This is a genomic window from Vibrio sp. 1978 (assembly GCF_033344345.1).
Window position 1 is genome coordinate 1 of record NZ_JAWPOP010000022.1, and the last position, 84,598, is coordinate 84,598.

Genomic DNA, 84,598 nt, shown 5'->3' on the forward strand with positions numbered 1-84,598 from the left:
GAATTGGTAGACGCACCAGATTTAGGTTCTGGCGCCGCAAGGTGTGAGAGTTCAAGTCTCTCCTTCCGCACCATTATCGGAAAACCCAGCATGACTTTGCTGGGTTTTTTCTTTTTTTGGTTCTGGACTCGGGAAATCATTAGATTTGCCGAATTAAAAAAGCGAGCTCATGGCTCGCTTTTTTTCTATCTGTGATTTGAGTAGCTTACTACATACCTAACGCGTATTTCAGTACTTGAGCCTTAATTGGCCCTGAGTTTTCAGCAAGCTTCAATGCAGCATTACGTACGAACTTCAATGGCCCTAGATCGTTGCTAAAACCTTTATAGAAAAAGTCCATGCCCGTCTGCATGAGTAAGTTGTCAGGTCGACGTGCGCGTTCGTATTTCGCGAGTAAGGTATCTTCCAGCTTTTCTTGTTGTTCTGTTACCGAAAGGAGAACGTCTACATCTTTGAAGCCTAAGTTTACCCCTTGCCCTGCAAGCGGGTTGATCGTATGGGCAGAGTCACCCACTAATACGCAATTTTTGCTTGAGTAGCTTTGCGCATGACGACGAGTGAGTGGGAATGAGCCAAACTGTAAAACTTCAATATCGCCTAATTCTGCAGGGAAATGACGTAAGATTTCTTCCCTTAGTTGAGGTTTACCCATCGCACACAGTTGTTTAATACGTTTAGGCGAGTCATACCAAACCAAAGAACCTTGGCCTACTATTTGACCATCGTCGTTACTCAAAGAGCACAGAGGTAAAAATGAACGTGGGCCTGAAGGTGTAAATTGTTGCCAAGTAATATCTTGCTGAGGCAATTCTGTTTTCACGTTAATCAACATGCAGTGTTGTCGGTAATCCCACGCAGTTACACCAATTCCAGCCAATTGACGAACTTTAGAGTTTGCACCATCAGCACCAATCACCCAGTTAGCTTCAAACTGCGCCCCACTTTCTAGTGTCACAAGATTTACATCTGCAAACTCAATGGCTTTTAATCGCTCAGGACACATCACGGTTAGATTTTCATACTTAGAGAAGACTTGCCAAAGACCTAATTGGATTAGGCGATTTTCAACGATGTAACCTAGCTGATCCAATGACAATTCATCAGAGTGAAAACGAGTACGGCACTCTGGGTGCTCCCAAGTTTCTAACCGCCGATAAGGACAAACTCGCATGCTCTTGATCTCTGACCATGCTCCGAGTGAATCAAGTAACTCCACCGACTGGTGCGAGATTGCAGATACACGAATATCCATCGCCTGAGCGGCATCAAAAACTTTAGGTTTTGTACCTTCGACCAAGACAACGCTTCTGCCCTGCTTGGCAAATCCAACAGCGACGGCTGCCCCGACCATACCGCCACCGATCACGGCGATGTCATACTTGTTCATTTTTCACTCTTCATCGTGCTGATTAATTGGCGTTTTTTATTGTACTTTCCATGGCTATTTTTACAAAATTGTTTAACAAAAAACCTTGTTCTGCATAGGGCGAAAAACTAGATTTCATCGGGCTTTGCAGAGAATTAGCTAGATCACTAGTCAGGTGCTTTTTAAAGCAGTACAATACGCCGCTTACCGCCGTGATGGCGGCTATAATTTGAGCAATAGCTCTCCGATTTAAGTACAACTGAACGAGCGAAAGTGAGATGAGTAAGAAACTGCTAATTAAAACCTGGGGCTGCCAGATGAACGAATACGATTCATCAAAAATGGCCGACCTGCTTAATGCTGCAAACGGCTACGAGCTGACGGAAGAGCCAGAGGAAGCAGACGTACTTCTACTTAACACCTGTTCGATCCGTGAAAAAGCGCAAGAGAAAGTTTTCCACCAGCTAGGCCGCTGGAAAACACTAAAAGATAAAAAACCTGGCGTAGTTATCGGTGTAGGTGGTTGTGTAGCAACGCAAGAAGGTGACCATATTCGTGAACGTGCACCATACGTTGACGTTATTTTTGGCCCACAAACTTTGCACCGCCTACCTGAGATGATCAAACAATCTCAGTCCGATGATGCACCAGTTATGGACATTTCGTTCCCAGAGATCGAAAAATTCGACCGCCTACCTGAACCTCGCGCTGAAGGTGCGACAGCATTCGTTTCTATTATGGAAGGCTGCTCTAAGTACTGTACTTACTGTGTCGTACCGTACACTCGTGGTGAAGAAGTAAGCCGTCCAATGGATGACGTACTGTTCGAAATCGCCCAACTTGCTGAACAAGGCGTACGTGAAGTAAACCTTCTGGGTCAAAACGTAAACGCGTACCGTGGTCCTATGCACGATGGTGAGATCTGTTCATTTGCAGAACTGCTTCGTTTGGTTGCGTCTATCGATGGTATCGACCGTATTCGTTTCACGACGAGCCACCCGTTAGAATTCACAGACGACATCATCGCAGTATACGAAGATACGCCAGAACTTGTGAGCTTCCTGCACTTACCTGTGCAAAGTGGTAGTGACCGTATCCTAACGATGATGAAACGCCCTCACACCGCTATCGAATACAAATCGATCATCCGTAAACTGCGTAAAGCTCGTCCTGATATTCAAATCAGTTCAGACTTTATTGTTGGTTTCCCTGGTGAGACAGACAAAGACTTCCAAGACACCATGAAGCTAATCAAAGATGTAGACTTTGACATGAGCTTCAGCTTTATTTTCTCTCCACGTCCAGGTACGCCAGCAGCGGATTACCCTTGCGATGTGTCAGAACAAGTGAAGAAAGAGCGCCTTTACGAACTACAGCAAACTATCAATGCTCAAGCGATGCGTTACTCTCGCTTAATGCTTGGCACAGAACAACGTGTTCTAGTTGAAGGTCCTTCGAAGAAAAACCTAATGGAACTACGCGCTCGTACAGAAAACAACCGTGTAGTAAACTTTGAAGGTAGTGCAGACCTAATTGGTCAGTTCGTTGATGTGAAGATCGTAGACGTATTTGCAAACTCACTGCGTGGTGAGCTAGTACGTACTGAAAAAGACATGGATCTTCGTAGTGTGATTTCCCCAACGCAGATGATGGCGAAAACACGTCGCGAAGATGAGCTGGGTGTAGCTACTTTTACGCCGTAAGCTCGTATAAATAGCCATAGAGAGCCTGGTCGTTATCAGGCTCTCACTAAGTGGCAAAAAATGAGAGGCAACATTGAGCAATAAAATCGTAACTCTAGAAATTAACCTAGAACCTTCAGACAACCGCCGACTAGCTAGCCTGTGCGGTCCATTCGATGACAACATCAAGCATTTAGAACGTCGTCTAGGCGTTGAAATTAACCACCGTAGTGACCACTTTACGATTGTCGGTAAACCTCATACCGCATCAGCTGCGCTGGATATCCTGAAAACTCTATATGTTGATACCGCACCTGTACGAGGTGAGATCCCAGATATTGAGCCTGAGCAAATCCATCTAGCGATCAAAGAGTCTGGTGTTCTTGAGCAGAATACTGAGTCTAATATCGAGCATGGTAAAGAAGTCTTCGTCAAAACCAAGAAAGGTGTGATCAAACCACGTACGCCAAACCAAGCGCAGTACTTGGTTAACATGGTCACGCATGATATTTCTTTTGGTATTGGCCCGGCAGGTACAGGTAAAACCTACCTTGCTGTAGCAGCAGCTGTTGACGCACTAGAGCGCCAAGAGATCCGCCGTATTCTACTTACTCGTCCAGCGGTTGAAGCTGGTGAGAAATTGGGCTTCCTACCTGGTGATTTAAGCCAGAAAGTCGACCCATACCTACGTCCGCTATACGACGCCCTATTTGAAATGCTGGGCTTTGAGCGCGTAGAGAAGCTGATTGAACGTAACGTGATTGAGGTTGCCCCTCTTGCTTACATGCGTGGTCGTACTCTAAACGACGCCTTCATCATTCTTGATGAGAGTCAGAACACCACTGTTGAGCAGATGAAGATGTTCCTAACGCGTATTGGTTTTAACTCTCGCGCGGTTATCACTGGTGATGTCACGCAGATTGACTTACCTCGTGGTGCGAAATCGGGTCTTCGTCATGCTATTGAAGTACTAAGCGAAGTTGACGACATCAGCTTTAACTTCTTCTTAGCCGACGACGTTGTACGTCACCCTGTGGTTGCTCGTATCGTTAACGCGTACGAGAAGTGGGAAGCACAAGACCAGAAAGAGCGTAAAGAGTTCGAGAAACGCCGTCGTGAAGAACGCGATGCGAAGTTACTAGAAGCAGCAAAAGCCGAACTGAATGCACAAGTTGCTTCAACTAAGGAATAATCATGGCGATTGAACTTGATCTGCAACTGGCAGTCGAAAATGAAGAAGGTCTGCCTTCGCAGCAAGATTTCCAATTGTGGCTAGATAAGACAATTCCTCTCTTCCAGCCACAAGCCGAAGTCACCATTCGTATTGTTGATGAACAAGAAAGTCATACGCTCAATCATGAGTATCGCGGCAAAGATAAACCAACTAATGTGTTGTCGTTTCCATTTGAAGCACCTCCTGGTATGGAAATAGATTTACTTGGTGATTTGATTATTTGCCGCCAAGTTGTTGAAAAAGAGGCGGTTGAACAGAGCAAGCCTCTGCTAGCACATTGGGCGCATATGGTTGTACATGGCAGCTTGCATCTGCTAGGTTATGATCATATAGAGGATGACGAAGCCGAAGAGATGGAGTCCCTCGAAACCGAAATCATGCAAGGTATGGGTTATGAAGATCCTTACATTGCTGAAAAAGAGTAGCTATTGGCCACTCGACAGGGAAAGGCGAACCACCTAAATGACTCTCGTGTTCGCCTCTCTATGTGTGCTATCACACTTCTGATAGCGTTACTTAATTGAGAAACAATGAACGAAGATAATTCTCCCTCTTCTAACGAAGATAAGAAAGAAAAGGCAGAAGGTCCGAGTAGAAAGTCCTTCTTTGAACGTCTAGGTCAACTGTTTCAGGGCGAACCAAAAGATCGCCAAGAGCTTGTGGATGTTATCCGCGACTCTGAAGTTAACGACCTGATTGACCATGACACTCGCGATATGCTCGAAGGTGTTATGGAAATCTCCGAAATGCGTGTGCGTGACATTATGATCCCGCGTTCGCAAATGGTTACAGTTGAGCGTACTCACGACCTTGATACCTTGGTTGCTTTGATTACCGATGCTCAACACTCTCGCTACCCTGTGATCAGCGAAGATAAAGACCATGTGGAAGGCATACTTCTAGCGAAGGACTTACTTAAATACTTAGGCTCAGGCAGTAATCCATTTGATATCGAAGAAGTCATTCGACCAGCGGTTGTGGTACCGGAAAGTAAACGCGTTGATCGACTGCTGAAAGAATTCCGTGAAGAACGTTATCATATGGCCATTGTTGTCGATGAATTCGGTGGTGTTTCTGGTCTTGTGACCATTGAAGATATCCTTGAGGAAATCGTCGGGGATATTGAAGATGAATTCGATGAAAGTGAAGAGACGGACATTCGTAAGCTGAGCAAGCATACGTTTGCTGTCAGAGCGCTGACAACCATCGAAGAGTTTAATGAGACATTCGGAACCAACTTCAGCGATGAGGAAGTTGATACCGTTGGTGGTATGGTCATGACTGCCTTTGGTCACTTACCTTCTCGTGGTGAACTGGTTGAAATTGAAGGCTACAACTTCAAAGTCACCGCTGCCGATAACCGTCGTGTCATTCAACTCCAAGTGACGATCCCAGACGAAGAAACCCTGGTTGAAGCCACTCAAGAGTAACGCGATACCCATTGGGAATCTCAGAAAATTACAATGATGAATGAACTCTTTCATCGCCTTAAGCGGCCCTTAGTGGCCGCTTTTGTTGGCGCCTCTACTACACTCGCTTTCGCTCCTTACCAGCTGTGGCCTATTGCCATTCTTAGCCCTGCAATTCTACTGATTCTTCTTGCTAACCAAACTCCGAAACGCGCACTATGGATTGGTTATGCTTGGGGGTTAGGTCAATTTGCAACTGGCGTTAGCTGGGTTTACGTCAGTATCTCCGGTTTTGGCGGTATGCCGCTCATTGCCAATTTATTTTTAATGGGCTTACTTGTTGCCTACTTGGCTGTTTATTCAGGCTTATTTGCTTGGCTCAACAACAAGCTGTTTCCTCAATTTACGCTCACAAAAGCACTTCTCGCGGCACCTGCTTTATGGCTGATCAGTGATTGGTTGCGTGGTTGGGTGATGACCGGCTTCCCTTGGTTATGGCTAGGCTATAGCCAGATAGATGCTCCACTCGCAAGCTTTGCACCAATTGGCGGCGTAGAACTGCTTACTCTATTTATCCTTATCAGCGCAGGGGCGTTAGCCTATGCATGGATTCATAAGCAGTGGCTGATGGTGATTATCCCTGCGGTACTACTCAGTACTGGCTTTGGGATTCGCAACTACGATTGGGTAACACCCCGACCAGAAGACACGACTAAGCTCGCACTAATTCAAGGTAACGTAGACCAAAACCTAAAGTGGCTACCAAGTCAACGCTGGCCAACCATCATGAAGTACGCTGACTTAACTCGTGAAAACTGGGATGCTGACATTATCGTTTGGCCAGAAGCAGCAATTCCCGCTTTTGAAATTGAAGTGCCTTCATTTTTGAGCAATATCGACAGCGCTGCAAAAATGAATAACAGCGCAATCATCACCGGTGTCGTCAACCAAGCTGAAGATCGACAGTTCTACAACAGTATTCTGTCCCTCGGCATCACACCATACGGTGACTACAGCTTCGATTTAAGCGAACGTTACCATAAGCATCACCTACTACCGTTTGGTGAGTTTGTACCATTTGAAGATATTTTGCGCCCATTAGCGCCATTCTTTAACCTACCGATGTCATCGTTTAGCCGTGGGGCTTTTGTGCAGCCAAACATCGTTGCGAATGGCATGCACATGGCACCAGCGCTTTGCTATGAGATCATCTTTAATGAGCAAGTGCGTCAAAATGTGACTGACGAAACAGACTTCATTCTAACGCTTTCAAACGATGCATGGTTTGGTCACTCTATCGGCCCTCTTCAGCATATGGAGATCGCCCGTATGCGTGCCTTAGAGTTAGGTAAACCGCTCATCCGCTCGACTAACAACGGATTAACAGCGGTAACCGATCACAAAGGTAAAATCGTTGAGCAAGTACCGCAGTTTGAAACTGCAGTACTGCGCGCAGAGCTCACCCCAACCGATGGGAAAACGCCATATCGAATCGTTGGTACTTGGCCATTGTATATTTGGGTAGGGTTAAGTTTAGCTCTGGCTTTCGGTTTAAGAAGAAAACAGAGCTGATAACAGCTTGAAAGTAGAAAAGACAAAAAAGAGGCGACTAAGCCTCTTTTTTATTCATAGCATTATACTGTCGTTACGCGCCATTTATGGCTTTAATGACTGACGAGTAAAGCCTTTGTGACCACATTTAATACACGGAATGATTACAGTTGGATGGTTATACGTTGTCTTGTGACCACACTCATCACAGACTAAAGTGCCTAAGCCTATCACCTCTCCTGCTTCATATAGCCCTTGATGCTCTAAGTCATCGAACAACTCAACCCACTCAACTTTAGTTCGGTCAGTAATCTCTAACAGCCCTTGCCATATCGAGTCCGCAATCGTTAAGTAAAACGGGCCGCTTTTGCTATCCTCGTAACTCTCTGAAAACTCTTTTAAGTCTGCTTTAAGGTACGCTTTGATTAAAGCCAATTCATCTTTGGTCAAGTCATTAGCAGCATCCACCACTTTGCCCGACGTCTCAATCGCTTTGTTAACTTCTTCCGGACTGTGCTTCAAGGTTTCAATCACATCCTCGAGCATTTCCTCATAACCTGTTTTACGTTTAGGCATAACTGACCTCCATCTTTCTCCTACCTGCGTCACTTAAGGGCGCATGGGTACAGATTGGCTATTGTTGTGATCCCTAGCTTTAGGTATTCTATGACGATCTATTTAAGTCTGTTCTAACCGAACTCACAAATTCCAAGATAACGGATACCATCGATGCAAGAACAATACAACCCACAAGATATTGAACAAAAAGTTCAAAAGCACTGGGATGACAACAAAACCTTTGTTGTAAGTGAAGACCCAAATAAAGAAAAATTCTACTGTCTGTCCATGTTCCCATACCCAAGTGGTCGACTGCACATGGGTCACGTGCGCAACTACACTATCGGTGATGTAGTATCTCGTTTCCAACGCCTACAAGGCAAAAACGTGATGCAACCAATCGGTTGGGACGCATTCGGTCTACCTGCAGAAAACGCAGCAGTAAAAAACAAAACTGCGCCAGCACCTTGGACTTACGAAAACATCGAATACATGAAGAACCAACTTAAGCTTCTAGGCTTTGGTTACGATTGGAACCGTGAATTCGCAACATGTACACCGGAGTACTACCGCTGGGAACAAGAGTTCTTCACTAAACTTTACGAGAAAGGTTTAGTTTACAAAAAGACTTCTTCTGTTAACTGGTGTCCTAACGACCAAACTGTTCTTGCAAACGAGCAGGTTGAAGACGGTTGTTGCTGGCGTTGTGATACGCCTGTAGAGCAAAAAGAAATCCCTCAATGGTTCATCAAAATCACTGAGTACGCTCAAGAGCTACTAGACGACTTAGACAAGCTTGAAGGTTGGCCTGAAATGGTAAAAACCATGCAGCGCAACTGGATTGGTCGTTCTGAAGGTGTTGAACTGAAGTTTGAAGTTAAGGGTCAACAAGACCTAGAAGTTTACACAACACGTCCAGATACGCTAATGGGTGTGACTTACGTGGGTATCGCAGCCGGCCACCCTCTTGCAGCTCTTGCAGCAGAGAACAATCCAGAGCTTGCAGCGTTTATCGACGAATGTAAGAACAACAAGGTTGCAGAAGCTGAGCTAGCGACAATGGAGAAGAAAGGTATGGCAACTGGCCTTACTGCTATTCATCCATTGAACGGCCGCGAAGTACCAGTATACGTAGCAAACTTCGTACTGATGGACTACGGTACAGGCGCGGTAATGGCTGTACCTGCACACGACCAACGTGACTACGAGTTCGCAACGAAGTACGGTCTAGACATCGTGCCAGTTATCAAGCCTGCTGATGGCAGCGAGCTAGACATCTCTGAAGCGGCATATACAGAGAAAGGTGTACTGTTCGATTCAGGTGAATTCGATGGCCTAGAATTCCAAGCGGCGTTCGATGCAATTGCAGCGAAGCTAGAAGCAGAGGGCAAAGGCACTAAGACTGTAAACTTCCGTCTACGCGACTGGGGTGTATCTCGTCAACGTTACTGGGGCGCACCAATCCCAATGGTAACGACTGAAGACGGTGAAGTTCACCCAGTACCTGCTGACCAACTACCAGTGATTCTTCCAGAAGACGTGGTAATGGACGGCGTAACGAGCCCAATCAAAGCAGACAAAGAGTGGGCGAAGACAACCTTTAACGGCGAACCTGCTCTACGTGAGACAGATACGTTCGATACGTTCATGGAATCTTCTTGGTACTACGCGCGTTACTGTTCACCACAAGCGGACGACATCCTAGACCCAGAAAAAGCAAACTACTGGCTACCAGTAGATCAGTACATCGGTGGTATCGAGCACGCTTGTATGCACCTACTGTACTCACGCTTCTTCCACAAACTACTGCGCGATGCGGGTTACGTAACGTCTGACGAACCGTTCAAGCAACTACTGTGTCAAGGCATGGTACTGGCTGATGCGTTCTACTTCGAGAACGAGAAAGGCGGCAAAGAGTGGGTAGCTCCAACAGACGTAGCCGTTGAACGTGATGGTAAAGGCCGCATTACTTCTGCTAAAGACACTGAAGGTCGTGATGTAACGCACTCAGGCATGATCAAGATGTCTAAGTCTAAGAACAACGGTATCGACCCTCAAGAAATGGTAGACAAGTACGGCGCTGACACAGTACGTCTATTCATGATGTTCGCGTCTCCAGCGGACATGACACTTGAATGGCAAGAGTCTGGCGTAGAAGGTGCGAACCGCTTCCTAAAACGTGTTTGGAAACTAGTGAAAGAGCACACAGCGAAAGGCGCAGCAGAAGCAGTAGATACCTCAGCGCTTTCTGGTGATCAAAAAGCACTTCGCCGCGACGTTCACAAGACTATCGCGAAAGTGACGGACGATATCGCTCGTCGTCAAACATTCAACACCGCGATCGCAGCGATCATGGAGCTGATGAACAAACTAGCGAAAGCGCCTCAAGAATCTGCGCAAGATCGTGCAATCCTTGACGAAGCACTGAAAGCTATTGTTGTCATGCTTTACCCTATCACTCCGCATATCTCATACGAGCTATGGGCAGCACTAGGTGAAACAGACATTGATAACGCGGCATGGCCGACGTTTGACGAAAAAGCGCTAGTTGAAGACGAAAAAACTATCGTTGTTCAAGTTAACGGTAAGCTACGTGCGAAGCTAACAGTCCCAGCTGATATCTCTAAAGACGATATCGAACAGCTTGGTCTAAACGACGAAAACGTGGTTAAGTTCACTGATGGCCTGACTATTCGTAAAGTTATTTACGTTCCAGGTAAACTGCTGAACATCGTTGCAAACTAATCGCAGCTGTCAATTTGTCTCTGTTTAGCGAACTTATTTGTTAACCAAGAGTCATTAAACAGGGTAGTTTTCTACCCTGTTTATTTACCTCAAACCATTCACATGAGTGGTTTAAGGTAAATAACCCCTTCAATTTAGGATGAATACAATCAATGCGCTTTTTCTCTTTGATTAAACTACCAGTGGTATTGGTATTAGCGGGGCTTCTTTCTGCCTGTGGTTTTCACCTTCGCGGCGAGTATTCCGTACCGGAAGAGCTGCACACTATGTCTTTCTCCAGCTACGATGAATACAGTGAATTAACTCGCTATGTACGCTCTCAACTCGAACTGAACAAAGTTGAACTTGTTCAACCATCATCGACGGTACCCAACCTTCATTTGACGGAAGCGACAATCGATGAGCGTACACTATCGCTTTATCAAAATAGCCGTGCAGCAGAAAAAGAGCTGACATACGTAGTAAAATACCGTGTGACAATTCCTGGCTATGGTTCTAAAAACTTTACGACAACAGTAAACCGCAACTACCTAGACAACCCGTTGACCGCACTTGCAAAATCTGTTGAGCGTGACGTAATTGAAGACGAGATGCGCTTGCAAGCTGCAAAACAGATGATGCGCCAGTTGGGCCGTATTCGTGCCGAATATGAAGCAGGACAAATCTCTGAGCCAGCGAACAAAAACTCTTAGTCACTATGCGAATTTATGCCGATAAGCTAACGGATCATTTAACTAAACAAGTTAAACAGGTTTACTTAATCTTTGGTAATGAGCCGTTACTGATTCAAGAAAGCCGCCAAGCCATCCAAAAGGCAGCGTTTCAGCAAGGTTTTGAGGAAAAACACCGTTTTGCGGTGGATGCTAGCATCGACTGGAACCAAGTTTACGACTGTTTCCAAGCGATGAGCCTGTTTTCAAACCGTCAATTGATTGAGCTTGAAATTCCTGAAAGTGGCGTGACAACCGCCGTCAGCAAAGAGCTGCAAACACTGTGTGATATGCTTCATGATGACATCATGCTCGTCATCGTTGGTAGCAAACTGACCAAAGCCCAAGAAAATGCGAAATGGTTCAAAGCATTAAGCTCAAAAGGCGATTGGGTAAGCTGCTTGTCGCCAGACCTTCAACGCCTACCTATGTTCATTCAGACACGTTGCCGCACGTTAGGACTAAAACCCGATCAGCAATCACTGCAAATGTTGGCTCAATGGCATGAAGGTAACCTATTTGCATTGACACAAAGCTTAGAGAAATTGGCCCTACTCTACCCGGATGGTGAGCTGACCATCATACGTTTAGAGGAAGCCCTAAGTCGCCATAACCACTTCACTACCTTTAACTGGATCGACGCCTTACTGGCAGGTAAAGCAAACCGTGCACAACGTATTCTTCGCCAACTTGAGGCGGAAGGGGTTGAGACCGTGATCTTGATTCGAAGTGTACAAAAAGAGTTGAGCCAACTTTTAAATATGCATCAAGACTTAAGTCAAATGGGAATGAACCAGGTATTTGAGAAATATCGAGTTTGGCAAAACAAGCGTCCACTCTATAACGCAGCACTGACCCGCTTATCAGCGAGTCGTATTTGTGCATTGCTCTCCTTGTTGGCTCAAGCCGAGATAAAAGCCAAAACTCAGTATGACGAGTCTGTATGGCCAACTATTCATCAGTTGAGCTTAGAAACCTGCTCTCCTGATATTAAGCTGGCAATTTAAAAATCAAAGCGTGATATAGTGCGCGACCTGTTTTGCAAGCAAGAATGTAAAACACTGTAGAGATAAGAGACAAACCGAGGAAAACCGAGTGCTTCGCGAAGAACTGAAAGACTTTTTAGCTGATAAAGCCGACGACATGAAAGCGGAAGACATTATCGTCCTAAATGTGGAAGATAAATCAAGCGTGACAGATTACATGATCATCTGTACTGGTACATCCAAACGCCACGTTTCATCCATCGCTGACCATGTTGCAACAGAGGTGAAAAAAGCCGGTCTTGAGCCACTAGGAATGGAAGGTGAAAACGAAGGTGAATGGGTAGTTCTAGATATGGGCGACGCCATGCTTCACGTGATGCAAGAAGAGCACCGCGAACTCTACCAGCTAGAAAAACTCTGGGGTTAATCTTTTGAAAATTCAACTAATTGCTGTTGGCACAAAAATGCCAAAATGGGTTGAGGAAGGCTTTCAAGAATATCGTCGCCGTTTCCCGCATGATATGCCGTTGGAGTTGATTGAAATCTCTGCTGGCAAGCGTGGTAAGAATGCCGATATCGCTCGCATCCTGCAAAAAGAAGGAGAAGCGATGCTCGCGGCGGTACCAAAAGGCAACCGTATCGTCACGTTAGATATCCCAGGTAAAAAATGGGACACTCCTCAACTCGCTGAGCAGTTAGAAGCTTGGAAATTAGATGGCCGTGATGTATCAATATTAATCGGCGGTCCCGAAGGACTCGCTCCTGCATGCAAAGCTGCAGCAGACCAAAGCTGGTCATTGTCTGCCTTAACGCTACCCCACCCTCTAGTGCGTATCGTAATGGCAGAAAGCTTATACCGAGCGTGGAGCATCACCGCTAACCACCCTTATCATCGCGAATAATCGTTGTTTAACTTTAGAGCCAAGCGTTAATGATTCGTAAACGCCGCAGTCAAATCCGAGATTATCAAGCCGAAGCGCGTCTGTTTGCCAGCCGCGCTATTGTTGCTTTTATCGGCATTGTTGTCTTGATGGGAGCTCTGGTTGCCAACATGTACAACATTCAGGTGAACCAGTTTCAAGACTATCAAACCCGCTCGAACGATAACCGCATCAAAGTAGTGCCTATCGCGCCTAACCGAGGTCTAATTTATGACCGAAATGGCGTTTTACTGGCAGAGAATCGTCCCGTCTTTAACTTAGAACTGACCCCAGAAAAAATTAAAGACATTGATGCAACCATCCAAGAATTACAAACTATTCTGGAAATTACACCAGACCAGATTGAACGTTTCCACCACGAGCGTAAACGGACTCGTCGATTTAAATCGGTCCCACTGCTGACCCAACTGAACGAAAAACAAGTAGCGGTATTCTCCGTCAATCAGTACCGCTTTCCGGGTGTTGAAATAAGTGCGACCTTAAAGCGCTACTACCCTTTCAGCGAAGTCTTAACCCACGTGATTGGGTATGTTTCTCGAATCAATGATCGCGACATGCAGCGCCTGATCCGAGAAGAAAAAGACGCAAACTATCAAGCCACTCGCGACATTGGTAAGCTGGGTATTGAAAAATACTACGAAGACCTCTTACACGGTACGGCCGGATATCAAGAAGTCGAGGTAAACAGCCGCGGCCGAGTAATTCGTACGTTAAAGTACGTTCCACCTGTACCCGGAAAAGACATCGTTTTAAACCTTGATATCAACTTGCAGTTGTACGTACACCAATTGTTGGACGGCCGCCGAGGCAGTGCTGTAGTAATCGATCCTAGAGACAACGGCGTACTGGCTATGGTTTCGAGCCCTAGCTACGATCCTAACTCGTTCGTGCACGGAATCTCAGGTAAAGACTATCGCGCCCTTTTGAACGATAAAAACCGTCCTTTGGTCAACCGCACTACACTTGGCATTTACCCTCCTGCCTCTACCATCAAACCATTTATGGCGGTAGCCGCGTTGCAAGAAGGTGTCGTCACACCTAACACTACACGAAATGATCCTGGTTATTGGCGCATACCAAACTCTAACACACGTCCGTTCCGGGACTGGTTGCGTTGGGGACACGGGCGCGTCGATATCATTAAGTCGATCGAAGAGTCTGTTGATACCTTCTACTATCAAATCGCTTATGACATGGGTATTGACCGTATTTCGAATTGGATGATGATGTTCGGTTTTGGTGATTACACTGGCATTGATATCTACGAAGAAAGTAAGGCGAATATGCCGACTCGTGACTGGAAAATGTCTCGCCATAAAACCCCATGGTATAAAGGTGATACGATCCCTGTGGGTATCGGCCAAGGATATTGGACAGCAACACCAATGCAAATCGCCAAAGCAACCTCCGTATTAGTAAACGAGGGAGAAGTGATCGCACCTCACTTGCTCAAAGCGACGATAGAAAATGGTAACGACTTCGAAGAGCAGCAAACAACAGAATACGTGACTTACCCACCAATCAAGAATGTGCCTAAAAAGTACTGGGATATGGCGAAAGAAGGCATGCGTCGGGTAAACCATGGCACGCGCGGAACAGCTCGACGCTCATTCTACAAAATGAATTATGAAACAGCGGGTAAATCAGGTACTGCACAGGTCTTCGGTCTGGGTGAAAACGAAGAGTACAACGCCGATGAGATCGCCGAGCACTTACGTGACCATGCGTTATTTACTGGCTTTGCACCATTTGATGATCCTAAAGTGGTCGTCACTGTAGTACTAGAAAATGCCGGTGGTGGTTCTAGTAACGGTGCCCCAGTAGTAAGGAAAATTTTTGACCGAGTCGTTCTTGGTCCAGAAGAAATTGAGCCTGAAAACAATGCGAAGAAAGAGGTAAAACAGTAATGAAGATGGATCCCTCTACAGGTAAAAATCGCGCCCTGTTTGAACGCTTCCATATCGACTTACCACTCCTACTTGGCATACTGGCCCTGATGGGGTTTGGCCTGGTGATCATGTACAGCGCCAGTGGCCAAAGTTTACTGATGATGGATCGCCAAGCCATGCGAATGGTGCTTTCACTCGTTGTGATGCTCGTCCTTGCGCAGCTTTCTCCACGAACTTACGAAAGCTTGGCACCTTTGATGTTCGTTGGTGGCGTTATACTGCTTTTCGGCGTGCTGTTTTTCGGTGAAGCATCGAAAGGCGCGCAGCGTTGGCTTAACCTCGGTTTTGTGCGCTTTCAACCGTCAGAGCTATTGAAGCTCGCGGTGCCATTAATGGTGGCTCGCTATGTTGGTAGACAGCCCCTCCCACCAACGCTAAGAACACTCATTGTTGCACTGATTATGGTCTGCTTACCAACCATTCTCATTGCAAAACAGCCTGACTTAGGTACCTCGATCCTGATCGCGGCTTCCGGTATTTTTGTTATCTTCCTCGCCGGCATTAGCTGGAAAATAATTGCTGGTGCTGCGATTGCATTAGGTGGTTTCATTCCAATTCTGTGGTTTTTCTTGATGCGAGAGTATCAAAAAGTGCGAGTTCGTACTCTATTTAACCCGGAATCTGATCCGCTAGGAGCGGGCTACCACATTATTCAGAGTAAAATTGCGATTGGCTCCGGCGGTATTTCCGGCAAAGGTTGGTTGCAAGGTACGCAGTCACAACTAGAATTTCTTCCTGAACGACACACTGACTTTATCTTTGCAGTAATTGCTGAAGAATGGGGTATGATTGGCTTCCTTTGCCTTTTAGCCATCTATCTATTTATTATTGGACGAGGTTTATATCTCGCCAGCCAAGCGCAAACCGCATTTGGACGAATGATGGCAGGCAGTATTGTACTCAGCTTCTTCGTGTATATTTTTGTAAATATTGGCATGGTAAGTGGCATCCTACCTGTAGTAGGTGTACCGTTGCCACTCATCAGTTATGGCGGCACATCAATGGTAACCTTGATGGCTGGTTTTGGTATTCTGATGTCGATTCATACGCACCGAAAAGCATTCTCTAAGGCGACCTAGACATGCAAAAACGCGCTTTATATTCCTTGGTTTTCTCTGCTCTTATTTTGGCAGGCTGTTCATCAACTAGCCAAAAAGAACAAGAAGGCCGTTACGAACTCGAATCCGATGTTGCACCGGATACACCGCTTTCAGTCGAACACATCGAGGATGCGCATCCTAAATATGAACCGTACAGCCTAGGTGGGAACAAAGATTACCACTTGCGTGGCAAAGACTACAAAATAGTTCGCAATGCGAAAGGCTTTAAAGAAAAAGGCCGCGCATCTTGGTATGGGAAAAAATTCCAAGGTCATTTGACTTCTAATGGCGAAATCTATGACATGTATTCAATGACGGCAGCGCATAAAACGCTACCGTTACCAAGTTACGTAAAAGTTACCAATACTGACAACGGAAAAACCACCATAGTACGAGTTAATGACCGAGGTCCTTTTCACGATGGCCGTATCATTGATTTAAGCTATGCCGCCGCGCACAAGTTAGATGTCATAAAAACAGGCACCGCGAACGTGGAAATTGAAGTGATCAGTATCAATCAGCCCACGGACAAAAAGTCATTAGAAGCGCACCCTAGGTACGTTATTCAAGTGGCATCATCAAAAAATGAAGAACGCGCGCGAACTTTAGGTACCGAGCTTGGTCAAAAATTGGATACAGAAACTTTCCTAGAGAGTGCGAAAGAGTCTTATCGCTTGTTGTTAGGGCCATTTACTGACTATTCCCGGACGCAAGCCACATTAGATAAAGTAAAGTTGCTCGGCTATTCGTCTGCATTTATTAAAAAACACAACACTGCCAAATGACCTCGTGTCATGAATTTCTCTTTGATCCCCCTCTTACATAACTAGGGATTCTGATAAGATGTCTGCAGTTAACCCAAAAATTTGAATTACCATGAATAAAAATAAGTTTGTGAAATCTATTCTCGTTTCTTCGGTTGCCCTTTCTGCAACTTTCGCTCAATCTGCTCTTGCATCACCTATCGTTGTTCCAGATGCCCCTCAAATCGCGGCGAAGGGCTACGTGCTGATGGATTACCATTCAGGTAAAGTACTGGCAGAGAAAGAGATGAACACAAAATTGTCTCCAGCTAGTCTGACTAAGATGATGACCAGCTATGTAATCGGCCAAGAGCTAGCCCGTGGTAATATCTCAGAAGATGATGATGTCACCATCAGTAAAAATGCGTGGGCGAAAAACTTCCCTGATTCATCAAAGATGTTCATTGAAGTAGGCACAACAGTTAAAGTACGTGACCTGAACCGAGGTATCATCGTCCAGTCAGGTAACGATGCCTGTGTTGCGATGGCAGAACATATTGCAGGTTCAGAAGATGCGTTTGTTGACCTAATGAACGCTTGGGCCAACACATTGGGTATGACTAACTCGCACTTTGCCAACGTTCATGGCTTAGATAACGCAGAATTGTACTCAACACCATACGACATGGCACTGCTAGGTAAAGCACTTATCCGTGACGTACCAAATGAGTACCGAGTGTACTCAGAGAAGAAATTTACTTACAACGGCATCACCCAATACAACCGTAACGGTCTACTTTGGGATAAGAGCATGAACGTTGACGGTATCAAAACGGGTCACACAAGTAATGCGGGTTACAGCCTAGTAAGTTCAGCAACTGAAGGTCAAATGCGCTTGGTTGCGGTCGTTATGGGTACTAAAGATGCCAATGCTCGTAAGTCAGAAAGCAAAAAGCTACTAAGCTACGGCTTCCGTTTCTTCGAAACAGTAGCACCGCACAAAGCAGGTGAAACGTTCGTTGAAGAAAAAGTGTGGATGGGTAACAAAGACACTGTAGCGTTAGGCCTTGACCAAGATACTTACGTAACACTACCACGTGGTGAAGCGAAAAACCTAAAAGCCAGCTTCGTCCTTGAAAAAGAGCTAGAAGCCCCAATTAATAAAGGTGATGTAGTTGGTAAGCTATACTATCAGATCGATGGTGAAGATATTGCCGAATACCCACTAATGGCACTAGAAACCGTAGAGCAAGGTAGTCTATTTAGCCGCATGTGGGATTACATCGTATTGTTATTCAAGAGCTTCTTCTAAGAAGGACGTTAGAGTAGCAAACTTATTCGCAAAGCCGCCTGAAAGGGCGGCTTTTTAAGTTTGAGATCCTCGTCTTGAGTTCCCCCTAATTTGACTGTACTATTTCGCACCGCAACGAATATCTACTGGAGTTATCGATATGCTAACCATCAACTCTGATGCAAAATTAAAAGACCTGCTTGAGTTCCCTTGTTCATTTACTTACAAGGTAATGGGTCATGCAAAGCCTGAACTTCCAGAGCTTGTTCTTGAAGTTATTCAGCGCCATGCTCCAGGTGACTACAGCCCGACCGTTAAACCAAGTGCTAAGGGCAACTACCACTCGGTATCAATCAACATCACTGCAACGTCTATCGAGCAAGTTGAGACGCTATACAAAGAGTTAGGTGAAATTGACATCGTGCGCATGGTTCTATAATTTTTTGATAGATTAAATTTTTTTTGAAAGCAGCTTCGGCTGCTTTCTTTTTATTTATCAACCAGATAACAAAACTTTACATCGCTTTCAGTTAAAAATCTGTTACTCAGCGGTAGAGCATCAAGGTTATCCGGTTTATAATCCAAAAACTTTATATATTAGCAACAGGAATTCCCATGCAACACCAACTTGTTGTAAAACGACTTGGCCGCCAAGACTATGAGCCTGTATGGAAGGCGATGCATGAGTTCACCGACCAACGCACAGAAGAAACCCGTGATGAAGTCTGGTTGGTAGAACATAACCCAGTATTTACGCAAGGACAGGCAGGTAAAGCTGAGCACTTGATTAACACTGGCGATATTCCTGTTGTACAAAGTGATCGCGGAGGCCAGGTTACGTATCATGGCCCTGGTCAGTTGGTCGCCTACTTCTTGATCAACCTACGCCGCAAAAAATTAGGTGTACGAGATCTCGTTACCACAATCGAGAACCTCGTGATCAACACGCTAAAAGCATACAATATTGACTCAGCCGCGCGACCTGACGCACCAGGTGTCTACGTTGCCGGTAAGAAAATATGCTCTCTCGGTTTACGCATTCGTAAAGGATGCTCGTTTCATGGTTTAGCCTTGAACGTAAATATGGATTTAACACCGTTTCTGCGTATTAACCCTTGTGGTTATGAAGGTATGGAAATGGTTCAGGTCAGCCAATTTGGCGGCCCAGACAATGTAGAAGCCGTAGAAAAACAATTAATAGAAGAACTCGTTACTTTGCTCGATTATGAGCAAGTAGAATTCAGCACAGAAGCACCTTCTCAAGGTAATAAAGCATGAGCAAACCAATCCAGATGGAAAAAGGCGTTAAATATCGTGACGCCGATAAAATGGCATTGATTCCCGTAAAGAACATGCCTACAGAGCAGAAAGAAGTGCTACGTAAGCCTGATTGGATGAAGATCAAGCTACCAGCCGACAGCCAACGAATTCAAGACATCAAAGCGGCGATGCGTAAGAATAAACTTCACTCCGTATGTGAAGAAGCATCTTGCCCGAACCTAGCGGAATGTTTTAACCACGGTACAGCTACCTTCATGATCTTAGGTGCTATTTGTACTCGTCGTTGTCCTTTCTGTGACGTTGCTCATGGCCGCCCATTACCACCGGAAGCAGAAGAGCCTCAAAAACTGGCGAAAACCATTGCCGATATGAAGCTGAAATACGTAGTAATCACTTCTGTTGACCGTGACGATCTGCGTGACGGCGGTGCACAACACTTTGCCGATTGTAACCGCGAGATCCGTGCGTTAAACCCGCATATTAAGATTGAAACACTGGTTCCTGACTTCCGTGGTCGCATGGATGTAGCGCTTGATCTAATGAAAGACAATCCGCCAGATGTCTTCAACCACAACTTAGAAACAGCGCCACGTCTTTACCGTAAAGCTCGCCCAGGTGCGAACTATAAATGGTCACTTGAGCTTCTTAAGAAGTTCAAAGAGCAGCATCCCGATGTACCGACCAAGTCTGGTTTGATGATGGGTCTTGGTGAAACCAAAGAAGAAATCATCGAAGTACTGAAAGATCTACGCGCACACGGCGTAACGATGCTGACTCTAGGCCAGTACCTAGCGCCAAGCCGTCACCACTTGCCAGTAGAACGTTACGTTCCACCATCAGAGTTTGACGAGCTAAAAGAAGTTGCACTAGAACTTGGCTTCACGCATGCAGCGTGTGGTCCATTTGTTCGCTCTTCTTACCATGCCGATATGCAAGCTCAAGGTATCGAGATTAAATAAGCTCTCGCTTGTTTTGAAAAGAAAGGTTGGCTCAGTGCCAACCTTTTTTGTATCTGGCAAATGATGATAAAAAGCCATTCTACCACCGTCATTCTGAACAGCGAGGAACGAGCGTGATTCAGAATCTGTTTTCAGAATACTGATGATTTTTAGGGAAACTCTGAGTAAAAGAGTGTGCCTCAACAAGATTCCTGATCTCGTCTCGGCTCGTCGGAATGACGTGGTTTGGATATATTGAAAAGGGACAGTGTTGGTAGCCATCCCCTTATCACACCCTCTCGCTATATCTCATTCCAAACGCCAGACAAACAAAAAGGCCCTCAAATGAGGGCCTTTAGTATATCAATGTTCAAAATAGATGAGTCGAGTTCTAGGAGAACACACGGAGTTTACGCGAGCAAATGAGTATGTTCGACACCGAAATCGACTCATTCTATGAAGAACAGTTAGGCGTAAACCGGTAGACGCTTACAAATTTCTAGCACTTTCTGTTTAGTCGCTTCGATAACTTCTTCGTTGCCGATGTTATCTAGAACGTCACACATCCAGTTTGCTAGCTCTTTTGCATCTTCTTCAGTGAAGCCACGGCGAGTGATCGCTGGCGTACCTACACGGATACCAGACGTTACGAATGGGCTGCGTGGGTCATTTGGTACTGAGTTCTTGTTTACAGTGATGTTTGCAGCACCTAGTGCCGCGTCTGCGTCTTTACCAGTGATATCTTTGTCGATTAGGTCAACAAGGAACAAGTGGTTTTCTGTACCGTTAGATACGATTTTGTAGCCACGCTCTTGGAACTGACCAACCATTGCTTTTGCGTTTTTCACTACGCGAGCTTGATAAGCTTTGAACTCTGGCTCCATCGCTTCTTTGAACGCTACTGCTTTACCAGCGATAACGTGCATTAGAGGGCCACCTTGACCACCAGGGAACACTGCTGAGTTCAATTTCTTGTACATATCTTCGCCAGCATTTGACAAGATAAGACCACCGCGAGGACCTGCTAGTGTTTTGTGCGTCGTTGTTGTTACCACGTGAGCATGCGGTACTGGTGTTGGGTATTCACCGGCAGCGATAAGACCAGCTACGTGCGCCATATCAACAAATAAGTAAGCACCTGCTTTGTCAGCAATTTCACGCATGCGTTTCCAATCAACGATTTGCGAGTAAGCAGAGAAACCACCGATGATCATCTTAGGTTTGTGTTCAAGTGCTAGCTGTTCCATCTCGTCGTAGTTGATTTGACCAGCTTCATCGATACCGTAAGGGATAACGTTGTAGTGCTTACCCGAGAAGTTTACTGGTGAACCGTGAGTTAGGTGACCACCGTGCGCTAGGCTCATGCCTAAAACTGTATCGCCAGGGTTAAGAAGCGCCATGTAAACTGCGCTGTTTGCTTGAGAACCTGAGTGAGGCTGTACGTTAGCGTACTCACAACCAAATAGTTGGCATGCACGCTCAATTGCTAGTGCTTCAGCTTTATCTACGTACTCACAACCGCCGTAGTAACGCTTACCTGGGTAGCCTTCAGCGTATTTGTTCGTTAGCTGAGAACCTTGCGCTTCCATTACACGTGGGCTTGTGTAGTTTTCAGAAGCGATAAGTTCAATGTGTTCTTCCTGGCGAAGAGTTTCTTCCTGGATAGCTGCGAACAGTTCCGCATCGTAATCTGCGATGTTCATATCACGCTTAAGCATCTGTATCTCCTGACTCAGATTAGTACTGAAAGTTGCAAAAAAACTGTTGAATGACCCGACGCAAACGTTTTCGTCACCCTAATGGCGCGCATTCTACATAATTTGATTTAGGTCATAAAGAGAAATTTACAATTTTTCTCATGCAGTTTTTTCATGATGACAAGCAATGTTTACCATGCCAGCATTGCAATCGCATAACGACAATCTATTGCCTGTCAAATTTGTGCTTTACACCCTGTAAAACAGCAATTACATAGGTTTACCGTAAATTTTACCCTCTAGCTACCGAAAAGATCATCTTTTTACTACTATGCACGCCTTATTTATCACTAATGACTGCAATATTGATGGAAAAACACTCATTAAAAGAAGACTGGATAGCGATTCTCACGGGTACCTTTTTAGTAGCTCAAGGCGTTTTCTTTCTCCAATCCGCGAACCTTCTAACGGGAGGCACGACTGGATTGGCTCTGCTTATTAGCCAATTTACACCTTTTACCTTTGGTGTGCTGTACTTTTTAGCAAACAGTCCTTTTTACTTACTAGCATGGAAACGCTTCGGCCGTCATTTCGCCATTAATAGTGCCATTTCTGGCGCGTTGGTTTCTATCTTTGCCGATCATCTTTATTTGCTAATCTCGCTCGAATCGGTAAATGAAGTTTATTGCGCCGTCGCAGGCGGGCTTTTAATGGGGCTCGGTATGCTGATCCTATTCCGACATCGCTCCAGCTTGGGTGGCTTTAACGTGCTGTGTTTGTTTATCCAAGACAAATTTGGCATTTCAGTTGGCAAAAGCCAAATGGCAATCGATGCATGTATCCTGTTTGCTTCATTCTTCTTTGTCACACCAGAAGTGATTGGCCTTTCAATTTTGGGGGCGTTTGCACTCAATCTCGTGTTAGCGATGAACCACAAACCGCACCGCTATTCCGTGACCTACGGTTCATAAATTTTTGATAATGATTGAAGCGCGATTTATAAGATTTCGCGCTCCAATCGCTATATAATACTTCGCGATTTCCAAATAGATCGGTACGGTATGCGCGACTTTCTGCAACAAGCTAAACAGACTCACAGTTGTATTGCGATTGGAGAGCTGATCTATAACCCGAAGACACAGACCCTTCATCAAGATGTTATCGCGATTGATCTTGAACCTCGCACCATTGAATTATTAGAACTGCTGTTAACAAGCGTTGGCCACCCACTCTCTGCTGACACCATTATTGAAACCATTTGGCAGAGCAAGTTCATCTCTAAGAATGTGCTCACGAACCGCATTAGCACCTTACGTGCCCTGCTACAGCAGTACTTACCCGAATACGATGCCGCTAAGCTTTTAGTCACTTACCCCCGCAAAGGCTACTTTCTTAACCCTGCCAATATTCGTTTGGTGCCACCAGCGAAAAGCCATCGACGCGTTATCCCAACTCAGGTTGCGAGGAATAAGAACTTCAAGCTGATTTTTGCTTATAGCTTGTGTGCCATACTTGCAGTTTGTAGCGTGACGCTCGCAAGCTTGTTATGGCAACGCCAAGAAATCTCAACACAACAAACACGTCATCAACTACTGATTCCCAAAGTCGAGCTACTACTCAACCGTGTCGATTCAATCGGCTCTCAGGCGCGAAAATACCGCATACTGGTCAAAGCCATCTTGCTGCAACAACAGGTCGAATATCCATACACCGACATCGCCAACCAAGATGCTCCCAGTTACTTTCTTGATCCTATCGGTCATGCGCCATATTTCCCTGGCGCACGAAACATGCAGACCAGCGACTACGAGCTCAATATCGAGTTAAAAGACGGCACAAAACAGGGCATCTTGAAAGCGCAGATGAACCTTATTTATCCTGCGACGGGCAAGCTAGCGTTTCGCAATGAGTACACACTGCGTTTATCTGACTTACAATCGGATATTTTCCAAATGCACTCGGATGTCGCGCAATACTTCAATCTGCCTGCACCTTCGGCAAGTACGTGGCAGCTTTCGGATATTCACAAAAAAATGTTATTCGAGAATGCCTTTTCTAGCCAACCTCTCCGACAATCTGATGAGTTTGCGGCTATAACAACGGCAAGACATCTCGCCTTATACGAGCACGAACATCAAAAGCTGGAAGCGTATTTAACTCAAGTACAATCGTCGTTTGATGTTTTGCCAGATGAGCTGAGCCTCTGGTTAGGTCTATTGCATTTCAAATTAGGTAACTTAGACAGGGCAAAAGCTCTGTTAACGACACCAGATGGCGACTCACGCATCCAAAACGCACTGATTTATACCTTTGTGTCTCACATTGCTTACAAGCAGAACAAACTTGAACAGTTCCGTCTCAACTACATGGAATCACTGGTGGCGCTGCTGCGCGTTTTACCTTCCGAAACCTTGTTTGAGCGTCTTTCTCAATCTGAATCCAAAGAGACTTGCCTCCAACCGTGGAAAACGTTGCATGTTAGTGTGACCGATCAAGAAATCATAAGCCGATGGAAAGCGCTCATTAACGAGTATTGCACTAATGTAGCCAACGAAATAAACCCAAATAAAACAAAGACCTAAATATAAAATTAAGCTTTCATTAACCCCTGTTATCTTTTGTTTTTTGCCCTTTTTCTCTCGCTGAACTTAGCATGCTCGCATTCAAGCAACGGCCCAACATGAAGCGGCCTTATCAATCAGGAATGTAAACCATGCTAAACAAAATGACGCTTATCGCAGCAGCAACTCTGGCTCTTTACGGCTGTGGCGGAGGTTCGTCTTCTGGCAGTGCGAATCCAAACAAAGTGCCTCAAGAAAGTTTCGACGTCTCGATTCACAACTCCATTTTCGCTCCTGTACCAAACACACAATTGAGCTATTCGTTTAGCTTGGATGGCCAACCAGAGGGCGACATGAAACTGAGCTTCCAAGCGATGGATAGCGAGCAAATATTGGCAGCATTGGCACAAATCCCAAACAGCGAGGCAATGGTCCAGTTGGTTAATGACTTGATGAACTACGGCGCCGAACAGTTCTACTATTCAGACGAGCAGTACAACGACGACGAAGAGAGCAATACGCTTTACTTTGCAGGATCAGATGGTGCACTCCATGAAATCACTGACGCTTATTTCATTGGTCATCAGTTTATTGCCATGCTTATGCACAGCGGTCCGATTTTCCGCCTAAACGGTGACGACGTAAAAGAGAAAAGCCCGAATATTGACATCGGTGAAGAAACTATGTCTCTGCAAACCACTCTTACAGGCTACTCAGTTCACAACCTACTAGACCGTTTTGAAGAGCATGAGTGGGTACAAAACCTTCCTATGACAGCATCTTGCCAAGTGGTTTGGCAACAGCAAATCCGAGAAACTGGCGTGCGTAAAGCGTTCTCGATCTCAGGCAAGAAAATTGAAGCGGCATACCTGATGGAAGAGAACATCTACAACCTAAACTGTGATGATATGGACTCAATGGAGTTCGCCACTTCGGCAGAACGTTGGTTTAATCCGAGCTTAGGTCTGATAGAACAAATTGAACTGCTGAAAGTACAACAAGTACAAATCAACGAAGAGAAAGTGCAGCTAACAGCGATTGAAACAAAATAAGCTTGCATTTTTTATAGATATCTCAATAAAAGAAGGCTTTGGGGAGCACACCAAAGCCTTCATCTCGAACATCAATCTTAGGGGTGATGACACCCGAGTTTATTCTTCTATCAATAAAATACGAGTTTCGTAAGGTCGTAACACTTGATGGTTTGACGCGACTGCGCTCGCTGAGTTTTGATAGTTAGATAGCAAGTTTTTCGCTTTACTCATATCAAAACGTTCTGGCAGAACGCATTCCACCTCTTCAGCATAGTAGTTATTGATACACAGCAGCGTTTGCTTATCGTTCTGACGAGCGTAAGCGAAAATACGTTTGTGCTCTGGCAGTAAATCTTCATAACGGCCATCGGTGATGACTGGAACCTGTTTACGCAGTTCAATCAGACGCTTGTAAAAGTAGAACACCGAGTTCAAATCGGCAACCGCAGCTTCAGCATTGATTTCAGAGTAATTCTGCGCCACTTCAAGCCACGGCGTTCCCTCAGTAAAGCCCGCGTGTTTTGCACTGTTCCATTGCATTGGTGTACGTGAATTATCACGCGACTTCTGTGCCAAGATCGCCATCATATCGTCATGAGATACACCATCACGGTTGACCATGATGTCGTACATGTTAGTACTTTCAACATCACGATATTGGCTGATTTCGGTATAACCCGGGTTGGTCATGCCGATCTCTTCCCCCTGGTAAACATAAGGTGTGCCTTGCATCATGTGCGCTGATGCCGCAAGCACCTTGGCAGATTCAACACGGTATTGCTCGTCGTTACCTAATCGGCTCACAACGCGTGGCTGGTCGTGGTTACACCAGAACAGCGCCCCCCACCCTTTGCCATTTAAGCCCGTTTGCCAATGATTGAAGATCTGTTTTAACTGAATGAAATCAAACGGCGCTTTGGTCCATTTTTCACCATTTGGATAATCGACTTTCAGATGATGGAAGTTGAACACCATGGATAGCTCTTTGCCGTCTAGCGAAGAATATTGCTGGCAGTGCTCTAGCGTAGTGGAAGACATTTCACCCACCGTCACGCTGCCGTATTTTTGAAACACAGATTCGCTAATCTCTTGAAGGTATTCGTGCACACGTGGACCATCCGTGTAGAAACGACGACCATCACCAATATCGTCACTTGGAAAATCTTGCTGCTTGGAAATCAGGTTGATAACGTCGAGACGGAAACCATCCACTCCTTTTTCTGCCCAGAAGCTGATGACTTCTTTCACTTCTTCACGCACTACTGGGTTTTCCCAGTTTAAGTCCGCTTGCTCTTTAGCAAAAAGGTGCAAATAGTACTGGCCTGTTTTTTCATCCAGCGCCCAAGCGTTGCCACCAAACTTTGATTGCCAGTTGTTTGGTTCAGCACCATCTACCGGATCTTTCCAGATGTAGTAATCACGGTATGGGCTGTTTTTATCACCCAGTGCGGATTGGAACCACTTGTGTTCTGTCGACGTGTGGTTCACTACAATGTCCATGATGATACGAATACCCAACTGATGCGCTTCTGCTAGCAAAGTATCAAAGTCTTGCATCGTGCCGAACTCAGGGTTGATCGAGTAGTAATCGGAGATGTCATAACCGTTGTCGATCATTGGCGATTGGTAAACCGGCGTCAGCCAAATCGCATCCACACCAAGATGCTTAAGATAATCCAGCTTAGAAATGATCCCTTTGATGTCGCCCGTGCCTTTACTGCCACTGTCACAAAAGCTTTTTGGGTAAATTTGATAGATGGTTGCGGTTTTCCACCAGCTCTCATCATGCTTGGTCATAGCCATTTCTAACACTCACTTACCAGTAATCGGAAACTTAAAATTTGAAAAGAAAAATAGGAGGAGGCAGCCAAGTCACTGCCTCAAATAGAATTACGCGTTTGCAGGCTCAAGCTCACCTTTGGCTTGTGCACGCTTATAAAGAATTAACGTTAATGCAACAGGTACCAGCATTGCGACTAACATAGCCAAAGCAAAAATGCCCCAGAACTGCGGTTGGATAGACAAGATGCCCGGCAAACCGCCCACACCGATACCGTTCGCCATTACGCCCGCACTACCACAAATAGCAGCAGCACACGCACTACCGATCATCGCGCTCAACATTGGGAACTTGTATTTCAAGTTGATGCCGTACATCGCCGGTTCAGTCACGCCAAGGTAAGCAGAGATAGCCGCAGGCACTGAGATATCACGCTCGCCGTGTTTTTTACTGATGATAATGATGCCGACGACCGCAGACGCTTGAGCAATATTTGAAAGCGCAATCAGAGGCCAAATTGGCGTGCCGCCTAGCTCTTGCATTAATTGAAGGTCAACCGCGTTGGTGGTGTGGTGAATACCAGTAATGACCAATGGCGCGTATAGGAAGCCGAAGATGGTTGAGCCAATCATTGCGAAGTCACCCGTCATGGCTGCTTTTGCTGCGAATGCCACGCCGTCACCCAACATACGACCGAATGGACCAATGATAGAGTGCGCAAGAATCACAGACACAATGATTGAGACAAACGGCACGACCACTAGGTAAAGGTAAGACGGAATGATGCGTTTTAAGTTGGTTTCAATAAACGCCAGAGCCATACCAGCAAGCATTGCTGGAATCACTTGCGCCTGATAGCCCACTTTCTCGATGGTAAATAAGCCAAAGTCCCACACTTCGGGTACTTGCTTACCAATCAGGTAGGCGTTCATCAACTGTGGCGAAACCAATGTTACACCAAGCGTGATACCCAGAATCGGAGTACCGCCGAGCTTTTTCACTGTCGACCAACACACGCCAACCGGTAGGAAGAAGAAGATCGCCTCACCAATCAGCCATAAGAAAGAGTGTACCGTTGCCCAAAACTGGCTGATTTCCGTTAGCGTTTGACCATCAAACATCTTGATGTCGCCAATCACGTTACGGAAACCAAGGATCAGACCACCGGTGATGATCGCTGGTAGCAGTGGTACAAAGATTTCTGCAAGGTGGGAAATACCACGCTCAACGATATTCATGTTTTGACGAGCAGCGTTCTTCGCTTCGTCTTTGCTGGCTTCACTTTTACCCGTCAGTCCGATCAGTACCTTGTAAACTTCATCCACTTCAGTACCGATAACCACTTGGAACTGGCCTGCGTTGGTAAAACAGCCCTTCACCATCGGTAATGCTTCTAACTGTTTCGTATCTGCTTTGTCCGTATCATTTAGAACAAAACGCAAGCGAGTTAAACAGTGACTTACACTGGCAATGTTGTCCGGCCCCCCGACCAGCTCAATAAGACGCTCCACGTCTTTACGCGCAATCTTACTCATAACTTTGTCCACCCTGTATTGGATACATTCGATTCATCATTTTGTTTTTATAAATGGGAACATTCCCATTTCTTAATTTTAATATTGCCATCCGAAGGCAAAAAACAAAATGGGAACAGTCCCATTAATTGAGAGTGATCACAGTATAATTTTAGAGCAGATCGTTTTAGTGTGGGTCAATAAACGATAGGCTGTTGAGTAAAGTGAACCACTTCCTCATCGCCATTTAATTGATTGATCAGCATGTTAGCGGACTTCTCACCTGCAAGGGTATAACCGGGGTCGACACTAAATACTTTAGGGAAAAGGAAAGAGAGCAATTCATTACCACCAACACCTGTCACAACCACATCTTCACGGCCTAACTCTTGAAGACGCTTAATCACGCCCAACGCGATGGTGTCACTGGCGCACACGATGGCCTGAGTGTCAGATTGAAGGACTTTGTCTACCAACTGATAAGCACTTTCATGGCTCAACTTACCCGTCTGGAAACAAGGTGTAATTTGTTTGCGTTGACACCAAGCTTTATAAGCATTTAGACGAGCTAAGCCAGTGGTTTTGTCTTCAGGGTCAACACCAATATAAGCAATGCGAGATAAAGATTGCTGCTCAAGATGAGACAAAGCCATGTCTATCACACCTTGGTTGTCGTAGTTGATCGAAGAAACCATTTGCGTGTCCATCGCGATCACGACGATACGATTACCCCACTCCGCCAATGCTCGCTCATCACATCCAGTAAAACCAAACACGATCACCCCATCGACGTTGCGACGTCTAAGCACATCCAAATGCTCATTGGTTTTATCGCGATCGAATTGGCTCTCCATGATCACCGCATCATAACCAGCGGAATACAAAGCATTGAGCATGGTACCAACGGCGCGATTTTCTGATGGTGAGTCTAAACGGGAGATGATAACCCCAATGACTTTTTGGCTGCCACCACGCATCGACTGCGCCGACTTTGATGGGACGTAGCCTGATTCACGAATGATTTGCTCTACCTTCTCTCGCGTTTGGGGTTTCACTTTTGGATCGTTAGTAAGCACACGGCTTACTGTCGATTTGCCCACGCCTGCCAATTTTGCGATATCAAGAATGGTGAGTTTTTTGCTCATAAGTGTTCAGATTAAAAGAAGGAATCAAACAAAAGGGAAGCAGTGGCTTCCCTTATCTCAGTCAGTAATGAATATTACTTGTTTAAGTACGCAGGCACATCTGCAATGCTATCCAATACTACCGTTGCAATGGCTTCGCCCTGTTCCGTTACTGGCTTACCAGTGCGAACCAAAATCTTAGTGCCAACGCCTGCCGCTTCTGCTGCCATCATGTCTTCAGCTTTATCGCCGATCATCACAGATTTCTCCATGTCGATCTTCAAGAAGTCACGCGCAGAAATGAACATACCTGGTTTTGGCTTACGGCACTCACAATCTTGCTTGTACTCGCCAATGCCATGTTCTGGATGATGTGGACAGTAATAGATACCATCGAACTCAACACCATTATCAGCAAAGTTCCAATCCATCCATTGAGTCAGAGACAAGAAACGGTCTTCACTGAATTTACCGCGTGCGATGCCCGATTGATTCGTCACTAACACTAGAAGGTAGCCTTTATCTTTTAGCGCTTTCGTCGCTTCAAATACACCATCAATGTACTCAAAATCATGTTCGTCATGAACGTAGCCGTGGTCAACGTTTATCACGCCATCACGATCGATAAAAACAGCAGGTTTTGCCAAAACGTATTTCTCTATTAACTCGGTTTAATCAGATTATTACATACCTTATAAACTTCAACACTATCTAATTCATTCTAGGCCTCGACAAAACGGTTGATTTGTTGGGCAAGAATCGGTAAATCTGAGGGTGCCCTGCCGTCTACCTCCTCCTTTCTATCTATACATCTCCGTTTCGAAACAGAACATCCATACATTTAGACGTCTAGACGTAAAAATATCTATTGACTTCATTCTGCTTAACCCATAGCATCAACTGAAAATTGAGATAAAGCTCAACATTAAGTTCTGTCAAAGGCCGTTTTTGACAGCGAAGTTCCCCGTATCTTTGGGCAGGTTGAAACATGATAGAAATAAAAAACGTCAATAAAGTGTTCTACCAAGGCAGTAAGGAAATCCTTGCCCTGAAAGACATTAACCTACACATCGACAAAGGCACCATCTTTGGTGTTATCGGTTCATCAGGTGCTGGTAAAAGTACGCTGATTCGCTGCGTAAACATGTTAGAAGCGCCGACCTCTGGTTCCATCATCGTTGATGGTGTGGATCTAACCAAACTCAGCAAAAAACAACTAGTCGAAACACGCCGTAACATTGGCATGATCTTCCAGCACTTTAACCTGCTTTCGTCTCGTACTGTGTTTGATAATGTAGCACTGCCACTAGAACTGGCAGGTAAAGACAAATCGCAAATCACAACAAAAGTAACTGAGTTGCTAAAGCTTGTAGGCTTAGCCGACAAACACGAGAGCTACCCATCTAACTTAAGTGGCGGCCAAAAACAGCGTGTGGCAATTGCTCGTGCATTGGCATCCGATCCTAGCGTGCTGCTTTGTGATGAGGCCACTAGCGCACTAGACCCAGCAACAACTCAATCTATCCTTGAGTTATTGAAAGAGATCAACCGCAAACTCAACATCACGATTTTACTTATCACTCACGAAATGGAAGTCGTAAAAAGCATCTGTCACGAAGTAGCAATCATCGGTGGTGGTGAGCTGGTGGAAAAAGGCACCGTTGGCGATATTTTTGCGCACCCTAAGACAGAGCTAGCGCACCAATTCATTCGCTCAACGCTGGATCTTTCCATTCCTGAAGATTACCAAGCTCGTCTGCAAGCAGAGCGTGTTGATGGCAGCTATCCGTTGGTTCGCTTAGAGTTTACTGGCGCAACCGTCGATGCACCGTTAATGTCGCAAATTTCTCGTAAATACAATATTGATGTGAGTATTTTGAGTTCCGACCTTGATTACGCTGGTGGCGTGAAATTCGGCATGATGGTCGCAGAGCTATTTGGTAACGAAGAAGATGACAACGCAGCTCTTGAATACCTGCGTAAGCACAACGTAAAAGTAGAGGTACTTGGTTATGTCCTTTAATACGATTTCTGAATGGCTGAGTTTAAACAGCAAACTACTTTTAGGTGCAACGTGGGAAACGCTTTACATGGTTGCGGTTGCCGGATTAGTCGGCTTTGCTGTGGGTATTCCATTAGGCGTAATCCTCCATATTACTAAGAAAGGCGGCCTACTTGAAAACACCAAACTAAATAGCGGCTTAGGCGCTATCGTTAACATTGGTCGCTCAGTGCCATTCCTCGTACTGATGGTTGCGATTATTCCAGTGACAAAAATGCTAGTTGGAACCTTTATCGGCACAACCGCAGCAATCGTCCCACTGACTATTGGCGCCATTCCTTTTGTCGCTCGTCTTATTGAAGGTGCTTTATTAGAAGTACCGACAGGCTTGGTGGAAGCAGCGCAGTCAATGGGGGCGACACCAACACAGATCATCACAAAAGTTCTACTACCTGAAGCAATGCCGACTATTGTTAACTCAGTAACGATTACCTTGGTCACTCTCGTTAGCTACTCAGCTATGGCGGGTACGGTAGGCGGCGGCGGCCTAGGCGACGTAGCCATTCGTTACGGTTTCCACCGCTACGATGTAACTATCATGGCCGTGACTGTCGTGATGTTGATTGTTCTAGTACAGATTATTCAGTCTATCGGCGACGCAGTGGTGCGCCGTGTAGACCACAGATAAGCATCAAAAATACAAAGTATAAGGAGATAAAGATGAAATTTAGCCTTAAAGGTCTTTTGACTGTAGCAACGGCCGCCTCTGCTCTTGCTCTAGCGGGTTGCGGCGACAAAGAAGTAGACGTAAACAAAGTAAAAGTTGGCGTTATTGCTGGTGCTGAAGCACAAGTAGCCGAAGTTGCCGCTAAAGTAGCAAAAGAGAAATACAACCTAGATGTTGAGCTAGTAACATTTACCGATTACGTAACACCAAACGCCGCTCTGGATGATGGTTCAGTAGACACGAATGCGTTCCAGCACAAACCATACCTAGACCAACAAGTGAAAGACCGCGGCTACAAACTGGCTATCGCGGGTAACTCATTCGTTTACCCTATTGCTGGTTACTCAAAGCAAGTAAAATCAATTGATGAAATTCAAGATGGCGCACGCATCGCAGTACCAAACGACCCAACTAACCTAGGTCGCTCACTACTGCTTCTTGAGCAACAAGGTTTGATTACGCTACGTGATGGCGTTGGTCTACTCGCTACAGTACGTGACATCGTAGGCAACCCTAAAAATATCGAAATCATTGAACTAGAAGCCCCACAGCTTCCGCGTTCATTGGATGACGTAACGCTATCAATCATCAACACCACTTACGCAAGCTCTATCGACCTATCGCCAGAGCGTGACGGCGTGTTCGTTGAAGATAAAGACTCACCATACGTAAACCTAATTGTCGCTCGCGAAGAAAATGTTAATGCGCAAAACGTACAAAACTTCGTAAAAGCTTACCAAACGGAAGAAGTTTACGAAGCGGCAAAAGAGCTGTTCAAAGGCGGTGTTGTGAAAGGTTGGTAATCCCACTTTTCAAAACATGACTGAAAACAACGTTCTAAACATAAACGTTCTAAACACAAAAGGGCTGATGTGAAAACATCAGCCCTTTCTATTTGTCTATCTACCCATTTAAGTAGCTTCAATTCGCTACTTAAGATGGTCCCAAGAGATATTCGACACGATTCGGCAGTCATCACACTTAAAATGAAATATGTCATGTAGTGGCTCATCGAGTAGCCACTCGCCATCGCATTTTGGACACTTGCGCGCTTTCTCGCTCTCCAGCGACTGACCACCGACACGATACTGGTAATAGTACGTAGGGATCTTCGTGATGTATTCGATACGGCCACGTAAGTCCCAACCTCGGCGAAACAGCACACTATCCACATCGCAAATTTCGTGCAGCGCCGCATGTTCCGCTCGGCAACCCCCTGCCATTTGGATTTCATCACACGCTTGCCACTCAGTCTGCCACTTAATGACGGCTTTATGGTCTCCATTAAGTGTTGGCTCATTACGATACAAAGGAATTGGCAACAGGGTTTCACCACTTCGCAAAGGCGAACACGTATGAACATAAGTCGTGTACAACACTTGCCAGCTAGGTGTCTCTTCTTCGGCTGCTTGTTCTGAATTCAAATCACGCCCCAGCATACGCATTTTCGGAGCAAGCAAAGACGCATCCGACAAACGGTTCATGCACACTTTGACGAAATCTGAGTGATAACGTGGATGCAAGCTGTCTTGTTCTGGGCAAACAACACGAACGAAAAATTCACCTTCTCCCATCACTATCGGGAATTCACGACCTAATACTTGGCCGTTGTAACGCAGAGCATCCATCAAGCCATTAATGGCTTTGTCTACCGCGCTGACGGTGGTGTTATCAAAACACTCAAACTGCAACTCAACAACATACATACTTAGACGGCAGCCTCTAACTTATTCAAGAACTCAACCAATGAATCTGCCAATACATCACGTTTAGAGGTGCCCAAACGCTCTAGAATCACATTGCCAGTGAGGTTACAAATAGAAATCACATCCATTTCCTCATCTGTCGCTGCGATAAATACTGTTGGTTTAAGTTTCAAGCGGCGCTGCGTCACCAAATGACCAAGAATATTTTCTTGTAGACGCACGAAATCGTCATCGCTCCACACTTGCAGCAGCGTCAACGAATTACCTTGCCAAGTTGCCTCCATATCAGCGCAGTATTGAGAACCATAAAAGGCTTTAACATCATCTTGCAGTGACAACTCAATCGCATTTTCCACATTGGTGAAATCGGCCATTTCATCACGTGCGACCGCTTTCCAAAGCACCTTTCCATCACGCTTCTCTTCGACACAAGGAGAAACAAGCTCTGCAAGCTCTTCACTGCTTGGCAACTCATTGTGCTTAGCTTGCCAAGCTTGTTGGTAGCGCAGGCTGAACTCTTGTAGCGCCTGAGTAACGTTTTGGGTCATGAAGGTCTCCTCATTCCTTATTTATCAGATAGCCGTACTTGCCGGATGGCAATTGACCAGCGGATTCAGTAAAATTCTCGCCATTCTAATCGAAAACGACCACAAAGTATGAGCAAATATTCTGACGCTAAAGAGCTTGCTGGCTTAACACTAGGTAAAACGACCGAGTATGCGAACCAGTATGACCCAAGCTTGCTGCAACCAGTCCCTCGCAGCCTGAACCGAGATGACCTCCAGTTAGGCGATACTCTGCCTTTCATGGGGCACGACATTTGGACGCTGTACGAACTGTCTTGGTTAAATAGTAAAGGTTTACCACAAGTGGCCGTTGGCGAAGTATACATTCCAGCCACCAGCGCAAACTTGATTGAATCGAAGTCTTTCAAACTGTACTTAAACAGCTATAACCAAACCCGCTTTGCAAGCTGGGAAGAAGTGACTGAGCGTTTAACACAAGACCTTTCTGAATGCGCAGGTGAAAAGGTGCTGGTTGAGGTGAATCCAGTGACCCACTATACCAATCAACCTATCGTAACAATGGACGGTGAATGTATTGATGACCAAGACATTAACATCACCAGTTACGATTTCGATGCCGATTTGCTTGAAGGTGCAGCAGGTGAAGTACAAGTTGAAGAGGTGCTACATAGCCACCTATTGAAATCAAACTGTTTGATCACTAACCAACCCGACTGGGGCAGTGTAGAAATTCGCTACCAAGGCGCAAAAATAGATCGTGAGAAGCTGTTACGTTACTTAGTGTCTTTCCGCGAGCACAATGAGTTCCACGAACAGTGTGTAGAGCGTATTTTTACGGATCTAATGAAATACTGCCAACCAAGCAAACTGACCGTATTTGCCCGCTATACGCGCCGTGGAGGCTTGGATATCAACCCTTACCGCTCAACGGAACAAGATAAGCCAGCTCACAATCACCGTATGGCTCGTCAGTAAGCGCATAGGCAACAGAAATAAGTTCGGCAATCTAAAGGGTTGCCGGACGTTTTTATTGTCCAAGCATGTTACTATATCAAATGGCTTCAACCCGCATTTAAACGGCTAATTGAGGCTTTTCGCCGTTATCGCCATATCTAAAAACAGTTCGAGGGAACGAAAGGATGTTTTGGGACAGTTCGCGTCTATTCAAATTGATTGGCTTTCTTTGCTTGCTGTTTGTACAGCCACTTCATGCAACCATTTTATCGTCCGCGTTACTCAACGAAGCACAACAATTGGCGGAAATAGAGCCATCACAAGCAAAACAAGCGGCAACCAACTATTTGTCACAGCGTGAGCTAACAGAACGCAAAGAAAGTGACAGCCCTTCAGCCATGTCTCGCGACGAAACAGATCGTAGCGTTCGCACACCAAGCAGCACCATCGAAGCGCACAAGATTATCGCTCAGGCAGATTACGCCATGGGTAATGTTCGTTCGGCTATCGAGCACCTAAATAAAGCGGAACGCTTAGCGCAAGAATATCAATTGCCGTACATGGACTTAGATCTCCAGCTGATGCGCAACCAAATGATTTGGATGTACGACGAAAACTACTCAAAAGCGGAAGACACGCTTAACCAAATTGAACAACAGCTCGATGAAGCCGATGCCGTATTACAACGCACCGACAGCGTTCGCTACCGACTAGTGATGCAAAGAGCACTCCTCGCTTCACATAGTGGCGATATCATTAAAGCGGAAAACTTGTACTCTGAAGCAAAGACCATGCTTGACGATAGCCGCTCTGAGTTAGCCTTGATCGACTACTACACTGCCGTCGGCGAGTTTTACCTCAATAGCAAGAAATACAATTTGGCTTTGTCAGAACTGCTATACGGTTATTGGCAATCTATTGAAAGTAACAGTGGTGCAAGATTAGCAAAAGTGAATCGCCTTTTGGCTAGGCTCTTCCAGGAGCGACGAGTGTACGACAAAGCGATCGAATACTTATCTCAAGCCGCAGATTTTTATGACTCTTACCCTAGCTCTCCGATCCTAGCGGACGTCCTAGAGCAGATGGGCGACATCTACTTTTATCAGGGTAAGTTTAACCTTGCGTTAGTGCATTACTTCAACGTGCTTGACCATGAAAGTACCAGTAAGAACATCAATAGAATCATTAAAATTCGCTTAAGCTTGGCGGCTACCTACCTACAACTCTATAACTACGCGCTAGCAGAGCAGTACTTAGACCGCTCTAAAGAGCTTTTAGAATACACCAATATTCCTAAGCTTGAAGCAAAGGCTGCCCTGCTTCAGTCAGGTCTGGCTTATCATCAAAATGACAGTAAAGACGTCATTACTAATGCTAAGCTGGCGTTAGCGCTTGCTGAAAAGTCACCTGAAAATAACAACTTCATTAAGCAGCAGTCATACCGTTTACTTGGGTTGGGTTACGAGCAGGCAGGCGAATACAAACTTTCTCTGCAAGCTTATAAAAAATACACCAACCTCGTTCGTCTAGAACAAAAGCAGCTTAACCAAATCAGTGAGGATGCGTTCCGTCAGCAAAAAGAATTTGCCGAACAAACCATCCATTACATCGGTCAATCAGAACGCTTAGAGCAAGTGGAAAGAGAGCATCGTAAATTCCAGAAAATCTCATTTGCATTGTTTATTACTGTCTTGGTCATGTTTTTGTTCATTATGCGCCGTGGTGTCATTATGCAGCGCCAAGCAAGTGAAATCGAAAAACTGCGTAACGACCTCTTCACCCACTCTCGCTCTCGTTTACGTAACTTGCGTATGCTGAATGTTAAGCTTTCTCGCTCATTGAAAAAGTCGAGCGAAACTTTCGAGCAATGGCAAATGGGTGAATTGATCCACGAACCACTTAATGATCGCCTACGCTTTGTTATGATCGATTTGCCATTCTTACGAAGCATGTACGTCCATAACGGCTATAAGGCAGGTCTAGAACTAGAACGGGCATTTGGCGACTTCCTTGCGGAAAAAATAGAAAAACCGTCGCGTCTTTACCATTTCTCAGATGCGAACTTACTCTATATAGAACCGAACGCTGACCGTGATGCTTCTGCCGAAGTCATGTTCGAAAAATTCCAGACTTGGGTGGATGAGTTCGCTCAGCAGCACAACGTCAATCGTATTATTCGTATGGGCATCAGTGATTATCCGTTCTTACCCCGAGCCTACACTGCAATTAACGATGAGGAATTACTCGATCTGTTGTTGCTTGCGACTCACATCGCACGAGAAGTCAGCTTGAAGGATAAGCAAAGCCACTGGGTGTTCTTAAAAGCCATCGATAATGCGCCTGCTGCTAGCTTTGCAACAGGTAACATAAGAACTGCCTGTCAACATGCCATTAGCCAAGGCCTGATCAAGATCCATTCGTCCTACAAGAATGAGGACGACATCAAGAAAATATTAAAAAATGGATAATTAAACGCCTGTTGAACGTAATAACTAATGACGCTATAAAGTTTTTTGTTATTATCAGATAATTGTCAGTAGTACATGGACTTAACCGTAGTCACTTCATGGGAATCTTGGAATCCGATATTCAGTCGCAGCTGCATCAGCTGAGTTGTCAACTTGACCAACTCAGACTGACTCATCGTGATACTTCACTCAAATTCAAACGTGAACAACAAGTTCTTAAACGCGTTGTGGCATCATTGTCTTCAGCTTGCCAGGGTTCGAACACTCAGGTATCCAACTACCTATTTGAAATCCAACAAGAGCTGCAACATCAAAAAGATATCAGCACTCTTATCCCGCGTTTAGCGGTATTAGAGAGGATGCTCAAACAGCAGTCGAAGACGATGGATAAACAGAACGGTTACCTTGACGAACAAATCAAGCACAGTGGTGAAACACTGCAACGTGTCACTGGCTTACCTGCGCAGTTAAAACGTGAACTACGGAACCTGATGAGTTTCTCTGAAGTTCACGCCAGCAATAAAGCTGATCAAGCCACTAAGCTACTGAGTATTTACGAACGCGCTCTGAAAATCATCACGTCTAATTCACGTCTACATCTTAGTGAATTTGAAAACAATCCTGACAGATCTCAACTTGAATGCTTAGCCAGCGACCTCCAACATACTATTACAGAGCTGGATTTCGAGGGAGAATCAGGCGATAGATTGCTGGATATTCGCGCTAAGTTGCTCCTTGGCGTGAGTGCCGAGTCTCTCATTGAGCTTACGCTCTCAACGCTGAAATTGGTTGTCGAAGCAACAAAGTTCGAGCGCGAGGCGTCTAGCCAATTCCTTGATCAGCTGAACACTTCTCTCGCAAGTAACCTAAAAACCGTTCATCAGAACGTCGACCAGCATCATACCTACTTTGAACACCGCCAAGAGCTCAACACAGAAATGAACAGCTTGGTTGAATTAAGCCAAAAGTCACTTAATCAAGCTCAAGATATCGCGGTTGTGAAAAAAGAAATCACGCCTCTTCTCGAAAAAATGGCGTCGCTGACAGAGCGACTGAAAATGACGGAAGAGCGAGAGCAAGCGCTGCAAGAGCGGTTAAGTTACAGTAAGAACCAACTCGAAGCGGTATTTGAAACTACGCAAGATTATCGTCGACGCTTAGATGACCAAGCTCAGCGTATGTTGCTCGACCCGCTGACTAAAGTTTATAACCGCACTGCATTTAACGATCGACTAGAGCTAGAGTATCGCCGTTGGATTCGCTCTCAGCAAAACCTTCGTGTTGTGCTATTTGATGTAGACAACTTCAAAGCGGTGAATGATAGCTATGGTTATACGGCTGGCGATAAAGCGCTGAAGATCATCGCTCGTACTATTAACAAGCGCGTATCAGAAACGGAAACAGTAGCTCGCTTTGGTGGCGAGGAGTTTATTCTACTCGTCCCGGAACAATCTGAAGAATACACACTGGATCTGATTAAGCATATCCAGCGTGATATTAGCCAATTACCCTTTAAGTTCCGTGAGCAAAATATCATGATTACCTTAGCTGCTGTATCGACGTCTTTCAAAGAGTCCGATACGCCAGAGTATGTACTCGATCGTCTTGGCAAGATGCTTGCGGACGCTAAAAAACGTGGAACAAACCAGCTTAACTGGAGCTAAGATTCGTACAAAAAGCGAGCAAACAAACCAAATTTGGTGCAATCTACGCTTTATAACCACCCATTTTCAACGAGTTATCACATTTCTTCCCTTTTAGTCTGCTAAGCTGTAAAAACCCAAGTCACTTCAAGATGATGTATTTATAAAAGGCAAATGTATCATCTTGAGGTTGCTTGGGAGTTGATAACCATAAAACCAAATCGGCCAACTACCTTTCATCAAACCATACGTATAACACCCAAAAGGTAAGTTGGTACTTTCCCTCAAATTAATGCAACACAAGGAGGCGTTATGATTACCCATATAAGCCCCGCTGGTAGCATGGACTTGCTATCTCAACTAGAAGTAGAGCGCTTAAAGAACACAGCCTCGAGTGAACTTTATCAGCTGTACCGTAATTGCACATTAGCGGTGTTGAACTCCGGTAGCCATACCGATAACTCGAAAGAACTGCTCGATAAATACCAATCGTTTGATGTCAACGTCGTGCGTCGTGAGCGTGGTATTAAGCTTGAGCTGACTAATCCGCCAGAGCACGCTTTTGTTGACGGCGAAATAATTAAAGGTATCCAAGAGCATCTGTTCTCCGTATTGCGTGATATCGTTTACGTAAACATGCATTTGGCAGACGCCCAGCGGCTCAACCTTACTAACCCAATTCACATTACGAACCTCGTGTTCGGCATTCTTCGTAATGCCAGAGCATTAACTCCAGGTATCGCACCGAATCTTGTCGTATGTTGGGGTGGTCACTCTATCAATGGAGTGGAGTATCAGTACACACGTGAAGTGGGTAACGAACTGGGCCTGCGTGAACTTAACATCTGTACAGGTTGCGGCCCTGGCGCAATGGAAGGGCCGATGAAAGGTGCAGCGATTGGGCACGCAAAGCAACGTTACACTCAGCAACGTTATCTTGGTTTAACCGAGCCCTCGATTATTGCGGCCGAGCCACCAAACCCAATAGTAAATGAGCTGGTCATCATGCCCGACATCGAAAAGCGCTTGGAAGCTTTCGTCCGTATGGCTCATGGTATCGTTATTTTCCCAGGTGGCCCGGGCACAGCGGAAGAGCTACTGTACATTCTTGGCATCATGATGCACCCGGATAACGCCGATCAGCCAATGCCTATCGTATTAACAGGACCAAAAGAGAGTGAAGAGTACTTCCGCTCTATTGATGAGTTCATTCGCGACACACTTGGTGAGGAAGGGCAAAAGCACTACGAGATCATCATTGACGACCCGGCAGAAGTCGCTCGTATTATGAAACGCTCCATGGACTCGGTACGCCTTCACCGAAAAGAGAAAGGCGATGCGTACAGCTTTAACTGGTCATTGAAAATTGAGCCAAACTTCCAACTGCCATTTGAACCTACTCATGAGTCGATGGAACAATTGGATTTAAGCCTAGATCAAGAACCGCAAGTTTTAGCGGCCAACTTGCGTCAAGCCTTCTCTGGCATAGTTGCAGGTAACGTAAAGGCTGAAGGTATTCGAGAAATAGAACGTAGAGGGCCTTTCACCATTCATGGCGACGCAGTCCTCATGAAAAAACTCGATAAGTTGCTAAAAGACTTTGTCGAACAGCACCGAATGAAATTACCTGGCGGTTCAGACTACGAACCGTGTTATCGAATCGCTCACCCGGAAATTGGTGGTCGATAGTCAGGCTAGCATTCGTTACACTAGGGGCATTACGCCCCTTTTTTATTGCTAAGTCATTATGTCTATTCATCTTGTTATCATTGATGCCCTAAACCTGATCCGCCGAGTGCACTCAGCACAACCAGATCCAACCGACATAGCAAGAACCATAACCACAACGCAAAGAACCCTCACTCGCATTCTGTCAGAGGCCAACCCGACACACATCATCGCAGTTTTTGATCACCACGAACAAGACAGAGGTTGGCGCGCTGAAACTCTCCCTGACTATAAGCAAAACCGAAAACCAATGCCTCTGCCACTACTGCAAGGGTTAGATGCGATTCAACAAGCGTGGTGGGAGCAAGGTATTGATTCATTGCTGTCTGAAGGCGATGAAGCAGATGATTTGGTTGCTACACTCGCAACGAAAGTGGCCAGCCATGGTGAAAAAGTCACCATCGTTTCGACTGACAAAGGTTACTGCCAGCTACTTTCCCCTACCCTACAAATCCGTGATTATTTCCAACATCGTTGGTTAGATGAACCATTTATCGAAAAAGAGTTCGGCGTAAAACCAAGTCAACTAGCGGATTACTGGGGATTGACAGGGATAAGCTCTAGCCAGGTTCCGGGCGTACCTGGAATTGGCCCGAAAGCAGCGAAAGAGATTCTCACTCAGTTTGAGAGTATTGAAGCTGCCTACGCTAGTGAAGATCTCGTACCGAAATACCGTAAAAAATTGGATGAGCACATTGAGTCTGCTCGTTTATGTAAACGCGTCGCCGCTTTAAAGTGCGATATAGAACTAGGCTTTAACTTGCAAGATATTCGCTTTTTAGGGCCAAACAAAGCGGAGTAGTGTCCGATGGTAGTTTCACACCATGAAATCCGGCAGATATTAAAAAAGCGCCATTTGAAGGCGCTTTTTCTATTCTAATCACTATTCCCAAAAGACTCGGGGAATAAAGTTAGTAAGGTGAAATATTCGACAGACATTGGATATGAATCGTGATCTCTTCACGATCATGATACAAATGTTTAGCTTGTAGCTTGAACTTTACCTTATTATCAATGAGGAACTGCTTCAGATTTTCAAGGTCTTGCAGCACTTCGTCATAACGCCCTTTCATTGGCAGCTTAAGGTTAAAGATAGCCTCTTTTGCCCAACCTTTTAACAGCCACTGTCCCATCAGGTGAGCAACACGAGCTGGCTTTTCCACCATGTCACAAACAATCCATGTTACGTTCTTGCGGTCTGGTTCGAACTTAAAACCATCCACCATATGGTGCTTGATCTGGCCAGTTTCCATCAAACTGTCTGCCATCATGCCGTTATCAACGCAGTGAACGAACATTGAGCGCTTCACTAATTGGTACGTCCAACCGCCTGGACATGCACCTAAATCCACACCCCACATACCTGGTGCCAAACGCTCATCCCACTCTTCACGTGGAATAAAGACATGAAATGCTTCTTCCAGTTTAAGTGTTGAACGACTTGGGGCGTCTGCTGGGAATTTAAGGCGAGGGATACCCATGAAGAACTGTGAGTTGTTGTCAGTGTAAGAGTAACCAACGTAACAGTGGCCAGGCTCAACAAAGCAAATGTGCAGTACTGGTTTTTTCGCGTTATCTTTGTTCAGCATTAAGCCTTTGCCGCGCAACGCTTGACGCATTGGGACGGTAAACTTACGGCAGAATTTCAGTAGCTCTTTCGCTTCATTTGTATCTGGCGTTTCAACTCTCAAATCACCACAACGAGGGAATGCTTCGATGTCTGCTAGTTCATTCAAAATTGGACTAATTCGGTCATCACTTGGCAACGATTGAAACTCAGCTGCTACCGCAAACATTTGTCGAGCAAAAATTAAAGACTTAAAGTCTAAACCTCTCGCAAGTTTGTCGGCATCTCCATCTTGGTAACATTCGAAGACAACATAACCTGAGTTTCTCTTCACACGAGGGAAGCCATACACTTCCAACTGTGTCGCTTTGTCCTGAATTTCACCAGCACACTCTTTCTCAAAGCCAGAACGGCAATAGAGCATTAGTTGTTTCACTTGGAGACCTCTTTGATATTGAACGCAGCAAAAAAGAACAGACACCAACCAATCATGAACAGCAACCCTCCTACAGGAGTAATTGGCCCAAACCACTTAATGCCCGTCAGCGCCAGCGCGTAAAGACTGCCGCTAAAACAAAAGATGCCGATAATAAAGCAAATCGCCGCAATGAAAAAATACTTTTGTGCTTTTTGTCCCAAATTGAGCAGAAGCAGAATGGCACAAAACACAATCGCCAACGTGTGAATAAATTGATACAGAACTCCGGTCTCAAATACACCGAGCAAATAAGGGGCCAGTGTCGCTTTTAGCCCATGAGCAGCAAATGCTCCAAGAGCGACCGAAAGCAGCCCAGACAAACCAGAGAATGAGAGTAACCACTTACTTTTCACTGTACACCTCTTGTATAAACGCCGCTAACTGCTCTATCGCGAGTGCAATGTTACCCACTTCAGTATGACCTGAGATCTTGCGCGGTTTGAAGCTGTGGTCACCATCAGGTAAAAAGCTCACCGTTACTTGTGACGAAAGGACGAAATCATCGAATTCCTCACGCTTACCAAAGGTGTCTCGTTCCCCTTGCAGAATCAGCGTAGGTTTCTCAATGGTTGCTAAGTGCTCGCCTTTGTATTTCTCTGGCTTTCCTGGTGGGTGAAATGGAAACCCTAAACAGGCAATGCCCGCCACCAGCTCATTTTCAGCCAACAAGCTCGACATACGACCGCCCATTGACTTACCACCAATAACCACGGGAGAAGAAGTAAAGTGAGCGATCACTTCGCTGTATGCTTCGAGCAACTTTGGCGCGCGATCGGGCGGACGCTTTTTGCCATCTTCCGAACGTTTCACCATGTAAGGGAAATTAAAACGCACTACACGAATACCTTGCTCCACTAATCCTTTGGCGACAGCTGTCATGAAGTCATGCTCCATCCCCGCACCTGCGCCGTGAGCAAAAATAAACAGCGGTCCGTTTTCAGGCCCCTCAGCTATCCAGTGATTCATCCAATACTTCCTCTTGTTCTTTTCTCGCGGTTGCTAACATCCAGTCTCTAAACGTTGCGATTCGGCCCATATCTGCCTGCTGTTCATGACACACCACATAGAATGCATTCTTAGATATCAACACCTCGTCGAATGGTGCAATGAGTCGTCCGGCTTCCATTTCAGGTTTGGCGAGTACGTTGTTACCGAGCGCGACCCCCTGACCGTGCGCAGCAGCCTGTAGCACCATCGTTGAGTGACTAAAAATAGGACCGTGGTTTACGTTGATGCCTTCAATGTTGTAATGACGAGCAAACTGCTTCCAGTCTTTACGCGAAGTATCGTGTAACAAAGTATGTAATTTGAGGTCACTTAAAGATTCTAATGGTTTGTTACCCAAAAGTAATGAAGGTGAACAAAGTGGGATCAAAAACTCTTGGTACAATTTATCTGCTCGCAAACCTGGCCAGTTCCCACGGCCATAGTAGATCGCCACATCAACATCATCAGTCAGTGAGCCTTCATCCATATCTACGGCTTTAATACGTACATCGATATCGGGCTCTTGAGCATTAAAATCGGCCAAACGAGGTACAAGCCATTGGATAGCAAAACTCGGCGGTAGGCTAATCGTCAATGCCCCTTTTTCGCTACGTTCCAACACCTTATCTGTCGCTTCCGCAATCGAGGTGAAAATATCTTTGATATCGAGAAAGTAACTTTGGCCTTCTTCTGTTAACAACAAAGAACGATTACGTCGACGGAAGAGCTTCAATGATAAGAACTCTTCAAGCGCTTTAATCTGGTGACTGACCGCGGCTTGAGTAACAAATAACTCTTCTGCTGCTCGTGTAAAACTGAGATGACGAGCAGCCGCTTCGAAGACTCGAAGCGAATTTAATGGAGGCAATCTGCGGGACATATGGGACCTCTAATAGGATTAGTTTTTTTAATCTGAAACATTATAAAATGTCCGTTGTCGAACAGCCAGATAAATTCTATATTTCACCCCGCAACACGGGCCTGAACGGCTTGATTTCTTTGGAAATCAATTGGCTTCGTTGTTGCGATGTTGTGTTTGCAAACTCGTATTTCGAGTTAGGTAGATTTCTACCATAATGTTTTGTCCACACTCCCTGTGACAAAACATATACTTCCTGTATTTATTTTTGACCTGTCTGTCAAATTTGTTACACCGCCTAAATTAGGCGGTGTTTTTTTATCTATCAAAAATCTCATCCGCATATCTGGCAGCAATATCACTTTATTACTCTTCTTTCGGATTAATTATCGTTATATCAACACAAAGTGTATGGCTTTGCGATAAGCCTCAACATTATGCTAAGTAATGGTTGTCTGTAACGCGATCAAAAACAAAAAAGGCGCAAATTGATGTCTCAATTTGCGCCTTTTAACGTATTTTATCAGTCAGCTATGGACGGTAAACTTTTACGTTGCTGAAGCCTTGCTCTTGCAAGTAAAGCGCTTGCAGACGGCTCATCACACCGCGGTCACAGTAAAGTAGGTATGTCTTAGACTGGTCTAAGTCACCAAACTGTGTACCCAGCTTGTAGAACGGGATATGTTTCACATCCACACCTTCGATTTCAAGTGGGTTATCGTCTTCCTCTTCAGGACTACGAATATCTAGCACAACCGCGTGCTCTTCTACCGCTTGAACTTGCTCTACTTCTGGTGCGGCTTGCTCAGACTCTTTCGCGATATCACGAATGTCCATCATGCGAGCTTCTTGAACCACTTGCTCAAGGATACTAAAGTCGAATTTCTCTTCTTCAGCTTCTAGCTTGCCTTTCACCGCTTTCACGGTTGGCTTCTTAGAGATAACACCACAGTATTCTGGCATTGTCTTCGCGAAATCTTCTGTGCCGATTTCACGTGCTAGATTGATAATGTCTTCTTTATCCCAGTTGATAAGCGGACGCAGAATCAGCGTGTCTGTTACGTTGTCGATGTGGCGTAGATTGGTTAGCGTTTGGCTCGATACTTGACCTAGCGCTTCACCTGTTACCAATGCTTCGATCTTCATCTTCTGAGCGATCATGCCTGCTGCACGCATAAACATACGCTTCAAGATCACGCCCATTTGGCCGTCATCGACTTTCTCTAGGATTTCCGCAACCACAGGTTCGAAATCAACTGAGATAAAACGTACTTTTGCTGAAGAACCGTATTTGTTCCATAGGTAGTGAGAAACCTGCTTAACGCCGATTTCGTGTGCTGGACCACCTAAGTTAAAGAAGCAGTAATGTACTTTTGAACCACGCTTGATATGAAGATAGCTTGAAACACCAGAGTCGAAACCACCCGAGATCAGGCTTAACACGTCTTCTTGCGTACCCAGTGGGAAACCACCTAGGCCTTTATGACGAGACAATACTTGGTTTAGCTTGTCGTTCGAGACTTCTACCTTGATCGTCACGTCTGGGTTTCGTAGCTTAACACTAGCGCTTTCAATCGCTTGATTTAAACCACCGCCTACATAACGCTCTAGTTCAATAGAGGTAAAGTCATGCTTGCCACGACGCTTCGCACGTACAACAAAGGTTTTATTTTCGAGTGCAGCACGGTTGAGTTCTAGCACTTGCTCGAAGATATCGTGCAAGTCTTTAAATTCAGTTTGCTTCACTTCCAGTACGTGGTGAATGCCTGGTGTATGAGTCAAAACCTCAAGAACTTCAGCGTGGAATTCGTTACTCTCAGAGGTCACTTCAATGTGATCACGACGGTTAAATACCGCGACAGACTCCGTGCGGCTCTTAATGATGTTACGAATGTTGCACTCTAAAATCTTTGTGAAGCGCTTACGCACAGATTCACTTTTTACAAAAATTTCTGGATGGGGCTTTACAATAAATTTCATAGTCTAATTCGCAGGTTAGTTTCGCAATCAACAAAGAGTGACACTCAACTTCAATACTTCATACGCAGTAAAACCGCGTTTCAGTCACAAAAAGTATTCTGAGCTCACTTTTAAGGCGCAAGATTATACACCCAAGCGGATTGGAAAAACAAAAAAAGCGAGCAATCTGCTCGCTTTCTTATCTCTTTACTGACTTAAAACTAAAGCCTAGTTATTGAATTACCGGCACTTCTTCACTGTAGAGAGGCTCGCCTTGCATAATGCTGATTTCAACCCGTCGGTTAAGCGCGCGATTTTCATCAGAATCATTCGGTAACAAGGGGTCCGTATCCGCCATGCCTCGTACTCTTAAACGTTGATGAGAGAAGCCTCTCACTTTCTCCATCTCTTGCGCGACTGATACTGCACGCTGAGAAGAGAGATCCCAGTTAGAACGATAAAGTTCCGAGTCTAGCGGTCGATTGTCTGTATGGCCAGATACTCGAACAATGCCTGGCACGTCTTTTACTAGCTCTGCAATCTGACGAACTAAAGGACGAAACTTAGGCTGCAAGAAGGCCGAACCTTCTGGGAATGCACCTTTTTCACGCATACGTATAACAATCTGCTGACCGAGGTTTTCAACTTCAATGGCGCCTTGTTCAATCTCTCGCTCTAAGGCTTTCTTGATGCTTTCCATCAAGGTTTCCATCTCTTGCGACATCTCTTTAGATTGCTGTTGCTGCATGTCCGCTTCGGCAGATTCATTGTTTTGAGTTGACGTTTCTGGCGATTGCCCACCCGTTAACTTGCCTTCATCACGTTTTGTGCCACCAGCTCGATCAGACTCCCCTTCATGAAATTCGAGCGTCTGCTGAGTGATGTCCATGGTTTGCTGCATGATGACATCAATCGGAGTTGGTTCCGGCCGACCCGGTCGAAACTCTTGGGCAATAATGCTAGTGCCTTTGGGAATGTCTTTCACTTCAAGCTGATTTTGCACACCGAAGGCAAATTTCATTGATCCTGCAATTTGTTTGAACTTCAGTACATCCATCTCAGAAAAAGAGAGCAGAAGAACAAAGAAACACATCAGTAGCGACATCAAATCTGCGAATGTCCCCATCCATAACGGGAGGCCAGGTGGCGGACAATCGCATTTGTTATCTTCATCATCCATCACGACTCTCCAAGTTACTCGTCAATCTCAAGGGCACGTTTACCTTCATTGAGGTAGTTCTTCAAGTAACTATCGATCACTCGCGGGTTTTGGCCATCTTGAATCGCTAATACGCCATCCATGATCAAACGGCGATTTAGCGTTTCTTGGTCACGGCGAAGAGAAAGCTTATCCGCAATAGGGAAAAACACCATATTGGACAGGATCGCGCCATACAATGTGGTCAAGAGTGCAACGGCCATTGCTGGTCCAATCGCTTTAGGGTCATCCATGTTTGAAAGCATCGCAACAAGACCAACCAAGGTGCCAATCATTCCCATCGCAGGAGCAACGTCGCCAAAGGCGCGAAATACGCCAGTACCTTGCGTATGTCGTTCATCCGTAAGCGCGATGTCTTTTTTGAGTGCCGCTCTCACAACGTCGGCATCATGGCCATCAACCAGTAGATCAATGCCTTTCTGCATGAATGTGTTGTTTATTTCCATCTCTTCAAGAGCAAGAAAACCACCTTTACGCGCCGCGTCGGCCATTTCCACAATTTTTGCGATCAGGTCTTCGGGTTCATCCGCTTTAAACATGAAGGCTTTGCCAGCAATCTTTGTCGCACCAAAAAACTGTCCCATTGTGAACTTCATCAACACGACGAATATTGAGCCACCAACGACAATAAGGATCGACGTGACATCGACAAACATGCCGATGCTGCCACCAAGCACCATCGCCATAATGACGAATGCAAAACCACCAATCAAACCTAATAGGGTTGCTAAATCCACAAAGCACTCCTCACGCTATACTCAAATACTGCCATTGGGCGGATTATTACCTGTATCGACAACTCGCGCAGAATTTTTAGAAAAATCTTAGCTAATGGATCACAAATTACACTTAACAACCTCAACCAAAATATGGGGTTTCATCGCTTAGACTCGTTGAACGCTAATTTTGTGACAATTATATAAGGTTAAATTTGACCAAGTTACTAGGCTAAGGTAACTTTCGTGCATCTTACCCGAGGCTTGATTAAGGCAGAAAAAAGATGGCGGTCAAGAAACCAGAAAACATGACCTTTGAAGCAACCATTGAAGAGCTTGATAGCTTGGTTGATCAATTAGAAAATGGCGATCTTGCTCTAGATGATGCCCTGCGTAAGTTTGAACGAGGCATTGCCTTAGCTCGTGCAGGCCAAACTAAATTAAGCGACGCCGAACAGCGCGTGAGCATTCTTCTTAGTGAAGATGATGAAGCACCACTGAGTGACTTCAAACCAGATTCAGAATAACAATCAGTAGTGAGCAATGTGATGCAACAGACATTGACGTCTTTTCAACAAAGAAACAATCAGCAATTGAATTTGTGGCTCGATCAGCTTCCATGTCAAGAGCAGCCATTGATTCAAGCAATGAAATACGGCCTTTTGCTAGGTGGAAAACGCGTTCGCCCTTTTCTTGTTTACATCACAGGTCAAATGCTCGGCTGTAAACCTGAAGACTTAGACACCCCCGCCGCTGCTATCGAATGTATACATGCCTACTCACTCATTCATGATGATCTGCCAGCCATGGACGATGATGAACTGCGTCGAGGTCAACCAACTTGTCATATTAAGTTTGATGAAGCAACCGCAATACTGACAGGTGATGCACTACAAACCCTTGCCTTTACTATTATTGCTGATGGTCAATTAAGCCCGGCGGCAGAAGCTCAACGCATCAACATGATCAAAGCATTAGCGCATTCTTCTGGTGCCAGCGGCATGTGTGTAGGGCAAGCCTTAGATTTAGGCGCGGAAAATCGCCAAGTTTCTCTTGAAGAAATGGAAGAGATACACCGTAAAAAAACCGGAGCTCTGATTGATTGTGCGGTAAAATTAGGTGCATTAGCTGCTGGTGAGAAAGGTATCGAGGTTCTACCTCACTTGGAGCGCTACTCAAAAGCAATTGGTTTGGCGTTTCAGGTTCAAGACGATATTCTTGATATCATCAGTGACACAGAAACACTGGGTAAGCCTCAAGGTTCCGACCAAGGTCTGAATAAGAGCACTTATCCTTCCCTGCTGGGTTTAGAGGGAGCCATAGAGAAAGCTCACACTCTGTTACAGGAAGCACTTCAAGCATTGGAAGCTATCCCATACAATACTCAGTTACTCGAAGAGTTCGCCCGATATGTCATCGAGCGCAAAAATTAACACTATAAGCGCGCATTTATATGACTCTTGATATTTCAAAGTACCCAACACTGGCGTTAGCAAATACACCGGAAGAATTACGTCTTCTTCCGAAAGAAACATTACCAAATCTGTGTGATGAACTGCGAACGTATCTGCTAAATTCAGTGAGCCAATCTAGCGGACACTTAGCGTCTGGCTTAGGCACCGTGGAGCTAACTGTCGCTCTGCATTATGTTTACAACACCCCTATCGACAAATTGATCTGGGATGTTGGTCATCAGGCTTACCCGCACAAAATCCTCACCGGACGTCGCGATAAAATGCCAACAATTCGCCAAAAGGATGGTCTACACCCTTTCCCTTGGCGTGAAGAAAGTGAATATGACACCTTATCTGTCGGCCACTCTTCGACATCGATTAGTGCAGGTCTTGGCATGGCCATCAGCGCACAAAAAGAAGGTAAAGGCCGCAAAATCGTCAGTGTGATTGGTGATGGCGCAATTACAGCAGGCATGGCATTCGAAGCCATGAACCACGCTGGCGACGTTCATCCTGATATGTTGGTGATTTTGAACGACAACGAAATGTCGATTTCAGAAAACGTCGGCGCCCTGAATAACCACCTTGCGAAAGTACTTTCTGGCAGCTTGTACACTTCTATCCGTGAAGGCGGCAAGAAAGTGCTGTCTGGTGTCCCACCTATTAAAGAGTTGGTTCGCCGTACGGAAGAGCACCTAAAAGGCATGGTAGTGCCTGGTACTCTGTTCGAAGAGTTCGGCTTTAATTACATTGGCCCGATTGATGGACACGACGTCAATGAACTCGTCAAAACGCTGAAAAATATGCGTGAGCTCAAAGGTCCTCAGTTCCTACACATCATGACCAAGAAAGGCAAAGGTTATGAGCCTGCCGAGAAAGATCCTATCGGCTACCATGGTGTTCCTAAATTCGATCCAACGCATAATTGTCTGCCGAAGAGCAGTGGCGGTAAGCCAACTTACTCAAAGATCTTCGGTGACTTTTTATGTGACATGGCGGCCCAAGATCCTAAGCTAATGGCAATTACGCCAGCAATGCGCGAAGGATCAGGTATGGTGCGTTTCTCAAAAGAGTACCCAGACCAATACTTTGATGTGGCGATTGCTGAGCAGCACGCAGTGACACTGGCAACAGGCATGGCAATTGCGGGCGATCATCCAATCGTTGCTATCTATTCGACTTTCTTGCAACGTGGTTATGACCAATTGATCCACGACATCGCGATCATGGACTTACCAGTGATGTTTGCGATCGACCGCGCAGGTCTCGTTGGCGCAGATGGTCAAACTCACCAAGGTGCGTTCGATTTGAGCTTTATGCGCTGTATTCCGAACATGGTGATCATGGCGCCAAGCGACGAAAACGAGTGCCGACAAATGCTTTACACTGGCCATAAGCATTCTGGCCCGAGTGCGGTTCGATACCCTCGTGGTAGCGGAATGGGCGTAGAAATCGAAACTGAGTTTACGGCTTTAGAAATCGGTAAAGGACGCATGGTTCGCCAAGGTGAAAAAGTTGCTATTCTGAACTTTGGTACTTTCTTGGGTAACGCGCTAGAAGCGGCAGAATACCTTAACGCCACTGTTGCTGATATGCGCTTTGTGAAGCCGCTCGATGAGGCATTGATTCGTCAACTAGCCGCAGATCATGACGTGCTCGTGACGTTAGAAGAAAATGTTATCGCGGGTGGTGCTGGTACTGGTGTCGTTGAGTTCATGATGAAAGATAAAATCATTAAACCTGTGTTGAACCTAGGTTTACCAGATGAGTTTATTCATCAGGGAACACAAGATGAACTGCATGAAGAGCTTGGTCTCGATGCAAAAGGAATTGAAAAATCCATCTTGGATTATTTAGCAAAATAGAATGTAAAAAGGGATGCTCATAGCATCCCTTTTTTTACGGTCAACGTTTAATTCATCCAGCCCGCATATTTTGCGACTAGAAACAGGGCAACACCGGCCATAACTCCCGCCACGATATCATCAACCATAATACCCAGCCCACCGTGAACTCGCTTATCTAGCCACCCAATTGGCCAAGGTTTTACCATATCGAAAAAACGAAATAAGATGAAGCCAGTGATCAACCACTTCCATTCAGTGAGTGGAATATTCAGTGCAGGTACAATGCTCATCGTAATCCAAAAGCCTGCAAACTCATCCCATACGATTGAACCATGATCATGTACCTTCATGTCTGCAGAGGTCACTTGGCATATTTGAATGCCGATCACACACGAAATCAGAACAACAATGACATACGCCGTAAATGGTAATTGTGCCAACAACAAAAAGAAAGGCACGGCCGCCAGTGTGCCCATTGTTCCAGGGATAAACGGGGATAATCCACTGCCAAAACCCGTCGCCAATAGATGCCACGGGTTCTTTAATGAAATCAGAGAAAGAGGGTTGGTCATATCCTTAAACCTATACTGCTAGTTTGGTTTCAATCGTCATGCCTGTGAGTTGCTCAATAATAACAGGCTCTTGGCTAGAGCTTAGCTTAGATCATTTAAAGTGGTCGAAGCCACTTAAGTCCCAATCAAGTGGTTGATTGTTATCATGCAGCTCGAAGGTTCCATTTGGTCGGATTTGACCAATACATGTGACCTTACAGCCAGTATGAGATAAAGCGCTTTGTAACGAGCCTCGATTTTGCTCCGGCACGGTAAAACACAACTCGTATTCTTCGCCACTTGCTAAAGCATACTGCTGCGCGCTGATCTTATCATCTAAAAACTGGACTAATTCTGAAGAGATCGGTAGCTGAGAGACATCAATACTCACCCCAACCTGAGATCGCTGTAAAATGTGCTTAATATCAGAGATTAAACCATCTGAAATATCTATCGCAGAAGAGGCTAAGCCAACAAGAGCTTGTCCAGCAAGCACACGCGGAGAACTAAGGTAATGAGCTCGCTCTAGTGCTTCCGCGCCGGCTCTGCTGCGCAGAGAGTCATCTAGAATCACATCCAAGCCAGCTTTTGCATCGCCAAGGTTTCCCGTTACGTATACCCAATCCCCAGGCTTTGCGCCGGATCGCGTGAGCGCTTTGTCTTCAGGTACAAAACCTTGCACCGTGAGTGTCAGACACAATGGCCCTTTGGTGGTATCACCGCCAATTAACTGAATACCATAGTAATCAGCCAGTTCGAAAAATGCATCACAGAAAGGTGCAAGCCATTCTTCATCTGGCTCGGGCATCGTTAATGCAAAGCTCACCCATGCAGGCGTTGCTCCCATCGCTGCCAAATCACTGATGTTAGAAGCCAATGCTTTGTGTGCGACCCATGCTGGGTTCGCGTCGGCTAAGAAATGCGTTCCAGCTACCAATGTATCCGTGCTAATCGCAATCTGAACATTAGCTGGCGCTTTGACCAAAGCGCAATCATCACCAGCGGCTAGATGGACATCTTTACGTTGGCTCTGACGACCGACGAAGTATTTGTCTATCAGATTAAATTCACCAGACATAATTCACTTACTTTTTGATGTAAAAGCTTTTGATACAAAAAAGGTCAGCATGTGCTGACCTTTTCATTGAAGAAATCGTTATTTCTTACGAATGTGAGGTGCTGCTTTATCAAGTACACCATTCACAAACTTGTGGCTATCTTCTGCTGCGAAAACTTTTGCAAGTTCAATCGCTTCATTGATAACAACTTTGTAAGGAACATCTTCGCGACGAGTCATCTCGTACATAGCAAGGCGAAGAAGAGCAAGTTCCATCATATCTAAATCCTGCATAGGACGAGAGATGTATGGACGAATTTTGCTATCTAGCTCAGCGTGGCTAAGTACAACACCGCTTAATAGTTCACGGAAGTAAGCTACGTCTGTCTCTGGAGCAGCAAGCGCTGGCTCAGATGCATGAAGTTCTTCTTCATCGTATTTGTCGCCAGACAAAAACTGTTCTTCAATCTTGGCAACATTCTCTTTAGTAATTTGCCATGAGTAGATCGCCTGTAGAGCGAATTGACGTGCGTTACGACGTGCGGCTGGTTTCACACTGGCCCCCATTAGGAATCAATTTCAGATAGTACATTAATCATTTCAAGTGCGCTTAGTGCAGCCTCTGCACCTTTATTACCAGCCTTGGTTCCTGCGCGTTCAATCGCTTGATCGATCGTATCAACAGTCAAAACACCAAATGCTACTGGAATGCTGAATTCCATAGACACTTGTGCTAGACCTTTGTTCATTTCACTACAAACATAGTCAAAGTGAGGCGTTCCACCACGAATAACAGACCCTAGAGAAACAATAGCGTCGAATTTGCCAGTTTTAGCAACACGCTGAGCTACTAGAGGTAGTTCTACGGCACCTGGACAACGCACAACCGTGATGTTGTCTTCGCTTACTTGTCCGTGACGCTTTAGTGTATCGATCGCACCAGAAAGTAGGCTTTCGTTAATAAAACTGTTGAAACGAGAAATAACGATAGCAATTTTTGCATTTGGCGCTGGGAAGCCACCCTCGATCACTTTCATAAGCTTTCCTTTAACTCTATTTATAAGTGAAATATGTTCATCAAGTGAGAATCGCCGGATTCTAGCACAAATTTGTGAGCAATATCTAATGGAAATTGGAGGCAAATCACCGGTTCCTAGCCATTGACGAGTTAAGCACGTCAAAGACTAGGAACTTATTGTTCTGTTGTTACTCGCAGACGTACTCAACAACGTTCAGACCAAAACCACCTAACGCGTGGTACTTTTTGTTGGTCGATGACAGAAGACGCATATCATGTACACCGAGATCCGCAAGAATCTGTGAACCAACGCCAACACGGCGAGACGTGCCTTGTTTTTTAGCAAGCGTTGGGGCTTCACCTTTGTCTTGCGCTTCGAACATCTTCACGCGATGAATAAGTAGATCGGTCGATTCTTCATGGCCAAGAACAACCAGCACACCGCCTTCTTCACCAATGCGTTTCATTGCCTTATCTAGTGTCCAGCTGCGCTCTGCATTACGATCGCTACGTAGTAAGTCGGTAAAAACGTCTTGAAGATGAACGCGAACCAGTGGCGCTTTTTCTTTCAAATCGCCCTTGCACATTGCGTAGTGCACTTGGTTATCAATGGTGTCTTTGTACGTGACTAACGTGAACTCGCCAAACTCTGTCGGTAACTTACACTCTGCCACACGTTCAATCGTTGTCTCAGTGTTATTGCGGTACTCAATTAGGTCGGCAATAGTGCCCAATTTAATACCGTGCTTCTCTGCAAAGATCTCTAGATCTGGGCGACGAGCCATCGTGCCGTCGTCATTTAAGATCTCAACAATCACCGATGCTGGCTCTAAACCAGCAAGACGAGCCAAATCACAGCCAGCTTCAGTGTGACCTGCACGAGTCAGTACACCGCCGTCTTGAGCTGCGAGAGGGAAGATGTGACCAGGCTGCACCAAATCCGCAGCTTTAGCGTTTGGCGCGACTGCTGCTTGAACGGTACGTGCGCGATCTGCGGCTGAAATACCCGTCGTTACCCCTTCTGCCGCCTCAATCGAAACAGTAAAGTTGGTGGTGTATTGCGCATTATTGTCTTGCACCATTGGTGGCAGACCTAGACTTTCGCAACGATCTTTGGTCATGGTTAAACAAATCAGGCCACGGCCATAGGTTGCCATAAAGTTGATGGCTTCCGGCGTAATATGCTCGGCAGCCATGATCAAGTCACCTTCATTCTCGCGGTCTTCATCATCCATTAGAATGACCATTTTGCCTGCGCGAATATCATCAATAATTTCTTGTGGCGTACTGATTGGCATAGTCTGTTATCCCGTTATTCTAAATTTGTTATTGCGACAGCAATGAAAAATTACGTTGCATTGAATGCTAGTTAGGTCAATAGTTTGAGCTTTGCATCAAGCAAGTCAATGAATCTCGCGGTGTTCTGTGAGTCTGCTCTTTATCGCATGCCTCACGCAGCCACTCCCAAGACTTATGCAAAACCGTTTTGCTGTAAAAAGTCCATCGTGATACGAGACTCGGCCTTATCTTCTTGTTGTCCTTGCAGTAAACGCTCCATATAACGCGCAAGTACATCAACTTCTAAGTTGACTTTGCGCCCCACTTGAAACTGGTCAATCGTAGTTTCTTCACTCGTATGAGGAACGATCGTCAGCTTAAAAGCATTTTTACGTAAGTCGTTGACGGTTAGGCTAATACCATCAACAGTAATCGAGCCTTTCTCTGCAACGTACTTGCTAATTTCCGCAGGCATTGCAACCCAAAACTCTATCGCACGGCCAACTGAATTGCGTTCGACAATTTCACCAACCCCATCGACATGGCCAGAAACGATATGTCCACCCAATCGCGTTGTTGGCAACATGGCTTTTTCTAGATTCACCTTATCGCCTACTTGGTAATCAGCAAACCCAGTTTTCTTCAAGGTTTCTAATGACAGATCAGCACTGTAATAGTGGCTTCCGAAGTCAACTACCGTTAAGCAAACACCATTGGTCGCAATGCTATCGCCTAACTTAACGTCTGACATATCAAGCGTACCCGTTTCAACCGTGACGGTGATGTCTTCGCCCTTCGGCGTAATCGCAGCTAACTTGCCCACTGCTTCTACTATTCCTGTAAACATACTATTTCTTATCTAATTTCATTACGTTTTATGGTGGCGGTGATGCGAATGTCTACCCCAACCATACGAACGTCTGTAATGTTTAAATCTATGACGTCAGCCATAGCGCTTAACCCTAAAGCACCGATAAGCCCCCGACCATCGCTGCCCATGAGTTTTGGCGCAAGGTAAACAATGAGCTCATCTACAAGATTAGCCTTTATCATCGCACTCGCTAGCGTAGCTCCAGCTTCAACCCATAAGTGATTGATGTGGTGCTCATCCGAGATACGTTTTAATGTCGTTGATAAGTCAATTTGGTCAGCGCTGTCCAATAGAGGGATACAGTCTCCATCAGAGCGAACAATAACTCGTTCTCCATCGGTATGGAACAGCTTGAGCGCATCAGTTAAATGGTTCTGACGGTCTAAGATTACACGTACTGGTTGACGAAGCTCTTCTTGTAAATACTGCGCTTGAACACTATTAGGTAAGTCATCCCAGCGCACATTGAGTGATGCATTATCATCAATCACCGTTTTGCTAGTAGAAAGAATGCCACCACTTATCGCTCGATAACGCTGCACATCTTGGCGGGCCGCTGGGGAGGTGATCCATTGGCTCTGACCATTACTGAGTGCGCTTTGCCCATCCAAACTGGCTGCCATTTTTAATTGAACAAACGGCATGCCTGTACGCATGTACTTTATAAAACCAGGGTTAAGGGCAAGGGCATCTTGCTCTAACAAGCCGATTTGTACTTCAATTCCGGCATCACGTAACATCTGGATGCCGCGACCTGCAACTTTCGGGTTTGGGTCTACCATGGCGCAAACCACACGTGCCACTTTGGCTTTAATCAGCCCTTCGGCACATGGCGGTGTACGGCCGTAATGAGAGCAAGGTTCTAGCGTCACATAAGCGGTTGCACCAACTGCTTTTTCACCCGCCATGCGCATCGCGTGCACCTCGGCATGCGGCTCACCAGCACGATGGTGATAACCTTCACCGACAATTTCTTCATCACGAACGATGACACACCCTACATTTGGATTAGGGGCGGTGGTATAAATGCCACGTTTCGCTAACTTAATAGCTCGTGACATCATGGCGAAATCTAAATCAGAAAACGCTCTTTCAAGAGTGTGTTGAGTCATGAGCTACTCAGTCTTCTAGGCGGGCAATCTCTTCGCCAAACTCGCGAATATCTTCAAAGCTGCGGTAAACAGAAGCGAAACGAATGTAAGCCACCTTATCGAGCTCTTTGAGCTGGTCCATGACTAAATTACCAATCATTTCACTCGGAACCTCTCGCTCACCCGTCGCACGCAGTTGTGATTTGATCATACTGATCGCTAACTCTATAGAATCGGCACTCACTGGGCGTTTCTCTAAAGCGCGTTGAATACCGCCAACCATTTTATCTTCATCAAATGGTTCACGGTTGCCATTCGATTTGATCACTTTAGGCATCACTAACTCTGCGCTTTCAAACGTAGTGAAACGCTCGCTACACGCCAAGCACTGACGGCGACGTCGAACTTGATGGCCATCAGCCACTAAGCGGGAATCAATAACTTTGGTATCGTTCTCGGAACAAAAAGGACAATGCATATCACCTCCATATCTATACCAAAATAACCTCATGAGCAATCACGGATAACCACGCGTTCATGGTTATACGGACTCTATTAAAGCTATTTGGGTATAACGCTTTCAAACCGAAATAAAAGCTCATGTAGTGTAGCGGAATTGGTATGTTAGACAAAACAAAAAGGGGCGCAAAGGCCCCTTTTTCACTCAAGATCTCGTCGAATGTGTTAACTGCGTGCTAAGTAGTTCGCTTTACCAACCCACTTGTAGCTAGTTAGCTCTTCTAAGCCCATCGGACCGCGTGCATGTAGCTTTTGCGTAGATACTGCGACTTCTGCGCCAAGGCCAAATTGCGCACCGTCTGTAAAGCGCGTTGAAGCATTCACATAAACCGCCGCCGAACCGACAGAATTGATGAACAGCTCTGAGTTTTCCAAGCTATTGGTCATGATCGCATCTGAGTGGCTCGCGTTATGGACACGCATATGATCAATGGCATCTTTCACATCAGACACAACTTTTACACCAAGAGTGTAGCTCAACCATTCCGTATCAAAGTCACCTTCAACAGCATCGCGAATTTGTGTTGCTTGAGGCATCAGTGCTTTTGCCTTAGGCTCTGTCACGAAGGTCACTTTATCGTTCATGCGCTCTACGATCATTGGTAGGAATTGCGCTGCAATTTTTTCATGCACGAGCAGCGTATCTAATGAGTTACACGCAGATGGACGTTGAACTTTAGAGTTCTCAACCACATTCAGGGATTTCTCTAGATCAGCGGATTCGTCGACAAAGATATGGCTGATACCAAAGCCACCAATAATCACCGGAATCGTGCTGTTTTCTTTACACATTTTGTGTAGGCCAGCACCACCGCGTGGAATGATCATGTCGACGTAATCGTCCAACTTAAGCAATTGAGAAACAAGCTCACGATCTGGTTTTTCAATGTACTGCACAGAAGCGGCTGGAAGGTTCGCCTTTGCGAGCGCAGACTGAATAACCTTCACTAATTCCATATTCGAGAAAAAGGTCTCTTTGCCACCACGTAAAATGCTTGCGTTGCCGGTTTTCAAGCACAACGCTGCGATATCAATGGTTACGTTTGGACGCGCTTCATAAATTACGCCCACGACACCAAGCGGCACGCGACGACGAGACAGTGACATCCCATTTTCCAGTACCTTACTGTCTATTTCGCTGCCTACAGGATCGTTCAAGCTAATGACGTTGCGAACATCATTCGCAATTGCAGTCAATCGTTCTTCATTAAGCAAAAGGCGATCGAGCAGCGCATCGGTTAAACCCGCTTCACGGCCAAGTTCGATGTCTTTAGCGTTTGCCGCCAAAATAGCAGCAGAGTTTGCTTCTAGCTCATCAGCAATGATGGCTAATGCTTGGTTTTTTTGCGCAGTTGACGCTGTCGCTAATTCGAAAGCTGCATCTTTAGCAGCTTTACCCATATTCGTTAAATCCACTTTGCTTCCCTCTAATTCTATTCCTGAATGACGACCAAATCATCGCGGTGAATCACCTCAGAGCCATAATCATGACCCAAAATAGAGATGATATCTTTACTGTGCTTACCCGTAATTTTAGTTAGGTCATCACTTGAGTAGGCGCTGATGCCACGAGCCACCAACTTACCGTGAGCGTTTGTTACACGCGCCACTTCGCCTCGTGCGAAGTCACCACTAACTTTGATGACCCCTTTAGCAAGTAGGCTACTGCCCTTGCCGACCACAGCATTGACTGCACCATCATCAATAATGATGTCGCCCGATGCCGCAGGTCCCGCTAGAATCCAGCGTTTACGGTTCTCTAAGGCTTCAGCGCAAGGTAGGAAGCGCGTGCCCTGAGGTTCAGCACTTAAAGAGTCAAAGATAACATTCGGCGCACTACCAGCAGCAATAATAACCTCTATACCTGCGCGGCGAGCGATGTCTGCGGCTTGCAGCTTCGTTGCCATACCACCAGTACCCAATGTTGTACCGCTTCCACCTGCGATTTTACGCAGCGTATCGTCGATGGTTTTTACTTCCTTGATAAGCTCTGCGTTCGGATCTCTACGAGGGTCAGCAGTAAACAGACCTTTTTGGTCCGTTAAAAGCAAGAGCTTATCTGCACCACATAAAATGCCTACCAAAGCGGAAAGGTTGTCGTTATCGCCAACTTTAATCTCGCTAGTCGCAACGGCATCATTTTCGTTTACGATAGGAACAATATCGTTCGCAACGAGCGCATTAATAGTGTCACGCGCGTTAAGGAATCGCTCACGATCTTCTAAATCGGCACGGGTTAGTAGCATTTGGCCGATCTTGATACCATAAATACCAAACAAAGACTCCCATGTTTGAATCAAGCGACTCTGCCCCACCGCGGCAAGTAACTGCTTACTCGCCATCTCGTTGGGCAATGCGGGGTAACCAAGATGCTCACGGCCTGCTGCAATCGCACCAGACGAAACCATTACGATTGAATGGCCTTGTTTTTTAAGCTCAGCACACTGGCGTGCTAACTCAACCATGTGTGCACGGTCGAGCGCCAAAGTGCCGCCTGTCAGCACACTTGTACCCAGTTTCACAACGACAGTTTGTGGTTGTGAAACAACTGCATTTTGTTGATTCGTTGTCATGATGTCTTCTGAAGTGAAAAACAAATAAAGAGGGATGTTTTAACAATCAAATAGGGAATTAACAAGAGAAAAGGTGCGTTTTCGCACCTTTTTGTTTGGTATTAAATGAAAACAACCAAATTAAGCGAAATCGAAAGACTCCGTGTGATATTCGACTTCTAATTTGAAGTGTTCTTCTAAAGTATCAACCAGCTTTTGATGGAATGTGCTCTGCGTGAGATACACTTCCTCTACCACTTTTTTGGGAAGGGCTTCAGATACCCATTGCCCTTCTTTGTTGTACTTGCCAATATGATATTTAGCAGTAAAGCCTCCCTCGATGGATTCCAAATCCATCCACCAGCCCCAAAATTCACGCTTCTCAGGCGATTTTTTGTCGTCTACACATACAGATAAACAATCAAAATAATAGCGCCCTTCTTGCGATTGTGGTTCGCGCAGGTAAGGCCCTATCGCCTTCAACTTAGACATCAAGCGAAAGTGAGTCGGGCCCTGAGTCGTCTCTGACATATGAATCTCCGTTTTCATAGTTAAAAGTAAACACCCAAGAATGATTATTATTTTTAATTATCATGAGCTTATTTTTTGCTCAGATATATCACTCTTAACTAATTTAGGAAAATTGTCACCCTAATAATTCATCTTCTAGCCACTTTATGGCTAAATCGAGGGATTGCTCATATCCTTTTGTAATTGTTTTGGAACTGATTTTTTTCGCTCTACCATACTGGCTAAATAGAGCAACAAGTTGATTATCACTGTGTGGCGACACTGGATCGCCTTCAAGACTCAAAGCCAAAATAGGCACTTTGGTTTTTCGACTGCTCAGGAAGCCCTGAACCTTCAATGACCACGCCATCATCTGACCAGCCATGCTATTAATATCAACCGCATTTTTCCCCAAACGGGAAGCCAAAAGATCTAAGTACATCTTCGGCATTTTTTGCAACTTCTGAGGGGAAGTAAAAATATCATGTACGGGTGCGCCTAGAGCGACACAAGCTTTGATCTTTTCTTGCTCGACAAAAGAGAGTCTGATCATGGCATTACCACCAAAACGAAACCCAACTAACCCCACTTTGTGATGATCAACCCAAGGTAGCGAGTAAAGCTCATTCAATACCGCTTGATGTAGGCAACTTGAATTCTCGGTCAAGGGCCAATGAGAGCTATGCCCTACCGAAGGCATGTCCACGGTTAACATCGCAATATCTCGCGGTGCAAGACGATTACGGAACAAACGCCACATGTCGGTTTGTAGGGTATCCAAACCAGCGCTCACCATTACCACAGGCAACTGTTTATCCGTTCTTGGTAAATGGAGGTTCGCGATGATTTTGCGATTTTGGTAAGGCACTTCAATTTGCTTGATGGTGTACTTAGTTTTTTCTGCGCCGTCAGAATACGCTTTGTTTGCCAGAACTTGAGCTTGCGATGCCAAGTTGTCATTTTTTAAATGTGGGTAGCCTGCAATACTAAAACACAAAGAAGCAGTGAAGAGTTCATCCGCTGCCTCTTCTCCTTGCATTTCATTTGCTCGCTTCTGATGATCCATACCAAGCTTGATCCACTCAAATGTCCAGTTACCACTGTGATAACCCATTACAGTGTCTAACCAATCATCATTGGTTCGCGAGTGAGAAGATGAAGCAATTTTGGACAGTACGCCTTCCATTTCGATCGGAGACAATCCTTGCCAAGCCCATTGCAAGCGACGCAAATGACGATACCAAGCACGATCACCTTGCGCTTCTCGTTCATCAAGTATTTTTTTACTGGTCGGCATGTACTGGGTAAGCGCGGAGGTTTCTTTTGCTTGCTTATGTTTCACGAACAAAGTTTCGGAAAGATTTTTACTGACGTCTTCAGACATAGGAAGAACCCTAGGCTATTAGCATGATTTAATATCATAATAAAAAAAATGCCCCTATAAAGGGGCATTTCTCAATATTCTTTAACCGCGCTTATTTTTGCTTGCGGTTTACTGGCTCAGCATACTGGATTGACATATCCCAAGGCTGCTCGATCCAAGTGTCTTGAGCAATATCTACAACGTAATCATCCAGCAGCTCTTTGCCTGATGGTTTCGCACACACAGCGATCATTTTCGCTTTTGGATACATCTCACGTAGTTTGCGCGCTGTATCACCACTGTCTACTAGGTCTTCAACGATTAGGTAACCTTCGCCATCACCTTCAGGTGCTTTTAGTACCGTCATATCGCGCTGATGATCATGGTCGTAGCTTGAAATACAGATTGTATCAACGTAACGAATACCCAGTTCACGAGCCAAAATAGCGCCAGGAACCAAACCGCCGCGGCTTACCGCCCAAATTCCTTTCCATTGCTCAGCTGGCATTTGTTTCTCAGCCAGTTCACGGCAGTAAGTCTGCATTGCATCCCAAGTGATAATGAATTTTTTACTCATTGTAATAACCTAATAATTTGAAAATATGCATCCTCAAAATCTAGCGAAGTCACTCAAAAGCGGAATGCTCACTAACTTCTCCAAAATGTTTGGAGACGAGGATTTCAAGCTGCGCAAACGATTATTCTACCGAAACACACCGCTAATACCAACGGTGATATCAAAATTCTCTGCCTATTCCGCAGAAAAACCGTCTTCTGTGAACAACGTAAAAAAAGAAAAAGCCAGCGTGAATAAATCCACACTGGCTTTTTGCTCGAGAAATTAACCGACGAGGTATTTAACGATGAAGATGGCTGACATCACCCATACACTCATCGACACTTCACGGCCCTTACCGCTGAATAACTTGATCGCCGCGTATGCGATAAAGCCTAACGTGATACCTTCTGCAATCGAGAATGTTAGCGGCATAACTAAACAAGTCACAACAACTGGGGACGCTTCAGTTAGGTCACGCCAATCAATGCTTACTAGCCCAGACAGCATCAAGATCGCCACATAGAATAGCGCACCTGACGTTGCATAAGCAGGGATCATACCCGCAAGTGGTGAGAACAATAGAGCAAGTAGGAAGAGTACACCAACAACCACGGCTGTTAGACCAGTACGCCCACCCGCAGCCACACCAGAAACGCTTTCAATATAAGATGTCGTGTTGGAGGTACCAAGTAATGCACCTACTGACGTTGCTGTTGAGTCTGCAAGTAACGCTTTGTTTAAACGAGGGATGTTGCCATTCTCATCAGTTAGACCTGCTTTTTGAGAAACGCCAACGAGCGTACCTGCGGTGTCAAATAAATCGACAAATAGGAAAGCAAATACGACGGAAATCATGCCTACTTCAAACAAACCAGAGAAATCCAGTTGCATGAAAGTTGGCGCAATGCTTGGTGGCGTTGACATAATACCGCCCCACTGCACATCACCAAATAGAAGACCGAGCGCTGTAACGCCAAGAATGGCGATCATCACCGCACCTTTCACACCACGGTGAACCAGTGCAATCGTAAGAAAGAAGCCAATCGCGGCCAATACAGATGGCAATGATGTGATCTCTCCCATAGAAACTAATGTCGCTGGGTTATCAACGACGATACCTGCATTTTTTAATGCGATAAACGCTAAGAAAAGACCAATACCAGCTGAAATACCTGTTCGTAGAGAATGCGGGATCGAGTTAATAATCCACTCACGGATCTTAAATACGCTTAAAAGAATGAACAGAAGGCCAGAAACAAATACAGCCGCTAACGCAACTTGCCACGTATAACCCATTCCCAATACAACAGAGTAAGTGAAAAATGCGTTCAGGCCCATTCCTGGTGCCTGTGCGATTGGGTAATTCGCAACAAATCCCATAATAAAACAGCCGATTGCGGCAGCAAGACAAGTCGCGACAAAAATGGCACCACGGTCCATACCGGTATCCGACAGGATCGCTGGGTTTACAAAAATAATGTAAGCCATAGTTAGGAAGGTCGTAACACCTGCAATGATCTCAGTACGCACATTTGTGCCATTTTCACTGAGTTTAAAAAGCCTCTCGAGCATGATCGAATCCTGTAAAGGTAAAAAAGTAAACGGTTGCGTAATCGATTGGCAGGAATTATAAAGTTATCAAATAGCAAATTCTAGATAGAATCTTCACTCTAATGCGTTTTTTTTCTTTGGATATGAAACACATTCTCTAACCTATCAAAGTAGGCAAAGGAATATATTCTTACAAAACAATAGGTAACCTAGATAACACAGTTCCCTAAAAGAGAATAAAAACTGAGCAATGTACTAAACTTTCAGATGAAAAAGACCCATTTTTAACATGGTATCTAACAGATTTGATGGAAAAGTCGATAAAACCGAAGAATGGGGAATAGAAGAAGGCTTTGATCGCAATAAGTGAGTCAGGAAGAGAAAATAGAGATAAAAAAACGCCACCCAATTTGGGTGGCGGTGAATCATGTCAGCACTATCACTGAAAAAAAATTCCAATTTATAGGGGTGAACAAACTGTTCGAGTCACATGCGTTGACTTCACTTAGTAGCCAAAGCTTGTTGGGTATACAAAGTTACCGGTGTAAACAGACTTGCTATTCCAGAACATTGTACTTGGTAAACCTTTCATAACTATCACCTTTTAAATCAATTAAACATTCGTTGATTTCTCGGTTCCTTGGAGGCGATAAAACGGACTCATCCTTTGAGCATTTCATTCTTCTCTCAGAAGCTGGTTACAAATATACCACCAAGAAATTTAATTACAAGCATTTTAGTGATTGGAATCACAAAAAATACATAAATTGACCTTTATTAAAGTTTATATGTAATTAAATTACAATTTTATGAATTAAAAAATAAAGCCACTTTCAGAATGTATGATAGAGAACACATAGTGCTTGTTATTGTATTCACAAACTGTGACAGTTCTGAGAGAAATCCTTGTGATCGCGACTACTCGTACTCCTTATCTGGTGGTATGCTAACGGCAATTTGAAGGCCAAATCGTCTAGCATTTAATGCTACCTTGACAACATTTTTACGGTATATATTTGGCAAAGCACATCAAAAGGAGTCCTCCGTGTCTGAGTTCCATTCTGAGATCAGTACCTTATCACCTGCTCCACTTTGGCAGTTTTTCGATAAGATTTGTTCTATCCCTCATCCATCGAAACATGAAGAAGCATTAGCACAGTACATTATCAACTGGGCAACAGAGCAAGGCTTTGACGTTCGCCGTGATCCAACCGGTAACGTGTTCATCAAAAAGCCCGCGACACCAGGAATGGAAAATAAGAAGGCTGTTGTACTTCAAGCACACATCGACATGGTGCCGCAGAAAAACGAAGACACTGAACACGACTTCACCAAAGATCCAATCCAACCTTACATCGATGGCGAATGGGTAACTGCGAAAGGCACGACGCTTGGTGCAGATAACGGTATTGGTATGGCTTCTTGCCTTGCTGTATTGGCATCTAAAGATATTAAGCACGGTCCACTCGAAGTTCTGCTGACGATTGATGAAGAAGCAGGCATGACTGGCGCATTTGGCCTTGAAGCTGGTTGGTTAGAGGGTGAGATTCTTCTAAATACAGACTCTGAGCAAGAAGGCGAAGTCTACATGGGTTGTGCAGGTGGCGTTGATGGCACCATGACTTTCGATATTTCTCGAGAATCAACGCCTGCAGGTTTTGTAACACGCCAACTGACGCTGAAAGGCCTAAAAGGTGGTCACTCAGGTTGTGACATTCACACAGGTCGCGGTAATGCCAACAAATTACTTGGTCGTTTCCTTGCCGGTCATGCTCAAGAGCTTGATTTACGTTTAGTCGAATTCCGTGGCGGTAGCTTACGTAATGCAATCCCTCGCGAAGCGTTTGTTACTGTCGCGCTTCCTGTCGAAAACCAAGACAAGCTTGCTGAGCTGTTCAACCACTACACTGAGCTGCTTAAAACTGAATTGGGTAAAATCGAAACAGGTATCGTAACCTTTAATGAAGTGATCACGACTGACGCGCAAGTATTTTCAATCGCCGATCAGCAACGATTCATTGCGGCACTTAACGCTTGTCCAAACGGCGTAATCCGTATGAGTGATGAGGTGGAAGGCGTTGTTGAAACTTCTCTAAACGTTGGTGTGATCAGCACAGAAGAAAATAAAGTCACCGTGCTTTGCTTGATTCGTTCTCTCATTGACTCTGGCCGTAGCCAAGTGGAAAGCATGCTGCGCTCGATTACTGAGCTAGCAGGCGCACAAATTCAGTTCTCAGGCGCTTACCCTGGCTGGAAGCCAGATGCAGATTCCGAGATCATGGCAATTTTCCGTGATATGTATGAAGGCATTTACGGTCATAAGCCGAACATCATGGTCATCCATGCTGGTCTTGAGTGTGGCCTATTTAAAGAACCATACCCACACATGGATATGGTTTCTTTCGGTCCAACAATAAAATTCCCTCACTCTCCAGATGAGAAAGTGAAGATTGATACTGTTCAGTTGTACTGGGAACAGATGGTCGCGCTTTTAGAAGCGATTCCAGAGAAAGCATAATTCAATCACGAAAAATGACAAAGGGTGCCATACGGCACCCTTTTTTTGGTTTAGTTGAACCCAACTACACACGGTTTTGCGCGTAAGCGGCTAATTCATCCATTGAGGTTTGTGCAGCAACTTCACCATCAATGTAGTAAGTAACAAACTCACCATCGCGTACACCCATGAGTGTCGCCTTTTCACCGTTACTGTAAGTAATATCCATTTGAACAGTGTTCTCATCGATTTGCTGCATTCGCCCCTGCTCAATGACACGGTTATCCGCTAATGGTGCGATTGGTGCCGTCGTTAACGACTTATCTAACTGGTGATTGACATCAATGTAAGTATCTACCTTTGTATCGAAGATATGTGGCTTACCATTTAACGGGTTCTTACCCGTCCAAAATTCTAGAGAGTTAAACACGATATAATCCGCTGCGATCGCGACACCATAAACAGGCGCTAAAAGCATATTTAGGCCACCTCGAGCGTAACGGTTGTCAACAGCTTTCAAGTTAAACCCCATGACATAACCTGTCACGGCATTACTACCTACGCAACCTGAAAGTGAAACTGCTACCGCAGTCAATGCACCAATTTTAGCAATTGCCTTTTTCATCAAAACCTCTAGTTAGAAAGTGTGAAACCTCAAATTCGGCGCGGATATTATCGGATAAAAAGTAGGGTTAAAAGTCCGTTTTTTTGTCCTCCATGAACAGTATTATTTTTAATACAGTCACATTTTTTAAGGCTATTATTGCGCTCTCTTCTCTATGGCTTGTTATGTATTAAACTGATAGAAAAGATCATATTGAAAACAAAAACTTCACACATACCAAAATTTCACGCATGACGATTAAAGTAATTTGTCGTGTCCTTAATGAGAATGATTAGTGCGATTTTGCAGCAATTGTTACATTGCTGATGACGCATTTGACAGAGATGGTTTATGGCCAGAAGTAAAAAAAGCAAAGTATTTGAGCTCTTAGGACATCAAATACAACCAGGACAACGATTAGAGATCGAATTTGAAGCAGCGAAGCTATATACACATTCGCCTTTATCTATTCCTGTGGAAATCATCCATGGGAAACAAGAAGGACCAGTGTTAATGGTGAATGCCGCTATCCATGGTGATGAGCTTAATGGCGTAGAAATCGTTCGTCAGATCATTAACCAACTGGATCCACAAAAACTGAAAGGCACTGTCATTGCAGTACCTATCGTTAACGTTTTTGGTTTCATCCATAAATCTCGTTACTTGCCCGACCGACGAGATCTCAACCGTTGCTTTCCTGGCAGTGAAAAAGGCGCACTTGCATCTCGTATGGCACACGGGTTCTTTAACAACATTGCCAAGCGTTGTGACTACATTTTGGATCTACACACAGGGGCCATTCATCGCACGAACTTGCCACAGATCCGCGCAAACTTAAGCAACTCAGAAACTCTGCGTATTGCTCAAGCATTTGCAACGCCAGTGATTGTTGATTCAGCATTGCGTGATGGCTCTTTACGCAGTGAAGCAGAAAAATGCGATATTCCAGTGCTCACCTACGAAGCTGGCGAAGCATTGCGTTTTGATCCACTTTCGATCAGCGCTGGTGTACTCGGGGTTCGGCGCGTAATGCAAGCCATTGGTATGTTGCGTGCGAGCAGGAAAAAGCTGCCTGAGCCTATCATAGCGAAGTCCACCAGCTGGGTTCGCGCGTCAGGTAACGGCATTTTGCGTACTGTCGTTAATCTGGGAGACAAAGTAGAACAGGGGGAAACGCTCGCTTATATTAGCTCTCCTCTTGGTCATGACGAGATAGAACTAAAAGCCCCGAAGCGTGGTTTGGTTATCGGTCAACAAACATTACCATTGGTGAACGAAGGCGATGCAATTTTCCACCTTGCCTATTTTAACCAAGGTGATAATGCTTTAGAGCAAGCAGTCGAAAGCTATATTGAAGGCCTCACTGAATTCGATGCCGAGCCGCTGACCACCGGACAGATACCGTTAGAAACTCAGTAATTCCTACCAAGTAGGCGCCTGATTAGCTCAAAAGGAGCAACAGTGCTCGCACTATCTTGTTTAAAGCCAATAAGCTCAGCGTCCATGATGCTGGGCTTTTTGTTTTATGTACGCTAACGATACTTATCGTAGTTTCCACGAATGGATAAAAAACTTTACAATCCGTCGCAAAAACACATTTGATAATTAATCTCATTATCATTTATTAATCGTAATAATGTTCTTATAATCCGAGCTTCATAAAAACACTATAAATCATCAATATGAAACGATTAAAAAGTCATCCACTCAAAGTAAATCTCATTTCACTGGCTTTGCTCTTCCCTCTTTATTCATATGCCGAGACAGCGCCAAATGAAGAGCTTGAAGTCATAGGCGTTCGTTATGCCAAACCTATTACCATTGCTGAGCCTGCGCAAACCACCATTAATTGGTCAGAGATTGAAGAGCAACAGTACTCTAATTTTGCCTCAATGATCGATGCCGTTCCCGGTGCATCAATAGATGGTGGCGGTCGTTCTGGTGGCGAACGTATTAACATTCGTGGTTTTGATGATCCAAGCGATATCGCCGTGTTTGTCGATGGCGCTCCAATTGGCTTTCAACAATACCGCTACGGTACCTTCTTTTTTGATCCGTTCTTAATTGGCGAAGCAGAAATTATCAAGGGCGCGCACGACTATCGAGCACTCAACGGGAAGTTTGGTGGCTCCATTCGCATTAAAACCAAAAGTGTCGATGATCTCCTGTACGGCGAAAGAAACTTTGGTGCTCGCATCTCAAGTGCATACAACACCAACGGCGATGAGAACGCCTACACGCTAACACTCTATGGTAAAAACGATACTGGTTTTTATTTTCTAGCGAATGGCTCGGTAAAAGATTCTGATGACATTAAAGTCGGAGGTGGTGAAACGCTGGATTACTCAGGTTATGAGCAAGAAAACATGCTCGTAAAGGTCGGTTATGAAAACAACGATCACGAGTTTGAAATTAGCCACACTCGCTACAAAGATGAAGGTCGTAAACCTTGGGCTAACCGCCGCGGAAAAATGCCTAACATCACCGAATACAATATCAAGAAATACGGCTCATTAGAAAAAGCCCAATACGCTTACACCGTCGATAACAAATACACGGACAACACCACGACCATCTCTTACCACTACATGCCGACTAACCCGTATATTGATTTCAATATCAAAATGGCACGTTCCGAAAACGATCGTCATTGGGTTCGCCCTGACGTAGCATTCGAGAAAATGTTCGTTTCTGTTGGCAGTTACGGTCATGAGTCATGGCTGAGTTACGAGCGTGATTACGTTGATGTGTTTAACCAAGCGCAATTCGGAGATCACACTCTAGTCACTGGGCTTCAATATCAAAAAACCGATAGAGACTCGTTAGTATTCAACGCATCATACGACAGTAATGAAGCGAAAAACTACGGTTGGTACACCCCTTACTACGAACCATCTGGCACGCAGTCAATTTATGCCGCTTACATTGCTGATCACTATCAAGCAACAGACCGCCTAACAATCACACCTTCTCTGCGTTACGAATACATCAAGAGTGAAGGAAAAGGGAACGCTGCGCCGGATTATAATGATCCAGCTGCCGGACATAACTACGGTGAAACGACGCATAAAGGCTTTAGCCCACGTTTGGATATCGACTTTGATGCGAGCAATAATACGCGTTTAAACGCCTCCTACGCCTACGCTTTAAAAGCACCAACCGTTGATAACATCTACTCAGTGCAATATGCGCGAGCTACCGCTACGGCTACTGCTTTGAATCTGGACGTGTCTCGTATCCATGCTTATCAAGCAAGCGTTATCAACTTAACGGAAGGGCTGGTGAACGCTCGCGATAACCTCGCAACAGAGTTAACTATGTTCTATAACGATGTTAGCGACACAGTTGATATACGAACGGGCGAAAACCTCGACAAAAATACTATTGAGTTACAAAGCTGGAATACAAACCTAGATGGCTTTAAAAACTATGGCTTTGAGCTAATTTCACAATACCGGATTGAAGATTTCTACAGTAATTTCTCAGCAAGTTACATTCGCGGCAAAAACAAAGGTAGCCTATCTGACTCTACAGGTTCAGATGATGATCATCCTGATGTACCGCCATTAAACATTAATCTGGGTTTAGGTTACGAATGGATTCCTGGTTTACGTACGGGCTGGGAAGTCCGTTGGTATGATGCGCAAACCAAAACCAAGGCAAGCGGTAACAATTTAAAAGTGAAATCGCCAAGTGAGCAATACACGCTACAAAACGCTTACGTGGTTTGGGAAATACAACAAGTCGAAGGCTTGAGCGTTGGCGCGGTTGTGAAAAACTTAACCGATCGTTACTACGAAGCATACCTATCTAATGGCGTGCCTTCGCCTGGTCGCGAAGTCAAACTGCACCTCACTTATCAATACTAACCATACCTAAAAGATGCAGGGCAGACATTAACTGCCCTGTTATATCGTATCCAATGGCCATAATTGCACGCCGTTTTATTTATCAGTATTATCATTTCCTTTTGCTTGCAGACACATTATGAACAATCTAAAAACACGGCTTCTTCTGATTTGCTTCTTCCCTGTAGGTAGCCTAGCGCAAGCTTCTGAGAACATTGCAGACTACATACAAGAACAAAGCAAGCACCAAGTTTCAGAAGATTTTTACGCACAGCCAACAGCAAATAACCTGAATCTAGATGCAAAAACTAACTCTTTAACTTGGCACGAAGATGGTAAGCCGGATCACTGTCGTTACGCCAAGCAGCCCAAAGACGTCGCAACACATTTCGACTACGGTGAAGCAAACGATCTATCTGACGGCTTACAACACTTTGATTTACCGGAAAGACATTCTGCAAAGGTCAAATCGACACATCGCACTTATGCTAATAACCCTCACCTTCTTCCTGGCAATAAACAATTTGCAGCCCCTGAAGACGGCACGTTTAGCCTGTCCGTATCATCGGATTGTTTTTAGCCGATATAAATAAAAAATGCCCTGAGACAAAACTCAGGGCATTTTCACTATTTGTTTGATGGGTAACGTCACCATCTCACCGATTTAAACTTATTCTTCGTCAGTGTCTACTTCGGTTTCACGTGCTTTGCGGGCTTCTTCTTTACGAACTTTTGCCGCTAGTTGTTCTGCTTCACGCTCTTGACGTTGCGCTGCTTTACGCTCGTTACGAACCACTTGGTTTTGGATAAATCCAGCCAGTTCTTGTTTAGCCCAAGCTTGTGCTTTCTCTTCGCTGTCAAAGCCTGTTTCACGCTTTGATACTACAGTCTTACGAGATGTCACTTGGCGAGTGATTTCTGCGCTCCAGCCGTTACGTTTTTCAGTGACGCGGATAGCAAATTTTGGATTCTTAGACATTTCTTTCATTTCCTAAGGGATTTAGGGATCAATCAGGGATTCGGTCAACTTGATAACTCCATCTAAGCTGAGCTGTTTAACACCATCCCTTGGTAAGCGCGGTATTAGAGCATAAAAGTAATCTAAACGCTGCAAGTTTTTTACGCTAGATAATAGATGACAAAGAAGAGGCAGAACAAAGCAACGTTTCGCCAAGTCACTAGAAAGAGCGACGAAGAAAAAAGAGTGATAAGAAAAAAGAAAGCGCTGGTCTCTCAACCAACGCTTTACTTAAGCTACATTAACCTTTGGTTAATTAACCGATATTCTTACGGGCATTTTGGAACATACGCATCCAAGCGCCATTTTCACCCCAACCTTCCGGAGCCCAAGAATTTGCAACTGTGCGGAATACGCGCTCTGGGTGAGGCATCATGATAGTTACGCGACCGTCTGCTGTTGTTAAACCGGTAATCGCGTTTGGCGAACCATTCGGGTTGTTCGGGTATTGTTGTGTTGGGTTACCGAGGTTATCCACGTAACGAACCGCAACCGTACCTGATGCCTCAATCGCTGCTAGGTGCTCTGCATCACGTACTTCTACACACCCTTCACCGTGGGAAACCGCGATTGGCATGCGCGAACCAGCCATTCCGTCGAAGAATACAGAGTCAGATTTCTGAACTTCAACTAGACTAAAGCGCGCTTCAAAACGCTCAGATTCGTTGCGCACAAAACGTGGCCACAAGTCTGCACCTGGGATCAGCTCTTTCAGGTTTGATAGCATCTGACAACCGTTACATACACCTAAAGAGAACGTCTCTTCACGGTTGAAGAAGGCTTGGAACTGTTCACGAGCTTGTGCGTTAAACAGGATAGACTTAGCCCAACCTTCACCCGCACCTAGTACGTCGCCGTAAGAAAAGCCACCACAAGCTACTAGGCCATGGTATTCATCCAGTACCGCTTGGCCCGTTAGGATATCGCTCATATGGATGTCGGTTGCTTCAAAACCAGCTCGGTCAAACGCTGCTGCCATTTCGACGTGGGAGTTAACGCCCTGCTCACGTAGGATTGCCATCTTAGGTTTAGCACCTTTCGCAATGTACGGTGCTGCAACGTCTTCATTTACGTCGAAGCTGAGCTTAACGTTTAGACCAGGGTCAGAGTTGTCTTTCTTAGCTTCGTGCTCTTGGTCTGCACACGCTGGGTTATCACGTAGACCTTGCATCTTATGCGTTGTTTCAGCCCAGATAACGCGTAGTTCGGTACGTGAACGTTCAAGCACAACTGCATCACCAGAAGTGATAACAAAGTCGTCTGAAGCTTCAACAGAACCAATCACATGTGAGCATGCCTCTAAGCCGTTTGCCGCCAGAGTAGATAGAACTGAATCTAAATCATCATTCTTAACTTGAACAACCGCACCTAACTCTTCGTTAAATAGAACGGCTAGCGCATCATCACCCAGCTCTGCGATGTTCGCTTTTACGCCACAGTGACCCGCGAACGCCATCTCAGCCAGTGTAACAAACAGACCGCCGTCGCCTTTATCGTGGTAGGCCACTAACTTGTCATCACGTACTAACGCTTGCATTGCATCAAAGAAGCCTTTTAGCTGCTCTGCATTATCTACGTCAGCAGGTTTGTCACCCAGCTGTTTGTATACTTGTGCCAATGCTGTCGCACCTAAGCGGTTTTTTCCGTTACCCAAGTCAACAAGAACTAGAGAAGTATTTCCTTTGTCAGTGCGTAGTTGTGGAGTCACGGTCTTACGTACGTCTTCCACACGACCAAATGCCGTGATAACTAGCGACAGTGGAGAAGTAACTTCTTTGCTCTCGCCGTTTTCTTCCCACTTGGTTTTCATCGACATGGAGTCTTTACCAACTGGGATAGTCAAACCTAACGCAGGACACAATTCTTCACCAACCGCTTTCACTGCTTCGTAAAGACCCGCATCTTCACCTGGGTGACCCGCTGGAGACATCCAGTTCGCAGACAGTTTAATATGTTTAATATCACCGATGTCTGTTGCCGCAATGTTCGTTAGTGACTCACCAACGGCTAGGCGAGCCGATGCACCAAAGTCTAGTAATGCAACTGGCGTGCGCTCACCCATCGACATTGCTTCGCCATGGTAAGTGTCGTAGCTTGCCGCTGTTACTGCGCAGTTTGCTACTGGTACCTGCCAAGGGCCAACCATTTGATCACGAGCAACCAGGCCCGTTACTGTTCGGTCACCGATAGTAATTAGGAATGTTTTTTCTGCAACAGCAGGAAGACGAAGTACGCGATCCACCGCTTCATTAAGCTCAATACCATCACGAACAATGGCAGGGCTTTCCACTTTTAGTGTGGTTGCGTCGCGGTGCATCTTCGGTGGCTTACCAAGCAGGATATCCATTGGCATATCGATCGGCGTATTGTCGAAGTGAGAATCTTCTAGCGTTAGATGACGCTCTTCTGTCGCCACACCCACCACTGCATACGGTGCGCGTTCACGCTTACAGATTGCGTCGAATGCTTCCATGTTTTCTGGCGCTACCGCTAGAACGTAACGTTCCTGTGATTCGTTACACCAAATTTCCAGTGGGCTCATGCCCGGCTCATCGTTTGGTACATCGCGTAATTGGAACTTACCGCCACGCTCACCGTCGTCGACGAGTTCAGGCAATGCGTTAGAGATACCGCCTGCACCCACATCGTGGATAAATGCGATTGGGTTGTCGTCGCCTAACTGCCAACAACGGTCGATCACTTCCTGACAGCGACGTTCCATCTCTGGGTTTTCACGCTGTACTGAAGCGAAGTCCAGATCTTCTGCTGACTGACCAGATGCCATGGAAGATGCCGCACCACCACCAAGACCGATGTTCATTGCCGGACCACCAAGTACGATTAGGCTCGCACCCACTGGAATCTCTTTCTTCTGCACGTGTTCATCGCGGATGTTACCCATACCACCAGCAATCATGATTGGTTTGTGGTAACCACGAATTTCTTCACCCGCATGAGAAGTGACTTTTTCTTCGTAAGTACGGAAGTAACCCAATAGATTTGGACGACCAAATTCGTTGTTGAATGCCGCGCCTCCTAGAGGACCTTCAAGCATGATGTCTAACGCATTTACAATACGACCCGGCTTGCCTAAGTCGGTTTCCCATGGCTGTTCAAAACCAGGAATACGTAAGTTAGAGGTTGTAAAACCAACCAGACCCGCTTTTGGCTTACCGCCGATACCCGTCGCGCCTTCGTCACGGATTTCACCGCCTGAGCCAGTCGATGCGCCCGGCCATGGAGAGATTGCCGTTGGGTGGTTGTGCGTTTCTACCTTCATCAAGATGTGCGTATCTTCATGGTGGTACGTGTATTGACGAGATTTAGGGTCAGGGAAAAAACGCCCCGCTTTAGAACCTGTCATAACGGCTGCGTTGTCTTTGTATGCAGACAGCACATAGTCAGGTGTCGTTTCAAAAGTGTTTTTGATCATTTTGAACAAAGACTTAGGTTGATCTACCCCGTCGATAGTCCAATCTGCGTTAAAAATTTTGTGGCGACAATGCTCTGAGTTCGCCTGAGCAAACATCATCAATTCAATGTCGTTTGGGTTACGCCCAAGCTTGGTAAAGTTCTCGACCAAGTAATCAATTTCATCTTCTGCGAGTGCCAAGCCAAGGGAAACGTTTGCCTCTTCAAGCGCAAGACGACCGCCAGCTAAGATATCAACATGTGCGACAGGCTTAGGCTCTGCAACAGTAAATAATGCTGATGCGGCTTCAAATTCTGTGAATACTGTTTCCATCATGCGGTCGTGAATTAACGCTTTAACAGCGTCAGCTTGAGCTTCTGAGAGAACAACTGAAGATTCGACATAATAAGCCGTACCACGCTCTAGACGTTTCACTTTATCCAGACCACAGTTAACAGCGATATCGGTAGATTTAGAAGACCAAGGCGAGATAGTGCCTGGACGAGGCGTAACAAGAAGTAGAAGACCTTCTGGCTCATGCTCTTCGATGGTTGGGCCGTAAGTTAGTAACTTTTCAAGTTTTTCTAACTCTTGGTCATCAAGGTCTGACTTTAGATCGGCAAAGTGCATAAACTCGGCATAAATGCCAGTTACAGGCAGATCTTGTTCACGACAAAGTTCCAGTAGTTTATTAACACGAAACTCAGAAAGAGCTGGGGAGCCACGCAAAATTCTCATGTGCTTAGGTCTCTTATGCAATTGATTAAGGTGATATTGGAATAAATTCAGACACTTAAAATAAGCCCTGTCGAACCTATGCCGATTCCACCTCGTCATTGCGAGCGCATTATATAGTAATTGTTTTTGTGATGTAACACCAAAAGCAACCGTTTGCGTCATTTTTTTTGTCAAATTTGAATTACAACTAAAATGTCGATAAAACACACAATGTCACGTTATAAGTGTGTGATTCACTTTGCCCCATGAGCTCGCTTTGATATAAAGGCAAATAGAAATTTTCCAAGATGTACCTATTAATGCAAATAAGTCACTTCAACCGGCTCAAGCGCAGTGCTCTAATTTTAGTTTCTGTTCTTTTGCTCTCAGCTTGCCAGATTGAGTCGGAGCCCAAAAGTGAATTTGAAAAAATTCAAGAACGTGGTGTGCTTCGTGTTGGCACGCTAAACAATCAGCTTTCCTACTACATAGGTCCCGATGGTCCCGCAGGGTTGGATTACGAATTGGCGCGTCAGTTTGCGGAACAGCTCGGCGTCAAACTCGAGATTAAACCAGCCTTTCGCCAGGCTGAGCTTTTTCCTGCTCTTAAGAAAGGAGATATCGATATCATCGCTACGGGTTTAAATCAAACGTCACAAGCAGTCAAACGATTTAGACCAGGCCCTGCCTATTATTATGTAAGCCAACAAGTGGTATATAAAAAAGGGCAACTTCGACCACGTGATATCGAACAACTCATTGAATACCAAGCCTCGAAAGACGACGAGTCCGACGAAGATACAAATGCAGGCGCTCAAACATTAAAGATCGTTGAACAATCGCAATATGTTCCGACCCTAACAGCGTTAAAGAAGCAGTATCCAGAACTTCAGTTTGAAATTGTTGGTGATGCTGACACGAGAGACTTACTCAAATACGTATCGACGGGTGAGTTACGTTTTACTGTGACTGATTCGGTGGAACTTTCCCTTGCTCAACGCCTTTACCCCGATCTTGCGCTCGCGTTTGAACTTACAGAAGATCAACCAGTATCTTGGTTTACTCGACGCTCTGAAGACGAAAGTTTGTATGCGATGCTGATAGAGTTTTTCGGTAACATCAAACAATCAGGAGAACTGTCCACCCTCGAAGAAAAGTACATTGGTCATATTGAAGCATTTGACTACGTTGATACTCGCGCATTCATTCGAGCTCTGGATGACAAATTGCCTAAATGGGCACCTTTATTCCAAAAATACAGCGAAGAGTTCGACTGGCGCTTAATTGCAGCATTGGCTTATCAAGAGTCACATTGGAAACCAACAGCAAAATCGCCAACGGGTGTTAGGGGGATGATGATGCTTACTCTGCCAACAGCGAAAAGCGTCGGGGTAACAAACCGTTTAGACCCTGAGCAATCTGTTCGTGGTGGTGTCGAGTACTTACGTCGCATTGTAGGTCGCGTGCCTGATAGCATCAACGAGCATGAAAAAATATGGTTTGCGTTAGCTTCATACAATATTGGTTACGGCCACATGATGGACGCACGACGACTCACCAAAGCACAAGGTGGCGATCCGAACGCTTGGGCCGATGTAAAAGATAGGCTGCCTTTACTGCGTCAGAAGCGCTATTACAGCCAAACTCGCTATGGGTACGCCAGAGGCGATGAAGCGCGTAATTACGTAGAAAATATTCGACGTTACTACCAATCCATCATTGGTCATGTCAGCCAACAGCCAGCGATTGATGAGAATAGCGATGACTTGCAAGTGATTCCGCCGCTCAACCCCGACATTTTGATATCGGGCGCAGTAGAGACCGTCGTAGAACAAGTCTCTGGCGCTTCTGACGTCACGGTTGAAGAAGACACCGAACAAGAAAGCATTGAAGAATAAACCCGCGGTAAACTAAAAAATGACGAGCCTATGAAGCTCGTCATTTTTGTTGAGTCCTAACGAAAACTTATCTAGACTCCAATATTCTGAGTGACACCAACCACACTCAACCATTCCTTTGGTTGGTCGCCTTTTCTTCATCGTTAGTAAAACTGATTGCTTTGTAACAGGTTACTTTACAACCACATGGTTTAGCTCACTTGATGAAGCGGCGCTTTCGGCTACACTCTGCCGAAATAACGTCACTCCTATTATTAAGCATCGTATTGAAATTGTTTGCTGGCTCTGTGCAATGCAGAAGTCAAATGAAGAACGTTTAAACCATACAATGTTTAGTGCGATTATCGAGCCTATTGCCAAGCATCGATGAGCCGCGCTTTACTGGTATAAGTCTTGTCTGCAGGAGGTTTTGAATATGAGAAGACGTAGAGTGCAGTCAAAGCGTTTAAATAACACAGTAGCTGCTATCCGACGTAAACGTAAACTGACATGTATGAAAAAGAAAGTAAGTTCACGTAATCGTGTTTTTGTACATTTAGTCAATCACTAGTGCGTCCAAGCAAACATCTACCACGTTGTAGGTGTTTGCTAGCCCTCACTACTCCTACTACCTTGTTCGCTCTCTCCATTTTCTAATGCTTTTTGTGCTTGCTTCTTCGCTTTAATTTCCTTTCGGCGGCGCTTAAAAAACGCTTGTAGCTGAGTACGGCACTCATCTTCTAGCAGCCCCTTTTCAATTAAGGCGTAATGGTAAGCGGCTTGACTTTCAAACAAATTAAGCACTGTTCCTGCTGCTCCAGCTTTTAAATCTGGCGCTCCAAAAACAACCCGCTTAACGCGGCTATGCAATAAGGCTCCGGCACACATTGGGCATGGCTCAAGTGTTACATATAACGTCGTATCCAGAAGGCGGTAATTTTCTAGCTTTTGGCCTGCTTTACGCAGCGTTTGGATCTCAGCATGTGCGGTAGCGTCATTAGTACCAATAGAGCGATTCCACCCCTCAGCGATAATTTCACCATCTTTGACAAGCACTGCGCCAACAGGTACTTCCCCCTCAGCTTCTGCTTGCTCAGCAAGCTCCATCGCTCTGCGCATAAACAATTCATCTTGAGGGGAAAACGGATGGTTAGACAAAGGAGGCTCCAAAGAAACAAAAAACGATTGAAGTCAGGAATTTTATCACCAACTTCGGTTTCACTACAGCAACACATCACGGGACAAAGTCTGCAACTCCAAAAAACTAGTTACAAGACCTATCGATGTTCGTTTTACGAGAACAAAAAAACGCAGATCGAAGACCTGCGCTTTTTGGCTGCCAATTAGCGGCTTTCACACCCTACACGTTTTTACATTGTGTAAGTGTAAGGAGCTTGAATGCCTAGCGGGATACCTACCATCCAATAAGCAACTAGGAAGATAGACCAACCGATCAGCATTGCGATCGAGAATGGCATCATTAGTGACGCAAGCGTACCGATACCAGCCGACTTCACATAACGCTGACAGTAAACCACAACAAGAGGGAAAAATACCATTAGAGGCGAAATGATGTTCGATACAGAGTCACCCACACGGTAAGCCGCCTGAGACAGCTCAGGCGAGATACCAACCGCCATTAGCATTGGCACTAAGATTGGACCAATTAAAGCCCATTTTGCCGATGCCGAACCAATAAGTAGGTTTACAGACGCGGTTAGAAGGATCATACCGATGATGGTCACTTCACCTGGTAGGTTCATCGCTTTTAAGCCTTCTGCGCCATACAACGCTAGCATCGTACCGATGTTTGACTGAGCAAATGCAGATAAGAACTGAGCACAGAAGAACGACATTACAATGTATGCGCCCATGGTTGACATGGTGTCAGCCATCGCTTTGATAATGTCGTTGCTGGTCTTGAACGTTCCAGACACTTTACCGTAAACGTAACCGGGAATGATAAACAGAATAAAGATCAACGGCACGATAGACTTCATTATCGGTGCTGAGAAGGCCGTAATTTCACCTTCAGGCGAGCGTAGTGCTGATGTTTCTGGAATTAACGCTGCAACAAGTAAAGCAATACCCGCCATCATTGCCCAACCTGCATAACGGAATGCTTTTGATTCCAGTTCAGTAAATGAACCTAGGTTTGGCGCAGTTTCCGCATCGTCATCAATTGGCATTTTTGACAAACGAGGCTCAATGATTTTTTCTGTCACGTACCAACCAATCGCTACAATAATGATGGAAGATAGGCCAGTAAAGAAGATGTTCGCTAATGGGTTAACCACGTATTCAGGATCAAGAACCTGCGCCGCAGTTTGCGTAAAGCCTGCTAGTAGTGGATCGATACCTGAAGGGATAAAGTTTGCAGAGAAGCCACCAGATACACCTGCAAATGCTGCCGCAATACCTGCTAAAGGGTGACGACCTGCCGCATGGAAGATAATACCGCCAAGAGGAATAACCAGAACATAGCCTGCATCTGCCGCAGTATGCGATACAATGGCAACCAAAATAAGCATTGGAGTAAGAAGCTTAGCTGGCGTGAAGTTCAGCATCTTCTTAAGACCCGTCGTAATAAAGCCCGAAGAATCTGCAACACCCACACCTAGCATTGCGACAAGTACGATACCCAGTGGCGCAAAACCAGTAAACGTCGTCACCATGTTAGCAAGGAAACTTGCTAGCGCTTCGCCCGTAAGTAAGTTGGTGATAGTAAGAGCTTCGCCCGTTCGAGGGTTTGGAAGATCGAATGATACATTCGACAAAAGTGCTGACGCCGCCCAAGTAATGATCAATGCCCAGAAGAACAAAATCGCAGGATCAGGAATTTTGTTACCTGTCCTCTCGATAAAGTTTAAAAAGCGCTCCATCCCGCTCGGCTTCGATGATGGTGCCTTATTTACAGCTTGGTTACTCATGGTAACTCCATAGTGAATGATGTTGGTGCCAAGGCCTATTTGAATAATTATAACGACCTACTATCCAACGAGTATTCTAGTAAACACTAATGGGGAAAGCACAAGGTTCTAGATTTTTTTTCATAATTGGAGACATATTTTGCAAAAACACCACTTCAATTAAACATAATAAAAACAGTAGCACATCAACTCAATTAACAGTTCAAAAACTATTTATTAACCGTGACAAATCCGGTATTAAACAGGAATTACACCCGCATTTGTCCCAGCCCATGTATGCAATTGAACTTAGTTTTCGAATTCACTGTATTGTGAGATCATCGTTTTAAGCTGAACGGATTGCGTCTGCCCCATTCTATCTTCCCAACTTGTTGTGATGATGATCGTCTTTAGTGAACCTGATACAGTAGCAGGTGGCACATCCCACTCCACCGTGTACGCTCCAGTGGCGGAAGATCCTGTCACGATAGAGGCAAAACTGGCAGTAGAAATCGTAGAAAGCGCATCCGAAGCACCACGCGTTCGGAACCATTCAAGCTGGTTCTCTGTTAGACGCAGTGCTTCAATACTTTTTATGGCATATTCGGATTCGCGTTCTAGATACACGTTTAGCTTAGTTAAACCTAGAGCCCCAACACCGATAAGCAGAAAAGAAATTAGAACTTCAAGAAGGTTAAAACCTTTTTGTTTAGAGATCATTCCAGGAGCCTCGCTGCCACTTTAGTTTCTCAATGTACTTGCCGCTCTTTCCACCATTGTAGGCAGGTATCAAAGATCCATTTAATTTTATAGTTCTATCTTCTGCATCTAACCCTATCCCGCCATCAAGCTTCAATGAACCATCTAGCAAAAAAGCATATTTATTAAAGTCATTATTAATATCATGCTTGTGAAAAGAAGTAGGGGTTACACCTATATCATTTTTTGAATCAAAAAGATCAATCCATATTTCTTTAACATCCAACACAGTTGGCTTTGAAAGGTATTGGTAAAGAAGTCCATCAAAATAACTCATACTTTGACTGTAGAGAACACCATCATAAATAATAAGCTGAATAGCATTATCTACAGGCTGAGTAGTAGAACCAAAAATATTTCCTGATATTGCGCAACTGCCATCGACCCAAAACCTTCGTTTTCCAGCAGCGTAAGCATTAGCTAACTTAGTATGGCATGACTTAACCCAACCTTTAGGTGTCTTACCGCTAGCAATTACAACGCCAACAGGATCCGCTTTAATCTCGTTTTTGAGTTTTGCTACGTTAACTGCGTTGAAATCCATAGTGAATAAGTCTTTGAAAACCGAAATATTTGCAACATTTTCTTTGATATCTTCATTTTTATTCGAAGTGCTAGTAGTAGGTAGGTTGGACGTTTGGTTTCTTCAAATAAATTGGATTTGTGCGAATTCTTACAAGTAAAGCTAGGAGCCCCTAAAATCCCAGTAGCATGACTACTGACTGAACTGTCCACCGTCAGAAAGTGCTCATCAGAACCACTTACACTTGCTACATAACTCACGGTTCCACCAGCAATAATAGATGTACACTCACTGTCAGACGACAAACCTTTTGCTTTAGGGACAAAGTGCATTGAGCCAGTAAGCTCTACCGACGCACTCGTTTTTAGTACAGCACCAAGGCCGTTCCCTGTCGAAATTATCACTCCCGATTTCAGATAATAAGTGCGACATTCATGGATAGGTGTAGAAGAGGAAGTCAACTACTGAAAGTGGTACGC

The 84,598-nt window shown here is 45.2% G+C and carries 74 protein-coding genes; 37 read left to right on the top strand and 37 right to left on the bottom strand.

The genetic code is table 11. The features are described 5' to 3' along the window. The coding region (locus R8N49_RS18535) for a hypothetical protein (RefSeq protein WP_206949545.1) at window positions 1-195 on the top strand (195 nt) is incomplete at its 5' end. A gap of 13 nt (window positions 196-208) precedes the next feature. Here R8N49_RS18535 and R8N49_RS18540 read toward each other — a convergent pair. Continuing rightward, the gene (locus R8N49_RS18540; RefSeq protein WP_064369039.1) at window positions 209-1,387 is read right to left on the bottom strand and encodes a 2-octaprenyl-3-methyl-6-methoxy-1,4-benzoquinol hydroxylase; all 1,179 of its coding nucleotides are present in this window, start codon (window positions 1,385-1,387) and stop codon (window positions 209-211) included. 257 nt (window positions 1,388-1,644) lie between these two features. On the opposite strand from R8N49_RS18540, the gene miaB reads away from it, so the two are divergent. The 5 genes from miaB (at window position 1,645) to lnt (ending at window position 7,263) form a co-directional block, all read left to right on the top strand. Further along, complete coding sequence (gene miaB, locus R8N49_RS18545) at window positions 1,645-3,069, top strand: tRNA (N6-isopentenyl adenosine(37)-C2)-methylthiotransferase MiaB (RefSeq protein ID WP_005373038.1); 1,425 nt, start codon at window positions 1,645-1,647, stop codon at window positions 3,067-3,069. A gap of 73 nt (window positions 3,070-3,142) precedes the next feature. Beyond that, a complete protein-coding gene (locus tag R8N49_RS18550; protein WP_005373033.1) occupies window positions 3,143-4,240 on the top strand; it encodes a PhoH family protein in 1,098 nt (365 codons plus the stop codon). A gap of 2 nt (window positions 4,241-4,242) precedes the next feature. Beyond that, window positions 4,243-4,707 carry an rRNA maturation RNase YbeY gene (ybeY, locus tag R8N49_RS18555; RefSeq protein ID WP_005373030.1) on the top strand — a complete coding sequence of 155 codons (465 nt, stop codon included), beginning with the start codon at window positions 4,243-4,245 and terminating at the stop codon, window positions 4,705-4,707. Window positions 4,708-4,812: 105 nt separating this feature from the next. Further along, window positions 4,813-5,712 (top strand): CNNM family magnesium/cobalt transport protein CorC, encoded by a 900-nt coding sequence (gene corC, locus R8N49_RS18560; protein ID WP_005384118.1) that lies wholly within the window; start codon window positions 4,813-4,815, stop codon window positions 5,710-5,712. A gap of 33 nt (window positions 5,713-5,745) precedes the next feature. Beyond that, on the top strand, window positions 5,746-7,263 hold the full coding sequence (gene lnt / locus R8N49_RS18565; protein WP_005384119.1) for an apolipoprotein N-acyltransferase: 1,518 nt from the start codon (window positions 5,746-5,748) through the stop codon (window positions 7,261-7,263). Between the two features lie 84 nt (window positions 7,264-7,347). On the opposite strand, the gene R8N49_RS18570 is transcribed toward lnt, so the two are convergent. Further along, entirely contained in the window at window positions 7,348-7,818 is a 471-nt protein-coding gene (locus R8N49_RS18570) for a zinc ribbon-containing protein (protein WP_005373024.1), read from the bottom strand. 153 nt (window positions 7,819-7,971) lie between these two features. On the opposite strand from R8N49_RS18570, the gene leuS reads away from it, so the two are divergent. The 12 genes from leuS (at window position 7,972) to lipA (ending at window position 20,505) form a co-directional block, all read left to right on the top strand. After that, a complete protein-coding gene (leuS, locus tag R8N49_RS18575; RefSeq protein ID WP_005384121.1) occupies window positions 7,972-10,545 on the top strand; it encodes a leucine--tRNA ligase in 2,574 nt (857 codons plus the stop codon). Window positions 10,546-10,697: 152 nt separating this feature from the next. Beyond that, window positions 10,698-11,237 (top strand): LPS assembly lipoprotein LptE, encoded by a 540-nt coding sequence (gene lptE / locus R8N49_RS18580; protein WP_005384122.1) that lies wholly within the window; start codon window positions 10,698-10,700, stop codon window positions 11,235-11,237. A gap of 5 nt (window positions 11,238-11,242) precedes the next feature. Continuing rightward, the gene (gene holA / locus R8N49_RS18585; RefSeq protein WP_033905862.1) at window positions 11,243-12,262 is read left to right on the top strand and encodes a DNA polymerase III subunit delta; all 1,020 of its coding nucleotides are present in this window, start codon (window positions 11,243-11,245) and stop codon (window positions 12,260-12,262) included. Window positions 12,263-12,350: 88 nt separating this feature from the next. Continuing rightward, the gene (gene rsfS, locus R8N49_RS18590) at window positions 12,351-12,668 is read left to right on the top strand and encodes a ribosome silencing factor (protein ID WP_005373015.1); all 318 of its coding nucleotides are present in this window, start codon (window positions 12,351-12,353) and stop codon (window positions 12,666-12,668) included. 4 nt (window positions 12,669-12,672) lie between these two features. Beyond that, complete coding sequence (gene rlmH / locus R8N49_RS18595) at window positions 12,673-13,143, top strand: 23S rRNA (pseudouridine(1915)-N(3))-methyltransferase RlmH (RefSeq protein ID WP_017821762.1); 471 nt, start codon at window positions 12,673-12,675, stop codon at window positions 13,141-13,143. 29 nt (window positions 13,144-13,172) lie between these two features. Continuing rightward, complete coding sequence (gene mrdA / locus R8N49_RS18600) at window positions 13,173-15,089, top strand: penicillin-binding protein 2 (RefSeq protein WP_005384126.1); 1,917 nt, start codon at window positions 13,173-13,175, stop codon at window positions 15,087-15,089. Beyond that, window positions 15,089-16,210 carry a rod shape-determining protein RodA gene (rodA, locus tag R8N49_RS18605; RefSeq protein ID WP_005384128.1) on the top strand — a complete coding sequence of 374 codons (1,122 nt, stop codon included), beginning with the start codon at window positions 15,089-15,091 and terminating at the stop codon, window positions 16,208-16,210. Before mrdA ends, rodA begins: the two co-directional genes overlap by 1 nt. 2 nt (window positions 16,211-16,212) lie before the next feature. Next, window positions 16,213-17,016: a septal ring lytic transglycosylase RlpA family protein gene (locus R8N49_RS18610; RefSeq protein ID WP_258489920.1), complete on the top strand. Its 804-nt coding sequence runs from the start codon at window positions 16,213-16,215 to the stop codon at window positions 17,014-17,016. A gap of 91 nt (window positions 17,017-17,107) precedes the next feature. Next, a complete protein-coding gene (locus R8N49_RS18615; protein WP_005384132.1) occupies window positions 17,108-18,286 on the top strand; it encodes a serine hydrolase in 1,179 nt (392 codons plus the stop codon). A 139-nt stretch (window positions 18,287-18,425) separates the two neighbouring features. Further along, on the top strand, window positions 18,426-18,704 hold the full coding sequence (gene ybeD, locus R8N49_RS18620) for a DUF493 family protein YbeD (protein WP_005384135.1): 279 nt from the start codon (window positions 18,426-18,428) through the stop codon (window positions 18,702-18,704). 176 nt (window positions 18,705-18,880) lie between these two features. Continuing rightward, window positions 18,881-19,543: a lipoyl(octanoyl) transferase LipB gene (gene lipB / locus R8N49_RS18625; RefSeq protein ID WP_005384137.1), complete on the top strand. Its 663-nt coding sequence runs from the start codon at window positions 18,881-18,883 to the stop codon at window positions 19,541-19,543. Further along, window positions 19,540-20,505, top strand: a complete 966-nt coding sequence (gene lipA / locus R8N49_RS18630; protein ID WP_005391329.1) for a lipoyl synthase — start codon at window positions 19,540-19,542, stop codon at window positions 20,503-20,505. Before lipB ends, lipA begins: the two co-directional genes overlap by 4 nt. Window positions 20,506-20,951: 446 nt before the next feature. Here the strand turns inward: lipA and glyA are convergent, their stop codons facing one another. Next, entirely contained in the window at window positions 20,952-22,202 is a 1,251-nt protein-coding gene (gene glyA / locus R8N49_RS18635) for a serine hydroxymethyltransferase (protein ID WP_005381985.1), read from the bottom strand. Window positions 22,203-22,549: 347 nt separating this feature from the next. Here glyA and R8N49_RS18640 point away from each other — a divergent pair, with 347 nt between their 5' ends. The 3 genes from R8N49_RS18640 to R8N49_RS18650 all read left to right on the top strand — a co-directional run bounded on the left by R8N49_RS18640 (window position 22,550) and on the right by R8N49_RS18650 (window position 25,794). Continuing rightward, window positions 22,550-23,152, top strand: a complete 603-nt coding sequence (locus R8N49_RS18640) for a YitT family protein (RefSeq protein WP_017635671.1) — start codon at window positions 22,550-22,552, stop codon at window positions 23,150-23,152. A gap of 90 nt (window positions 23,153-23,242) precedes the next feature. After that, window positions 23,243-24,763, top strand: a complete 1,521-nt coding sequence (locus tag R8N49_RS18645) for a winged helix-turn-helix domain-containing protein (RefSeq protein ID WP_054700862.1) — start codon at window positions 23,243-23,245, stop codon at window positions 24,761-24,763. Window positions 24,764-24,894: 131 nt separating this feature from the next. Beyond that, complete coding sequence (locus tag R8N49_RS18650) at window positions 24,895-25,794, top strand: hypothetical protein (protein WP_132937043.1); 900 nt, start codon at window positions 24,895-24,897, stop codon at window positions 25,792-25,794. Window positions 25,795-25,893: 99 nt separating this feature from the next. On the opposite strand, the gene treC is transcribed toward R8N49_RS18650, so the two are convergent. From treC to gmhB, 4 genes are all read right to left on the bottom strand, one after another. Beyond that, window positions 25,894-27,579 (bottom strand): alpha,alpha-phosphotrehalase, encoded by a 1,686-nt coding sequence (gene treC, locus R8N49_RS18655; RefSeq protein ID WP_132937044.1) that lies wholly within the window; start codon window positions 27,577-27,579, stop codon window positions 25,894-25,896. An 87-nt stretch (window positions 27,580-27,666) separates the two neighbouring features. Continuing rightward, entirely contained in the window at window positions 27,667-29,091 is a 1,425-nt protein-coding gene (gene treB, locus R8N49_RS18660) for a PTS trehalose transporter subunit IIBC (RefSeq protein WP_132937045.1), read from the bottom strand. Between the two features lie 176 nt (window positions 29,092-29,267). After that, complete coding sequence (gene treR, locus R8N49_RS18665; RefSeq protein ID WP_085569903.1) at window positions 29,268-30,215, bottom strand: trehalose operon repressor TreR; 948 nt, start codon at window positions 30,213-30,215, stop codon at window positions 29,268-29,270. A gap of 74 nt (window positions 30,216-30,289) precedes the next feature. After that, a complete protein-coding gene (gmhB, locus tag R8N49_RS18670) occupies window positions 30,290-30,841 on the bottom strand; it encodes a D-glycero-beta-D-manno-heptose 1,7-bisphosphate 7-phosphatase (RefSeq protein WP_005381961.1) in 552 nt (183 codons plus the stop codon). 341 nt (window positions 30,842-31,182) lie between these two features. Here gmhB and metN point away from each other — a divergent pair, with 341 nt between their 5' ends. Genes metN through R8N49_RS18685 form a run of 3 tightly spaced genes read left to right on the top strand, consistent with a single transcriptional unit; the run spans window position 31,183 to window position 33,726 of the window. Further along, window positions 31,183-32,217 (top strand): methionine ABC transporter ATP-binding protein MetN, encoded by a 1,035-nt coding sequence (gene metN, locus R8N49_RS18675; protein ID WP_005381962.1) that lies wholly within the window; start codon window positions 31,183-31,185, stop codon window positions 32,215-32,217. Continuing rightward, complete coding sequence (locus R8N49_RS18680; RefSeq protein ID WP_005383604.1) at window positions 32,207-32,884, top strand: methionine ABC transporter permease; 678 nt, start codon at window positions 32,207-32,209, stop codon at window positions 32,882-32,884. The genes metN and R8N49_RS18680 overlap by 11 nt, the downstream gene beginning before the upstream one ends. Before the next feature lie 32 nt (window positions 32,885-32,916). After that, the gene (locus tag R8N49_RS18685) at window positions 32,917-33,726 is read left to right on the top strand and encodes a MetQ/NlpA family lipoprotein (RefSeq protein ID WP_258489924.1); all 810 of its coding nucleotides are present in this window, start codon (window positions 32,917-32,919) and stop codon (window positions 33,724-33,726) included. A 126-nt stretch (window positions 33,727-33,852) separates the two neighbouring features. On the opposite strand, the gene R8N49_RS18690 is transcribed toward R8N49_RS18685, so the two are convergent. Continuing rightward, window positions 33,853-34,629, bottom strand: a complete 777-nt coding sequence (locus tag R8N49_RS18690; protein ID WP_005383605.1) for a Zn-ribbon-containing protein — start codon at window positions 34,627-34,629, stop codon at window positions 33,853-33,855. A gap of 2 nt (window positions 34,630-34,631) precedes the next feature. Then, a complete protein-coding gene (gene syd / locus R8N49_RS18695) occupies window positions 34,632-35,177 on the bottom strand; it encodes a SecY-interacting protein (protein WP_005381970.1) in 546 nt (181 codons plus the stop codon). A 108-nt stretch (window positions 35,178-35,285) separates the two neighbouring features. On the opposite strand from syd, the gene queF reads away from it, so the two are divergent. The 5 genes from queF to xni all read left to right on the top strand — a co-directional run bounded on the left by queF (window position 35,286) and on the right by xni (window position 42,751). Continuing rightward, window positions 35,286-36,131: an NADPH-dependent 7-cyano-7-deazaguanine reductase QueF gene (gene queF, locus R8N49_RS18700; RefSeq protein WP_005383608.1), complete on the top strand. Its 846-nt coding sequence runs from the start codon at window positions 35,286-35,288 to the stop codon at window positions 36,129-36,131. Between the two features lie 164 nt (window positions 36,132-36,295). Next, window positions 36,296-38,578 (top strand): tetratricopeptide repeat protein, encoded by a 2,283-nt coding sequence (locus R8N49_RS18705; protein ID WP_017635678.1) that lies wholly within the window; start codon window positions 36,296-36,298, stop codon window positions 38,576-38,578. Window positions 38,579-38,676: 98 nt separating this feature from the next. Then, window positions 38,677-40,242, top strand: coding sequence for a sensor domain-containing diguanylate cyclase (locus tag R8N49_RS18710; protein WP_005381978.1), 1,566 nt, complete (start codon window positions 38,677-38,679; stop codon window positions 40,240-40,242). Between the two features lie 291 nt (window positions 40,243-40,533). Further along, window positions 40,534-41,910 carry a nucleotide 5'-monophosphate nucleosidase PpnN gene (ppnN, locus tag R8N49_RS18715; protein ID WP_005383611.1) on the top strand — a complete coding sequence of 459 codons (1,377 nt, stop codon included), beginning with the start codon at window positions 40,534-40,536 and terminating at the stop codon, window positions 41,908-41,910. Between the two features lie 58 nt (window positions 41,911-41,968). After that, window positions 41,969-42,751 carry a flap endonuclease Xni gene (gene xni, locus R8N49_RS18720; protein WP_132937046.1) on the top strand — a complete coding sequence of 261 codons (783 nt, stop codon included), beginning with the start codon at window positions 41,969-41,971 and terminating at the stop codon, window positions 42,749-42,751. A gap of 109 nt (window positions 42,752-42,860) precedes the next feature. Here the strand turns inward: xni and rlmM are convergent, their stop codons facing one another. From rlmM to pomA, 7 genes are all read right to left on the bottom strand, one after another. Next, window positions 42,861-43,952, bottom strand: coding sequence for a 23S rRNA (cytidine(2498)-2'-O)-methyltransferase RlmM (gene rlmM, locus R8N49_RS18725; RefSeq protein ID WP_085569904.1), 1,092 nt, complete (start codon window positions 43,950-43,952; stop codon window positions 42,861-42,863). Continuing rightward, the gene (locus R8N49_RS18730; RefSeq protein ID WP_047010151.1) at window positions 43,949-44,347 is read right to left on the bottom strand and encodes a DUF423 domain-containing protein; all 399 of its coding nucleotides are present in this window, start codon (window positions 44,345-44,347) and stop codon (window positions 43,949-43,951) included. Before R8N49_RS18730 ends, rlmM begins: the two co-directional genes overlap by 4 nt. Next, window positions 44,337-44,960: an alpha/beta fold hydrolase gene (locus tag R8N49_RS18735; RefSeq protein WP_085569905.1), complete on the bottom strand. Its 624-nt coding sequence runs from the start codon at window positions 44,958-44,960 to the stop codon at window positions 44,337-44,339. Before R8N49_RS18735 ends, R8N49_RS18730 begins: the two co-directional genes overlap by 11 nt. Beyond that, window positions 44,941-45,861 carry a transcriptional regulator GcvA gene (locus tag R8N49_RS18740; RefSeq protein ID WP_005383616.1) on the bottom strand — a complete coding sequence of 307 codons (921 nt, stop codon included), beginning with the start codon at window positions 45,859-45,861 and terminating at the stop codon, window positions 44,941-44,943. The genes R8N49_RS18735 and R8N49_RS18740 overlap by 20 nt, the downstream gene beginning before the upstream one ends. 510 nt (window positions 45,862-46,371) lie before the next feature. Beyond that, on the bottom strand, window positions 46,372-47,820 hold the full coding sequence (gene thiI / locus R8N49_RS18745) for a tRNA uracil 4-sulfurtransferase ThiI (RefSeq protein WP_005383617.1): 1,449 nt from the start codon (window positions 47,818-47,820) through the stop codon (window positions 46,372-46,374). A gap of 211 nt (window positions 47,821-48,031) precedes the next feature. After that, the gene (locus R8N49_RS18750; protein WP_132937047.1) at window positions 48,032-48,979 is read right to left on the bottom strand and encodes a flagellar motor protein MotB; all 948 of its coding nucleotides are present in this window, start codon (window positions 48,977-48,979) and stop codon (window positions 48,032-48,034) included. Window positions 48,980-48,993: 14 nt separating this feature from the next. After that, window positions 48,994-49,755, bottom strand: a complete 762-nt coding sequence (gene pomA, locus R8N49_RS18755) for a flagellar motor protein PomA (RefSeq protein WP_005381564.1) — start codon at window positions 49,753-49,755, stop codon at window positions 48,994-48,996. A gap of 263 nt (window positions 49,756-50,018) precedes the next feature. Here pomA and xseB point away from each other — a divergent pair, with 263 nt between their 5' ends. Genes xseB through dxs form a run of 3 tightly spaced genes read left to right on the top strand, consistent with a single transcriptional unit; the run spans window position 50,019 to window position 53,053 of the window. Continuing rightward, the gene (gene xseB, locus R8N49_RS18760; RefSeq protein WP_005381566.1) at window positions 50,019-50,261 is read left to right on the top strand and encodes an exodeoxyribonuclease VII small subunit; all 243 of its coding nucleotides are present in this window, start codon (window positions 50,019-50,021) and stop codon (window positions 50,259-50,261) included. 21 nt (window positions 50,262-50,282) lie between these two features. Further along, window positions 50,283-51,167, top strand: a complete 885-nt coding sequence (ispA, locus tag R8N49_RS18765; RefSeq protein ID WP_132937049.1) for a (2E,6E)-farnesyl diphosphate synthase — start codon at window positions 50,283-50,285, stop codon at window positions 51,165-51,167. 20 nt (window positions 51,168-51,187) lie between these two features. Then, window positions 51,188-53,053, top strand: coding sequence for a 1-deoxy-D-xylulose-5-phosphate synthase (gene dxs, locus R8N49_RS18770; RefSeq protein ID WP_132937050.1), 1,866 nt, complete (start codon window positions 51,188-51,190; stop codon window positions 53,051-53,053). Window positions 53,054-53,100: 47 nt separating this feature from the next. Here dxs and pgpA read toward each other — a convergent pair whose 3' ends face one another. From pgpA to R8N49_RS18840, 14 genes are all read right to left on the bottom strand, one after another. Continuing rightward, window positions 53,101-53,607: a phosphatidylglycerophosphatase A gene (pgpA, locus tag R8N49_RS18775; RefSeq protein WP_031780838.1), complete on the bottom strand. Its 507-nt coding sequence runs from the start codon at window positions 53,605-53,607 to the stop codon at window positions 53,101-53,103. A gap of 91 nt (window positions 53,608-53,698) precedes the next feature. Next, on the bottom strand, window positions 53,699-54,664 hold the full coding sequence (thiL, locus tag R8N49_RS18780; RefSeq protein ID WP_005381570.1) for a thiamine-phosphate kinase: 966 nt from the start codon (window positions 54,662-54,664) through the stop codon (window positions 53,699-53,701). 78 nt (window positions 54,665-54,742) lie between these two features. Continuing rightward, window positions 54,743-55,210, bottom strand: a complete 468-nt coding sequence (gene nusB / locus R8N49_RS18785; protein WP_005381571.1) for a transcription antitermination factor NusB — start codon at window positions 55,208-55,210, stop codon at window positions 54,743-54,745. After that, on the bottom strand, window positions 55,210-55,680 hold the full coding sequence (gene ribE / locus R8N49_RS18790) for a 6,7-dimethyl-8-ribityllumazine synthase (RefSeq protein WP_005381572.1): 471 nt from the start codon (window positions 55,678-55,680) through the stop codon (window positions 55,210-55,212). The genes nusB and ribE overlap by 1 nt, the downstream gene beginning before the upstream one ends. 169 nt (window positions 55,681-55,849) lie before the next feature. Then, entirely contained in the window at window positions 55,850-56,959 is a 1,110-nt protein-coding gene (ribBA, locus tag R8N49_RS18795; protein WP_005381573.1) for a bifunctional 3,4-dihydroxy-2-butanone-4-phosphate synthase/GTP cyclohydrolase II, read from the bottom strand. Between the two features lie 173 nt (window positions 56,960-57,132). Then, window positions 57,133-57,786, bottom strand: a complete 654-nt coding sequence (locus R8N49_RS18800; protein ID WP_005383626.1) for a riboflavin synthase — start codon at window positions 57,784-57,786, stop codon at window positions 57,133-57,135. Between the two features lie 8 nt (window positions 57,787-57,794). Next, a complete protein-coding gene (gene ribD / locus R8N49_RS18805; RefSeq protein WP_017635684.1) occupies window positions 57,795-58,922 on the bottom strand; it encodes a bifunctional diaminohydroxyphosphoribosylaminopyrimidine deaminase/5-amino-6-(5-phosphoribosylamino)uracil reductase RibD in 1,128 nt (375 codons plus the stop codon). 7 nt (window positions 58,923-58,929) lie between these two features. Further along, window positions 58,930-59,379, bottom strand: coding sequence for a transcriptional regulator NrdR (gene nrdR / locus R8N49_RS18810; RefSeq protein WP_005381578.1), 450 nt, complete (start codon window positions 59,377-59,379; stop codon window positions 58,930-58,932). A gap of 206 nt (window positions 59,380-59,585) precedes the next feature. Further along, the gene (locus R8N49_RS18815) at window positions 59,586-60,836 is read right to left on the bottom strand and encodes a glutamate-5-semialdehyde dehydrogenase (RefSeq protein WP_017635685.1); all 1,251 of its coding nucleotides are present in this window, start codon (window positions 60,834-60,836) and stop codon (window positions 59,586-59,588) included. A 17-nt stretch (window positions 60,837-60,853) separates the two neighbouring features. Next, on the bottom strand, window positions 60,854-61,993 hold the full coding sequence (proB, locus tag R8N49_RS18820) for a glutamate 5-kinase (protein WP_017820604.1): 1,140 nt from the start codon (window positions 61,991-61,993) through the stop codon (window positions 60,854-60,856). A gap of 120 nt (window positions 61,994-62,113) precedes the next feature. Then, on the bottom strand, window positions 62,114-62,503 hold the full coding sequence (crl, locus tag R8N49_RS18825; RefSeq protein WP_005381584.1) for a sigma factor-binding protein Crl: 390 nt from the start codon (window positions 62,501-62,503) through the stop codon (window positions 62,114-62,116). A 115-nt stretch (window positions 62,504-62,618) separates the two neighbouring features. Continuing rightward, a complete protein-coding gene (gene frsA, locus R8N49_RS18830) occupies window positions 62,619-63,866 on the bottom strand; it encodes an esterase FrsA (RefSeq protein WP_005381586.1) in 1,248 nt (415 codons plus the stop codon). Between the two features lie 91 nt (window positions 63,867-63,957). Next, a complete protein-coding gene (gene tet(34), locus R8N49_RS18835; protein ID WP_005381590.1) occupies window positions 63,958-64,422 on the bottom strand; it encodes an oxytetracycline resistance phosphoribosyltransferase domain-containing protein Tet(34) in 465 nt (154 codons plus the stop codon). Between the two features lie 264 nt (window positions 64,423-64,686). Then, window positions 64,687-65,976, bottom strand: coding sequence for an NCS2 family permease (locus R8N49_RS18840; RefSeq protein WP_005381592.1), 1,290 nt, complete (start codon window positions 65,974-65,976; stop codon window positions 64,687-64,689). 1,024 nt (window positions 65,977-67,000) lie between these two features. Between R8N49_RS18840 and R8N49_RS18845 the strand changes: the two genes are divergently transcribed. Beyond that, on the top strand, window positions 67,001-68,473 hold the full coding sequence (locus R8N49_RS18845; protein ID WP_053350265.1) for an aminoacyl-histidine dipeptidase: 1,473 nt from the start codon (window positions 67,001-67,003) through the stop codon (window positions 68,471-68,473). Window positions 68,474-68,537: 64 nt separating this feature from the next. Here R8N49_RS18845 and R8N49_RS18850 read toward each other — a convergent pair whose 3' ends face one another. Continuing rightward, window positions 68,538-69,077: a DUF3332 domain-containing protein gene (locus tag R8N49_RS18850; RefSeq protein ID WP_005381596.1), complete on the bottom strand. Its 540-nt coding sequence runs from the start codon at window positions 69,075-69,077 to the stop codon at window positions 68,538-68,540. Window positions 69,078-69,407: 330 nt separating this feature from the next. Here R8N49_RS18850 and R8N49_RS18855 point away from each other — a divergent pair, with 330 nt between their 5' ends. The 3 genes from R8N49_RS18855 (at window position 69,408) to R8N49_RS18865 (ending at window position 73,484) form a co-directional block, all read left to right on the top strand. Beyond that, window positions 69,408-70,475 carry a succinylglutamate desuccinylase/aspartoacylase family protein gene (locus R8N49_RS18855; RefSeq protein WP_017635689.1) on the top strand — a complete coding sequence of 356 codons (1,068 nt, stop codon included), beginning with the start codon at window positions 69,408-69,410 and terminating at the stop codon, window positions 70,473-70,475. 263 nt (window positions 70,476-70,738) lie between these two features. Then, window positions 70,739-72,925, top strand: a complete 2,187-nt coding sequence (locus tag R8N49_RS18860; protein WP_132937051.1) for a TonB-dependent receptor domain-containing protein — start codon at window positions 70,739-70,741, stop codon at window positions 72,923-72,925. 118 nt (window positions 72,926-73,043) lie between these two features. Then, window positions 73,044-73,484 (top strand): DNA-directed RNA polymerase subunit beta, encoded by a 441-nt coding sequence (locus R8N49_RS18865; RefSeq protein WP_132937052.1) that lies wholly within the window; start codon window positions 73,044-73,046, stop codon window positions 73,482-73,484. 90 nt (window positions 73,485-73,574) lie between these two features. Here the strand turns inward: R8N49_RS18865 and R8N49_RS18870 are convergent, their stop codons facing one another. Both R8N49_RS18870 and purL read right to left on the bottom strand, forming a co-directional pair. After that, on the bottom strand, window positions 73,575-73,883 hold the full coding sequence (locus tag R8N49_RS18870; RefSeq protein ID WP_132937053.1) for a DUF3622 domain-containing protein: 309 nt from the start codon (window positions 73,881-73,883) through the stop codon (window positions 73,575-73,577). A gap of 295 nt (window positions 73,884-74,178) precedes the next feature. Next, complete coding sequence (gene purL, locus R8N49_RS18875; RefSeq protein ID WP_318190043.1) at window positions 74,179-78,072, bottom strand: phosphoribosylformylglycinamidine synthase; 3,894 nt, start codon at window positions 78,070-78,072, stop codon at window positions 74,179-74,181. Window positions 78,073-78,371: 299 nt separating this feature from the next. Here purL and mltF point away from each other — a divergent pair, with 299 nt between their 5' ends. Then, entirely contained in the window at window positions 78,372-79,949 is a 1,578-nt protein-coding gene (gene mltF, locus R8N49_RS18880; protein ID WP_031777268.1) for a membrane-bound lytic murein transglycosylase MltF, read from the top strand. 588 nt (window positions 79,950-80,537) lie between these two features. Here the strand turns inward: mltF and tadA are convergent. The 4 genes from tadA to R8N49_RS18900 form a co-directional block, all read right to left on the bottom strand. Further along, complete coding sequence (tadA, locus tag R8N49_RS18885) at window positions 80,538-81,086, bottom strand: tRNA adenosine(34) deaminase TadA (protein WP_082240141.1); 549 nt, start codon at window positions 81,084-81,086, stop codon at window positions 80,538-80,540. A 212-nt stretch (window positions 81,087-81,298) separates the two neighbouring features. After that, on the bottom strand, window positions 81,299-82,858 hold the full coding sequence (locus R8N49_RS18890; protein WP_005383758.1) for an AbgT family transporter: 1,560 nt from the start codon (window positions 82,856-82,858) through the stop codon (window positions 81,299-81,301). A 288-nt stretch (window positions 82,859-83,146) separates the two neighbouring features. Continuing rightward, the gene (locus R8N49_RS18895; RefSeq protein ID WP_031780848.1) at window positions 83,147-83,557 is read right to left on the bottom strand and encodes a prepilin-type N-terminal cleavage/methylation domain-containing protein; all 411 of its coding nucleotides are present in this window, start codon (window positions 83,555-83,557) and stop codon (window positions 83,147-83,149) included. After that, window positions 83,547-84,140, bottom strand: a complete 594-nt coding sequence (locus tag R8N49_RS18900) for a hypothetical protein (RefSeq protein WP_257881567.1) — start codon at window positions 84,138-84,140, stop codon at window positions 83,547-83,549. Before R8N49_RS18900 ends, R8N49_RS18895 begins: the two co-directional genes overlap by 11 nt. Window positions 84,141-84,598: the final 458 nt, after the last annotated feature.

What these genes read in the sequence shown, in the direction of transcription:
- R8N49_RS18540 (WP_064369039.1), bottom strand. Translation starts at nt 1,387, where the DNA reads ATGAACAAGTATGACATCGCCGTGATCGGTGGCGGTATGGTCGGGGCA.
- miaB (WP_005373038.1), top strand. Translation starts at nt 1,645, where the DNA reads ATGAGTAAGAAACTGCTAATTAAAACCTGGGGCTGCCAGATGAACGAA.
- ybeY (WP_005373030.1), top strand. Translation starts at nt 4,243, where the DNA reads ATGGCGATTGAACTTGATCTGCAACTGGCAGTCGAAAATGAAGAAGGT.
- corC (WP_005384118.1), top strand. Translation starts at nt 4,813, where the DNA reads ATGAACGAAGATAATTCTCCCTCTTCTAACGAAGATAAGAAAGAAAAG.
- lnt (WP_005384119.1), top strand. Translation starts at nt 5,746, where the DNA reads ATGATGAATGAACTCTTTCATCGCCTTAAGCGGCCCTTAGTGGCCGCT.
- R8N49_RS18570 (WP_005373024.1), bottom strand. Translation starts at nt 7,818, where the DNA reads ATGCCTAAACGTAAAACAGGTTATGAGGAAATGCTCGAGGATGTGATT.
- leuS (WP_005384121.1), top strand. Translation starts at nt 7,972, where the DNA reads ATGCAAGAACAATACAACCCACAAGATATTGAACAAAAAGTTCAAAAG.
- lptE (WP_005384122.1), top strand. Translation starts at nt 10,698, where the DNA reads ATGCGCTTTTTCTCTTTGATTAAACTACCAGTGGTATTGGTATTAGCG.
- holA (WP_033905862.1), top strand. Translation starts at nt 11,243, where the DNA reads ATGCGAATTTATGCCGATAAGCTAACGGATCATTTAACTAAACAAGTT.
- mrdA (WP_005384126.1), top strand. Translation starts at nt 13,173, where the DNA reads ATGATTCGTAAACGCCGCAGTCAAATCCGAGATTATCAAGCCGAAGCG.
- rodA (WP_005384128.1), top strand. Translation starts at nt 15,089, where the DNA reads ATGAAGATGGATCCCTCTACAGGTAAAAATCGCGCCCTGTTTGAACGC.
- R8N49_RS18610 (WP_258489920.1), top strand. Translation starts at nt 16,213, where the DNA reads ATGCAAAAACGCGCTTTATATTCCTTGGTTTTCTCTGCTCTTATTTTG.
- R8N49_RS18615 (WP_005384132.1), top strand. Translation starts at nt 17,108, where the DNA reads ATGAATAAAAATAAGTTTGTGAAATCTATTCTCGTTTCTTCGGTTGCC.
- ybeD (WP_005384135.1), top strand. Translation starts at nt 18,426, where the DNA reads ATGCTAACCATCAACTCTGATGCAAAATTAAAAGACCTGCTTGAGTTC.
- lipB (WP_005384137.1), top strand. Translation starts at nt 18,881, where the DNA reads ATGCAACACCAACTTGTTGTAAAACGACTTGGCCGCCAAGACTATGAG.
- lipA (WP_005391329.1), top strand. Translation starts at nt 19,540, where the DNA reads ATGAGCAAACCAATCCAGATGGAAAAAGGCGTTAAATATCGTGACGCC.
- glyA (WP_005381985.1), bottom strand. Translation starts at nt 22,202, where the DNA reads ATGCTTAAGCGTGATATGAACATCGCAGATTACGATGCGGAACTGTTC.
- R8N49_RS18640 (WP_017635671.1), top strand. Translation starts at nt 22,550, where the DNA reads ATGGAAAAACACTCATTAAAAGAAGACTGGATAGCGATTCTCACGGGT.
- R8N49_RS18645 (WP_054700862.1), top strand. Translation starts at nt 23,243, where the DNA reads ATGCGCGACTTTCTGCAACAAGCTAAACAGACTCACAGTTGTATTGCG.
- R8N49_RS18650 (WP_132937043.1), top strand. Translation starts at nt 24,895, where the DNA reads ATGCTAAACAAAATGACGCTTATCGCAGCAGCAACTCTGGCTCTTTAC.
- treC (WP_132937044.1), bottom strand. Translation starts at nt 27,579, where the DNA reads ATGGCTATGACCAAGCATGATGAGAGCTGGTGGAAAACCGCAACCATC.
- treB (WP_132937045.1), bottom strand. Translation starts at nt 29,091, where the DNA reads ATGAGTAAGATTGCGCGTAAAGACGTGGAGCGTCTTATTGAGCTGGTC.
- treR (WP_085569903.1), bottom strand. Translation starts at nt 30,215, where the DNA reads ATGAGCAAAAAACTCACCATTCTTGATATCGCAAAATTGGCAGGCGTG.
- metN (WP_005381962.1), top strand. Translation starts at nt 31,183, where the DNA reads ATGATAGAAATAAAAAACGTCAATAAAGTGTTCTACCAAGGCAGTAAG.
- R8N49_RS18680 (WP_005383604.1), top strand. Translation starts at nt 32,207, where the DNA reads ATGTCCTTTAATACGATTTCTGAATGGCTGAGTTTAAACAGCAAACTA.
- R8N49_RS18685 (WP_258489924.1), top strand. Translation starts at nt 32,917, where the DNA reads ATGAAATTTAGCCTTAAAGGTCTTTTGACTGTAGCAACGGCCGCCTCT.
- R8N49_RS18690 (WP_005383605.1), bottom strand. Translation starts at nt 34,629, where the DNA reads ATGTATGTTGTTGAGTTGCAGTTTGAGTGTTTTGATAACACCACCGTC.
- syd (WP_005381970.1), bottom strand. Translation starts at nt 35,177, where the DNA reads ATGACCCAAAACGTTACTCAGGCGCTACAAGAGTTCAGCCTGCGCTAC.
- queF (WP_005383608.1), top strand. Translation starts at nt 35,286, where the DNA reads ATGAGCAAATATTCTGACGCTAAAGAGCTTGCTGGCTTAACACTAGGT.
- R8N49_RS18705 (WP_017635678.1), top strand. Translation starts at nt 36,296, where the DNA reads ATGTTTTGGGACAGTTCGCGTCTATTCAAATTGATTGGCTTTCTTTGC.
- R8N49_RS18710 (WP_005381978.1), top strand. Translation starts at nt 38,677, where the DNA reads ATGGGAATCTTGGAATCCGATATTCAGTCGCAGCTGCATCAGCTGAGT.
- ppnN (WP_005383611.1), top strand. Translation starts at nt 40,534, where the DNA reads ATGATTACCCATATAAGCCCCGCTGGTAGCATGGACTTGCTATCTCAA.
- xni (WP_132937046.1), top strand. Translation starts at nt 41,969, where the DNA reads ATGTCTATTCATCTTGTTATCATTGATGCCCTAAACCTGATCCGCCGA.
- R8N49_RS18735 (WP_085569905.1), bottom strand. Translation starts at nt 44,960, where the DNA reads ATGAATCACTGGATAGCTGAGGGGCCTGAAAACGGACCGCTGTTTATT.
- R8N49_RS18740 (WP_005383616.1), bottom strand. Translation starts at nt 45,861, where the DNA reads ATGTCCCGCAGATTGCCTCCATTAAATTCGCTTCGAGTCTTCGAAGCG.
- thiI (WP_005383617.1), bottom strand. Translation starts at nt 47,820, where the DNA reads ATGAAATTTATTGTAAAGCCCCATCCAGAAATTTTTGTAAAAAGTGAA.
- R8N49_RS18750 (WP_132937047.1), bottom strand. Translation starts at nt 48,979, where the DNA reads ATGGATGATGAAGATAACAAATGCGATTGTCCGCCACCTGGCCTCCCG.
- xseB (WP_005381566.1), top strand. Translation starts at nt 50,019, where the DNA reads ATGGCGGTCAAGAAACCAGAAAACATGACCTTTGAAGCAACCATTGAA.
- ispA (WP_132937049.1), top strand. Translation starts at nt 50,283, where the DNA reads ATGCAACAGACATTGACGTCTTTTCAACAAAGAAACAATCAGCAATTG.
- dxs (WP_132937050.1), top strand. Translation starts at nt 51,188, where the DNA reads ATGACTCTTGATATTTCAAAGTACCCAACACTGGCGTTAGCAAATACA.
- pgpA (WP_031780838.1), bottom strand. Translation starts at nt 53,607, where the DNA reads ATGACCAACCCTCTTTCTCTGATTTCATTAAAGAACCCGTGGCATCTA.
- thiL (WP_005381570.1), bottom strand. Translation starts at nt 54,664, where the DNA reads ATGTCTGGTGAATTTAATCTGATAGACAAATACTTCGTCGGTCGTCAG.
- nusB (WP_005381571.1), bottom strand. Translation starts at nt 55,210, where the DNA reads ATGGGGGCCAGTGTGAAACCAGCCGCACGTCGTAACGCACGTCAATTC.
- ribE (WP_005381572.1), bottom strand. Translation starts at nt 55,680, where the DNA reads ATGAAAGTGATCGAGGGTGGCTTCCCAGCGCCAAATGCAAAAATTGCT.
- ribBA (WP_005381573.1), bottom strand. Translation starts at nt 56,959, where the DNA reads ATGCCAATCAGTACGCCACAAGAAATTATTGATGATATTCGCGCAGGC.
- R8N49_RS18800 (WP_005383626.1), bottom strand. Translation starts at nt 57,786, where the DNA reads ATGTTTACAGGAATAGTAGAAGCAGTGGGCAAGTTAGCTGCGATTACG.
- ribD (WP_017635684.1), bottom strand. Translation starts at nt 58,922, where the DNA reads ATGACTCAACACACTCTTGAAAGAGCGTTTTCTGATTTAGATTTCGCC.
- nrdR (WP_005381578.1), bottom strand. Translation starts at nt 59,379, where the DNA reads ATGCATTGTCCTTTTTGTTCCGAGAACGATACCAAAGTTATTGATTCC.
- proB (WP_017820604.1), bottom strand. Translation starts at nt 61,993, where the DNA reads ATGACAACGAATCAACAAAATGCAGTTGTTTCACAACCACAAACTGTC.
- crl (WP_005381584.1), bottom strand. Translation starts at nt 62,503, where the DNA reads ATGTCAGAGACGACTCAGGGCCCGACTCACTTTCGCTTGATGTCTAAG.
- frsA (WP_005381586.1), bottom strand. Translation starts at nt 63,866, where the DNA reads ATGTCTGAAGACGTCAGTAAAAATCTTTCCGAAACTTTGTTCGTGAAA.
- R8N49_RS18840 (WP_005381592.1), bottom strand. Translation starts at nt 65,976, where the DNA reads ATGCTCGAGAGGCTTTTTAAACTCAGTGAAAATGGCACAAATGTGCGT.
- R8N49_RS18850 (WP_005381596.1), bottom strand. Translation starts at nt 69,077, where the DNA reads ATGAAAAAGGCAATTGCTAAAATTGGTGCATTGACTGCGGTAGCAGTT.
- R8N49_RS18855 (WP_017635689.1), top strand. Translation starts at nt 69,408, where the DNA reads ATGGCCAGAAGTAAAAAAAGCAAAGTATTTGAGCTCTTAGGACATCAA.
- R8N49_RS18860 (WP_132937051.1), top strand. Translation starts at nt 70,739, where the DNA reads ATGAAACGATTAAAAAGTCATCCACTCAAAGTAAATCTCATTTCACTG.
- R8N49_RS18865 (WP_132937052.1), top strand. Translation starts at nt 73,044, where the DNA reads ATGAACAATCTAAAAACACGGCTTCTTCTGATTTGCTTCTTCCCTGTA.
- R8N49_RS18870 (WP_132937053.1), bottom strand. Translation starts at nt 73,883, where the DNA reads ATGTCTAAGAATCCAAAATTTGCTATCCGCGTCACTGAAAAACGTAAC.
- purL (WP_318190043.1), bottom strand. Translation starts at nt 78,072, where the DNA reads ATGAGAATTTTGCGTGGCTCCCCAGCTCTTTCTGAGTTTCGTGTTAAT.
- mltF (WP_031777268.1), top strand. Translation starts at nt 78,372, where the DNA reads ATGCAAATAAGTCACTTCAACCGGCTCAAGCGCAGTGCTCTAATTTTA.
- R8N49_RS18890 (WP_005383758.1), bottom strand. Translation starts at nt 82,858, where the DNA reads ATGAGTAACCAAGCTGTAAATAAGGCACCATCATCGAAGCCGAGCGGG.
- R8N49_RS18895 (WP_031780848.1), bottom strand. Translation starts at nt 83,557, where the DNA reads ATGATCTCTAAACAAAAAGGTTTTAACCTTCTTGAAGTTCTAATTTCT.
- R8N49_RS18900 (WP_257881567.1), bottom strand. Translation starts at nt 84,140, where the DNA reads ATGGATTTCAACGCAGTTAACGTAGCAAAACTCAAAAACGAGATTAAA.